A 115,343-nucleotide genomic window follows, 5' to 3' on the forward strand; every position below is an offset into this window, starting at 1 on the left:
ATAATTTACGCTCAAGGTTAGTTGTTGCATCTAAGTGGGCGAATGTTGTAGCCGGAGCCGGGTCAGTATAGTCATCGGCTGGTACGTAAATCGCTTGGATAGAAGTTACAGAACCTTTAGTAGTAGATGTGATACGCTCTTGTAATTTACCCATTTCTGTAGCAAGTGTTGGTTGGTAACCTACTGCTGAAGGCATACGACCTAATAGGGCAGAAACTTCAGAACCTGCTTGTGTGAAACGGAAAATGTTGTCGATGAATAAAAGTACGTCTGCACCTTGCTCATCACGGAAGAATTCAGCCATTGTTAAACCAGTTAAAGCTACGCGCATACGTGCTCCAGGTGGTTCATTCATTTGACCGAATACCATCGCTGTTTGTTTGATTACGCCTGAATCTGTCATTTCGAAGAATAAGTCGTTACCCTCACGAGTACGCTCACCTACACCTGCGAATACAGAAATACCTGCGTGCTCTTGTGCGATGTTGTTGATTAATTCTTGGATTAATACTGTTTTACCTACACCGGCACCACCGAATAGACCGATTTTACCACCTTTAATATATGGTGCTAATAAGTCTACTACTTTGATACCTGTTTCAAGGATCTCTACAGTAGTTGATAATTCATCGAATGTTGGAGCTTCGCGGTGAATTGAATCACGACGAACGTCAGCAGGAATCTCTTCACCTAAATCGATAACTTCACCAAGTACGTTAAATACGCGACCTAATGTAGCATCACCAACTGGTACTGAGATTGGTGCTCCTGAGTTTGTTACTTCTGCTCCACGTTGTAAACCATCAGTAGATGACATGGCAATTGTACGAACAGAATCGTCACCTAAGTGAAGCGCTACTTCTAATGCAAGAGTAGTCGGTGCTTCGTTAGGACGTTCAATTGTAACTGTTAATGCGTTATAAATATCTGGTAATTGACCATTAGCAAACTTTACGTCTACTACTGGACCCATTACTTGAAGAACGTGTCCTTTGTTCATTACTTTGTACCCTCCTATCGTATTCTTATACGACGTTGGTGAATGCGCCTATTCTAAGGCAGCTGCTCCACCAACGATTTCTGTAATTTCTTGTGTAATCGCCGCTTGACGTGCACGGTTATATTGTAGAGAAAGGTCTGCAATAAGATCATTTGCATTGTCTGTAGCGTTTTTCATGGCTGTCATACGTGCTGAATGTTCACTCGCTTTTCCGTCTAATATAGCGCCATAAATTAAGCTTTCCGCATATTGTGGAAGTAATACTTCTAAAATGGCTTCACCTGATGGCTCAAATTCATAAGAAGCATCGTTTGATGAAGGTGCAATATCAGTTAAAGGAAGAACTTTTTTCACAGTCACTTCGTTTTGAATAGCAGATACGAAGTGGTTGTAGTACATATAAAGTTCATCATACGTACCGTCAATGAACATACCAACAGCATTACGAGCGATTTCTTTAATATCAGCAAATGATGGTTGATCTGGAAGACCAATAACATCTGCAATAACATTGTGTCCACGCTTTACAAAGTAATCACGAACAACACGACCTACTGCTAAGATTACGTACTCATCTGTAGACTTGTGACGTTTAATAATAGTGTTTTGAACCTCACGTAAAATGCTTGAGTTGTAAGCACCTGCTAACCCGCTATCAGAACCGATAACTAAGTAAGCTGTTTTCTTAACAGGACGAGACATTAACATTGGATGTCCACTGTCTTTAGTACCTGCTGCGATTGCGCCAACTACCTCTTGAATTTTTTCCATGTATGGAACGTAAGCCTTAGCATTTTGCTCTGCACGACGTAACTTTGAAGAAGAAACCATCTGCATCGCTTTAGTAATTTGTTTCGTAGACTTTGTAGAGTTAATACGACCTTTAATTTCGCGTAAGTTTACCACTGGTATTTCACCACCTTTTGATTTTTATCAAGCTCTTATTAAAAAAGAGTTGTCCAGTTTTTCACGCTGTATAAATACGCGTGAAAAACCGTTCAATTCTTACTTACTCAGATTTAGAGAAAGTCTTTTTGAATGCGTTAATTGCTTCAACATACTCTGCGTCTGGAGCAAGTTCTTTAGTTGTACGAACATGATCTAAAACGTTTGTGTGGTTTGTATCTAACCAGCTTAAGAATTCGTTTTCAAAACGCACGATGTCTTGTACTGGAATATCATCTAAGTGACCTTTAGTTAATGCATAAAGGATCGCAACTTGTTTTTCAACTTTAAGTGGTTTGTTTAAGTCTTGTTTTAACACTTCAACTGTACGTTTACCACGCTCTAATTTACCAAGCGTAATCGGGTCTAAGTTAGATCCGAACTGAGCGAATGACTCTAACTCACGGAACGCTGCTAAGTCGAGACGTAATGTACCTGCTACTTTTTTCATCGCTTTGATTTGTGCAGAACCACCTACACGTGATACTGATAAACCAGCGTTGATCGCAGGACGTACACCTGAGTTGAATAAGTCAGATTGTAAGAAAATTTGACCATCTGTAATAGAGATTACGTTTGTTGGGATATATGCAGAGATATCGCCCGCTTGCGTTTCTACGAATGGAAGCGCTGTAATCGAACCATTTTTGTAAGTTTCGTTTAACTTCGCAGCACGCTCAAGTAGACGGCTGTGTAAGTAGAATACGTCACCAGGGTAAGCTTCACGACCTGGAGGACGGCGTAGAAGAAGTGAAAGTTCACGGTATGCTGATGCTTGTTTAGTTAAGTCATCATACACGATTAATACGTGTTTACCATCTAACATGAATTCTTCTGCCATAGAAATACCTGCAAATGGAGCAAGGTATAATAATGGAGCTGGTTGTGATGCAGAAGCTGTTACAACAATTGTGTAATCTAATGCACCGTGCTTACGGAAAGTTTCAACTACGTTACGTACAGTTGATTCTTTTTGTCCGATTGCTACGTAGATACAAATCATATCTTCGCCTTGTTGGTTTAAAATTGTATCGATTGCTACCGATGTTTTACCAACTTGACGGTCACCGATGATTAACTCACGTTGACCACGACCGATTGGAACTAAAGCGTCAATCGCTTTAATACCTGTTTGTAATGGCTCATGTACTGATTTACGTGCCATTACACCGAAAGCAGGACTTTCGATTGGACGAGATTTTGTTGTGTTGATTGGACCTAATCCATCCACTGGCATACCAAGTGGGTTTACAACACGGCCAATTAGTGCTTCACCAACTGGTACTTCCATAATACGACCTGTACGACGAACCTCATCGCCTTCTTTGATGCCTAGGTAGTCTCCTAAAATTACGATACCAACGTTACCTTCTTCTAGGTTTTGTGCCATACCCATAACACCGTTTGAGAACTCTAAAAGCTCTCCAGCCATGGCGTTGTCGAGGCCATGAGCACGAGCGATACCGTCACCAACAGTGATAACTGTACCTACTTCGCTTACTTTTAATTCCGATTGATAACCTTCAATCTGCTGTTTAATCAGACTGCTGATTTCTTCAGCTTTGATGCCCATGTATGTTCACCTCTCACATTTCTTAAGATTTAGCCAACTAATACTCGTTTTAAGTCCTCTAGCTTAGATGCTACAGTGCTGTCGAAAATATAGTTGCCGATTTGAACGCGTACGCCACCAATTAATGACGCATCGATAATGTTTGTAATGTTTAGTTGCTCTTTGCCGACTAACTTACTGAAAGCAGCAGAAATTTCTGCACGCTCCCCAGCCGTTAACTCACGCGTAGAGTAAACTTTTGCATCTGCAGAGCCTTGAGCAGCAGCTGCCAATGTTTGGTACTGTTCTGCTACAGCCGATAATTCGTTTAAACGTTTCTTTTCGATTAAGAATTGAATCATATTAATTACGATTGGCTGTGCACCAGTTAAAACTTGTGCAATAAGCTCTTTCTTACGATTAGTAGAGATTTTTGGAGCAGTTAATAAAGCCATAAACTCTTCGTTTGAAGATAATACTTTTGTAAGCTCCTGGAAATCTGCACTTACTTCAGTAAGAACGTTTTGCTTAATTGCTAATTCAAAAATTGCTTGAGCATAGCGATTTGCTACAGTCGATTGACTCATTTCGCTTCGCCTGCCTTCGCAATCGTTTCTTTAATTAATGCGCTATTGTCTGCTTCAGAAATTTCTTTCCCAAGAACTTTAGACGCAGCAAGTACTGATAATGAAACGACTTCTTCACGTACAGCAGCGATTGCTTTTTCTTTCTCTGCTTCGATATCACGAACAGCAGATTCTTTTAAACGGTTCGCTTCAGCACGAGCAGCGACAACGATTTCTTCGCGTGTTGCTTCGCCTTGCTTTTTAGCACCTTCAATAATCGATTGTGCTTCCGTACGAGCTTCTTTAAGAAGGCTCTTTTGTTCTTCTAATAGTGCTTGTGTTTCTTTTTTGGCTTTTTCAGCCGCGTCGATACCGTTTGCAACTAACTCTTCACGTTCGCGCATAATACCCATTAAAGGACCCCAAGCGAACTTTTTAAGAAGTGCCATTAATCCTAAGAAAATCACTAATGTTGCGATAGCGTCTCCTAAGTTAATGCCAGTAGCACCTGCACCTAGTACAAGATAATCTAAAAACACGATTGTTTCACTCCCTTCAAGAGCTTGAATAGAAATCTATATTTTGTATTACTTTTTGTTCGTTTTAATATTTGTAAAAAAAGGGTAATCCTTCTTTATACAAAACTAATGGCGAAGGGTTTCAAAAGAATTCTACTTCGCCATTGGATTTAATAATCTTATTGAAGACTATTGGTTCATTACGATGAATGCGATTACTACTGCGATGATCGGTAATGCTTCTACTAATGCAACCCCGATGAACATTGTAGTTTGTAGAACGCCACGTGCTTCTGGTTGACGAGCGATACCTTCTACTGTTTTTGAAACGATAAGACCGTTACCAATACCTGCACCTAGTGCTGCTAAACCGATTGCGATTGCTGCTGCTAATAAACCTATTGAACCTGTCATAATAATATATCCTCCTTGGATTGTGTTGTTTTTTTTTTTTCAAATCGCCACACTACATTTGAATGCGGAAATTTATAATTAATGGTCTGCACTCACTTTGTGAGCCATATAAACCATTGTTAACATAACGAAAATGAAAGCTTGGATAAATCCGATGAAAATCGAGAATCCTAGCCATGCCATCATTGGTACGATTGCACCAACAAAGCCTAATAAAGTTGCGCCAGCTAATCGACCTAGTAAACCTAGTAGGATTTCACCGGCATAAATGTTACCGTAAAGACGTAGACCAAGAGTTAGCGTATTTGCGAACTCCTCGATAACTTTTAACGGGAACAAGAATGACAATGGCTGGAAGAATGTTTTAGTATAACCACCTGTACCTTGCATTTTCACACCGTAGTACTGAGTTAATACTAAAATCAACGAAGCTAATGTCATTGTTACGACTGGGTCAGCTGTTGGTGATTTCCACCATAAATCACTACCATATGCAATACCACCCATTGGTAAACCAAGTAAGTTGGCTACGGCAATAAACATAATTAATGTAATACCTAGAATGTGGAAGCGACCGCCTGTTTTCCAGTCCATGTTACTCTTAATAATATTTTTCACGAAATCCATAATCCATTCCATGAAGTTTTGCATACCAGTCGGTTTTAAAGCGAGTCTTCTTGTAGAAACAAACGCGATTAAAAATACGATGGCTGCCGTTACTAGAAGAGTTAACACTGTAGATAAGTTGAAAGTAAGCGTCATAAAGCCTAAATCCAAGTGTAGCTCTGGAGCTGTATGATCCATTTTTGCATTCACCTCTCTTTCAAATGCACCTTAGTGGCTTTTTTTGTGATGTACAAGTCTTTCTACTACTAAAAAGATGTACGGAATCATCAGCCCAATGACCGTGCTTATTAAGTGAAAATATTGTGGCAACGATATTGCGATTGCGACTGCGGCAACACCTGATCCAAAGCGAAGCGCTGTGCCGATAGATGCTACTTTTGTCCCTTCACTAATGGAACGGTCAAATTTTTCCATACGTCGAACTAATATCCAAAAGTTATACGTACCAAAGAACGCACCCAGGGCTATACCAGCAAACACAGAATCATATGGTGAAAATCCCCAGCCTAACGCACAAACAACAAGCAAAAAAAAGAACGCTTTCTTCTGCATTGCAAAAATGTGATGCAAATTTAGCATTGGCAATTAATCTCCTGAAACTTTTTCGAGTAAAGAAAGTGTTCATCGACCATTAAATGAATTTAAATCGTAGTGAATGCACTACAAAATTAGAGGCCGTTACAAGTACTAAATAATTTTTACTATAGACAAATCACATAGTAAACATTCATTTCATACTTCTAAATGTCTCTTAATCTTCACGGACTTAATCCAGACGCAAAACGTTGCAAATTGACGAATTTCGTTTCAACCGTCAATCTAGTAGAAACTTGATATAACAAGTGTTTCAACGTCTTTAGACTAAACGAAACCCTTATCATTCTTACCCTTTGTAAGCATACAATAGGGGGTTTTTGATGTCAATTAGTAATGGTGAAAAACTTCACACAGTTAAATTCCTTGTCAAATTGTTGACAAATTTGTGCATTAATGTTCATAATTATTCTCTACTTTTTTTCACTAAAGCTAAAATTCGCTATCTCATGCATTTTTTCCATTCTTACTAAAAGTGAAGTATCATAGAAAATTTTTTTTAGCAAAAATAGCGAATTTTGCTATTGACAAATGGAAAATAAGTATTATCCCCTATTTTTCCCTATTAAAGGTCAATAATTTTGCGCTAGGGAGTATTTATCTCGTTTCAGCATTTTTAATAATATCTTCCAATAGTTGCTTTTGTGCGAACTTCAACAACGCTTCCACAATACGAGCAGATGCAAATCCATCTCCATATGGGTTCGAAGCATGAGCCATAGCTTCGTATGCATTACTATTTGTTAGTAGCTCTTTAGCCATTTTATAAATTACTTCCTCATCTGTACCTGCAAGCTTTAATGTGCCCGCTGCAATCCCTTCAGGACGTTCAGTCGTATCGCGTAAAACGAGTACTGGTTTTCCTAACGATGGCGCTTCTTCCTGCACACCACCTGAATCTGTTAAAATCATATATGAACGGGCTGCAAAGTTATGGAAATCAAACACTTCCAATGGCTCGATTAAATGAACTCTTGGGTTGTCACCTAAAATTTCATTTGCAACCTCTCGAACTGCAGGGTTCATATGCACTGGATATACTACTTGAATATCCTGATGCTCATTTAATAGACGCATAATAGCACGGAACATATTACGCATTGGCTTACCTAAGTTTTCGCGACGATGTGCAGTCAGTAAAATCATTCGGTCTGTGCCAATCTTTTCGATTACTGGGTGAGTATAATGATCACTTACAGTTGTTTTCAGTGCATCTATCGCTGTATTACCTGTCACAAAAATTGACTCATCAAGCTTATTTTCCATTAGTAGGTTTGCTCTCGATTGTTCTGTTGGAGCAAAATGCAAATCTGCCATTACTCCCGTTAACTGTCGATTCATCTCTTCTGGATAAGGCGAGTATTTTTGACCTGTTCGTAAACCTGCTTCTACATGGCCAATTGCAATCTGATTATAAAAAGCAGCTAAACTCCCTACAAATGTTGTCGCAGTATCTCCATGAACTAAAACAATATCAGGTTTTGCCTCTTTCATTACACGGTCAAGACCGAGTAATGCATTTGTTGCTACATCGACCAATGTTTGGCGATCCTTCATTATATTTAAATCATAATTTGGTGTAATATTGAACGTTTCCAATACTTGATCAAGCATTTGACGATGTTGCGCTGTCACAGTTACGATTGATTCAATTTCCTCTGAATGCTTTTCTAGCTCCAACACAAGTGGTGCCATTTTAATTGCTTCTGGACGTGTCCCAAAAATCGTCATAACTTTATACTTTTTCTTCATAATTCTGCTCCTTATCTAATCTAGAATATTAATTATTGCTTTGATTCAGCATGTGTTTCAAACACTGCCGATTCAAGATAAAACGCCCGTTACTTATGCACGGGCGTTTGATGTTTTCATTATTTTGTACCGAATAAGCGATCCCCGGCATCCCCTAAACCTGGTACGATATAGCCGTGATCATCTAGTTTTTCATCTAAAGATGCAATGTAAATATCTACATCCGGGTGTAATTTTTGAATTTCTTCCACACCTTCTGGAGCAGCAATTAAGCACATGAATTTAATGCTTTTAGCGCCACGCTTTTTCAGTGAGTTGATTGCTTCAACAGCTGAACCACCCGTTGCTAACATTGGGTCGACAATAATAAAGTCACGCTCTTCAACATCAGCTGGAAGTTTTGCATAATATTCTACCGGCTTTAAAGTTTCCGGGTCACGGTAAAGACCAATATGCCCTACTTTTGCAGCAGGAATTAGCTTTAATACTCCATCTACCATTCCGATGCCTGCACGTAAAATTGGAACAATCGCAATTTTCTTACCTGACAGTACTTTTGCCTTTGCTTTCGTAACAGGTGTTTCCACTTCAATTTCTTCCAATGGTAAATCACGTGTAATTTCAAAAGCCATCAATGTTGCGACTTCATCCACTAGCTCGCGGAATTCTTTTGTCCCAGTATCTTTATCTCGAATATAAGTTAACTTATGCTGAATTAATGGGTGGTCAAATACGTATACTTTACTCACATTGACATCTCCTAACTGTTGTTTATCTAAGTTAGTATAACAGAAAAAAAAGTTAACGAAAACTCTCACAGTAATGTTTTGAAAAACGTCTTATTTTACAAGGTAAGGTTTATATTTCGCAATAATAAAAAAGGACATATTCATCACTAAAATAGCTAGTATATGTCCATTTTTTCATTTTGTTCTCTTTTTTTATGAAAAACTTTTGTCAACCTTCAATTCGCAATATGAAAATCTACAAATTGCTTTTTGTTCACAGTTTTTATTCAATATTTAATGGAAAATTTCAGGTATTGCAATCGAAATATATTAAAAAAGCCTTTCTAATTAACATAATCGTAGTTAGAAAGGCTTAAATTTAATTATGCATATAATGGATATTTCGCTGTTAAAGCTTCAACACGTTTACGGGCTTCTTCTTTAACTGATGTATCTTCATGATTTTTAAGAACAGATGCGATAATTTTACCTACCTCAATAACATCCTCTTCTTTAAAGCCACGAGATGTTACAGCAGCTGTACCTACACGAATTCCAGAAGTTACAAATGGAGATTCTGTATCGAAAGGAATCGTATTTTTATTCGTAGTAATCGCTACTTCATCTAATACATGCTCAGCTACTTTACCTGTTAAACCTAAAGACTTTACATTTAATAGAAGTAAGTGGTTATCTGTACCACCAGATACGATTTCAACGCCTTCTTCCATTAAAGATTTAGCCAATGCTGCTGCATTTAGTTTAATTTGTTTTGCGTACTCTTTAAATTCTGGCTGTAATGCTTCACCAAATGATACTGCTTTTGCAGCAATGACATGCATTAATGGACCACCTTGAATACCTGGGAATACTGATTTATTTAATTCTTTTTCCCATTTTGCATCATTTGTTAAGATCATACCGCCGCGAGGACCACGTAACGTTTTATGTGTTGTTGTTGTTACGAAATCTGCGTATGGCACTGGGTTTTGGTGTTCACCTGCAGCAACTAGACCAGCAATATGTGCCATGTCTACCATGAAGTATGCGCCTACTTCATCTGCGATTTCCCGGAATTTTGCAAAGTCAATTTCACGTGGGTATGCTGAAGCACCTGCAACGATTAACTTCGGTTTAGATTCCAACGCTTTTTGTCTTACATCTTCATAGTCGATTACATTTGTATCTTCTGTAACACCGTACTCTACGAAATTATATAAAATACCTGAGAAGTTAACTGGAGAACCATGCGTTAAATGACCACCGTGAGATAAGTTCATACCTAATACTGTATCTCCTGGTTTTAAAACTGTATGGTAAACTGCCATGTTTGCTTGTGCACCTGAGTGAGGCTGTACGTTTACATATGCAGCACCGAATAAGTCTTTTGCACGGTCGCGCGCAATATTTTCAACTACGTCTACGTGTTCGCAGCCACCATAGTAACGTTTCCCAGGATAGCCTTCTGCATACTTATTTGTAAGGTAAGAGCCTTGCGCTTCCATTACAGCTTCCGATACGAAGTTTTCTGAAGCGATTAACTCAATGTTCGTATTTTGACGTTTTTTTTCCAATAGAATTGCGTCTAAAATTGCCTTGTCTTGTCCAGCTAAGTTTTCAAATGCCATTATAAAAATCCCCCTAAATTTTGTTCCGAATATACCGGAGTTTCCAATTCAAAATGATGTATGTAACGTCACAGCGTTACTTATATTGCGCACGTTCTCCACCGATAAGTTTTGGACGTGTTGTCGCTAATGTAATGACGGCATTACCTAAATGTTTAACAGATGTTCGAATAGGTACCGCTACTGATTTTAAATGCATGCCGATTAAAGTTTGACCAATATCAATGCCATAATGTGCCTGTATCGATTCTACGACTACTGGTTCATTCATTTTTGAGAATGCATAGGCAGACATGGAACCGCCTGCTGTGCGAACTGGAATAACTGAAACCGGTTCTAAATGGTACTTCTTAGCCGTAGCCGACTCAAGAGTTAAAGCTCGATTAATATGTTCGCAACCCTGGAATACTAAATGGACATTGTATCTTTGTGCGAATTTTGAGAATTCTTCATATAGAGCTTTTGCAACATCGAGTGCGCCGGCTGTGCCAATCTTTTCGCCCATTACTTCAGACGTGGAGCAGCCGACGACAAAAAGCTGACCTTCAGTAAACTTCACTTGTTGCTCAAATTCATTTAATGCTTGTCTTAAATCATTTTGCAAATCGTGTAAGTCCGTCATTAGATCGCTCCTTGTTACCCTTCAATTTCTGAAATCTTTTCTACGCGGCGGATATGACGTCCACCTTCGAATTCAGTATTCAACCAAGTTTCAACGATTTCCCTAGCCAATCCCGGCCCTATTACACGCTCACCCATCGCTAATACATTGGAATCATTATGACAGCGTGTTGCTTTTGCAGAAAATACGTCATGTACAAGTGCACAGCGAATGCCTTTAAACTTATTTGCAGCAATCGAAATACCAATTCCTGTGCCGCAAATTAATATCCCGCGGTCAAATTCACCTTTTGCTACTCGTTCTGCTACGGGACGAGCATAGTCTGGATAGTCTACAGAATCGTCAGTTTGTGGACCAAAGTCTTCATAACTTATCGACAATTCGTCCAATAGTGACATAATTTCTTTTCTTAAATTATTTCCACCGTGGTCTGATGAAATCGCAATTTTCATGAAGGTTCCTCCTACCTCTTTTTTTATTTACAATTATATTCAACATCAGTGTACCATTTATTACATCAAAATGACACGTCTTTTCCGAAGATGTTTCGCAATATATACACAAAACACGAATATTAAACCTATACTAATGTAATATTGTTATTTTTTTGGACATTTCGCTTTAAAAGTTTATATAAAAAAAGATCACCCTAATTTGAGCGATCTTTTCCAATTTATTGTATAGATAATAGATAATCTGCTACTGCCTCTTCTTCACCTGCTGCAGTTCCTGCTGGCATTGAGCCTTTACCGTTTTCTAAAATATTGATAATTTCATCTTTAGATAATGAAAGGTTAGTTAAGTTTGGTCCCATTGCTCCTGACAAGTCGCCCCCGTGACAGCCGATACAGCTGGCATTCACAACCTTTTCCCCTTCTGAAACATCTGACGTAGCTGAGTCATTTGATTCGGTTGATTCAGTAGGTGTTGAATTTGTAGAGTCCGTATCTGTTTCCTCTGCATCCCCACATGCAGCTAAACCCGCTACTACTACACCCATTAACAACCAGTACTTGATTTTTTTCAAAACGATCCCTCCAGGATTAATTTTTATACGTAATATTTCGTACATACCCTATTCATTTCAACATGAAACGACAAACCCCTTTATTAAGGCACACATAGTCATAATTTTGACAAATATAAAACCCCTATTAAATTGGAATGCATCCAAGATTATAGGGGAACGTTTATAATATTTTCAATATCTAACTATTCGTTTCGATCGAATTGCTGAATCATTCGATATAGCTCAGCAGATTGCTGATTTAAATCACTTGCCAATGCTTCTACTTTCTTAATAGCTTGGGCTTGTTCTGAAGATGCAGCACTTACTTCCTGTGCACTTGCTGATGTTTGTTCTGCAATTGCGGCTACTTCTTGCGATTGTTGCGATGTATGCTCGATATTTTTCATTTGCTGTTCAACTAATTGAGAAATTTGAACAACATCATCTGCCATTTCATACACTGATTTCGTCATGCCTTCAACGGCTGTTGTCGTTTCAGATACACGTGAAGATTCATTGGCAGCAAATGTAACTTGTTCGTTCATTTGTTTTACTACAATAGAAACGTTTTGTTGCATTGTTTGAATTAATTTTGTAATTCCTTGTACTGCATTAGCACTTTCGTCAGCTAAACCACGTACTTCTTCCGCTACCACAGCGAAACCTTTACCGTGTTCGCCTGCTCGCGCTGCTTCAATTGAGGCATTTAATGCAAGTAAATTTGTTTGACCTGCAATATCTCCTACTAAACTTATAATTCGTTCAATTTGCTCTGCATTGTTTTCTAATTCACGAATATTAACTAATGAATTTTCATTATCCGCAGCAATCTTTTGAATACTATTTACAACTCCATGAATCGCATCCGTTGTTGAAGTTAAATTTGATAAAAGGTCTTTCGAACGACTGGCCGTCTGCAGTGCTTTATTGTTTACTTCAGATGCCAACGTACGCACTTCTTCAATAGCTTCTACTGTTTCCTGAATCGCCACTGCCGAAGATTCGGCTCCTAATGAAATTTGACTGATATTGCTCGTTATTTGTTCAGCATTGTTTGTTACAGATACACTTTCATCTGATAGCTTTCGGATAGTTTTGTCTGTTGTTTTATAATTATCTTCAATGCCATTCACCATTTTGCGTAAATTAACGACCATCGCCTGAAATGCCTCTGCTACAGTTCGAATTTCATCATTTGTTTTTGGCATGTCGACATCTTTCCCAATCTTGCCCTCAGCTACTTGATTTGCACTGCTCTCTAAACGCTGTAACGGACGTACAATTACTAAGCTAAATACTGCTGCCAATGCACATGACCAAAAGATTCCTAATACATATGTAATAATTTGAAACAGGCTCGTACTAGTATTTTCGAAAAACATCGGACGTAAATATTCGATAAATACAAAACTGCATGTATATGTAATAAGTGCTAATATTCCTACAAATAATACAAGCTTCCGACGTAAGCTAAATGATTTTTTTTGTGAATCCATGTTAAATTTTCTCCTCCAATTTTAGTTTTATTTCTAGTTTATTAATCGCTTCGTTTAGTTCATTATATGTCTGCTCATATATTTGCAGGCTTCCTCCATATGGATCTTGTATATCCGCCCCATCTTCCATCTCTACATATTCTTTTAACGTAAATATTTTATGTGCGGCCTCTTCAACAAGACTTATAACCACTTCTTTATGTGCCGTCGTCATTGTTAAAATCAAGTCTGCCCACTGTGCATCGCTCTTTGTAAATTGCGAAGAGTGATGGGGTTGGAAAATATCCTTTTGCAATAATATTTCTTCGGCATTTCGGGACATTCCATTCCCCTCATAAGCATAAATACCCGCAGAGCGTACATTTATATTTTCATAGTTTTTAGCTTTTAAAATTGCTTCTGCCATAGGACTTCTACATGTGTTTCCTGTACAAATAAAGTAAATATTTATCTTCTTCACACCCTCTAATCTACCATTTTAATAACAAAACACTCATTATAATCAGTAATAATCCCGCAATTTTCTTTAATGCGTTATTTCTCAAAATAGTAGTTTTTTGCGCTACTACTAAAGCCGCATAGGATAAAAAAAATGTGGATAACCCTGCACTTATAATAAAAACATATTTTTCTAAATTTAGCATACCAAAAGATAGGCTAACTGAAAAGGTATCAATGCTCGCAAATATGGCAATAATCGGTAAAGATATGGCAGGGAAACTTTCATCTTTTTTTGAGAGCAGTAATTGCAAACCAACAAAGAATAGTAATATTGTAGAAAGGCTTGTCGCCCAGTTATTTAAATAAACGGCTATCCATTCTCCAAAACGGTATCCTATCAACGGGAAAATCATATGTAATAATGCCGTCCATAACGCTAATAACCATTTTGATTTAACATTTGTAGCAATTAAATAAAGTGCAACGACATCAAACGACATTAATATCCCAGCAACCACTTCCTGCATTTTTTCCCCTCTTCCTCTATGCGCTGTTGTAATTTATGCTTTTCCAATTAAAAATATCCTACTGTTTTGTACAAACAAAAAAACCACACCTACAAATTTCTGCAGAATGTGGTCGAGAAGATTATTAAAGTGTATACCAATTGCCGCCAGCTGCTTTTTCTAAGCGGTTCATAATTGCAGTACCTACCCCGGATTTTGTTGTAGCCGTTGCTAAAATAATTGTAGCATCAGTTTTATCACAAGCGCGTAAAGCATCGTACAATGTCGCACTCATTTGTTCAAGATTATGTGCTTCACCAAAAGAAAAATAGTAATCTGCTTGTATATCTTTAAAGCTTTCTGGTGCCAATAGAGCAACTTTATGCTCGGATTTCAATTGCCCTAATGCATTTTCAATTGTTTCTTTATCTGCATCTATTAAATACACAGGTGCATTCGGTGCATAATGGGTATATTTCATCCCTGGTGCTTTTGGTGTCGACTCAATCTTTTGCTGTTCAATGCTTGGCTCAACTACCGGACCGATTACCGCTTCCAGCATTTCTTTTGTCACACCACCTGGTCGTAAAATAACAGGCGTATCTAACGTGACATCAAGGACGGTTGATTCTACACCGATTCCTGTCATCCCACCATCTAAAATACATGGGATGATGCCCTGCAAATCTTCGAATACATGATCAGCTTTTGTCGGACTTGGCTTCCCACTGCGGTTTGCACTTGGTGCCGCTAATGGTGCTTTTAAAGTTTGCAGCAGTTTGAGTGCCACCGGGTGGTTTGGCATACGGATTCCAACTGTATCTAATCCCGCTGTCACGCTCGGTGCCAATACATTTGGTTTTGCCTGCATGACAATTGTGAGTGGACCCGGCCAAAAAGCCTCCATGCATATTTTGGCAACTTCAGGAATATATGATGTATAGAGGGATATTTCTTCCGCTGTGCCAATATGTACAATAAGCGGATTATCGGAAGGACGACCTTTTGCATCAAATATTTTTTTCACTGCTTTTTCATCTGTTGCAACTGCACCCAACCCGTAAACTGTTTCTGTCGGAAACGCTACAACTTCTCCCTTTTCCAACAAATCCACAGCTTGTGTATAATTTTCTGAATTATCCACAAAATCATCCACAGGTAATTGTAAGGTTTGCATCATTCCAACCCCCTTTCTATAAGGATTTCAAAATATTATCCACAATTTGTTAATAACTAACAGCATCCTGTGTATATTCTCTTATTTTCTGTTGATTATTTTTTAATTTATTTTTTTTCCACCACTCAGAAATATAAAAGGTTGGTCGTTCCGTTTTCGTTGGTTCATTATTTTTGCAAAGCGTTGGAAACACTGCACAGAACCAATTTTCACCCCGCCCTTGTCCAATAACAAAATTAACAGAATAATATTTGTTTTGTGGATAAAATTGTCCCAAATACCATTTTGGAGGCATTAAGTTATCCCCAAAGTTATACGAAACTTTTAATTGTGGGTAATTTTTCTGAATTTCTTGATAAATCTTTTCCACACTGTGGATATCTTCCGAAAAATCTGATGTATCTTGCATATAAGCTTGTATTGTTTCTACGACCTCATACTTTACTAATTGATCAGCTTTTGTTGAACTATTTGCAATGACACGGATTTTTAGTTCCTCACCACTTAGCGCCTGCCCTTCTCGTAATTCCTCTACAAAGTCAGGTACGATACAGGCAGCACTATATATAAACAACACACTTATTAGTAATTTAGCAATTGCTAAAAAAAGATTGGATTCACTTTGAATATCGTAATCATGTAACATTTTCATTCCCCCTTGCAAACCATTGTTAACAAGGAATCTAGTTTTTAATCACTAATCTCACAAAAAATTATTCGATCTTTTTTATTTATATCTTTAACTACTGTTACACATGCTTTCGGGAAGCTTTTTTTGAAAAATTCTGCTACAGCTTCTCCCTGTGTATAGCCAATTTCAAGTCCGATTAAGGCAGGTGTATTCATAATTGCCGGTAAATTTTCTGCTAGTTTACGATAAAGCAACAGCCCATTTTCCTCTGCAAATAACGCACTATGCGGTTCATGTGCAACGACAACATCGGACATGTCCTTCATCTCATCAAAAGCGATATACGGGGGATTGGATAATACGATATCCCACTTTTCATTGGTAATCGGTGCTGTTAGATCGCCCTGCTTAAATGTAATTTGCGCGTGAAGTTGCGCTGCATTTTTCTTTGCTGTTTCCAATGCGGACTCCGAAATATCCGTCGCTGTTACATCAAGATTTGGGCATTCTTTTTTCATCGTAATAGCGATTGCTCCACTACCTGTTCCGATATCGGCAAATTTAAGTTCTTTTTTTTCACCAAATAGCTTTTGCATCCGCTCTATTGTACCCACAATCAACTCTTCTGTTTCAGGGCGTGGAATTAAAACGGACTCATCCACATTGTAAGTACGACCATAAAATTCTTCTACACCTGTAATGTATTGTATAGGCCGTCCTTTAATATGCTCCTGTAAATAAGCGTCAAATTGCTGTTGGTGTTCTATCAATAGGGGATCATGCATTTTCATCATCAACCCTGAATAATTTGTCTGTAAAATATGCTGCAAGAGTAATCTTGCGGCATTGCCTTCGCGACCATTTTCCTCTAAAAAAGAAGAAGCCCCATTCAGGGCCTCAAAAATTGTTTTATGCATCTTCATTCAAGTTCGATAAGCGTGTTGCTTGCTCATCTAAAATGAGTGCATCGATAATTTCATCCAGCTTACCTTCAACAATTTGATCAAGTTTTTGAATCGTTAAGCCAATTCTGTGATCTGTTACTCGGTTTTGTGGATAGTTGTAAGTACGAATACGCTCAGAACGGTCGCCTGTTCCTACTGCTGTCTTACGTGTTGCATCGATTTCTGCCTGTGCTTCTTGACGGTGTTTATCTGCTACACGGGCTACTAAAATTTTCATCGCTTTTTCACGGTTTTTAATTTGTGAACGCTCATCCTGCATCGAAACGACAACCCCAGTTGGTAAGTGGGTCATACGGACAGCGGACATCGTTGTATTTACTGATTGACCACCAGCACCTGATGAAGCGAATGTATCAACACGGATATCTTTTTCATGAATTTCCACATCTTCTACATGCACTTCCGGTAAACATGCTACCGTTGCAGTTGATGTATGAATACGGCCTTGTGATTCTGTCGCCGGTACACGCTGAACACGGTGTGCGCCGTTTTCATATTTGAATTTCGAATACGCACCTTGACCATTAATCATCAAGATTACCTCTTTATAGCCGCCTGCCGGATTTGGTGTAGCTTCCATTACATCCACTTTCCAACCTTGCGTTTCTGCATAACGTGTATACATACGGAACAGGTCACCTGCAAAAATATTGGCCTCGTCACCGCCTGCAGCACCGCGTATTTCCATAATTACGTTTTTCGAATCGTTCGGGTCTTTCGGAATTAATAAAATACGTAGACGTTCTTCTAAATCCGGAACTTGTTTATTTAAGTCATTAAACTCTTCCTTCATCATTTCAAGCATTTCAGCATCTTTTTCCATTTCAATTAACTCACGTGTATCCGCCAGTTGCTCTTTTACCGATTTGTATTCACGGTATACTTCCACCATTTCCTGAATATCGGATTGCTCTTTTGAATACTCACGTAATTTGTTCGAATCACTTACGATTTCCGGGTCACTCAGTAATTCATTTAATCTTTCATATCGGTCCTCAACCGCCTGTAAACGATCAAACATTTGTATTTCACCTCTAAAATTTATTTTTAAATTATTTTATATCAGCTCGTCATTTCCCGAGTCATGTTAAAATGCACCTTTACTAGTATAAAGAAATTTCACGGTTGTTGCTACCTCTACGGCGAACTTTATTCATAACTTTACACCTTTCCATAAATACATTTAGGTTTCCAATTTTCTTTGTAATCTATACTTTATGCATGAAGTTATAAAGGTGGGTTTGAATGGCATTTGCGACAAACGGGATAATAACTATCATTACCCCCAATTTGTATTTGATCACCTGTACGAACCGGTTTTTTGCTTTCATCTACTCTTAAATTCATCGTCGCCTTTTTATGGCAGAACCAGCAGATTGTTTTCATTTCCTCAATTTTATCAGCATAAATCGTCATATAACGGCTACCTTCAAACAGTTCATTTTGGAAATCATTTTTCAAACCGAAGCCCATAACAGGTATATTCAACTCATCGACAATTTGAGTCAATTGAAGGACATGCTCTTTTGATAAAAATTGGACTTCATCAACGAGTACACAATATAATTTCCCTTCATGATTTTTGACGATCTCATAAATATTTGTATCATTAAAAACGGCGATTGCCGGGCGCTTTAAACCAATTCGACTTGAGACCATCCCTACTTCATCACGTGTATCAATACCTGATGTAAATATAAGAACCGATTTATTTTGTTCTTCATAATTGTGGGCAACTTTTAAAATTTCAATCGATTTACCGCTGTTCATTGCACCATGTTTATAAAATAATTGAGCCATTTTAATTCCTCGTTTCTCCACGTAATTACAGACAAAAACCTTGAGTGCCTACTCAAGGTTTTACTTTTTATTATTCTTCTTTTATCTTAGCTATTTTTTCATGATTCGTCTATTGTAAAAGATGTTGTACTTATTATTTATCTTTAAGAAAACTTGTGTGAAAAATTTCTAATATAATCAAATTTCCTTCTAATATAATTTTATATTTTCTAATAAACCTCGGATTTTCTAATAAAATATGTACATCTTCTAATATAAGATCTCCGTTTTCGAATATACTATTCAGACCTGCTAATAACCTTAAAAGTTTTCTAATAACTACACAATATGTTCTAATAAAATTATTTTACTCATTATAAAAATCAAAAAACCCATCTCCAACAACGTGGAAATGGGTTAAGGTATTATTTCATACCATATTTTTTGTTGAACTTATCAACACGTCCGTCAGCAGAAGCGAACTTTTGACGACCTGTGTAGAATGGGTGACATTCGTTACAGAACTCGATTGAGATCTTTTCTTTAACTGAACCTGTTTCAAAAGAATTACCACAAGAGCAAGTTACTGTTGCTACTTTGTAATCTGGGTGGATACCTTGTTTCATATTCGTTTTCTCCTCTCGCCCTGAACCATCCGGAACAGAGTATTTTCGAACTGCACCTTACATAGCCCGAATATGTCACTACATACGTAATGTGTTGAGGTCAGCTATATATGTGCACGTTTCATACCTAATGAATTATAGCAACAATTAAAATAGGTTGCAACTATTTTTTACTAAGTAAACGATTATAATAACCCTTTACCGTTCGTTGCCTTTTTCATATCTGTATCTAGCTTTTCGAAAAATTCTTCGTTTGATTTCGTAGTGCGTATTTTACGTAAAAACTTCTCGCCGAAATCATGGGAATCACTAAATGTTTTACGGATTGCCCATAACTTATCCAACTGATCTTTTGGAATAAGAAGCTCTTCTTTACGCGTACCCGAACGGCGGATATCCAATGCAGGGAATATACGGCGCTCTGCCAAGCTACGGTCTAAGTGTAATTCCAAGTTACCCGTTCCTTTAAACTCCTCGTAAATCACTTCATCCATACGGCTACCTGTTTCGACAAGAGCAGTCGCCAAAATTGTTAAACTACCACCCTCTTCGATATTACGAGCCGAACCGAAGAAACGTTTTGGACGATGGAATGCAGCTGGGTCAATACCCCCTGAAAGTGTACGGCCACTTGGCGGAATGACTAAGTTGTAAGCACGTGCTAAACGCGTAATTGAATCCATTAAAATAATTACATCTCGCTTATGTTCTACTAAACGTCGTGCACGTTCCAGTACAATTTCCGCTACTTTTATATGGTTTTCCGGCACTTCATCAAAAGTGGATGAAACAACATCTGCATTTACTGAGCGCTCGATATCCGTTACTTCCTCTGGACGCTCATCAATTAATAATACGATAAGTTCCGCTTCCGGATGATTTGTCGTAATGGCATTGGCAATTTCCTTTAATAAAGAAGTTTTACCTGCTTTTGGCGGTGCTACAATTAATCCACGTTGACCAAATCCAACAGGAGCTACTAAATCCATAATTCGTGTTGAAAGTTTTGCAGGTACTGTTTCCAATTTAATATGACGGTCCGGATAAAGCGGCGTTAATGCAGGGAAATGCACTCGCTCTTTGGCTACTTCTGGATCTTCGCCATTTACTGCATCAACTTGCAATAATCCATAATAGCGTTCATTTTCTTTTGGCGGACGAACCTTTCCTGATACTTTATCTCCATTTCGCAAATCAAAACGACGAATTTGCGACGCTGAAATATAAATGTCCTCTTTCGAAGGGGAATAGTTAATCGGGCGTAAAAATCCGAAGCCATCCGTAGGAATGATTTCTAAAACACCTTCCATGAAAAAGAAGCCTTCCTGTTCAGAGCGTGATTTTAAAATTGCAAAAATAAGTTCCTTTTTATTTAGCTTACTAGCATTCATTACTTTAAATTGCTTCGCTAAAGCATATAATTCTTTTAATGTCATGCTTTCTAATTGAGCAATGGTTAATGCTGTCATAGGTTTTCTCCAGTCTATTAATAATTTAAATTTTTGGGCTTTTACATGTAGAAAATTTAGGAATGTGCGTTGGAAGAAGATTAATTTATTTGAAAGATGCCCGGCTATTATACCGGGCATTTATTATATAATATCGTAAATTAAATGAAAATGGGCATTTTCTATGTTAATTACAATATATGAGAAGTTAGAGTTGACCGTACTTTGGCTTTTTGTCAATGCTGTGGCGCCCTTCGATAAAGCGTACTGTACCAGTTTTTGCGCGCATAACAACCGAATGTGTCAGTGCATAGGAACCTTTATATTGAACACCACGTAAAAGTTCTGAGTCAGTAACAGCTGTTGCTGCAAAAATTGCATCGTCGCCCTTAACTAAATCTTCCATCATTAACACTTTATCTACGTCGATCCCCATCTTTTTGCAACGTTCCAGCTGTTCTTCATCTTCCGGAACTAGTTTAGCTTGGAAATCGCCACCTAAACATTTTAAAGCTACAGCTGCGATAACACCTTCTGGAGCGCCACCCATACCAAACATAATGTCGATACCTGTTTCGTCAAAAGCTGTATTAATCGCAGCGGCTACATCGCCATCTTGGATAAATTTAATACGAGCACCTGTTTCACGGATTTCATCAACAATATGCTGATGACGAGGACGATCTAAAAGAGTTGCTACGACATCAGAAACATCTTTATTTTTTGCCTTCGCTACTTGCAGTAGGTTATAAGTAACAGATGCGTTAATATCAACTTTACCTGCTGCTTCTGGACCTACTGCAATTTTATCCATATACATATCCGGTGCGTTTAAAAGGTTCCCACGGTCTGCAATAGCCAGTACAGTCATCGCGCCATTTGTTCCTTTTGCTACGATATTCGTACCTTCTAATGGATCCACTGCGATATCAACTTCAGGTCCGCCATTTCGAAGCCCTAATTCTTCACCGATATAAAGCATCGGTGCCTCATCCATTTCTCCTTCGCCAATTACAACTGTCGCATGCATTGGGATTGTATCAAACATAACACGCATCGCTGTTGTTGCTGCGTCATCTGCTTCATTTTTAAGTCCGCGTCCCATCCATTTCGCTGATGCAATCGCTGCTGCTTCTGTTACACGTACTACTTCCATTGATAAACTACGTTCCATTTTGTGTTTGCCTCCTGTAATCGGGTAAAGCCGATTTTAACAGCATTAAAAACCGCTGTTTTGTAATTGTATAATTTACTTACTATTTTTTTCGAATTTAATTTTAACATATTTTAAAGGTGCGCTAATTTGCTCATCAATTATGGCAAATTTTATGCTTTATTATTCGTATTAATGACAGATGACTCTTTTCGGATATTTGCACCTAATGCACATAACTTTTCAATTAATGAACTATACCCACGCTCTATATGATGAATATCATGAATTTCTGTCTCGCCTTTTGCAATTAAACCGGCTAAAACCAATGCTGCACCTGCACGCAGGTCTGTTGCTGTTACTGCCGATCCTTCTAAAGAAACAGGTCCTTGTATAATTGCCGTATTTCCTTCTACTCGTGCTTTTGCACTCATGCGACGTAATTCATCAATATGTTTGAAGCGTGCAGAATAAATTGTGTCCGTTATCATTGAAGTACCTTCTGCCTGAGTCATTAATACAGATAATGGTTGCTGTACATCGGTTGGAAATCCTGGATATACAAGTGTTTTAACATCAACTGCTTGTAGGTTCGTTTGCTTTGGAATGTACATGCTTTCTTCGTTTTCTTCTACAATTACGCCCATTTCACGAAGCTTCGCTGTCACTGCCTCTAAATGCAGGGGAATAACATTATCTATTACTACACCATCACCAATTGCCGCTGCCATTATCATAAATGTTGCAGCTTCAATTCGATCTGGAATAATCGTATGTTTTGTTCCTTTTAGCTCATCGACGCCTTCAATACGTATAACACTCGTTCCAGCACCTTTAATATTGGCACCCATATTAGTTAAAAGTGTCGCAACATCAATAATTTCAGGCTCTTTAGCAGCGTTTTCAATAGTAGTTTTACCTTTTGCCCGCACTGCAGCCAGCATAATATTAATTGTCGCCCCTACACTAGCCACGTCTAAATAAATTTTTGCACCGATCAATTCATCCGCACGCAAATAAATTGCACCGTGCTCATTCGTCACTTTTGCGCCTAACGCTTCAAATCCCTTAATATGCTGATCAATTGGACGTGGGCCTAAAAAACAGCCTCCTGGCAAACCAATAACAGCTTGCTTAAAACGTCCTAACATTGCACCCATCATATAGTAGGATGCCCGTAATTTTTTTACATTGCCATTAGGAAGTGGCATTGCTACCATTTTTGAAGGATCGATTGTCATCTTTCCATCTTCAAACGTTACTTCGCCACCGATTTCTTCCAACAGTGCTTTTAATGTCCACGCATCCGAAATCTCTGGAATTCCTCCAATTGTAACGGAAGAATCCGCCAAAATTGATGCAGGAATTAAAGCAACTGCACTATTTTTTGCACCACTAACAGTAATTTTCCCTTTTAGTCGACGTCCGCCTTGAATTTTAAATACATCCATTTTGTGTTCTCCCTTATAATTGGACAAATTTCACAATGAACCAGATTGCTGTGAAGTATTCTTATTATTTCCCTTCACGCTTTGCCCAATCCGCTAAAAATCCTTCAATTCCTTTGGCTGTTAATGGATGGTTAAACAGTTGCTGTAAAACTTTGTATGGTGTCGTTGCAATATGGGCACCTGCCAATGCAGCTTGCGTAATATGTTGTGGATGACGAATAGAAGCAGCAATTATTTCAGTATCAATCTCATGGATTGCAAACATTTCAGCAATTTCACGAATTAATTCAACACCGTCTTGACCAATATCATCTAAGCGTCCTAAAAATGGAGATACATATGATGCGCCAGCACGAGCGGCCATTAATGCTTGGTTTGCAGAGAAAATTAATGTCACATTTGTTTTAATCCCTTTTTCAGAGAAGTGTTTACATGCTTTTAAACCGTCTGGAGTCATCGGCAGTTTTACAGTGATATTTGGATGAATCGCTGCTAATTCTTCCCCTTCACGAATCATTCCTTCAGCGTCTAAAGAGATAACCTCACCAGACACCGATCCGTTTACTAATTCCGCGATTTCACGTAAGCGATCGTGGAAATTTACACCTGATTCTTTTGCTACTAATGATGGGTTCGTTGTTACACCTGAAAGAATCCCCCAAGAGTATGCTTCTTTAATCTCGTCAAAGTTTGCTGTATCAATAAAAAATTTCATTATATGTCCTCCGATTTATGTGTACTTAGAAAAACACATCCCGCCCAATTGTGAACGAGATGCTTGAAGTTGAAAACAAGTGTTCACAAAGAAAAGTGCGCTACTATTGCCCATTTCTTTTGTGGAATCATTTATTTGTTAAGCTTTCCCCGCGCTACCGAATTCACGCATTTTTCCGATTACTGTTGCTTTAATCGCTTCACGAGCCGGGCCTAAATATTTGCGTGGGTCATATGTTTTCTTGTCGCCATCCAAAAATTCACGGATTACTTTAGTCGCCGCGATTTGATTTTCTGTATTTACGTTAATTTTAGCTGTACCTAAAGAGATAGAACGTTGAATATCCTTTGTTGGAATTCCAGTACCACCATGTAAAACTAAAGGTACATCCGTCAGTGTAGAAATTTCTTCCATTTCAGTGAAACCTAAGTTTGGTTCCCCTTTATAAGGACCGTGAACTGAACCTAGTGCAGGTGCCAGGCAATCAATTCCTGTAGCTTCCACTAAAGCTTTACACTCTTGTGGATTTGCATACATAATACCACCGATAACACCATCTTCTTCTCCACCTACAGTACCCAATTCAGCCTCTACAGAAACACCTTTTGCATGTGCATATTCAACAACTGTTTTTGTCGTTTCTACATTTTCTTCGTATGGATGATGGGAAGCGTCAATCATAACAGAAGTAAAGCCAGCATCGATTGCTTCTTTACATTTATCGAAGCTCGAACCATGGTCTAAATGAATGGCAACTGGAACTGTTGTTTTATAGCTTTCCATTAAGCCCTCAACCATTTTTACAACAGCGATGAATCCGCCCATATATTTACCGGCACCTTCAGAAACACCTAAAATAACCGGTGATTTTTCTTCTTCTGCTGCCTGTAGAATAGCTTGTGTCCACTCTAAGTTGTTAATATTGAACTGACCAACTGCATAATTTTCTGCTTTTGCTTTAATTAACATTTCTTTCATTGAAACTAACGGCATTATTAAAATCCTCCTCGAAGATACATAAATAGTTTGCTACTAGAAAAACGTAGTTTGTGCATTATGCTTTTTTTAAGTAATTTTTCTATTGTCAATTCTATGCAAGTTCACATGAATTGATAAAAACATTCAGATTAATCATAACAAAAACAGACAGTATGCGCTACTGCCTGCTCACGGGTTCATTTATATTTTTTCGTGAATCTTTAATATTTTTTTTACTTCATCACGTATTTCAAATATATTGAATGGCTTAGAAAAGTACTTTGTCACACCTAGTTCTGTTGCGGTATCAATCATATGTTGTTCAACGTACGCTGTCATCATTATAACCGGTAAGTAGGAATTTTTGCTTTTTAGACGAGCTAATATTTCCAATCCATCCATTCCAGGGATTTTCATATCCAACAAAACGCAATCTACTGCATTTTCCTCTGCTATTTTTAATGCATCATAACCGTTTGCAGCCAAATGTGTTATAAATCCTTCTTTTTTAAATAATTCATTTAACAGTAACCTTATTCCTCTTTGATCATCTACGATTAATATTTCCCTCATAGTCATTCCCCATTTACGATATTGATTTTATATTACTAAATTCAATTTTTATCTTTTTTTTCCTTCTTTTACAATAAGTATATACGATTTTGCTTTTTCTTGAGCACAATTTTATAATAGCTTTGAGGTGAAATTATGTCTAAAATTTTAACTACTCAATTAACAGGGCTATTTCAGCGCATTCAACAGTCCGAAGAAGAGCCTATTGAGGAAACAGCCCGTTTATTGGCACAGGCAGCTATCGGGCAAGGAACTATTTACTTTGCTGCTTTTGGTGAAATGGAAGCTGTCACAATCCATGCAGAGCTTGGTGCCAGTCCTTTTGCAAAATTTGCTCGTTATACGGATGAGGTTGAGCTGTTGCCTGCTGATCGTCTCATTATTTTTACGCAGCACGCTACGGATGAACAAGCGTTAAAGCTCGCGCAAAAACTGCATGATAACTTTATTCCCTTTGCAGCTGTGGCAAGTGAGGTTGCTGAGACTGGCAATCTTTTAAGCGAGCTTGCATATACTTATATTTCATTAAAAGTACGTGGTGGAATTTTACCCCATCCAACCAATCTTGGTGAGCGAATCGTATTCCCTCATTTAATGGCTGCTTTATATATTTATGAGGCGATTAAAATGGAATTTGATGAAATGCTGGTCGATGATGACGAAGATGAAGAAGAGGAATCTATTTCTCCTTTTGCTTAACTAATAAACGATTCTTATTACGTTTCACTACGTATAGGGATCGTTTTTTACTTTTAAAAAAAGCGTGCCCCATTTAAATAGGACACGCTTCTGAACTGTTATTTTCGGTTATTAAACGCTGCTCCAACAAACTCACGGAATAATGGCTGTGGACGTTGTGGACGAGAAATTAATTCTGGGTGGAATTGACCAGCCACAAAGAATTTTTTCTCTGGTAATTCAATGATTTCTACTAACTTGTTATCAGGTGATACGCCTGAGAATACCATACCTTCCGCTTCCATTGCTTCACGGAATTCATTGTTAAACTCGTAGCGGTGACGGTGACGTTCATACACCAACTCTTCACCGTTGTAGGCCGTGCGTGCACGTGATCCTTCTTTTAATTTACATGGATATAGTCCAAGACGTAATGTACCGCCTAAATCTGTATCCTCAGATTGATCTGGCAGGAAATCAATAATCGGGTACTTCGTAGTTTTATCCAATTCAGTTGAATGTGCACCATCTAAGCCCATTACATTACGCGCAAATTCTACAGTAGCCATCTGCATTCCTAAACAAATACCGAAGAATGGGATGTCATTTTCACGAGCATAACGAATAGATTCGATCTTTCCTTCAACACCGCGGTCACCGAAACCACCTGGCACTAAAATGCCGTCCGCTTGTCCCAGTAATTGCTCCACGTTTTCAGCTGTAATATGTTCAGCATTGATCCAGTCAATTTCGATATCTGAATTGTAAACATAACCTGCATGCTTTAATGCTTCTACTACTGAAATATACGCATCTTGAAGCTCTACATATTTACCAACTAAAGCGATACGTGTTTTATGCTCCAGGTTTTTCACTAAATGTACAAGGTCTTTCCAATCTTCCATATTTGCCTGTGGTGCGCTAATGCGGAAGTGGTCAAGAACGATTTGGTCGAATCCTTGTGCATGTAAGTTTAGTGGCACTTCATATAAATGTTCAGCATCACGGGATTCGATAATATCAGAAGATTGCACGTCACAGAATAGCGCGATTTTCTCTTTCATATCCTGAGGTACCGGCTGTTCAGTACGTAAAACGATAATGTTTGGCTGAATACCTAATGAACGTAACTCTTTTACAGAGTGCTGCGTTGGTTTTGTTTTCATTTCTCCTGCAGCCGCGATGTAAGGCATTAATGTACAGTGGATATACATAACATTTTCATGACCTAGGTCACGACGCATTTGACGAATGGCTTCTAGGAAAGAAAGAGATTCGAAGTCACCTACTGTACCACCAATTTCCGTAATTACGACATCCGCTGAAGTTTCACGGCCTGCACGTTGAATACGGTCTTTAATTTCATTTGTTACGTGAGGAATTACTTGAACTGTACCACCGTTGTAATCACCACGGCGCTCTTTATTCAATACAGACTGATACACTTTACCAGAAGTTACTGTTGAGTGTTTCCCAAGATTAATATCAATAAAACGCTCATAGTGTCCTAAGTCTAAATCTGCCTCTGCGCCATCATCAGTAACGAAAACTTCACCGTGCTGGTAAGGGCTCATTGTACCTGGATCAATGTTTAAATACGGATCAAATTTTTGAATTGTTACTTCCAAACCGCGGTTTTTTAATAAACGTCCTAAAGAAGCGGCTACGATCCCTTTACCAAGAGAGGATACTACTCCACCTGTTACAAATATATACTTTGTCATATAATAATTTCCTCCTTCTTTCTAAAACAAATTAGAAAAACACCCTGTTACTTGCTAGAAGTAAGTGAATGTTTTTCTAATATACACATGAAAAAATAAAAAACGCTCCTCCTGCATCAGTTTGCAGGGGGAGCGTATTACTTATACGGTCAATCTCCTTTTTAAAGGAGCCCAAGTAAAAGATTATACGTAACTGAAAAAGAAGTCAAGTACTTTCAATTTTCCAATTGAAACACTAATTATTTTAAATCTTCTTCATCTTCCAGTTCTTCATCCAATTCATCTTCGTCGTCATCTTCGATAATAAATGTATCATCTTCATCGATAAGCTCTTCATCAATGTCCGGATCAATTTCTTCGATGTCTTCTTCTACAAAGTCGATTTCATCTTCTACTTCATCTTCGTCGTCTTCTTCATCTACGAATTCATCATAATCTTCCTCGAATAATACATCCTCTTCTTCAAGGTCAAGTACTTCTTCATCTTCGTCATCCGCGACTTTTGCTTTCTTTTTACGCGTCTTAATAGTCGGTGCAGTTTCTTCCTCGATTGTTTCTACTTTATACCATTCACGTAATCCCCAACCATTTTCCTGGTTTAATAAGAAACGCCCTTCTACATTTAAGTCAGTATAAAATTGCACTAAACGAGATTTTAAGTCTGCATCGGAAATACCATTTAATTGTTGGATTCCTTTTAATAATTCATTTAAAGGCATTGCTTGTTTTTTTTCTTCTAGTAGTGCGTATGCTAAGTCGATTAATGACTCTTCTGCTAATTGTTCATCTGTCAAACCACGAAAGTTCAAATCGTGCACGTCCTTTCTTATCTTACATATCTATTTATCCAGGCACTATGTTCATTCAACCATACTCAAACATTGGCCGAATGAAGATAAGCATAATACCCATTATATACAAACATGCCATCACTATGCTAGTTTCATTTCTTGTTTTTTAAATTTGTTGCTTTTTTATATGCTACATAAAATAAAATGAATGATAATATCAGTAAAGGAATTGCAGCTAATTGCTGGTTGTATAAAAAGAAGGTTGCGATAAGGCATGCTAATATTAAAATGTAATGTAAATATTGCTGCACCATGCCGCACCTTCTTCCTTTAAAATATCATGTGTTTACTAGTATAACGAAATTTACTGTCCCCGTGGTATGACAAATTAATTTATTTGCAATTTTTGCAAAATATTAGTGATTTTTTGCTTTTTTCTATTACATATTGCGTCGGTATTGCCCTCCTACTTCATAGAGAGCTTGTGTAATTTGCCCTAAGCTTGCTACTTTTACTGTTTCCATAAGCTCTTCGAAAATATTGCCACCCGTTTTTGCGACTTCCTTTAATTTACTAAGTGCTTCAGCACAAATATGAGTATTCGCACCTTTAAAGCTTTCTAAGTTAGCAATTTGTAAATCCTTTTCCTCTTTTGAGGCACGTGCAATCTCCATATTATTGATTGTATCCTCAGAAGGCGGATTTGGATTTAGGTACGTATTCACCCCAATAATCGGCAGTTGTCCTGAATGCTTTAAATGCTCGTAGTACATGGATTCTTCCTGAATTTTTCCGCGCTGATACTGCGTTTCCATCGCACCAAGAACACCACCTCGATCATTCATGCGATCAAACTCCTCCAGCACCGCATGCTCCACCAATTGTGTAAGCTCTTCAATAACGAAAGCGCCTTGTAAAGGGTTCTCATTTTTAGATAGACCATGCTCTTTTGTAATAATCATTTGAATCGCCATTGCACGACGTACCGATTCTTCTGTAGGAGTAGTTATTGCCTCATCGTATGCATTCGTATGCAATGAATTACAATTATCTTGTAAAGCCATTAATGCCTGTAATGTTGTACGAATATCATTGAAATCGATTTCTTGTGCGTGTAGGCTACGACCGGATGTTTGGATATGATACTTCAGTTTTTGTGAGCGTTCATTTGCACCATACTTTTCACGCATAACGACTGCCCAGATTCGACGTGCTACACGACCAATTACAGTATATTCAGGATCCAGTCCATTCGAGAAGAAAAAGCTTAAGTTAGGTGCGAAATCGTCAATATGCATACCACGACTTAAATAATATTCTACATACGTAAAGCCATTTGCAAGTGTAAATGCTAGTTGCGAAATTGGATTTGCCCCTGCTTCAGCAATATGATAACCCGAAATTGAAACCGAATAGTAGTTGCGGACTTTATGATCGATGAAATATTGTTGAATATCACCCATCATCCGTAAAGCAAATTCTGTTGAGAAAATACACGTGTTTTGCCCTTGATCTTCTTTTAATATATCCGCCTGTACCGTACCACGTACAACTTGTAACGTTTGTTCTCTTGTTTGTGTAAATTCTTCCATAGTCAATGTACGACCAAGCTCTTGTTCGCGCTTACGTACTTGTTGATCTATTGCTGTATTCATAAACATTGCCAAAATAATCGGTGCAGGTCCATTAATTGTCATCGAAACAGAAGTTGAAGGTGCACATAAGTCAAATCCTGCATATAGCTTCTTCATATCTTCAAGTGTACATATGCTTACTCCTGATTCGCCAACTTTCCCGTAAATATCCGGACGTGTATGAGGGTCCTCCCCATATAGAGTTACTGAGTCAAATGCAGTTGATAGGCGCTTTGCATCATCATCCTTCGATAAATAATGGAACCGTTTATTTGTACGTTCTGGTGTCCCTTCGCCAGCAAATTGACGTTTCGGATCTTCTCCTTCTCGTTTGAATGGAAACACCCCTGCTGTATACGGGAATTCCCCTGGTACATTTTCTTTATAAACCCAGCGTAAAATTTCACCGTAATCTTTAAAGCCCGGCAATGCTACTTTTGGAATTTTCAAGCCGGCCAAAGACTCTGTTCGTAAAATGGTTTTAATTTCTTTATCGCGTACTTTCGTAATTAACTCATCACCTGCATATGCTTCTTTTAATGCTTGCCAATTTTTTAGAATACGCTTTGATTCTGCTGTCAGTTCATTTTGTACCCCTTCCAATAAAGAATCAATCGACAAAATTAATGCTGTTTCATTTTCATTTAGCAACGCTTTTGTTCCTTCAAGCTGATACCATTTCGTTGCGAGGTTTGTCTGTTGCTCTGCATGCTTATGATAGTTGCGCACTGTTTCCGAAATTTCGCGTAAGTAGTAGCGGCGATCATTTGGAATAACGATATTTTGCTTTTGTGTTTTCACAAATTGCTCATAAGAAGTTTCCCAATTGTAGCCGAACTTTTCATTGATTTTTGAAACGAGTGCTGCAAACAATGAGTTCGTTCCTAAATCGTTAAACTGTGAGGCAATCGTCCCGAATACCGGCATTTGCTCAATCGGCTCTTCCCATAGCTCACGTGAACGTTGGAATTGTTTTTGGACTTGGCGCAATGCATCCTCTGAGCCTTTTCGCTCGAATTTATTGATCGCAATTAAATCCGCATAGTCAATCATGTCGATTTTTTCTAGCTGTGTTGGAGCACCAAATTCACTTGTCATTACATACATCGAAAGATCTGTGTATTTTGTGATCTCTGCGTCCCCTTGCCCAATGCCACTTGTTTCTACAAGAATTAAGTCAAATCCTGCTGCACGCACAACATCGAGTACATCGCCAATTGAGCTTGATAATTCTGTATGTGAGCCACGTGTTGCCAAACTACGCATATAAACGCGATTATTAAAGATGGCATTCATGCGAATACGGTCACCAAGCAATGCACCACCTGTTTTTTGTTTTGTTGGATCGACTGATATAATAGCCAGCTTTTTATCTGGAAACTCTTGCAGGAAACGTCGAATTAGTTCATCTGTTAACGAAGATTTCCCAGCTCCGCCAGTACCGGTAATCCCAATAACCGGTGTATTTAAATCCTTGCTGCGCACAAGCTGCAGCATTGACTCAATCTCCGCTCCATCACCATTTTCAGCAGCTGTAATTAAATTAGCCAAAATTTCTGGTGTATTTGTCGACAGCTTTTCTAAAAGTTCTTTATAATTTCCCTTTAATGTAGAAAAGTCCGCGCCTTGCAACTTTTTATTAATCATTCCTTGTAAGCCTAATTGACGGCCATCCTCCGGTGAGAAAATACCAGCAATTCCGTACTCATGAAGCTCTTTGATTTCACGCGGTAAAATAACTCCCCCACCACCGCCAAAAATCTTAATATGTGGTGCACCTTTTTCGCGCAGTAGGTCATACATATATTTAAAATATTCCATATGCCCGCCTTGGTATGATGAGATCGCTATCCCTTGTGCATCTTCCTGTATCGCAGCGTTAACAACTTCCTCTACTGAACGGTTGTGACCTAAGTGAATTACTTCCGCACCACTAGATTGTAATATTCGTCGCATAATATTAATCGAAGCATCATGACCATCAAAAAGACTAGATGCTGTAACGAAGCGAATATAATTTTTTGGTTTGTATACTTCAATTTTCCCCATTTTATTACCCCTTTGTTATAGTGAAATAGTGAAAAAACACCATACAAAGCAAACTCCCTAAAATAGTTGCTCTACATGGCGTTTTTTCCTTTCTTATTTTTCAAACTGCATAATGCCTTGTAAAAACATTGTTGTTTGCAATTTAATATATTCCTCAATTGTATAGCGTTTTTGCAATGCCCATTTACGGAATGCCCAACTTTGCCCCTGAACGACAATTTGATGCGCTGCCAAATAGATGGCAGCGTTTGATAACGATAAATTACCAGAGTCGACACAATCTTTTAGTATACGCTCAAAAATCGCGACCATTTCCATCTCCTTGTCGAGAATATAATGCATTGCTTCTTTCGGCAGTGACTTCGTTTCCTGGTACATAATCGTAAACTCTTCAGGCATTTTATCAATGAGCAAATAATATTGACGGATTGCTTTTTCCAAACTTGCCACCGAACCTATTTCAGAGGGAAATTCCAATAAGCATTCTGTCACTTCATTGAAGATATTGTCACATACTAAAAATAAAACATCTTCCTTAGTGCGAATATATTCATACAATGTCCCAATTGAAAATCCGGCAGCCTTTGCAAGTTCTCGTGTTGTTGCACGGTGGAAGCCTTTTTCCTTAAAGAGCTTCACACCTGCATCAATAATTTGCTGGCGCCGCTCTATAATTTTATTTTCATCCTTTATTGACGATCGGACATGCAGCTTATCATTATTCGCCATAAATTATTTCGTAATCATACGCGAAATTACGAGGCGTTGAATCTCTTGTGTGCCCTCATAAATTTGCGTAATTTTCGCATCACGCATATAGCGCTCTACCGGATAGTCTTTTGTATAGCCGTAGCCACCGAAAACCTGTACAGCTTCTGTCGTTACCTTCATCGCTGTATCTCCGGCAAGTAGTTTGGCCATTGCAGATGCTTTTCCGTATGGTAAATCATTTGATTCTAACCATGCTGCTTGGTACGTCAATAAACGTGAAGCTTCGATTTCTGTTGCCATATCCGCAAGTTTAAACGAGATACCTTGGTTTGCTGTAATTGGTTTTCCGAATTGGACACGCTCTTTTGCATAGTCAACCGCTGCATCCAATGCACCCTGGGCAATTCCTACTGCCTGTGCAGCAATTCCGTTACGTCCCCCATCAAGTGTTTTCATGGCAATTTTAAAGCCTTCACCTTCTTCACCTAAAACATTTGCTTTTGGCACACGGCAATTATCGAAAATAATTTCCGTTGTTGGAGATGAACGAATTCCTAGTTTTCTCTCCTTTTTCCCTACAGAAAACCCTGGGTAATCCGCTTCAACGATAAAGGCAGTTGTACCGTTTTTCGCCTCTGGATCTGTTACTGCAAACACAACATAAATATCTGCAATGCCACCATTTGTAATAAAGATTTTTGAGCCATTTAAAATGTAGTCATCGCCGTCTTTTACCGCGTATGTCTTCATCCCGCCAGCATCTGAACCTGATGCTGGCTCTGTTAAGCCGTAAGCACCTATTTTTTTACCTTCTGCCATTGGACGTAAATACTTTTGCTTTTGCTCTTCATTGCCGAATTTGAAAATCGGCCAGCCTGCTAGTGATGTATGCGCCGATAATGTTACCCCTGTTGAGGCACATACTCGTGACAGTTCCTCTACTGCGATACAGTACGCTAAATAATCAAAGCCTGCACCACCGTATTCTTCCGGCCATGGAATCCCCGTTAAGCCTAGCTCTGCCATTTTGTCGAAAATGCCGCGGTCAAATTCCTCATGTTCATCACGGTGCTCAGCTGTTGGTGCCACTTCATTAATTGCAAAGTCGCGAATCATTTCGCGTAATTGTTGGTGTTCTTCTGATAATTGAAAGTTCATTTCCCCATATCCCCTTTAAATTAGATTAACTGTTGATTTCCGTTACGGTTACGCTTTCCGCGGACAACAACTAGAGATAAACTAGTTTGTCTCTAGTTCTTTGCACCAAGGATGGTGGCAACTTATTGCTACCACCGCAGAAGCAACCTTACTACTTATCAAAAATATCTACCCAATCACATGCTTACTAATAACGATGCGTTGGATTTCGCTTGTGCCTTCATAAATTTGTGTTACTTTTGCGTCGCGGAAATAGCGTTCTACTGGGTATTCTTCTGTATAGCCATAGCCACCAAAAATCTGTACCGCTTCGATTGCTGTATCCATTGCTGTTTGAGAAGCGAATAATTTTGCCATTGACGCTTCCTTTCCGCATGATAACCCTTCACTTCGTAAGTTTGCAGCCCGGTAAACGAGTAGCTTTGCCGCTTCAACTGCTGTGGCCATATCAGCAAGCTTAAAGCCGACTCCTTGCTGCTGGGCTATCGGTTTTCCAAATTGAATGCGCTCTTTTGCATAATTTGTCGCAGCTTCCAACGCAGCTTCGGCAATGCCTAAGCTTTGGGCTGCAATGCCGATTCGACCTACATCTAAATTGGCCATTGCGATTTTAAAGCCTTCCCCTTCCTGCCCGAGAAGATTTTGTGCAGGAATACGCATGTTTTCAAATGTTAGCTGTACTGTACGGGAGCCATGCAGTCCCATTTTGCGTTCATCTTTGCCGATAATTAGGCCCGGTGTATTCTTTTCTACAATAAATGCCGAAATCCCGCGTGATCCCGCTTCAGGATTTGTAGAAGCAAATACGATATAGACATCTGCTTCCCCGCCATTAGTAATGAATACTTTTGCACCATCCAAAACATAATGCTCTCCATCTCGAACTGCCCGTGTTTTTAAAGACCCTGCATCACTTCCTGCACTTGGTTCCGTTAAACAAAAGGCTCCGATATATTCACCACTTGCAAGCTTCGGTACATACTGTTTCTTTTGTTCATCATTGCCGAAATACAAAATCGGATTTGTGCCAACAGATGTATGGACTGATAAAATAACACCCATCACTGCACTTACTTTCGATAGCTCATGGATAGCAATAATATAAGATGTGAAATCCATTTCCGCCCCGCCGTATTCAGCAGGTGCTGTAATGCCCATCAGTCCTAGCTCCCCCATTTTCGTTAGTAAATGCCTGGGGAATTCGCCCGCTTCCATTTGCTCGATAAATGGCTCGATTTCAGTTTTGGCAAAATCACGTACCATGTTACGCATCATTATCTGCTCATCAGTAAATTGTAGATTCATAGGAGTCCCTCAGCTTTCGTATATGTAGAAACCTCGGCCGCTCTTTTTGCCTAACCAGCCGGCTGCCACATATTTGCGTAATAATGGACAAGGGCGATACTTACTATCACCAAGTCCCTCATGTAAAATTTCCATAATCGATAAGCATGTATCCAGCCCGATAAAATCAGCTAATGTGAGTGGACCCATCGGATGATTCATCCCCATCTTCATCACATCATCAATCGCTTCTTTCGTTGCTACCCCTTCATACAATGCGTAAATCGCTTCATTGATCATTGGTAGTAAAATACGATTCGAAATAAAGCCTGGGAAGTCATTTACTTCTACACCTGTTTTACCAAGCTGCTTTGTCATATCAGCAACCGTTTCATATACTGCATCTGTTGTTGCAAGACCGCGAATAATTTCCACAAGCTTCATGACAGGTACAGGATTCATAAAGTGCATGCCAATAACTTGTTCCGGACGCTTAGTCACTGCCGCAATTTCTGTAATTGGCAAACTTGATGTATTCGTTGCTAAAATCGCATGCTTAGGTGCAATTTCATCAAGCTGTTTAAAAATTGATTGTTTAATATCCATATTTTCAACGGCCGCTTCAATAATAATGTCTGCGTTTTTTGCATCCTTAATGGCCACAGATTTTGTAATTCGTGCTAATATAGCTGATTTTTCTTCTTCTGTTTTCCGACCTTTTTCTACATCACGTGTCAGGTTTTTCGTAATGGTATTTAGACCTCGTTCGAAAAACTCATCCTTCATATCATTTAAAATGACTTCATAGCCTGCTTGTGCACAAACTTGTGCGATCCCGGAACCCATTTGCCCTGCACCGATGACCATAACTTTTTGAATCGTCATTTATTTCATCCCCTTAGTTTGTTACTTCAATTAATACCGCGTCACCTTGGCCACCGCCTGAACAAATTGCCGCAATCCCTAAACCACCGCCACGACGTTTCAATTCGTAAGCGAGTGTTAAAATGATACGGGTACCACTTGCTCCAATTGGATGACCCAATGCAACTGCTCCACCATTGACGTTCACTTTATTCTCATCTAACCCGCTAATTTGATTGCTAACTAGCGCAACTGCCGCGAATGCTTCATTAATTTCGATTAAATCAATGTCCGCCAATGTTTTACCGGACTTTTCAAGTAATTGATTAATGACAAGTCCTGGTGTTTGAGGGAAATCTTCCGGTGCTACTCCCACTTCTGCATGTGCCAGGATTGTTGCAAGTGGCTGACGGTTTTCTTGTTGTGCTTTTTCTTCACTCATAAGTACTAATGCACATGCCCCGTCATTTACACCCGGTGCATTCCCCGCTGTAATAGATCCATCGCTGCTAAATGCCGACTTTAATTTTGCAAGCGTTTCCATTGTTGTCCCTAAGCGCGGTGCTTCATCTGTTTCTATGCGAAGCGGCTCACCTTTTCTTTGTGGAATTTCTACGCCTACAATTTCCTCAGCAAATTTACCTGATTCAATCGCTCCAAGTGCTTTTTCGTGGCTACGTGCTGCCCATGCATCCTGCTGTTCACGGGAAACCTCAAACTTACTTGCTGTTTCATTACCGTAAATGCCCATATGCACTTGTTTTGGATGAAATGCACATGACAGACCATCATAAATCATGCCATCTACTAAACTTGCATCTCCCATACGCAAGCCAAATCTCCCTTTTGGCATATAGTACGGTGCGTTTGACATCGATTCCATTCCGCCAGCCACGATCACCTCTTCATCCCCTAATCGAATGAGTTGATCGGCAAGTGTTACACTGCGCATTCCTGATGCACAGACTTTATTAATTGTTTCTGTTTTTACATTCCATGGAATCCCGGCTTTGTTTGCAGCTTGTCGTGAAGGGATTTGCCCTTGCCCTGCTTGTAACACCGTTCCAATAATTACTTCGTCTACTGCATCTGTTGCTACATTCGCTTTTGCCAATGCCTCTTTAATCACAATTCCACCTAAATCACTTGCTGTTAATGAACTTAATGCACCACCAAATTTACCAAATGGCGTCCGTGCTCCGTCTAAAATGACTGTTCTCGACAATACATACACCCCTTTGTTTGAATCTGCTAATCTTGCAAAATCCGAAATAGATTTTGCCTTTTTCACCAACTTCAAGTAACCCCTTTACTTAATGGTAAAAAGAACAATTTTGCTGCTTTCCCTCTGTGTAAATCATTTCTTGGTTTATTTGACTGAACGCTCGCTCAATCAATATTTAGAAAAAAATGAGAGTAATAGCTACTCCCATTTCTTCACTTAATTTCATTGTATTAAATAGTTTTCTAAACTGCAACAATTATTCAAATATACTGAATTTAAATATTCTTCTCTTTAATTCTTATTTTCTTTATCCTGTTCATCATTTTCCTCAGAAGGACTCTGTGCTAAATCTTCATCCGTTGCGACTTGTTGCTCTTCAATAATCGATGATTGTTCTACAGGAGGTGCTTCTTTTTCAACTTCTGCAGGTTCTGTCTGCTGCACATTTTCGTTAGTCTGTTCTCCAGAAACTTCCACTGGTTCTAAAATCGTTTCTTCTTCGATTTCTTCTACCTGCTCTTTTTGTACTTGAACTTTTTGCGGTGTACCGAATACTGCTCGCTCTAAAATTTCCGCAATATCAAATGTTCCCACTGTTTCTTCCACTTCTTTTGCTTTCGTACCATCTGAAAGCATTGTTAAACAGTACGGACATCCTGAGGAAATAACAGAAGCCTGTGTTGCCAGAGCCTGCTCTGTACGTGCTACGTTAATACGGTTTCCGACATGCTCTTCCATCCACATTAAGCCACCACCGGCACCACAACACATACCATCCTGACGATTACGTGTCATTTCTACCAGCTTAACACCTGCTATACCTTTTAGAATTTCACGTGGTGGATCATATACATCATTGTAGCGACCTAAATAACATGAATCATGGAATACAATCGTTTCATCCACACGGTAGTCCATCGTTAAACGACCTTCTTGGATTAAATCGTATAAAAGCTCTGTATGGTGAAGTACTTCACCTTTCCAACCGAAATCCTGATATTCATTTTTAAAAATATTGTATGCGTGCGGGTCAATTGTAACAATTTTCGTCACACCATTTTTTTCAAATTCATCAATATTTGCAGTTGCCAGCTCTTGGAACAGGAATTCATTTCCTAAACGGCGTGGTGTATCACCAGAGTTCTTTTCCTTATTACCTAAAATAGCGAACTTAACGCCGGCCTTATTCATTAATTTAGCGAATGCTAATGCAATTTTTTGTGAGCGGTTGTCAAATGAACCCATCGAACCTACCCAGAATAAATATTCCATTTCTTCGCCTGATTTTTTTAGCTCTTTAACTGTTGGAACATAAACAGATTCGTCCAGCTCTCTCCAGTTTTCTTTCTCTTTACGGTTTAATCCCCATGGATTACCTTGGCGTTCGATATTAGTCATCGCACGCTGTGCATCCGGGTTTACTTTACCTTCTGTCATTGTTAAATAACGGCGTAAATCAATAATTTTATCCACATGCTCATTCATTACCGGACATTGATCTTCACAGTTACGGCATGTTGTACAAGCCCAAATTTCCTCTTCTGTAATAACATCACCAATTAATGATGGACTATAAATATCTTCAATTACCGCACCTTCAGCACCAGCTGCCATTGCTAATTGGTTCCCTTGTGTATTGTTGAAGAAAGAAAATGGTACCCAAGGCTTTTTCTTTAGTTCAACAGCCCCTGTAAATGTTAAGTGATCACGCAATTTTACAAGTAAATCCATTGGCGACAGCATTTTTCCTGTACCTGTTGCCGGACACATATTCGTACAGCGGCCACATTCAACACAGGAATATAAATCGAGCATTTGCTTCTGCGTGAAATCATGAATTTTACCAACACCGAGCGGCGGCATACTTTCCTCGTCTTCCGCTTCTTCCAAAGCTGCAAAATCGATTGGACGTAATGTACCCATACGGTCTTGACGATTGAAATAAACATTTAAAATCGACGTAATTAAATGGAAGTGCTTACCTTGTGGAATATAAACAAGGAATGCTAATAGCGCTAATAAATGCGCCCACCACATTACAAAGAACATTACGGCAGCAATTGTTGGGTTCATCCATTGGAATACCCATGCAATAGCTGAAGCAACAGGTTCAGAACCTGTTAAGCCATGATCATGCCAAATTAAATAAAAACCGTTACCAAATAGTGTGGCAAACATTAAAATTGCTAAAAACATGTATACTAAACCGTTTTTAAATCCTTGCTTTAAACGAGCAAGCTTTTCCATATAACGACGGTAAAATGCGACTGCAACTGCGATTAAAATCGTTAGTACGACAAGCTCCTGTGTAAATGTAAATACTGGGTATAAGCCGCCTAACGGCAAATGCGAACCCGGTGCCAACCCTTTCCAAATCAGGTCAATTGCTCCAAACTGAACCATTAAAAATCCGTAGAAAAACAGAACGTGTACAAGTCCCATCTTCTTGTCTTTCATTAATTTGGATTGACCGAATACTTTCTCGATAATATCTTCCATGCGCTCAGAAAATTTTTGATTAAACTCTTCTTTACGACCAAGCTGAATGTAGTCATAGCGTGTTTTCAATAAGTATGCAAATAACCCTAATGCATAAAGTAGCACAGCAATGAATGCAATCCAGTTAATAATTAAAAATGTATTCATACTTTTCCCCCCTGGAATACTAAGTTTCCGAACCCCTTTGTTCTTACAAACTATATTACCCTATTAATCTCTAACCTCATTGTAGTTATGAATGAGCATTCAGTCAACAAATTTCATCATTAATTCTGAAAATTAAATCAAAATATAAAAAATGCTAGCCTGACAATTTAATTGTCTAAGCTAGCATTTTACTGCTTTATTTAAAGACGTCACCACTACGAATATACTCAATATCCCTAATGGATAAGCGATAGTTCACTACGCGTGCTGCAGCAAATAGATAATCCGATAAGCGATTTAAATACTTTTGTACAACAGGTGAAACGTCTTCAATTTCTTTCATTAACGATACGGTTTGTCGTTCTGCGCGACGTGCTACTGTGCGAGCAATATGCAGTGTGGCAGCAGCAGGAGCACCTCCTGGTAAAATGAAACGTTTTAATGGAGGTGCTTCTTCAGATAATAAATCAATCCGATTCTCCAAAACTGTAATAGGTTCCTCTGCTAATTTATAGTGGCGATCTTTCATAACATTAGCCAAATCGCCACCGCCATCGAACAATTCATGCTGGATAGCTGTTAAATCTTCAATAATATCCTGAAATTTACTTGCATCCAGTTCTGATACTGCTTTACCAATGAATGAATTCAATTCATCAATTGTTCCATAAGCTTCTACACGTAGATGATCTTTATCAACACGCCCTCCAATAATGCTTGTCTTCCCTTTATCGCCTGACTTTGTGTATAATTTCATCAAATTTCATCCTTTCGATTTAGCGTTGCATTAAAGAATTGTATGCTCTTTATACTTTATTATTGCGGACACGGTAACTTCGAAAACGGCGCGACCGATTAATTTTCCAACTTCAGTAATTGGCCCTGCATACGGCATTTCTTCACCTTGCTGGGTCGCGGCGATTAATAAGCTATCAGTTGCGGTACTAGTTGCCGTTGTGTTTGTTAAAGGGTCTTTAATTTGTTGATCTGCCAATGCTTTTGTTTTCGCTTCAGTTGCCGTAATCATAGCTTGGATAAATGCTTCATCCGTTAGTTTACCATTAATAAAAACCCATGTATTAATAGTTCCGATATGCGGCTCGTCTTCGCGTAAATAAGCTTTTGTGACATCAACACCATTTCCTATCCCTGCTGTTACCATAACACTAATTTCAACATTACCTTTTGAAAAATGCTGAATGGCAGCACATTTCGTTTTCACAGCTGTTAACATAACGACCGTATTTGTTGGTGAAAACCGGTTGTGTCGTAAAAATTGCTCTGTTTCTTCTTTTACATTGTATATATCATATTCCGGAGCAATCGCCCGGTTTAAAAATGTATCGTACCAGCCCATTCCTGCGTTATGTACTGCTGAAGAGATAACTTTTAATGGGGAGGGAGAATTGTACTTAACATATTCATCTGTTATTATGAAATTTTTTTTATTAATAGTCGCTTTTTTCCGTTCTAATTCATTCGTTGGCAACATTGTTATTTGCGGCTTTGGCAGTTCCGGATGTGGATAAGTCACAATACGTGCTTTGTATACATCAGCAATTTGATCTTGCATAATGACTTCATGCGGCTCACCAAACGCGCGTATTTCCCCATTTTCTATTAGGAGCAGTTCATCACAATATAGCGACGCCAAATTAATGTCATGGAAGATTGATACAACGGTTAACCCATTAAGTTCGACTTGCATCCGAATCATATCCAAAATTTGCTTCTGATGGGCAATGTCCAAATGATTTGTCGGCTCATCCAAAAGAAGCAGCTCCGAATCTTGAGCTAATGCCTGTGCAATAAATACACGCTGTTGCTCACCACCAGACAGAAACTCTAGATGTTGATTTCTGTAATGTGAAACACCTGTGCTTTCCATTGCACGCTGTACTAGGTTTTCATCTTCCTTTGACCATGTGGAAAAAAAGCCACTTTGATGTGGATATCTGCCCAATGAAACAGCGTCATATACACTGTTCGTAAATACGCTTGCATTTAATTGAGGAAGAACGGCCATCTTTTTTGCCAACTGTTTGATATCATAGCTATTAATCGGGCGATCTTCAATCAAGATTCCCCCCCGTGTAGGTTTTAAAACGCCACTGATCATTTTTAATAATGTCGATTTTCCACTACCGTTCGGACCAAGAATCCCGAGGATTTTACCTTTTTCCACGTGAAACGTCATATTTTTCACAATCTGTTTCCCGTCATAACCACCCGACAATTCGTTCACTTTTAACATTATGCAACAACCTTTCTACGTTGCTTAAAGAAAATATAGGCAAATACCGGTGCACCAATAAACGACGTAATCACGCCAATTGGGAGCTCTACAGGTGAGATGATGGTACGTGATACTAAGTCGCAAATGACGAGTAGACTGGCACCATTTAAAAAGGATAATGTCAGTAAATGTCGATGATCGGCTCCAACTAATAGACGAATCATGTGTGGGACAACTAAACCGACAAAACCAATCGTACCGGATGCAGCTACAGCAGACCCTGTTAAGATGGAGCCGCCTGCTAAAATCATATATTTACTTCGCTTCACATTTACCCCTAAGTACTGGGCACGTTCCTCTCCGTATATCATCGCATTCAGCTCACGGCGGTTGAACCATATAATACTCGTACCGATAATCATGAATGGTAAAACCATATTTACATATGACCAGCCGCGCATCGATACACTGCCAAGCAGCCAACCAATAATAGCTCTAAGCTCTTCCCCCGTTAAAGCAACCATTAATGAGATACATGAACCTAAAAACGAGCTAAATATAATTCCTGTTAAGATTAACGTTTCCATTTTCATAGAACGATCCACAAGTCGGGCAAATGATAATACTATGACCATTGTAAATGCGGCACCTGCCATACTGAATACAGGTAATGTAAATGCACCAAGAACAGGAATCGAGATACCTAAAAAAATCGTCATAACTGCTCCGACTGATGCACCTGATGAAATCCCTAGCGTATACGGATCGGCCAATGGATTTTTTAAGAGCCCCTGAAAAGCCGCACCTGCAATCGCAAGTGATGCACCAACAATTGCGGCTAAAATTACGCGTGGCATTCGAATTTTCCAAAGTATACTATAAGCAATCGGATCTGTCGCTTTATCCCACAATGTCGAAATCGGGATATTAACCGTTCCAAATGATACCCCAATCCACAAACTGCAAAGAAGCAATGCAATGGAAGCAATATAAGCATATATATACTTACTATTCTTTAAATACATCTGGATAAATTGCCTCACCTAGTGATTCAATACCTTCTACAATACGTGGACCTTGGCGACTCGTCGTATCCCCATCCACTACATGAACATTGCCATTTTTAATTGCATCCATTTCGGCATAGGCAGAATTATTTACGATGCTATCATAGTCATTTTCATATGTTACAATCACTTCGTCCGGATTACTGTCAACAAATTGCTCAGAGCTATACATCGGCCACCCAAGTTCTTGTACTGCATTTTCTACATTTAACACTTCTAGCATTTCATTAATAAATGTTTCCTGTCCTGCTGCATATAAGTCCGGCTCTGTGCCCACTACGATAAACACAGATTTTTCTTCTAAATCAGCCACTTTAACTTCAATGTCTTGAATTCCTTTTTGAATGGATGCAATCATCTCTGTTGCCTCAGCGGTTTTCCCTGTTAATTGCCCAATTTGTTCAATAGTCGTATATGTTTCTTCAAATGTTGTAGTATTTTTCACTACAAATACAGGAATACCCACTGATTCAAGTTGCGCAATACCTTCTTCGTTAAAGCTATAAAGACCTGATTCATGAGCTACTACTAGATCTGGCTGCAATGCAATCAATTGTTCCAAGTTAAATTCCATTCCACCGACTTTTTCTTTTGTCTGAGCTTCTTCCGGGTAATTATCATTATCGGATACTCCAATAATTTGTTCATTTAAGCCTAAGCCAAATAATATTTCTGTATTGGACGGAATGAGGGAAATAATGCGTTCAGGTGCTTTTTCCACTGTCACTTCTTTGTTTAAAGCATCAGTTACCGTTACAGGAAACTGCGCTTGTTCCTCAGCCGCTTTTGTCGATTGTTGTGCTGTATCTTTTTCAACTGCTGTTTCTTCTACTCCACATCCTGCAAGAAGCATAATGGAGATGATTCCTGTTGAAGAAAGTCGTTGCCAAGTTTTCATATGTAATTAATTCCTCCTAAAATTGTTCTAACCTGTAATTTTACACAAAAATAAAAAGCCTCCTACAAAATAGGAAGCTTTATGAAAGCAAATAAATTCAAATAAAAAATTCATTTACCGCATCCTATCCGCGTAGGCATTAATTGGGCATTATAAAGGCAGGTCTCCTGGCTTATGCGTTAGCGTTTATGAGCTGCCTTCCCAAAAATTTCAGTGGCATATAGCTCAAAACTAGCAATTACAGTGGCGGGACCGCATCGGATTTGAACCGATTTCCCTTTTACTTCTTACTTTAATTAGATATAGTAAGAACCTTTATAGTACATATTTAATTAATAATATTATTATAGCGGATATTTCATTTATTGTATGCAAAATCCGCCAAAGTTTCAGATAATTTGTTTTAATCTGATTGAAATCGGACCACGTGTAGTGTAATAAAAGAACAGGTTACTCTTTAGCTTTTAAATTGTTTTCAATTGCTGTCTCCGCTAAACGCTTTATCGTAATATCATCCATTGGCGGATTGTGTAAGCCTGCACGAACATCACGGTAATAGCGTTGAAGTGGGTTGGATCGTTGCAAGCTCTTTGCTCCGACTAAACGCATCGCTTTATCAACGACTTCAATCGCTGTATTTGTCACAACATGTTTGGCAATATTGATTTCATTTATAAGTGTCTTCTTTTTTGTTGGGTCATTGTATAACCCGGCTACTCCGTAAATGGTAAAGCGTGCGTTCGTCAATGCTAAATCCATTTCTCCAATCAGTGTTTGTATATTAGGCAGCTGGGCAATTGTCCCTTTAATACTATTCGGTGAATGGCTATTTGCAAAATCTACCGCATAATCCCGTGCAGCCTGTGCAATCCCTAAATAAGTCGCTGGGATGAGGAGCAACCAACCGTTCAATTTAAAACCTGTTGTATAGTTTGGAATTTCCACTAAGTTTGTTTGATCAATGCGTACATTGTCCAGCACTAAATCATCGCTTCCTGTACCGCGCATCGACGCCACATCCCACGTATTTTCCACCGATACTCCTTGCACCGTTTTCGGAACAAGGAAAAATCCTAACTGGTCCTCGTCTTCGATCCAAGCTGATACTAAAAAGTAATCTAGATCGGGTGCACCGCTCGTATAGTTTTTACGCCCGGTAATTATATAATGGTTGCCATCACGTTTTGCCGATGTCGCCGGACGTCCGCCGCGCACTGGGCTCCCCATCGCAAACTCGCTTACCGCACGATTTACTGTTGCACCATTTGCGATTTCTCCTCCAAACCAGTCGAGCTTTTGTGGATTCCAGTAACGATTCTCAAAAATTTCGCCTACATTTTGAATTGTCCATGATACAGTTAGCCCCGTGCTACCGCAATAGCTTGCCAAAGTTTCATGAAGTAAGATCGCATCATATAATGTGAAGCCATCCCCACCGTATTCTTTTGGCAACGTTATTTTTGTATAACCGATTTCCCGCAGTTTCCGGAAATTTTCAAATGGAAATGTCGCTTGTTCATCTGTTTGTTGGGCGAGTTGTTTCACGCTCTCTGAAATTGTTTCGAGTTTTTCCAACCATTGTCGCTGCTCGTCTGTTTGAATAAATAATTCCTTGCTCATGAAAAGCACCACCTCGTGTTTGTTGTCATGCATCGTTATTTCGTTAAATTAATAGTACGTTTCAGAAATTTACAAGTCAATAGATATCCCTAGCTTCTTTGTAGGGATTCACTTACTTCATAGAGGAGGCATTGCAAGTCTAAAGTGGAACGATTGCTGGAAAAAGGAGAATATACTCAAGCTAATGAAAAAACACCCTATTTTCCGCATAAAGGAAATAGGGTGTTTTGAAATATAAATTACATTTTCTCAGGTGCACTTACTCCGATTAGTTTCAATGCATTGGCTAAAGTTGTTTTTACTGCTGTAATTAATGCTAAACGAGCTTCAGTTAGCTCTTTATTATCTTGGTTTAAAACTTTTTCTGCATTGTAGAAGCTATGGAATGCTGCTGCTAAGTCCTGGATATAGTTCGCGATACGGTGCGGTGTGCGGTGTTTCGCTGCATCTGCCACGATTTGCGGGAATGCACCTACCTTTTTCAGAACATCTTCTTCTTTTTCTGCTACAAGTAAGTTCAGGTTTTCCAATGATGCTTCAAAACCTTGCTCGCTTGCTGCACGTAAAATTGATGAAATACGTGCATGTGCATACTGCGCATAATACACTGGGTTTTCATTCGATTGTGATACTGCTAAGTCTAAATCGAAGTCCATGTGAGAATCTCCTGCAGTTTTCACGAAGAAATAACGTACTGCATCCAGACCTACTTCTTCCACTAACTCACGCATTGTTACAGCATTACCTGTACGCTTACTCATTTTGAATTTCTCGCCGTTCTTGTAAAGCTGAACCATTTGAATTACTTCGACTTCCAATGTTTCACGCTCATAGCCAAGTGCTTCAATAGCCGCTTTCATACGTGGGATATAGCCATGGTGGTCAGCACCCCAAATATTGATTAATTTATCAAATCCGCGACGTAATTTATCTTCATGGTAAGCAATATCCGGAGTTAAATATGTGAATGAACCATCGTTTTTAATTAACACTCGATCCTTGTCATCTCCAAATGTTGTTGAACGGAACCAAGTTGCTCCCTCTTCATCAAATACATGGCCATTTGATTTTAATTTCTCTAATGCAACATCGATTTTACCGTTTTCATATAAAGATGTTTCTGAATACCATACATCAAATTCAACACGGAAGTTTTTCAAGTCATTTTGTAATTTCGCTAATTCCAGTTTTAGGCCATGCTCACGGAAAAATTTGAAGCGTTCTTCTTCAGTTTTGTCTAAAATCGAAGCACCAAACTCTTCAGCTAATTTCCCAGCGATAGCGATTATATCTGGACCGTGATAGCCATCTTCCGGCATCTCAGCATCCATGCCTAAAGCCTGTTTATAGCGTGCCTCTAATGAGTACGCTAAGTTGTTGATTTGGTTACCTGCATCATTAATGTAGTATTCGCGAGATACATCAAAACCGGCAAAATCCATAACGTTACATAAAGAATCCCCAACAGAAGCACCGCGGGCATGTCCTAAGTGTAAGTCGCCAGTTGGATTCGCCGATACGAACTCGACTTGTACTTTTTCACCAGCACCAGCAGTAGAACGACCGTAATTTTCACCTTGTTCGAATGCTGCTTTTACTACACCTGCCAAAAAGTCTTTACGAACTGTAATGTTTAAGAAGCCAGGACCTGCGATTTCGATTTTTTCGATATCTGTCCCTTCTGTATTTACATTCTCTAAAATGCTTTCTGCAATGGCACGCGGCGGCTTTTTCGCCAGTTTAGTTAATTGCATCGCTACGTTTGTGGCAAAATCACCGTTTGCTTTGTCCTTTGGTGTTTCCAGGTGAATATTTACTTCTGTGTCAGCTTCGACTAGGCCGGCCTGATTGATTGCCGCTTTTAAAGTGTCTTTAATCGATTGCTGTAATTGTTCTACTGCGTTCATGAATATACCTCCGTAAATTGAATTTCCAATGTGTATTGTCCGACAGAATTGCCGCCTATTATAAGATCATATTGCGTTTTAAAACGCCCTGATACTTTTTCGTTTTGTGTTACTTCAATGGCTAACTGATGTGTATCGGTAACGATTGGCAATGATCCGAATGGACTTTCATAATGCCCATTTTCCCGTAAGCCTGGATTTAAAGGGAGACGCATGTTGACACCACCGCTTCGCATTATAAAGGCTTTCGCTTCATTTAGCTTTATTGTCGTTTGAATTCGTGCGTCTTCCTGAATTTCCTCATAGCGTAAATAATGATTAGCGCCTTTTTCTACACAGTTGCCTTCCAGCCACATTTCGTATTTTTCAAGCTCGCCCTCGGTAGGAATGATGGAGGAAATTAGCTTAATTTTGACTGTTTTCCCATTCTCGTTCGCCACAGCAGTCAGCTCCTATACATATATTTCTATAACCTTTTTATTATAGGATAAGTTTATCTCTTTAAGCAACATTGAACTTAAACTTAGATTTAGTACCTTTATCACCCTATTTTTGAGTATTTTTCCGTTAATTAAATCATTTTTATAGTATTTCCGATAGAAAAGAGTAATGATTATTTTATAAAGGAGTTAATTATGTTTATCGAAATATTGTCTTATTTTTGTATATTATTTACGTTTACCCTATTAATTTACTGGCCATTTATCAATTACTTTAAAATTACGCCATTTATCGATCGATCAATTCCTTATGTGACAGGTATAAAATTCGGTGTGACAGGGCTAATTTTGACATATTCCGCAATTAATCTTGTTGACGGTGTATTGGTAAATTCCCAGTTTGTATCAGTCCTGTTCAGTGGTTTATTAGGTGGACCATTTGCGATTTTAGTAAGCGGTCTTATTATAGGAATCGGTCGCTTTTTCTTTTCAGAGGTAACGATGATTTCTACTATTTTTAACTATAATTTTATTTTACTAGTACTGTTCCTGTTTCTAATTACACGAAAATATGAAATGACTTCTAAAACGGTTTTCACTTATTTTTGGCTTTGTTTGGTTGAATCGATTTTGATTTCTTTTATAGGACTTTGCTTTAGTAGTCAAGGATACGGATTCCTCCTGCTATATGGTTTATTTACAGTTTTCGCATTTTATTTTATTTACATTGTTATTCATCAGGTGAAACGTACAAATGATACTGTACAGGAAACCAATTATTTGCGGAAAATTGATTATTTAACACAGTTGCCTAATACAACAGAATTTGAAAAATGTATTCAACAACTTATGAAGAAAAATGAGATACTCAGTTTATTATTGGTAGATATTCGAGATTTAAAAATGATTAATTCCAAATACGGGTACCCTACAGGAGATTTAATCATTAAGCAGCTGGCTCTTCATTTAAAAGAATATGCAGATAAAAATGATGCATTTGTTGGTCGGCTAAGTGGTGAGGAGTTTGCCATTATTCTAAAGGATACCCCTCCTGCTCTAGCGATATTTGAGGCAGATAATTTAATACATACTATTGCCCAGCAGCCCTTTAATGTAATAGACAAAGAAGTAATTTATATTTCCGTCACGATTGGATTAAGCTCTTTCCCTGATAATGGTGTTACTTCCCGTAGTTTGACGGAAAATTTAATTAGAGCATCTCAACTTGCAAAATCAAATAAAACTTCAGGCTATTTTCATGCAAACAACTTAAAGTAATTACTTAAAAAGCGAGCGACAGAAATTCGTCGCTCGCTTTATTTTTATCCTTATTTCACCCAACCTAAAATCATTTCGCGGATTAATTTCGCTGCTGTGTTTACTGTTATTTCTGCATGGTCGTAAATCGGTGCTACTTCAACAAGATCAAAGCCGACAACATTTACTTCTGAGTGCGCGATTTCATGAATTGCAGCTAAAAGTTCTTTTGGTGTAATACCACCTGCATCAACAGTGCCTGTACCAGGAGCATGTGCCGGGTCCAATACGTCAATATCGATTGTCACATAAACATTGCGTCCTTTTAATTTAGGTAGGATCTGCTTTAAAGGCTCGAGTACTTCGAATAATGAAATGTGCATCCCGTTTTCCTTTGCCCACTGCAATTCTTCCTTTAAGCCTGAACGAATTCCAAATGAATAGACATTTTCAGGTCCGATTGTATCAGCGATTTTACGAATTGGAGTTGCATGTGAATAAGGTTCGCCTTCATAATCCGTACGCAAATCTGTATGCGCATCAAAATGGATAATGGCTAAATCTGAGTATTTTTCGTATACCGCTTCCATTACTGGCAATGATACTAAGTGTTCGCCACCCATACCAACTGGAACTTTGTTATCTGCCAATACTTTACGAACAAATGTCTTAATTTCCGCCAATGATTTTTCCGGGTTACCGAACGGCAGTGGAATATCTCCAGCATCAAAGAATGGAACATCCGCTAATTCGCGATCCAAGTAAAAGCTGTATTCTTCCAAACCAACAGATACTTCACGAATTCTAGCTGGGCCAAAACGTTGGCCGGGACGATAGCTTACTGTCCAATCCATTGGCATGCCGTATAGAACTGCCTTACTTTCCTCGTAATTTTGATGGCTTTTAATAAACATGTTACCCGCATATGTTTCGTCAAATCTCATTTACAATCACCTACAACTTTCTCTATTTTAAATTATCAATTATAAATAAATTTGTTCTTAATTTCGTATGCATAGCGAACGGTGATTTTGCTCATACTAAATCTAACAAATGAAACTTTTGATCGCTATTTTCGTATAATTAAGTATAACTGACAAAATTCGACATTATGAATACGTATTGTCATAGCAGAATAAATGCTTACTTCCATTTAATGTGCTACGACAAAAGTATAGTTGTTTTCATTAAAAGTGCAATAGAATTTTTGTAACTTTTTGTGAATGAACGAAAACTTTTTACTAACTACTAAAAAAGAAATGAGGTGAAAAAACTTGAAAAGACAGCAATATAAAAAACGAAAAAGCCGTAAAAGATTTATGAAAAAAATAGGTCTCGTTACTATTGCCCTTTTATGTTTTTTCGCTGTAACGTTCCTTTCATTGCGTATATATGCACAAGTTGCTGGAGCACCTCCACTTACGGTCCCGAAAGCTTCGATTTTTTTGGATAGCGACAATAATCAAATTGGCGATTATTTCACCGAGGAGCGTCGCTATTGGACAGAATTGAATGATATTTCACCTTATTTAGTTGATGCTACAGTTGCTGTTGAAGATAAAGATTTCTTTAATCATAGTGGTTTTGACTATTCCCGTATTGCTGGAGCCGTCTTAGCGGATCTTAAAGCGGGAAGCAAAGTCCAAGGAGCAAGTACGCTCACACAGCAATATGCTCGGAACCTTTATTTAACCCATGAAAAAACATGGAACAGGAAAATAAATGAAGCCTTATTCGCCTACCGTTTAGAGTTATTTTACTCAAAAGAGGAAATTTTAGAAGGTTATTTAAATACTGTTTACTACGGTCACGGAATGTACGGCGTAGAAGCTGCGAGTCGTTATTTTTACGGCAAATCAGCAAAGGATTTAACATTGGCGGAAGCTTCCATGCTTGCCGGTGTTCCAAAAGGACCGACTTATTATTCGCCACTAAATAATTTAGAAAAGGCGACTAATCGTCAGCACGTTATTTTACGATTAATGAATGAGCAAGGAAAAATTACAGACGATGAAAAAACACGCGCTACGACTGAACAGGTCGCACTAAAAAGTGATCAATGGATTGCGACAAAATCGATTGCGCCTTACTTTTTGGATGTTGTTTGGGAAGAAGCAAGTGATATATTACAATCCAAAAACCTAAGTATTAGTGAAGGTGGCTGGACAATTCAAACCACCCTGAACCAGGCACATCAGCGCGCAGCGGAAAATGCCATTAAAACGAATATGCCCAATAGTGATTTGCAGGTTGGTTTTGTCAGTATGGATGCACATACTGGTTTTGTAACAGCGCTTGTTGGGGGGCGTGATTATAGTGAAAGTTCCTTTAACCGAGTCGCCTTGGGAAATCGTCAGCCCGGCTCTGCCATCAAGCCGATTTTATACGCAGCTGCCCTTGAAAAGAATTTTCACCCTATGTCATTTTTGGATGTCAGTGAAACAACATTCACCTATGATAGTGGACGAGCAACTTATACGCCACAAAACGTTAACAACAAATTTGCAGACCATGCACTTTCATTAGCTCAAGCATTGGCTATTTCAGATAATATTTATGCAGTAAAGACATTGGAAGGAATCGGCTACCGTTCTTTCCGCGATATTCAAAAACGCTTTGGACTTCAATATTCTGAAAAAGATATACCGTCTATTGCATTGGGGACCGCTGAAAATTCGTTGTACGATTTAACAAATGCGTATAACATCCTTGCAGCTGGTGGAGAAAAGAGAAAACCAGTGACCGTATTATCTATTATCGATGCAAAAGGGAAAGTCGTTTATAAATATAAGAAGCCTGAGAAAGAACAGGTAATTTCCGAACAGGATGCTTTTGTTCTAACACAAATGATGACAGGAATATTCGACCCTGTATTCAGTGATTATTCCCCTGCAACCGGTCTATCACTGCGCTCTAGAATGTCCCATACGTATGCAGCAAAATCAGGGACAACTAACAGTGACCAGTGGATGATTGGCTTTACACCCAGTTTGACTGCCGGTGTATGGAATGGCTATGACCAAGGGAAGACACTATCTGTCCAGGCAGATATGGCAGCTTCTAAACAAGTGTGGATTGAATTTATGGAAACCGCCCTTAATGGAAAGGCAAACGAAACTTTTAAAATACCAAGTGGAGTCGAGCCTGTTACGGTCGATATTCTGAGTGGTAAGTTAGCCGATCCCTCTTGTCCGAACCAGCGTGTCGTTTATATGAAAACAGCAGATATTCCTACTGAATCCTGTGGAACATTCGATTTCTTCGACACAGATACATGGGGTAATTTCTTTGAAACATTACCCTTCGAAGCATTCAAAGGTTTTTGGGACTAAAAATAAAAAAGCTCTTTCGTTTCCGGTTCTAGTCCGTAAAACGAAAGAGCTTTTCTATTGTGGTTAACGAAAGGATGAGAACCATGGGGCATTCGGCTTGGGAATGTTCAAATGCCGCATAATACTCATCACTATTCATTTCCCACATGTCCTAGCCTACTACTTTGCAAGCTTTAAATTCAGTTTACTTTCTTTTGGAAGCAGTTTCAACCATCGATTTGGATGTTCTTGAAATGTCACATATTGTTCACCGAATGGATTCATTTTTCCAAAAAAGTAATTGACTGACCATAATATTTATTTGTACTTTATATTTAACCTATAAGTAATTTTACGCTAAATCATTTACTAATTTTTCATCGCTATTGTTCCACATTTCTTCATTGTGGTTTTTCAGGAAGTCAGCCAATATTTTTTTGATGGTGCATCCATATGGTCGACGATGATTTGGCGCTTCATTGATTTATCCATTCTGTTTACATGATCCGCCAATATTTTATAACCACGGCGCTTTTCACGGTTTACAACCATCTCACACGCAGTTACGCCTGCAAAGTAGGCACCGGATTCATTATGATCAATCGTTACCCATACTAACCAGTAATTTTTTCCGCCTGCTGAGTCTTCTCGGTTCGTTGTAAATTTAATGCCACGCTCCACTTCACTTTTTGCATGCATTGCGCCAATATCAACAATTGCTGTTCCTTCTGCGACATCGACAATAACTGGCGATACATTTTCCAGAGATAGTGAGCCAATGCCAAAACCTTTATGCCCATCAGTTGGATCATTCTTAATAATCGTAAAACCCATTTTTGGTTGAGATTTTTCTTCATTTGCCATTGTAAATACCTCCAAATACGCTAATATAAATACTATACACTATATTTTACCTAGGAGGCGACTTTATGCCAATCGTTACAATTAAAATGGTTGAGGGGCGTACAGAAGAACAAAAGCGAGCGCTTGTAGAAGAAGTTACACAAGCCGTTTCAAAAACAGTCGACGCACCAGTAGAAAATGTATCCATTATTATCGAAGAAATGTCTAAAAACCACTTTGCAAAAGGTGGCGTGCGATACAGCGACAATTAATCCGTCCTATATTCAACCGATTATGCAGTACACAATTAAAATGGCGACGCAAAAGGGATGAATCTGTAATTTGATTCATCCCCTTTTTTAAACACTTTCAATTAGCCTCTGTATTTCTTGTCGTAACGTTTCCGGAATGTTCTCGTCTATCAATAACTCCTCCGGGTAGTAAACTTTATGGTCCACTTTTATACGGCCGGCAATCGCCTCAACTATTTGACTTTCCTCTGATAGCTCTCGTTGCTCCCCATCTTGCATAAGTAGGTAAATCGGCTTTTTCGTCCCTTCAATTCCAGGTCGGTAGAAGTCATAAGGTAAGTCCGATGTGGAATCATGCACTAAATAATAATCCGGGTCCATATCCGCCTCTATAAATAGGCGACGCAGTTCTGCGTAAACTTCGGGTTGCTTAAAAGGGTTGAGATTCGTATATTGAAACAATTTCCGATTAACAAATCTTCTACATAGATCACGTAAAATCCGATCCTCTTCCTGCATCCAAAATTGGAAGTATGCGAGCATAATACTTTCATCTAATGCTATATAATCTTCCAAAGTTACGTTTCCCTTGAAAAAAGCAATAAAAGGTGATGGCTCATATTTAAATGCATAATTATTCGCACATAACACTTTTACCCGCTTTAAAATATTATTGAGTACAACTTCTGCACTGCGCGATACAGGATGGAAGTAAATTTGCAAATACATTTGATAGCGGCTCATAATATAATGCTCTACTGCATGCATTCCACTTTCTTTTATAACGACGCCATTTTCGCGGGGACGCATAACACGCATGATGCGCTCCATATCAAAATGACCATAGCTAACGCCTGTATAATAGGCATCACGCTGTAAATAATCCATTCGATCGGCGTCAATTTGGCTTGAAATTAAGCTGACAACCAATTCGTTAGGATATGTTTTTTCTATCACTTGGGCAACTTTTTCAGGGAAGTCTTGTGAAACTCGACGAAGCACTGCGTTCACTTCTGTCTCCCCTAATAAAATTTGACGTGTAAAATATTCATGATCGGTCTCAAATACATTCTCAAAGGCATGGGAAAACGGACCGTGCCCTAAATCATGCAATAGCGCTGCACATAACACGAGTAATCTCTCAGATTCGTCCCATTCTTTTCTTCCTCTGAATACATCATCTACAATACGGCGTACAATTTCGTACACACCCAATGAATGATTAAAGCGGCTATGCTCCGCTCCGTGGAATACTAAATATGTAGTACCAAGCTGTTTAATACGGCGCAGTCTTTGAAATTCTCTTGTTTTTATCAAATCCCAAATCACTTGATCCCGAACGTGGATATAACGATGGACAGGGTCTTTAAAAACTTTTTCCTCTAGCAGTTTTGTTTTTGCATATGTCGTCAACATAGCCGACCTCCTTATCCCTTTTTCTTATTATAAGTGAGTTCTCAATGAAATAGAAATGAATCCATTAGGCAAAAAGCATAATTGTTTTCATGTACAAAAAATTATTGATAAGTATACTTCATCTGCAAAGCCCTTATAAATGCGAAAAGGACTTGTTCTGAAAATCATTTCAGGACATGCCCCCTACGTCGTTACTTTTTTAGTTTGTCGAGTACCTTTACCATTAACTCCTCTTCAGTTAACGCGGCAACTGGACGATTGTTTACAAATGTGAATGTTTTTTTGCGGCCTGGACCACAGTATGAATGACAGCCAATTTCAATCGTTGCTTCTGGATCAATTTCTTTTAATTTTGGAATTAACGTCTTTAAATTAACGGCCTGACATTCATCGCAAACGTGAAATAAGTTTGCCATAGTGTCAACACCTTTCCCTTAGCTATTTTAACCTATTTGTTATTGTATCTCATATTGCATATTCCATTCAAGCATATACTAGCAATTCCGTCAAAGGTCTGATAGGAATATATTTCTCATTATTCTATCAACAATTTACGATATATTGAATAAATGTTTTCCCCTTTGGACATGATAGATTTACAACAACAAAACTATGAATAAGATCAGGGGGAGTTTTTTATGACAAAAACAAGACAAGATGCGTGGGTAAAAGAGAATGACGAGTTATTGGCAGAAGCTGTTTTGCGCCATGTTAAAGAAGGAAGCACACAGCTTAATGCTTTTGAAGAAGCTGGTGATCTATTGAATCGAACAGCTGCAGCGTGTGGTTTCCGCTGGAATGCAGTAGTACGACGTATTTATGAAGAAGATTTAGCACAGGCGAAAAAGGAACGTAAAGAACGTATGCGTATGATGAATACGGCAACAAAGCGCAGAACGTCACCTTTATATTTAATGCCTTCTAATGAGAGCCAGCCGACGTCAATTCCACTATCAGCTTTATCACTGGATATCGTCATTGCATACTTAGTAAAATTGCAACATACGAATTCAAATGAGCAAGATTTAGTGAAGTGGCGCAAATTAACATCACTATTAACGGAACAAAAGAATCAGCTTGAACAACAATTGGCTGCACTTCAAAAAGAAAACAAAGCGATTAAAGAAGATTACGAGCAATTTGTATCTATTATGAATCGCGCAAGAAGACTTGTGGCACTAGAAGATTCAGAGCCAAACGCACCGACGTTCAAAATGGAGCGAAACGGAAACTTAGTTTCCCAGTCATCACTAAATGATTCAGGCGAAGCGCTATATTAGCACCTCGCCTTTTTTATTTGTTTAACATTGATTCATTGCGCTTCAATACGCGCTGTAAATAATATTCGTATAATTCCATTTCACTTTTCTGCAATGGTTGTTCATTTACCTTCCCATTCCAGTGGTTCAATAGCTTGCGTAGGCGTTCATTTACTTGGGATACAGTTATGCTTTGTCCTGTAAGCTCCTGTAATGAAGCCATTACGTCCGGTTTAATGTCCGGATATTGAAATTTTGTTACCTCGCCTTTTAGACCTGCCTCGTAAAATTGCTTAATCAGCTCTGCCCGTTCACTTCCGCTGCCTTCTACACATAAGTAAATTTGTACAGCAATGCCATTTTTCATGCGGCGTTGTGATATTCCGGCAAACTTTTTACCATCGATACTTAAATCATATGAACCTGGGCAATACGAGCCGACAACTTCATATGCTTCTATTTTAGTTGCGACTTCTGGAAAAAGCTGTCGAATCAATTCGACCATCATTTCAAAAGCGTTATTAATACTAAGCGGTTTGTCTTCCCCGATGACAATGGAAATATTCAGCACTCCCGCATCCAATACAACGGCTAATCCTCCTGAATTCCGGACAATCGGTTTATGGCCATGCATTATTAATGTCTGCATTCCTTGTTCTATATACGGCAATCGGTGGTCCTGGATACCCAACACGACTGAATCGTAATGCACCCACGTACGAAGTGTTGCATCTGACATGAGCTGTCCTACAAGATGGCAAAGTGTGTCATCCATCGCGAATGACTCTAAAGGTGAGCGTTTATTCGCACTAATCGATTGATCAACGAAACGCCACTTCGTTTGTTTTAAAATTTCGTTCATATAAATACTCCTAGCTTAATTTCTCTTCACTTTAGCATACCTCAATTCAAAGTGATGTCAAATTGGTGAAAATATCGAATATGCGAGGTTGAAATGATTTTTTTTTACTGATTTATGCTACACTAACTGTGAATCATTTTCATTTACAAGGAGTGTTTAAGCACATGAATGAAGCAGCAATTACTTTAGATGGCTGGTATGCATTACATGATTTCCGCTCAATTGACTGGGCATCATGGAAATTAGTTTCAACTGAAGAACGCGAAGCCGCTACGAAAGAATTTATCGCATTTTTAGAAGACTTAAATAAAGATACAGGTTCAAATGCTTTCTACTCTATTATTGGTCAAAAAGCAGATTTCATGATGATGACATTACGCGAAACACCGGAAGAATTAAGCGAAATCGAAACAAAATTTGCTAAACTGGCAATTGCAGATTTCACTATTCCAACTTATTCTTACGTTTCGATTGTAGAATTATCAAATTACCTAGCTGGGAAGTCGGATGAAGATCCTTACCAAAACCCACATGTACGTGCACGTTTATATCCTGAATTGCCAAAATCAAAATATGTTTGCTTCTATCCAATGGATAAAAAGCGCGATGGCAATGACAACTGGTACATGCTTACGATGGACAAGCGTCGTCAATTAATGCATTCTCACGGACTAATCGGACGTAGCTATGCAGGTAAGATCAAACAAATCATTACTGGTTCAGTTGGATTGGACGACCACGAATGGGGCGTAACATTATTCTCTGATGATATGCTAGAATTCAAAAAAATTGTTTACGAAATGCGCTTCGATGAAGTATCAGCCCGCTATGGCGAGTTTGGTGAGTTCCTAGTAGGTAACTTATTAGACAACGAAAAACTAGAAAAATTATTAGCGATTTAATACTGATGTACCCGTTCACCCTTGATTATTGGTTATCCCATCTTCAAGTGGCTGAACGGGTTTATTTTTATTGGACATCTTTCTATCGATATTCGTCAATCGTCCATACTTATTCGCCACTACCCCATACATAATCGACACTTTGTGATGTATATTCGTCATTTCAAAGCAGTTATTCGCCAACGGCTTCATCCCTAAAACGGAAAAAGGTGAGTCGAACTAAATCGACTCACCTTTTACGTATGATCATCCTGCAATTTTAAAATTATAATAATGGTATTAATGAACAAACCCGTTACGATGAGAAGGATTAATAAATACCAATGGATCGGTTGCCCGTAAAATTTCGCAACCGCAAAGGACAAAAATGCACTAATAATTATCCCTAACCATACTCCTATTTTCATGACGTTCCACTCCCGTGCTTTTCATTAACACTGGGCAACAATTTTCTATTTATGTAACATATATTGCCCATTTCGTTGAAAGTTATTACTTATTTATATTAAATTATTCTATAGTATGTTAACTATTCAAAAAATAATACTGCAACAGTGTTCAACTTTTTTTTTTTATGCATATACTAAAACGAAAAAGGAGGTTACTTACAACGCCTATAGTTATAAAAGATAATCTTCTTGCTCGATTAAGATGCTACAAAAGGTCATTCGAATGCCCTGCCTAGTATTATGGACAATGGCGTAGTGGTCATATTGAAGCTGGGTGTTGAGAATCGGCAACTGCAAATTGTCTAGTGGTTTATTAAATTTACTTAATGAAAGGATGCAAAATTGACTTATTATTGGACGTCTCCAATGCAACAAATGAATCCTTCGACGCTTACGTACCCTACGACTATGCAAGGTGTAGGCGTTCCACGTGAGGAATCCTATATTGAAAATATTTTACGGTTAAATCGTGGGAAACCAGGTACGTTTTATTTTTCATTTGATAATGCGGTAGCTGGCAGCAATACGCGTGCTGTTCGCGGTGTTGTCGAAGCAGCTGGACGCGACCATGTTATTTTGCGTGATTTAAAGAATAACCATCGCTTCTTGTTCCCGATGATTTACTTTGATTATGCTGAATTTGATGAGGAATTAAGTTACTTTACACAAACACCTTAATAGGCTGCAAGTCTTTTAACATGCAAGAAAAAGCAAGGTGCAATCACTAGCACCTTGCTTTTTCCTATTTACACTTTAAATTGTTGGATTTCCTGCTGTAGGTTTTGGGCATTGTCATTTAATGTGGTTGCCACTGCATTGACTTGTTGCATCGTTGCCGTTTGTTCCTCCACGGCTGCTGCTATCATTTCAAGGTGGCTGCTCGATTCGTTTGAGCCATTGGCAATTTCATTTACCGAAGCGGTTACTTGTTCTGCACTTGCCGAAAGCTGTTCAGATGTAGCTGAAATCTCTTCAATTTGCATTGACATTTCAGTTACTGCTCCCACAATCGATGTAAATGACTGACCTGCATTTGTAATAATATCTACACCGTCTTTTACAGATATTAAAGAGTCCGATACAGCACGTTCGACATTTTCTGTATCTGCTTTAATTTCAAGTGTTAAGTTGACGATTGAATTTGCCGAGCTTTTAGATTGCTCCGCCAGCTTTCGTACTTCATCCGCTACAACTGCAAATCCTTTTCCGTGTTCCCCTGCTCGTGCCGCTTCAATTGCAGCGTTTAGCGCAAGAAGATTCGTTTGATCCGTAATTGCCGTAATGATTTGTGAGATATTATTGATTTCCTCTGTTTGTTGAGCCAGCTTCTGTACTAAATCATTGACAGAATTTGTGGAAGTACTAATTATGTTCATTTGCTGTTGTGCATCATGAATAATTTGACCACCGTTTTTCGCTGTTTGTGTCGCATCAACAGAATTACCATGTAATTTTTGAGTCGCTTCTGCAATTCTCTGTATTCCAGCTGCTGTTTCTTCCATGGCACGAGCACTTTCGTTTGAAGCGTGTGCAGAAATTTGGGATCTTTCTGCTGTATGACTAACACGCGTCGTCACATCTTCTGTTGTTGCCGTAATTTCCTCTGTACTTGCTGAAAGTTCCTGTGCTGCAGCACTTACTTGTTCAGAATTCATTTGCATATTTTTAATTAGATTTGCTAAATTATTTTTCATCATACTGAAGGACTTACCTAGCTGACCGATTTCGTCTTTTGTTTTGACTACAAAATCCGGCTGTGATAAGTCGCCTGATGCAATAATATTCGCTTCTTTTACGATATTCTTTAATGGTGATGTAATTGTTTTACGAATATATAACATTACGGCTACACCAATCAAAATACTGATTACCAAGGCGATGCTTGCCACTGTTTGAGAAAAGGCAATCGAGTTGTTGGCTTTTTTATTAATCGCTTCAAGCTGTTCTTCTTGAAATAAGACAATTTGATTTGTCACATCAAACATGCCGTTACTTGCCACATGAAGCTTCGTATTAATAAATCCATTTGCCAGAATTTGATCCCCTCGATTATATGCATCAATCATATCAAGATACCCATTGTTAAAATCATCGCGGAACTTTTTTACTTGCTCCATATATTCCTGCATCGTACCGCTGACTACCAATGTATCCAAATAATCAATTTCCGCGTCCAATAATTCATTGTACTGATTAAAACTATTGATAGATTCCTCTTTGCCGTCCAACACTATGGCACGTGCATACATCCCTTGCATTCCTATATTCAATCGAATTTGATCTACTGTGCGGATTTGCTCAACACGATGATCGAGCGCTTCGTCCATATTACCCTGAATTTCATTTAAACTAATAAAGTTAAGAACTACAGTTATCGTTATTAAGACAATCATTAATATGAAAGCAGAATATAACTTTTTACCAACACTCATTTCCATTTCCCTTCTCTCTGTCAATCATTTTCAAGAAATTCTAAGGCAGCTCGTCCTAGTACTTTTGCGGCAATCAGCATCGCTCTTTCATCAAAATCAAATTTGGCATGATGATGTGGATAAACGGTTTCCCACAGCGGATCTTTGGCCCCAGTAAAGAAAAATGTGCCTGGAATATGCTGCATATAATAGCCATAATCCTCACCAATCATAAATGGCGGACACTCTGTAACCTTTTCTACTCCACTTGTTTGCTCCGCTACTTTTGCTATAAACTTTGTTTGTTCTTCATGGTTAACAACAGGTGGGTACCCATCGAAATATTGATAACTATATGTAGCGTGCATCCCTAAACAAGTTGCTTTTAACAATAATTCAATTTCTTCTTTTATTTGCTTACGAACCTGTTCATCTAGAGCACGTACTGTCCCTTGTATTTTCACTGTATCGGCGATGACATTAAACGGATTGATCGCTTCAAACTGACCAATTGTCACAACCCCCGATTGAAGCGGTGCGATACGACGGGAAGTAATAGTCTGTACTTGAGTGACAAAGTGGGCTCCCACTACTATTGCATCCACTGAATGCTGTGGCTCTGCGCCATGTCCTCCCTTACCTTGAATCACAATTTCAAACCGGTCTGCCGCTGCCATAATTGCCCCATCTTTTACAAGCACTTCGCCTAGGGGGGTTGGCGCCCATAAATGCGTCCCAAAAATAACATCTACATCGTTTAGACACCCATCTTCAATCATGGCCAATGCACCACCTGGAGCAATTTCCTCTGCATGCTGATGAATAAAAACGATGTTACCCGACAATTGCTCTCGCATGCCCACCAAGACTTTTGCTAAAACGAGCAACGTTGCCGTATGACCATCATGACCACATGCATGCATTACACCGTCGTTTTTAGACTTATAGGGCAAATCATTTAATTCCTGAATAGCCAATGCATCAAAATCCGCACGTAAAGCTACCGTTTTTCCTGGTCTTGCACCTCTTAGTGTGGCTACAACTCCACGTCCCCCTACATACTCGCGCACTTCTAATCCAAGCTCACGGTGAAAATCCGCAATATATGCAGGTGTATGTACTTCTTCATGCGATACTTCAGGATGCTCATGTAAATAGCGACGTATAATCACCATTTCTTCAAAATGATCTTCTAGCTTTAATAATAATTGGTCCATTTTCCTTACCCCTTTACTAGCCTACTTTATAACTATACAATAAATTCAAACAATTTAGATAAAAGTTTTATTTTTCCTATTAAAATAATAAAAAAAGCATATACTTCTATTTTTAGGAGTATACGCCTTCTATTTTTCTATGCCTTTTTTACTACTGACATTATAACCATTATCCAACCAATTAAAAATAGGACACCACCGATAGGAGTAATTGCCCCCAGTATGCCGATTCCTGTTAAAGCTAATACCATTAGACTACCTGCAAAAATGACGATTCCTGCATTAAAACAGATCATTGCTATTTTCAGTTGCTTTACTTCACCTAAAATAGCGTTTGACATTAAAATTCCGACTAATATTAGTGCTGCTGCATGAAACATTTGATATTGTATAGCCGTATCCCATATTCCCGTACTGTAGTCATCCAGCATATCTTCCAATGCATGTGCTGCGAATGCGCCTAATGCGACTGCTAAAAAACCATGAATTGCACCTGATATAATTGAGCCTTTCATTTTCTTACCTCTTTCTTTTATCTATTCAATAATTCTCTATTTTAATAACGATTAAAAATCAAAAAGTGAATCCCCATTTGCATCCTCTTCCTCGAGCTTTTGCGCCGGAATTGCAATAGGCTGTGTATATACCGGTGAGGAAACAGTTGTACTGACAAGGTTTGCAGCTGGGAGCTTTGTGGAGTTTATTTTTTCGTCCAATACGACATCACATAATGCACGAATAGCCGTGAGCTTTTCACGAGCCAGTTGCTCCGTTGTTGCATGAGTAGCTTCTGCGGTTAACTTTTCAATTTGTTTGATGATTGTTTCATACGTGATCATCTCCCATTGTCCCCTCCTCTATTTTTCGGCACAAACTTTAAGCAATCCATTCCTGATGACTGTTTTACAACGAGAGATGGTAGCTGCTTAGTTTTAAAACCATAAGCCGTGCACCCGCGCGGATTATTTTGATCCCATGTCACACGGAAAAAATGACATTTAAAGCAATCAACTTTCATTTGCCGCTCCCTCTCTTTCTATCATTACTTTACCATGCTTCACAGTAAAAGTTTAGATTGTTTAGAACCACTTTCATCTAAACACCAATTGATGGGCTTTTCACCTATCGAAAGAAGTGCTTCATTTGTTTTTGAGTAGGGTCTGCTTCCAAAAAATCCGCGATGGGCGCTTAATGGGCTTGGATGAGGTGCCTGGAGAATAATATGCTTATCGGAAATTCGTTCAATTAATATCCGTTTACTTTGCGCCGGCTTTCCCCATAATAAAAAGACGATTGGTTGAACACGCTCTGCAAGTTTTTCGATAACTGCATCAGTAAACTGTTCCCATCCTTGTCCTTTATGAGAATTCGCTTTTCCTGCCTGTACAGTTAATACCGTATTCAACAATAAAACACCTTGCTTTGCCCAAGATGTTAAGTCTCCATGCCCAGGTATTTCACAGCCCAAGTCCTGCTGTAACTCTTTCATCATATTCCTTAAGCTTGGTGGCATTTTTTGTCCCTGCTCGACCGAAAAGCTGAGTCCATGCGCCTGATTGGGACCGTGATATGGATCTTGTCCTAATATGACTACTTTTACCGAATCATAATCCGTCAACAAAAGGGCATTTAAAATATGTTCCTTTTTTGGGTAAACAGTACCCATTTCATACTGCGTTTCTAAAAAGCTTTGCAAGTTTTTATAATAAGACTGCTGCGCTTGTGTCGCCAAAATTGCTTTCCAACTATTTGTTAATTGTTCAATCATAATTTCACCTCATCTCAAACGGTATTGAAATTCATAGAGAAGTTCAAGTAATTTCTTCTGACCTTAAAGTTTTTTCTTTTTCTGGCTATTTTTATATAGTCAGATAAGCGCTATACTAAAGACAATTATTATTCGAATATTCATTTTAAGGAGATTTGCTTTATGACACTTAAAAAAACTTTAACAATTGCAGGGTCTGATACTTCTGCAGGTGCAGGAATGCAGGCAGATTTGAAAGCTTTCCAGGAACATGGTACTTACGGAATGGTCGCATTAACAGTAGTCGTAACAATGGATCCTAAAACTTGGAGCCATACTGTGACACCATTGCCGACAGACCTTTTGCAAAAACAAATCGATACAGCCCTTTCTACAGGAGTAGATGCGATTAAAACAGGGATGCTTTCTACAGAAGAGATTATACAAATGGCTTCACAGGCCATTCAATCTTCAGGAACGAATAAAGTAGTCATCGATCCGGTAATGGTATGTAAAGGCGATGACGAAGTATTAAATCCTGGCAATACAACAGCTATGGTTAATTATTTATTACCTCATGCTACAGTTGTTACACCTAACCTTTTTGAAGCAGGTCAATTAGCAGGGACAGGTACACCCAAATCAATTGAGGAAATGCAAGCAGCTGCACTGAAAATATATGAGCTTGGGGCAAAAAATGTTGTCATTAAAGGTGGAAAAGCTTTAGTGCATGATAAAGCCGTTGATTTATTCTATAACGGGAAAGACTTCAAATTACTTGAATCCGAAAAAGTCACTTCAACTTATAATCATGGAGCAGGCTGTACATTTGCAGCGAGTATTTGCGCCAACTTAGCAAATGGTCTTTCTGTTGAAGAATCCGTAATAGAAGCGAAGGAATTCGTTTCGGCTGCAATTAAACATGGTTGGGCTTTAAATGCTCATGTTGGACCAGTTATGCATGGTGCTAAACCTCGTTTCGGTGCACCTGCAGTAACGGTTTCGACGATCCCAAACTACATTAATGCATAAAATATACTAAGTCGCACAAGAATTCGCTTATTGTGTGACTTTTTCTTTTCATACTTCGTAAAATTTGACTATACTATTAGTAGATAGATTCGAAAGGAGTTAATAAGAGTGATGAAGGAAGTAAATACTAACGAGCTCCAGGAATTACTTAATTCTTTTGCGAACAAAGACGTTTTTATTCATCTAGAAACTACAAATGGCTCTTATGCAACACACTATAATGAAAACTTTTTCAATGCAGGGGCATTTATCCGTAACGTACAATTACGTTATGAATTAGGGAAAGTTGTAGGGGACGCCCCACACCGCGTTGGCTTAAAAATGCCACATGGTTGGGTTTATGCACAAGGAATTACACATTTTGAATTGGATGATCAAGGTCGCTTATTAATGGCTGGAATAGATAATACAGGAAAGCTAGCGATTGCGTTGGAAATTAGCGAATCGCCATTTGCTTATTAAGGAGGTTGCTTACATGACATTACAAGAAGAACGCCATGTTTTGGTCGTTTACCCTCACCCAGATGATGAAGCCTTTTCGGTTGCAGGTACATTACGCTTATATCACAATATGGGAGTTCCTGTTACATATGCTTGTTTAACATTAGGTGAAATGGGTCGTAATCTAGGAAATCCTCCGTTCGCCACTCGCGAATCATTGCCGGAAATACGTAGAAAAGAACTGATTGCTGCTTGTGAGGCGATGGGTATAGAAGATCTACGTATGATGGGTTTACGTGATAAGACGGTAGAATTTGAAGATGATGAAAAGATGATCAAACTAGTAACCGATTTAATTGTGGAACTTAATCCTTCTTTAATTTTCACATTTTTACCTGGATTTGCAGTGCATCCCGACCATGAAGCAACTGGTCGTGCAGTAGTAGAAGCCGTTCGTCGGATTGATAAGAAATATCGCCCCCGTATTTTAGCCTGTGCTTTTGCCAATGATACAGTCGAGAAAAATGGAGAGCCTGATGTAACAATTGATATTAGCTCTGTCAAAGAAGACAAATTAAAGGCGCTAAAAGCCCATATTTCGCAAACTGGCTGGATGTTGCAGGAAACAGCAAAACGTGTCGACGAAGGTGAAGTTTTATCGGACAGCTGGTTAAATACCGAAAAATTTTACAATGTTGTGTTTAACGATTGATTCTCTTTATAATACAATCAAGAATAATATAGAGACTACAACAAAAAACTCGTAATAAAAAGCGTCGCAAATTTTGGTTTGCGACGCTTTTTTTATGTCTATCTGAAATTGGAAATAGATTATACCTATTCTTCTACATAAGGAATAGTCAAAGGACCAATTGGTAATATTGCAGTAGAATAGTTTGGACCATATTTCCCCTTCAATTGCTCCAATAATACTTCAATATCTTCCACATAATTTAACATACTATTTTCAACTTGTTCTCGTGTTAATGTTGAATACAAATGTACGTCCGACCATACTTGAATAACAGCTTGTTTTTGAACTTGCCATTGATCAAACTTTTTAAAGTTTTCATCATTAATCATATCAAGCAATTCTTGTGGAGTTTTTCTCATTTGTAGTATTTCCGCATAATTTCCGTGGTTAGGTAAACCATCTATGCATTCTGCAGCACAAATAATCGTACCGCCTTCTTTTACAATTTTTTGCGCGGCACTCATCCCTTTTACCGCTTGATATAAATTTTGGTCTAATGGATATCCAGAATTTGAAGTAATCACTACATCAAATCGATCTTCGCATTTTACCATCGTATGTTCTTTTACATATGCACAGCCTAAATCATGTGCTTCAATTAATTCCCCTGCAAATACATTTGTAATTTTCTTTTCGCGATTTAATGTAACGTTTAACATGAAATGTGGTTTACACATACCATTAATTTCACGTGTCATATCTTGCAGTGGATTATCAATCATATTTCCCCATGTAGCTAAAGGATGTCCAATCATTTTTGCATTGTGAAATGTCATAATTGTTTCAATTCCAGCAATACCAGGCATAATTCCTTTTGGTCCTCCAGAAAATCCAGCAAAAAAGTGTGGCTCAATAAAGCCTGTTACGATTCTAAAATCAGCTTCAACATACTCCGAATTCAACCAAACATCACAACCAAATCTACTTGTTCCAACTTTCGTTTGAGTTGATTTATCATGACAACTATTATTGATAATCCTAATGTTTTTGACAATATCTTCGCCCAACATTTGAATAAATTCTTCTTCCGTTTGATCACGATGTGTTCCCGTACCATTTATAATAACAAAATTCTCTTTTGGTACATGGGGCAGTGCATTAATAATCGCAGGAACTATTTTCTCATTTGGTGTAGGACGAGTAATATCACTTATAACGATTGCAACTTTATCTGTTTCTTTTACGATTTCATGTATCGGTGAAGTACCAATAGGGTTTAATAGCGCTTCGTTCAATGCCCCCATCTCATCCTCTACCCCATTAATGCTTTTTGGTTCCAAAACGACAGAATGGTCAGGTACATTAATTTTTAATTCTCCTTTACCATACAATAAAGATACTTCCATTGTATTTCCCCCTCTATGCATTCACTTGTGGAAGCTTGTTTTGTGTTTGAATTTTTTCAATTGCTTTTACAAGTGGAATAATGATTATTAATTGAATTAGAATTCCTGGTAAAGCTATTATGAATGCGGCTTGAATAAACATTTGTAAACCAAAATCGAAATTTGAGAATCCGTATAAAATAGCTCCTGCAACTCCGAATACTATTCTCCCTATTAACAGCGAAGCTAAAAGGCTAATATATGGATTTAATTTCATGTTTTTATATGTGTAACCAGCTACAAAACCATAAGTAGCCAACTCAAACATCATACTAAGACCTACAGGAAAAATAATTGGCATTCCAGAAATCAAAAAGGCAATAAATGGAGTAAGTATTCCTGCAAGTAAACCATATTTTTTTCCACATATAAAACCACACAGTAAAATAGGGATATGCATCGGTAATAAAATAGCTCCTGGAGTACCGAGTGGTAAAACCTTAACAATTTGCGCCAAAACGATGGCTATTGCAATAAACAATGACGTATATACTAAATACCGTGCTTTCAATTGCTTCACTCTCCAATTCGGTTTAAATATTCAAAATACCTGTCCTCTAAAGGAATCCATTCTTGAATATACTTTTCTACTATTTGAGGTGTATTTCTCTTTTTAAGCCTTGTCATTTGTTCTGACTTTGTAATTTCTAAAACTAACGCATAATCTATATATTTTTGAAGTGTTGGGTGTAATGCATATACACCTTCTAATAGCAAAACTTTGCTTTGCTGTCCTTGTTTTTCTTCATAAGTTTTTGTTTGACAATTAAACGCTCTATAATGAGAAAATTCTCGGTTTTTAAAAGGAATGCAAATCTCTTCCTCCACTCTTCTATAATCTACATTTCCCCCTATTTCAGCTAGCCTTTCTGGTGTTTTCATATTCATTGGTAAGAAGAAATGATCCATCGGTATCATAACTATATTAAATTTTTCTTTTAATTTTTGAGACAAAGTTGTTTTCCCACTTGTTGCTGGACCATCTATCGCTATAATAACCGGTTCATCTTTTTCTAGTGATTGCTGAATTATAAATTCTATATCCTTTATTTTCTCCATTAGTACACCCTCCAAGCTTTTTGTAAAGACATAATATTTTGTATTTTTCGAATATTACTATTATACTTTACCAATATACCAACTAAAATAAAATTTAACAGGAATTAATAGTCCGACTAATTTATGAGGTGCAAATATGTTAACAAAGGTTTTAGCTGAAGCTATCGTTAATGAAACTTCAAAAGTACTTTCGTTAAATGTTAATATAATGGATCTGGAAGGAATTATAATCGCTTCTAAAAATCCTTCTAGAATTTCTCAATTTCATGAAGGTGCTATAATGGTCTTTAAAAAGAAAAAAGTAATTAAGATATTTAAAGAAGATACAAAAAAATATCAAGGTACACAGGAAGGTATTAATATTCCAATCGAATTTAACGACGAAATTGTTGGTGCAATCGGAATAACAGGTGACCCTAATGAAATCGAGGAAATTTCTAATATAGTCAAAATGCTCGCTGAATTATTATTAAAGCAAGCGCATTTAACTTCTGCAAATGAGTTTAAAAATATTCAACAATCCTTAATTATTGAGGAGCTAATGCAACCTTCTATTAATATCGTAAATTTAAAACGTCTTCTTTTTAATTTGGATATCTCTGTAGAGAAAAAATATTTAATTACGGTTGTTGAAACTAATAATCATTTTGAAACAAATACAAAAGATTATTTTATTTTCATGAATGATTTAGTTACTCGAGCAACATTACATAAAAAAATGTCCATTAGTCGATATCTATTAGTCTTCGATCTTTTGGTTCAACCAATGGGAACAGTAATCAACGATTTCAAAAATTTTATCAATCTTAGTAAAAACGTTAAAATTGTTTATACTGCCCCTATAGATAATATTACAAATTTAAAATCAGCTTATGAAGAATGTGAATTGCTATTAAACTTAAATATAGAAAATAATATTATTAATTACCAAAACCATCAAATAGAAGGCATGCTCGCACAAATCCCTTTAAATGCTGCAAAAAAATTTTTAAATAACTCAAATTATCGATTTATCCTTGATAATGAAGAAATGCTTTCCACTTTTATAAAATCAAATTTAAATGTTAATATCGCAGCTAAAGCATTATTCATCCATCCAAATACATTAAAGTATCGTTTAAATAAAATTCAAAAAGAAACTCTTCTTAATCCTCGCAATATTAACGATATTATTACGATCAAATTTATTTTATGGCTAAACCAATTTTCTTTGCAGCGAAATAGTATGTGATTAAAATAGGAAATGGCTGTAGCATATATGATGATACAGCCTTATAGCTATAGCTTTATTTCGTTACACTTTATCTAAACCTGGATACTCCTCTGTCCCGATAATGCCTCTCTTCCTTTGATACCTATCTACTAAAATTACTGCTAATGGACACAGAATAGATGTAGTAATAGTTGAAATCGAAATTTGTGCAGTTGCGATAGGCACTATAGCTTCAATTTTCGCATATTCAGCTGCACTCATTGCTCCTGAAGATACTGCGACAGCTGCTGCAGCTAAAATGGCTGCTGGAGTTGCTGCTGCATTACCTGCAGTTGAGGCTTCTGCAAATGGTGCAATAAAACTTTTTTCTTTGAACAGCTTAAATACTAAGACACCTGTAACTGAAGTAACAACGAATGTTAAAATTGCTAATACTAATCCGCCTGCAAGCACCTCTGGATTCAAGAAATTTGATAGGTTCATACCGGCACCTAATGAAAAGGCGAAGAACGGTATTAAAATTGATTCTCCTGGTTTTAAAAATTCGCGAATTTTTGGATCCAAATTCCCTAAAAGCATACCTATACCAATTGGTAATAAAACGGCGATAAATGAAATTACCGGGAATGCTGTACCTAAAAGACCTAACGAAACTAAAGTTAGAAACGGGCCATCATTAATTGCTAAAATAGATAAGCCCCCTACATCAGAGCGATTACCATATTGTCCAGTTAAAGCTGCGTACATACCACTATTACTATTTGTCATACCTGCAATAAGGGCTAACGTGGAAAGCCCCAAAATACCTGTCCATGGGTCAAACATAATTCCAAATAACATTCCTACTCCAAGACCACCAAAATATTTAGTTCCAGTTAAAAGAACGCCCTTTTTTAAGGATCTCCCACCAACTTTTAAATTCATTTGACTACCTACGATGAATAAGAATAATGCGATAAGTACTAATGCGCTATCTTTAAATAAGTATTGCGAAAATCCACCAATTCTTAAAAATTCATAGTAGCCGTCACTTGTCGGTGCAGTACCTAAAGCTTTTAAAATATTCATTACAAACGGAATATGCAATTGATCAATTGTATTTAATGTAGCCCCTAATAATAGTGGTATCACCATCATCCCACCAGGTACTTTTTCAATCGTATCCTTGATATTCAATATAAAAACCCCCTATTAATTTTTAATTTCGTTGTAAAAAAATGTCCTAACGACTTGCTCAGACGTTGAAACCAATAATTCCCCTGCTTTTAAGATAGCTTCTTCTAAATTCATTGGATGATTTATGATGCTATTTACACTTACAACACCATGCTCATATAAACTTTCAAACCCTTTACCTATGGATCCAGCTATTATAATTGTCGGTACATTTTTTAATTTTGCCCTTTGCGCTACTCCAAGCGGTGTTTTTCCATATACTGTTTGGCTATCAACTTTTCCTTCACCAGTAATGACTAAATGTGCATCATTTAAATATTCATTTAATTTAATAAAATCTAAAACGACATCCACACCTCTTTGAAATTCCACGGGGAAAAATGCTTGAAATGCTCCTCCAATTCCTCCTGCTGCACCTGCCCCTGCTTTTTCATGAAGTGTAATACTTGTAGTTGCCTCAATCATATTTGCCCAATGCACTAAATTTTCATCTAGAATTATGACTTCTTCTTTTGAGGCTCCTTTTTGAGGTCCGAAAACATGAGAGGCCCCAGTAGGACCAATTAAAGGGTTTTGGACATCTGAAGCAATCAAAAACTTACACTCTTTAATTCGTCGATCGAAATGAGATAAATTAATGTGGTGAATATTATTTAATTCACCCCCTCCAAATTTTATTTCCTCCCCCTTTTGATTTTGCAGTTTCATTCCTAATGCCTGTAACATGCCAGCTCCACCATCATTAGTTGCCGAACCCCCCAACCCAATAACAAATGACTTATATCCTTCATCTAATGCATGCTTTATAAGTTCTCCCGTTCCATAAGTTGTTGTAGTTAAGGGAGATAATTGACCATTTGGGACTAGATGTAACCCAGAAGCGGTTGCCATTTCAATTACGCATGTTATTCCATCACCTAACACTCCGTAAGTTGCATTTACTTTATTTCCTAATGGCCCTGTCACGGATATACATTTTTTTGTACCTCCAGTCGCCGCAACCAAAGTATCCATAGTACCTTCTCCACCATCACCAACTGGAAGCTTAATGGTTTTTACATCTCTAAAAGCCTGTCTAATTCCCATTTCTATGTAATTTGATACCTCAACGGCACTTAGGCTCCCCTTAAAGGAGTCCGGCGCTATAATAATGTTCATTATTACCCTCCTGTTTTGTAAACGCTTCCAACTAACTGAATTATAAGATTATTATTTTGTTACTTCTATATTAATAGTGACAAAAAAATTGCTTTTTTAGAGTAGAATTTTATTACATTTAACAAAATTTATTATTTAACTTCCATTAAGTACTAAAATAAAACAGCCAATAATACTCTTTTAGTTTGTTATCCTATAAATCCATGTTGAGGTATTATAAGTGTAAATATTTTTACATAGGGTAAAGATTAATCACCTCCCCACATCATACATTTCTGAAAATTTAATCTTTATGCAAAACAGTAGACAAATGAATATTCAAGATTTATAGTGTATAAATATTCAACTAATAAATTAAAGAGGTTATATATATGACAAAGAAATTTTCTTTTAACACGTGGTTTCTTTTTATAGCGTTTTCTGTGCTCGGTGTATTTATTTTTATTACTCCAATTGGAACAGAAGATGGTATAAAAGTGCCGATTGCTATTCTTGCTAATTTTTTGGCAGGTAAAGTTGAACCGTTTATTCATTGGTTCGCATTTATTGTGTTTGTAATTGCTGCTGTAGGTTCTGTAGCAATAAAATTCATACCACAAAAAAGTTCTCATTCTTTAGCGGATTCTTTATTCCGTGTTAATTGGTTTTGGACAGTTATGCGTGTGCTTGCGGTTGTTTTCGCAAGTATGTATATTTTCCAAATCGGTCCGGAAAGTTTAACAAGTGATGTAACAACAGGTGTGCTACTCGATCCTGCTGCCGGCCTTGTAACATTCATGTTTGTATTATTCCTATTTGCCGGGCTATTACTGCCATTATTAACTGACTTCGGTTTACTTGAATTTTTCGGGTCAATGATGGTGAAGATTATGCGTCCCCTATTCAAAATTCCTGGTCGTTCTGCAATAGACTGTTTGGCTTCATGGGTTGGTGATGGGACAATTGGTGTCTTACTAACAAGCAAGCAATATGAGGAAAAAAATTATACAGGTCGGGAAGCAGCAACAATCGCGACAACATTTTCTGTCGTTTCCATTACATTCTGTTTAGTCGTTGTTGAAACAATTGGCATTGGGGATTACTTCCTTGAGTTTTATGCTTCTGTTATCATTTGTGGATTAATTTTGGCGTTCATTATGCCGCGTATTTACCCGCTAAAGCAAAAGGCGGATACGTTAATTGACGGTAATGAAGTCCCTGCTAATCGTGAAGATGTACAAGAAGGCTTCAATGTATTTTCTTATGGCTTACACAATGCGTTGAATAAAGCGAATTCAAATCGCAACTTAGGTAAAATGGTGAAAAACGGTTTTGTGAATGTATTGGAAATGTGGTTTGCGGTAACGCCTATTATTATGGCATTCGCAACAATCGCATTAGTATTGGCCGAATTTACAAGCTTCTTCCGTATTTTAGGAATGCCATTTGAGCCGATTTTAGCGCTGCTTCAAATTCCTGAAGCTGGTGAAGCCGCTCAAACGATGATTGTAGGTTTTGCTGATATGCTATTGCCTTCAATTTTAGGGGCAGGCATTGAATCGGAAATGACACGTTTCTTCATTGCTACGGTATCTGTTACGCAATTGATTTACATGTCGGAAGTCGGTGGATTAATATTAGGTACGAAGCTCCCATTAAAGCTTTGGGATTTATTCATTATCTTCCTAATCCGTACAATTATTTCAATTCCAATTATTGCTGCAATCGCTCATTTACTATTCTAAATCGAACAAAAATAAAGGGCTGCCGAAAAATCAGATTTCCCTCTGACTTTTCGGGCAGCCCTTTATATATTTATTTTGTGCTAGTGAATCCACCGTCAATACGGATGACTTCCCCATTAATATATTCTGCTTTTGATGTTAATAGGAAAGTTACAAGCTCTGCCACTTCCTCTGGTGTTCCTAAGCGTTTTTGTGGAATTCCACTTGTTGCATTTTCCTTCATTTGCGGGTTTGCTTCGAAAAATGTTTTAACCATCGGTGTTTCAGTTGGTCCCGGTGCAATCGCATTGACACGTAATCCATCTTTTGCGTATTCTGCTACCATACTTTTCGTTAAGCCAATGATCCCGTGTTTCGTTGCTGAGTATGTGACAACGGAATCTTGTCCAATAACACCCGCACTTGAGGCTGTATTCACGATTGCCCCTCCACCATTTTTTAACATAACTTCTGCTACATAACGTACCCCATACAATGCACCTAGTAAATTAATGCCGACTATCTGTTCAATTTCTTCGATTGTTGTATCTAAATAATATTTTCCGCTTCCTGAAATCCCTGCATTATTGAAGAAGTAATCGACAGAACCGAATTTCTCCATTGTTTCGTCTACATATTTCTTTACTTCCTCTGCTTTTGAAACATCTGCTTTAATAAAAATAGCATCGACGCCATGTGCTTTTACTTTTTCGACTGTTTCATTACCGCCTTTTTCACTTACATCCACTACTGCAATATTTATACCTTCCTGGGCCATACGGATAGCTGTCGATTGACCTAATCCGCTTCCCCCACCTGTAATGATAGCTGTTTTAGTCATATTTAATTCCTCCTAGATATGTTCTTGGAACTTGTAAATAATTGATGTACTACAACCAAATTTCCACTGCCATAACATTGTATTTTTTACCCCTTCACTTCTTTGCATAAACAAAAAAGCAACAGATGCAGGCTCTGACAATTCTTCATAAGGCTGTCCGTTTCCCAAAAAATCTATGCAATTTTTGGATGGAATAGGAATGGATTAAGTTACTCTCTCCAATAAAACGCTTTCATTATGAATAATTTAAGAACTTTCTAAATTTACTGACTTTTCATGTCTCTTAAGCGTAAATTTATGATAGAATGATGTAATCTTTAAACTGATTACGGAGGTTACATGAAAATGGAAGTTGCTCAACCTAAAACAATTGCAGTTGAAAATGTATTGATTGCCCACCATTTTTTAAAAGATGTCGTCGTGCATACCCCACTGCAGTTAAATGAATATTTATCCGAAAAGTATGGTGCAAAAATTTATTTTAAGCGTGAAGACCTACAGCATGTTCGGTCCTTTAAATTACGCGGTGCCTATTATAAAATCAAGAAAATCGAAAATGAGGCACGTGCTGCAGGTGTCGTCTGTGCAAGTGCTGGGAATCATGCACAAGGTGTCGCCTATGCCTGTGCAAAGCTTGAAATTAAAGCAACCATTTTCATGCCAAAAACAACGCCAAAACAAAAAATTGATCAAGTTCGTATGTTTGGCCGGAACTTTGTAGAAATTGTGTTAGCCGGTGATACATTCGATGACTCGGCGGAAAGCGCAGTAGCCTATTGTGAAGTAGAAAACCGCATCTTCATCCATCCATTTGATGATATTGACGTCATGGCTGGTCAAGGAACTGTGGCAGTAGAGATTATGAATGATATCGAAGAGCCGATTGACTATATTTTCGGTAGCATTGGTGGCGGCGGTTTAATGTCCGGAGTATCCGCATACATTAAAAACTTATCCCCTACGAGTAAAATTATTGGAGTTGAGCCTGCAGGTGCAGCAAGTATGAAGTCTGCATTTGAGAACAAGGAGCCCGTTTCTCTCGACTGGATTGATAAATTTGTCGATGGTGCTGCTGTTAAATGTGTCGGGCAGGAAACGTATGAAGTATGTAGGCATTATTTGGACGATATTATTACTGTACCAGAAGGAAAAGTTTGTACAACAATTTTAGACTTATATAATAAGCATGCAATTATTGCAGAACCAGCTGGAGCTTTATCGGTTGCAGCTCTTGATTTTTATGCGGAGCAAATTCGGGGGAAATCTGTTGTTGTCATTATTTCCGGCGGGAATAATGATATCGGACGAATGCAGGAAATTAAGGAACGCTCGCTTATTTACGAAGGGCTTCTCCATTATTTCATCGTCAGCTTCCCGCAACGTTCTGGTGCGCTAAGACAATTTTTGGCTGAGGTGCTCGGACCGAATGATGATATTACGACATTTGAATATACGAAGAAAAACAATAAAGAGAGTGGTCCGGCATTAGTCGGTATTGAACTTGCCCACCCTGATGATCGCGCCGGTTTAATCGAGCGTATGCTGGCCAATGGTTTTGAATATAAAGAGGTCAATAAAGACAGTACATTGTTTGCACTGCTTGTGTAGCACCTGGCTAAAACCTTCTTCATTTCATCTATATAAAAAATCCCGACAGTCATTCAATGATTGTCGGGATTTTAATTTAGCCTAATAGGGCGCGATCTGAATTCATTTTTTCTCCGCGGATATGCTCGAATTCGGACATTAAATCCGGAATAGTTAATGCTGGTTTTCGATTTTCTCCAACTTCTAAGATAATCTGCCCTTTATCCATCATAATTAGGCGGTTGCCTAAATCCAACGCCTGCTGCATATTGTGGGTAACCATCAGCGTTGTCAGCTTACTTTCTTCCACCAGTTTTTTAGTCAGCTTTGTAATAAGCTCCGCACGTGATGGGTCAAGTGCAGCTGTATGTTCATCGAGCAACAATATCGAAGGCTTTGTAAAAGTCGCCATTAATAGACTTAATGCTTGGCGTTCACCACCTGATAATAGGCCCACCTTTGCATTTAAACGGTTTTCCAAATTTAGATGCAACTTTTCCAAGGAAGCTTTGAAAAACTCACGGCGTTTTTTATCTACACCGAACCGTAGTGTCCGTTTGGCATTACGTGAATAGGCAATCGCCAAATTTTCTTCAATCGTCATCGTAGGTGCTGTACCAGCCATTGGATCCTGAAAAACACGGCCGATATGTACCGCACGCTTATATTCCGGTAAACGTGTTAAATCATTGCCATTAATAATGACGGACCCAAAGTCAGGTGTTAAGGCACCGGAAATCATATTCATCATTGTCGATTTCCCTGCACCATTACTTCCGATTATTGTGACAAAATCGCCAGGTGCTAAATTTAAATTAATATTATCCAATGCAATTTTTTCATCGGGTGTTCCTTCGTTAAATACTTTATTAATTCCATCCAATTTAAGCAAGGCCATTCCCTCCCTGCTCTACTTTCAATTTCGCCTTTTGTAGTGCCATACGTTCTTCCAAACGCTTTGCCTTACGCTTCTTTTCTTTATACTTGCTAACGATTTGTGGGATAACTAACGCTAAAATAACAATAAACGCTGTAATTAGTTTCATGTCGCCTGAATCTAACCATTTTACACGCAATGCTAATGCGTAAATCATTCGGTAAATTATTGCCCCGGCAATAACAGCAAATGTGACACGAACAATCGACTTTGTTCCGAAAATTGCTTCACCGATAATAACAGATGCTAGACCGACAACAATCATCCCGATACCTAATCCAACATCCGCAAATTTTGTATATTGCGCAATTAATGCCCCGGATAATGCAACCATACCGTTTGAAATACCTAATCCTAAAATAACTAATGAATCTGTGTTTGCCGAAAAGCTGCGAATCATTCGTTTATTGTCCCCTGTTGCACGGATTGCCAAGCCGACTTCCGTTTTTAAGAACCAGTCAACGATAAGTTTAATAATAAACGTAACGACAATCATTAAGGCTAAAATTCCCCAAGTCGTGGGCACCGTTGCAAGACCCATTGACTTTAATGCATTTGAGATTACTGAATCAATGCCTAGCCCCGACCAAAAATTACCGAATGTCGAAAAGATTGTTTCTGAATTTAATAGTGGAATATTTGGTCTCGTTACACCAGTATCGGAACTTAATCCCATAATACGAAGATTGATGGAATAAAGAGCGATCATCATTAAAATCCCTGCAAGCAGCGGATTAATTTTCCCTTTAGTGTGTAAAATTCCTGTCATACATCCAGCAATAAATCCAGCAACTGTTGCGACCAATGTTGCGAGTATAGGATTATAGCCAAGTACAATCATCATTGCTGCAGTACCTGCACCCGTTACAAAGCTTCCATCAACCGTTAAATCCGGAAAATCCAACACCCGGAATGTTAAATAAACACCAAGTGCCATAATTGCATAGATGATTCCTTGCTCTACCGACCCAAACAAAGCTGTAAACATTCTGAATCATCTCCTACTATAGTTTTTTCCATTACACCATGGCGAGCGTAAGAACACTCGCGACCACTAAAAAGAGGTTAAACGTTAATTCGCGCTGGGATCCCCTCAGACAACCAGCCTTGACCTCATTACGATGACATTAGGCTGATCTTCCTTTTGGATACAAGCGCGAATATTTATTCCTGGCTATTGTTTACCAGCTTTCAAATTATTGAACTTCTGCTTCCCATTCAGGTTTAACTTCCAACCCTAAATTTTCTGCAGTCGCTTTATTAATGACTAATTTTAAGTTCGCTGGATATGCTGCCGGAATTTCGGAAGGAGATTTCCCTTCCAGTAAAATTTGAGCTGCCATTTGCCCCGCTTCATAACCGATATCATAGTAATTGAAACCGTATGCTGCCAATCCGCCACGTGCTACAGAATCCAACTCACCAACAATTAATGGTAGTTTATTTGCATTTGCCACATCGATAACTGATTCTAATGCATTTACAACTGTGTTATCTGTAATGATGTAATACGCTTCTACTTTACCTAATAATGATTCTGTTGCTTGTTTTACTTCCGCTGATGTTGAAGCAGATGCTTCTACAATTGTAATACCTTCTTTTGCTGCTAATTCTTTAGCAGTTGAAATTTGGGCTACAGAATTTTGCTCCCCTGCGTTATACACCATCCCTACATTTTTCACACCTAGTTCTTTTAAGAATGCCATTGTTTTCGGCATTGTTTCTGGGTGTAAATCAATTGTTCCGGTAACATTTGACCCTGGAGTTGCCATTGATTCGATTAATTCCGCACCTACCGCATCTGTTACCGATGTGAAAATGATTGGAATATCTGCAGTTGCACCTTTTGCCGCCTGTGCAGATGGTGTCGAGTTCGCAAAAATTAAGTCTACATTATCACTTACTAATTGTTGTGCAATTGTCATGTTTGCACTGTTATCTCCATTAGCTGATTTATCCACATACTCTGCTTTAATCCCTGCATCTTCAATCGCCTTTTTGAATCCTTCTTTTGCCGCATCTAATGATGGATGCTCTACGATTTGCGTTGTTCCAATTTTAAATGTTTTTGCTTCATCAGCTTGTGCAGTCTCTTTTGTTCTGTCACTTGCTGTAGCATTAATAGCAGTATCTTTCTCTTCTCCACCGCATGCTGCTAATAGTAAAAGAAGCCCAAATACTAAAAAGGAAAGCTTCGTTAATTTACGTGTCATCTATTTATCCCCCCATTATTCTCTGTCACTTTAAAGCGACGAACTTCATTTGGATGAAGTGTGAATTAAAATTATATTACCTCTTCATTTTCAGATAGTCAATAAGATTTAGAATGTTCAGAAATTAATATATATACTAGTAAATGCACTAATGTTAATTTCGTGCTTTAAACTGCTAAATCGCGTTTATTTCATTCAAAATTTTATTATTTGTCAATTTATTGAACAATGATGGAAAATTAGTTCTATAATTCTTTACTTTCGTTTTTAATATTGCTATGATTGCAGTTGCTTTGCGTGGTTCGTAACCATCCCACGTTAAAAAACTAGGAGGAATTTAATATGAAAGTAAAGTTTCTTGCAACAAGTGCAATTATTGCAGCATTATATATTGCAATTACAATGCTAGTTGCCCCGATTAGTTTTGGACAAGTACAGTTTCGTATTGCCGAAATATTTAATCATCTAATCGCCTTCAACCCCCGTTTTATGCTGGGTGTTGTATTGGGTGTATTTTTTTCAAATTTTCTTATGTCATCGGTTGGTCCAATTGACCTGATTTTTGGCGTGGGACATACTATTCTTACACTAGGAATTTTTATTTTCATTTGTAAGTTTGTAAAAAACATTTGGGCACGTTTAGTTATTAATACGACACTCTTTACGTTTACAATGTTTATCATTGCGGCACAGCTTAACCTAGTACTGGACTTTCCGTTTTGGGAGACATGGTTATTTGTAGCATTTGGGGAGTTTGTTGTTTTAGCTGTTGGTGCACCTATCATGTACACTTTAAATAAACGACTTGATTTCAAAAAATTGATCTAACATATATCGTTTCACCCACTGGTCATTAGCCGGTGGGGTTTTTGTTTAAGTTTTTTTAGAATTGTTTGACATTTTTATTTTCAGTGTTAGAATAAGCATATTCAAAATATTACATTACGGTAGCAGGTTGCGGGAGCGCGACCACCGTTTCAGTTGAGAAGAGTTTAGTTGAGTAAATTGTTGAATAAGAAGAGTAGCATTTTCCGTTTTGTGCAGAGAGCGTATGGTTGGTGAAAATACGTCAAAAGGTAAATGTGAATGGGCCTTATGAAAGCTGCCGGCATTAGTTGGCGGACGGTACCCTACCGTTATCAGGTTTAAGTGGAGGCTATTTTATAGCTTCAATCGAGGTGGCAACGCGGTGCAGATCGTCCTCAGCAAAAGTTTATTCTTTTGCTGGGGACTTTTTTTATTCCCAAAATTAAAAGGAGTGTGTCGAATGGTAATTCAACAACGTTTTCGTACATCAATGAAAAAAGTGAACGGTGATTTACTGACACCGATTTCCATTTTCCAACGTTTAAAGGGCCACCGAAAGTTTCTTTTGGAAAGCTCGTCCAAGTATGAAGGTGATGGACGCTATTCCTTCATCGGCGTCAATCCAAGAAAAACCTATAGTGGAATTGGACAGCAGCTTATCGATAAATCACATCTGTCCAATAGAGAGTACACATACGATGGTGAGCTTATTCAATTAATAAAACAGGTAATGCCGCGCATATCATCGCATACCGAATACCCGTTTACAGGCGGGGGTATTGGCTATATTCATGCCTTGCAAAAACCATTGCCTGAACTGCAGTTTCACGTTTACGATACACTCGTTATTTTTGATCATTTAACAGACGAGATTGCTGTTTTCCATACGAATATCGAAGCTGAGCAGGATGAGCCGAATATCGATGTAATGATTGAACAGTTGTTTACAAGCACAACACCTGCCGAAAAGTCGTATACCTTAAACGATGTCGAAAAAGAGCGAAATGGTCATTATGCCGCACGATTTACTGGAGATACCCTTTCGCTTTATCGAAAAATGCGGATTGATTATGCTGCACCTTATATGTATTATGTCGAATTTGATGATTGCACTGTACTTGGAACATCACAGGTAAACTTTATGCAAGTACGGGACGGATCTATTTCAGTTACAAACAAAGCATTGCCGATAGAGCCATTTAGTGTGGAAAATTCAGTGCAGAAATTGCCCACAACAACACAAGGCTCACTGAACCCAACGTTGCATGCGATTGATATTGTAAAGGAGCTTCTGCCGGCACAAGGCTTAATCGGCTATATCGGCTTTAACGGGCAAGTCGATTTTACGACACCCGATAATACAATAACGATTCAGGGAAATGTTGCACATCTTCACACAGAAACGAGTGAGGATGTCCCATTCCACTCACTATTGAAAGGATGAGTATGTATGCCTTTACTTCCATATATTGAAAAAATCGAGCGAAAAGAACATTTAGTTTTTAAAGAGATGCAACAGGCTGCACAACTCATTTTTAATGAGCAGACACCAAAAGAGCAGATAGCTGCCTTTTTAACAGCGATGAGTATCAAAGGTGAAACAGCACATGAAGTTGCCGGGCTCGCTTCTGTCATGAAATCACATGCCGTTTCTGTCGATGCACCAGAAGGTATTTATATCGATAATTGTGGTACAGGTGGCGACGGTCTTCAAAGCTTCAATATTAGTACGACCGCAGCTTTCGTGTTAGCCGGCGGGGGCATTTTAGTTGCAAAGCATGGTAACCGGAAAGTGTCGAGCGCTTCAGGCAGCTCGGATGTTTTAGAAGCACTTGGCATTACCCTACTCCCGGATACAGCACAAACGATAGATTTATTGAAACAGCACGGAATCGCCTTTTTACATGCACCAAACATGCATCCAAAGCTAAAGCGGATCGGCGAAGTTCGACAATCACTTGGAAAGCCGACAATCTTTAATTTAGTCGGACCTTTAACAAATCCTGTACCTTTGAAAACTCAATTCGTTGGTATTAACCGCCCTAACTTTACTACGGATTATGCTGAAGTGCTGCACATGCTCGGACGTGAGCGCGCGATTGTCGTATCAGGGGCACAAGGAATGGATGAGGCATCATTGGACGGTGAGAATACATTCGTCCTTTTAGACCACGGTGATATTATTCCGTTTAAGCTTCGTGCGGAAGATGTAGGTTTAACTGCACAGCCATTATCAGCTATCCGTGGTGGGACCCCTTCTGAAAACGCAGTTATTATGCGCGATTTATTAAAAGGAAAGCAAAGTGTATATTTCGACACAGTCGTGTTAAATGCCGGCATTGGATTCTTTGCATATGGCTTAGCGAGCACGATGAAAGAAGGTATCGACATGGCAAAGGACAGCATCCTGTCGGGTCGTGCATATGAAAAGCTAGAAAGTGTTGTTGCCTATAACAAAAAAGTGATGCAGGAGGAAACGATTATATGACTATTTTAGACCGAATTATAGCGCAAAAAGAGCTCGAATTACCTGCTTTACTTGCATCAGCACCAAACTTTCCAACAATTGATAAGGTACGTCCCTCTTTATATAAAACATTAATTACAGCCAGTACGTTGCAAGTCATTTCTGAAATGAAGCGTGCCTCTCCATCAAAAGGTGATATTGCGACACATATCGACCCTGTTGAACAGGCTAGACAGTATGAGGAAGCCGGGGCTGCCTGCATTTCCGTTTTAACAGAGCAGGCATTTTTTAAAGGCAGCTTCGAAGATTTACATGCGGTAGCAAATGCGGTGGATATTCCGGTGTTATGCAAAGACTTCATGATTCATGAAGTGCAGATTGACTATGCAAAGGCTGCAGGTGCTTCAGTCATTTTATTGATCGTGGCGGCATTAACGGATGAACAATTAAAGGCACTTTACACATATGCAACTGAGAAACAGCTGGAAGTTCTTGTAGAAGTACATGATACGGAAGAGTTACAGCGTGCACTCAATATTGGTGCGAAAATTGTCGGTGTAAATAATCGTAACTTAAAGACATTTGAAGTTTCTTTAACAACTACCGCTGAAATTGCCCAGCACCTTCCCCCTTCTTCCATCGCATTTATTAGCGAAAGTGGCATTTGGAACGCTGAAGATGCGCATTTTGTGGCGAATGCAGGCGCAAAAGGCGTTTTAGTTGGCGAATCCTTAATGGTGAGCGGAAACGTCAAGAACTCCCTTAAAGCACTACAAATCGACATCATAGCGAAGGTTGGCGAAAATAGATGACTAAAGCAAAAATTTGCGGATTGAAAGAAATCGAACATGTCGAAGCTGCGGTAAAAGCTGGAGCTGATTTTATCGGATTCATGTTTGCGCCCAGTAAACGACGCATTACAGTAGAGGAAGCAGCTGAATTAGCAAAAGTAATTCCAAGTACGGTAAAAAAGGTTGGAGTTTTTGTAAATGAACAGAACGATGTCATTCGACAAATTGCCGATCAAGTCGGACTCGACTATATCCAGTATCACGGAGATGAAACGCAGGAGCAAATACAGGAAATCGGCCTACCAGCTATTAAAGCATTTTCGATTCGTGGGGAAGAAGATGTTAAGCGAGCGGCAACCTATAATGTCGACTACTATTTATTTGATGCGCCAGGTACAGACTTCCGTGGAGGTAGTGGAGAATCATTTGACTGGATGCTTTTGGATAAAGTAAATATTCCGATGAATAAGGTCATTTTAGCAGGTGGTTTAAATGAAGAAAATGTAGGACTGGCGATAATGCTGGTCGAGCCATTTGCTGTAGATGTTTCAAGTGGTGTAGAGGTAGATGGTCGAAAAAGTTCGACAGCGATTACGAATTTTATTGAAATAGCAAAAGGAGAGTTGATTTTATGACGACAGTAAAAGGACGCTTTGGACGATTTGGCGGTCAATTCGTGCCCGAGACATTGATGACTTCACTTAAAGAATTGGAGCTTGCATATGAGGAAGCAAAAAAAGACCCCTCATTCCAGGAAGAACTTGATTATTATTTAAAGCAATATGTCGGACGGGAAACTCCCCTTTATTTTGCGGAGCGTTTAACGAAAAAAGTCGGCGGTGCGAAAATCTATTTAAAACGTGAAGATTTAAATCATACTGGCGCTCATAAAATAAATAATGCGATCGGCCAAGCACTTTTAGCAAAACGTATGGGGAAGAAGAAGATTGTTGCTGAAACAGGTGCAGGTCAGCATGGTGTTGCAACGGCAACTGCATGTGCATTGCTTGATATGGAATGTATCGTTTATATGGGGGCAGAAGATGTACGCCGTCAGCAACTGAACGTTTTCCGTATGGAGCTGCTCGGGACAAAAGTTGTTGCGGTAGAAAAAGGTTCTGCAACATTAAAAGATGCAGTTAATGAAGCATTGCGACACTGGGTTACTCATATTGAAGATACTCACTACATTTTAGGATCGGCACTTGGGCCACACCCCTTCCCTACAATTGTGCGTGATTTCCAGCGTGTCATTGGGGATGAAACACGTGCCCAAATTTTACAGCAGGAAGGACGCCTTCCGGATACAGTTATTGCTTGTATTGGCGGCGGCAGTAATGCGATTGGCATGTTCTATCCCTTTGTGGAAGATAAGGAAGTCGCACTATATGGTGTGGAAGCAGCAGGTGCAGGGATCGATACAAATCGGCATGCAGCAGCGATTCATGAAGGGAAAACAGGCGTCCTACACGGGGCTTTCATGTATTTACTGCAGGATGACAATGGATTCATTCAAGAAGCACATTCTATTTCAGCCGGATTGGATTATCCAGGAGTAGGTCCTGAACATTGTCATTTACATGAAACAGGCCGTGCATCCTACCCTTCTGTTACAGATGAACAGTCACTTGAAGGTGTGAAGCTGTTATGTGAAACGGAAGGAATTTTACCGGCATTGGAAAGTGCCCATGCCGTTTACTATGCAGCACAATTTGCCAAAGACCGCCCTGCAGATGAAATTATTGTCGTGTGCTTATCAGGACGTGGGGACAAAGATGTTCACACATTAATGGATAAACTTGGAGGTGGAATAAAATGACATTGCAAAAACAGCTTGAAGACGTATTAGCAACTGGGGATAAAGCATTTGTTCCTTACATTATGGCTGGTGATCGAGGTATCGAAACATTAAAGCCAACTATTTTAAAGCTCCAGCAAATCGGTGTATCGGCCGTTGAAGTGGGTATTCCATTTACAGATCCTGTTGCAGATGGACCAACGATTGAACAGGCTGGAGAACGGGCACTTGCGCATGGTATTACACTAAGAAAAGTGTTGGCAGAGTTAACAAGCTTTTCACAGGAAATTCATATCCCGCTAGTTGTAATGACTTATTTAAACCCAATTTTGGCATATGGTATTGAAGACTTTGCAAAGGATGCAAAGCTTGGTGGTGTGCAAGGGCTAATCGTACCGGATATGCCGTTTGAGGAAAGTGCTTTACTCCATACTGCATTAAAGGAACATGGCATTGCGCTTGTTCAGCTCGTTTCATTAACGAGTCCTGTTGAGCGAATAAAAAAATTGGCCGCAGCGAGTGAAGGATTTATTTATGCCGTAACAGTCAATGGAATTACTGGCGAACGTGTGAGCTTTGCAACAGAACTTGCTGGGCATTTCGCGAATTTGAAAGCAGCAAGCAACATCCCAGTTTTAGCAGGCTTCGGCATTTCAACAATTGAACATGTGAAAAGCTTTGGGGACATTGCAGATGGAGTGATTGTCGGCAGTAAAATTGTTACTGCACTAGTTGAGCAAGACTGGGCAACGATTGAAGCGCTAGTGCAGGCGACGAAAAAAGCTACGATAAATTAGTCTACTTTCTCTTTCCTTCCTGTGGTATCGTTTACTTATTAAGTAGTAGCGGATGGAGGCCAATGAATGAGTGTAAAGGATTTTTTTGCTGGGATATTTTTCATCGCACTTGCAGGTTATTTTACGTATGTTTTAGTCGACAATATGTCATTACTCTTTATTGAGAGTACGACAGTTTGGCAATATTTTGTTGCATTCTTTCGTGTAGCGCTTATTATTTTCCTTTTCAACCTAGGACTTTCCTTAATGAAACGCTTCTTCACAGGTGGAAAAGCAACAAAAAATGGGAACGCTCGTTAACTCGAAGCGTTCCCATTTTTTCTGCAATTCTGTATTACACTTGGAGCTGTGGATAAATTTCATTCACATTTTCGCGTAGCGTAGCTTTGCTTTTAAGAACTTCCCTACAGAAGTTTTCGGAATTTCTGTTAGGAATACGATATCATCCGGTAACCACCATTTTGCAAATTGTCCTTCCAGAAATGCAGTCAGTTCTTCTTTTAATACGACACATGCCAGTGGTCGCTCCTGCCATTTAGCATGTGGAATTGCGATTACAGCTGCTCAAATACCGCTTCATGGGACATAAGTGCATTTTCTAGTACTTATATAAAAAAGCGAGTGAACTGTTTTCCAACAGCCACACTCGCTTCACTAATCAATTGCGTTAAAGAAATCAAACCGCGTTTTGTGCTAATCGTACTTTTAGTTTCTCCAGCATATCAACCGTCATTTTCTCTAAATCATAGCTTGCTTTAAAACCCCATTCTTCAATTGCAGCTGATGAATCAATAGCATTTGGCCAGCTGTCCGCAATTGCCTGACGTACCGGATCTACATCATAATCCATTGTGAAGCTTGGAATATGCTTTTGAATTTCCGCTGCAATCTGCGACGGCTCAAAGCTCATCGCTGAAATATTAAACGCATTGCGATGTATAAGCTTCGCCGGGTCTGCTTCCATTAAATCAACTATTGCCTGTAGTGCATCCGGCATATACATCATATCCATATACGTACCTTCTGCAATATAAGATGTGTAACGACCTTCTGCAATCGCCTTATAATAAATATCGACCGCATAATCCGTTGTTCCCCCACCTGGTGGCGTTACATACGAAATTAACCCTGGGAACCGGACTCCACGCGTATCCAGTCTATAGCGTGTATAGTAATAATCACATAATAATTCGCCCGCTACCTTGTTTACTCCGTACATTGTAGTTGGACGCTGTAATGTATCTTGTGGTGTATTGTCCTTTGGCGTAGAAGGACCGAATGCGCCGATTGAGCTTGGCGTGAAAAACTGCATATCGAGCTCACGTGCTACTTCAAGTGCATTCATTAAACCGCCCATATTTAAATTCCATGCGAAAACTGGATTTTTTTCTGCTGTTGCTGATAGTAGTGCAGCCATATGAATCATCGTATCTGCGCCAAAATCATGTGCGAGCGCATGCATGCGTTTCCCATCTGTTACATCCAATACTTCAAATGGACCTTCATGCTGATCAATTTTCCGAATATCTGTTGCCAATACATTGTCAACGCCATACGTATGACGTAATTTCTCTACTAATTCCGAACCAATTTGACCTAAAGCGCCGGTCACCATAATTTTTTTCACGATGAAGCCTCCCTATCCTTTAAAAGACGAATCCACCCCTAAATATTGCTGAACTCTATCTATTATTTTTTATTCACTAAAAACAATTGTCCTTAAGGAAAGTACAATCATCTACAATGAAAACTTGATGTTCAAAGATTTCCATGAAATTGATTATAGGGTGTTCTTTTGTAAAAAACAATATTTTTTGAATATTCTTTTTCAGCGATACATTTGTACGTGTACAAAATCCGCATGGAGAAATGCCTGCTAGATAGATATAGTGGGAATTTTAATCATCCAATATCGCTTCATAAATATTATGAAATAGAATTTTTCGGTTGTCTGTTAGCTTCACATATTGTTCGTGTACATTTACTTTTTGAATAATACCTGTAATTGTATAAATGCCTGTTTGCTCCCATACTTTCAATTGGATGGGGCTAGCTTCTGAATAGGCTCTCTGTAAATTTTCATTAATTTGTTCCAATTGAGCTTCATCCAATTCAGGCTGTATCACCAGTGCGTCCTCTTCCTGCCATTCACGCAATAACTTTACATGCTCGGGTAACATCATCGCGGTCCATTTAATCACACCTCTATCTTTGTTCATCGCGTTCACTCCCTTATTGTTTATGTCCGCCTACTAATGTCGACCGTGCAAGTGCTGTACCCGCATCTGTATAGGAAACAGCACGTAATAAGGCAGTCGTTCCGTATTTTGTACGTAAACGGTCCATCGTTTCCCCGAGCTTACGGTTACGCCACCTCTTCTCATCAAATAAGCTGAGCTGCATTGAATATTCACTTTCGATGTTACTTAATGTAATCGTAATTTTGCGTGCTGGGCGTTCTGCGTAAAATTCGTCGAGTAATTGTTTGCATACTTCAAAAATCTTCAATGTATCATTTGTCGGCTCATCGATTGTGCGCGAACGATGGAATCCACCTCCGAAGGCATCTTTACTATAGCTAAGCCCCAATGATATCGTTCGTCCGATTTTCTTTGCTTCCCTTGCACGCCTTGCTACGTCTTCGCACATTTCAAGCAGTACGACTAAAATTTCCTTTCGGCTGCGGTAATCACGCATGAGCATTTGCCCCTTTCCGAAGCTGATTTGCCCCTGCAGGATTGGTGCACCAACAGTCGAGTGATCAATTCCCCATGCATGATAATAGAGCTGATTACCCAACACTCCAAAGCGCTTTTCCAGTAGGGATAAATCGGTATGCGCTAAATCATAAACAGAGTAAATACCCATATGATTCAGCGTTTTTTCTGTACGACGACCAATTCCCCACATTGTAGATAGCGGCATTATCGGCCATAATTTTTCCGCTACATCATTATATGTCCATTTCGCAAATCCCGTTTTCTTTGCTTCAATATCCAGCGCCAGCTTTGCCATGAGCATATTTGGTCCAAAACCGACTGCACATGGAATGTCAAATTGGTTGTAAATAAGTTGTTGAATATACTGCGCCGTTTCTTCAGGAGGTCCCCATAATTTTTCTGTGCCTGTCAAATCGATAAAGCTTTCATCAACGCTATATACATGAATGGCCTCTTTTGGAACGAAATTGTTGAACAAACGTGTAATTTCCATCGACATACGAATAAAGAGTGACATTCGTGGCTCAAATAGACGAATGTCCGGATGTGGCGGGATTTCATACAAACGTGAACCGGTACGAATATTAAAGCGCTTTTTCATCGGTGGTGATGCAGCAAGTACGACGCTTCCCTTTTGCTGAAAATTACCGACAATTGCAATTGGCACTTCCATCACATTTAAATTTTCTAACGATGCGATACAGCTCGCGTAAAAGCTACGCATATCAATACATATAATCGAGCGTTCTGGTGCATTTTCATACATGAAGCTCATCTCCTTAAAGAGAACGTTTGTTCTTATATTAAAATGAGACATGTGAGATGGCAAGTGGTAAGTAATGGGGAACTTTGTGGAAGGGTAATTTTATTTCGCCAAGTATTTTATGTTTTTCGCCAAATTTGAGTTCTTAATAGTCAAACTAGCGGATATTATAGCAACTTTTTACGGTGGGAAATTTTATTCGCCTCTTATAAGGTTATATTCGTCAACTGTAGCTACTTAATCGCCACCTTCACTTACTTAATCGTCAATGGGTTTTACATATTCGTCACTTAAGCACGGATAATCGTCACTTTCAATTTTAATAGACAATTTAATTTTTTATTCGCCACTTGATGCAACTTAATCTCCACTCTCTATTTTTTAGGTGAAACATAAAAAAAGCGTACCCATATCCACCTGGTACGCTTCAAAAATTTATTCTTTTATCACTTTCTCATAAAGAGCAGGGCGTCTATCTTCGTAAACTGGGATTCGTCCGCGCACTTCATCAACATTCGAAAAATCAACATCAATAATTGCGAGCTCTTCATCTTCTGCACCTGTCCAAAGAACCTCACCCCATGGACCGATAATCATCGATTGCCCGTTGAAATTTTCTACTTTGCGCGCGATGCGATTTACCGCAATGACGAAGCACTGATTTTCAATGGCACGAGCCTGCAATAAAATTTTCCAATGATCAATACGTGGAGTTGGCCATTGTGCCGGGACAAATAATACCTTTGCACCGTCCAATGCATGGGAACGCAACCATTCCGGGAAACGTATGTCATAACAAATGACACCACCAGCCTCCAGCTCATCTAATGCAAAGCGGTTCATCTCATTGCCTGACTCTAAATACAAATGCTCATCCATTAAACGGAATAAATGTGCTTTACTATACTCGCCAACTAATTCGCCATCACGATTGTATGTGTACATCGTATTATAAAACTTGTCGTCACGTTTTACCGACACGGAACCACCGACAATATGTACTGCCAATTCCTTTGCTAACCCACTTAAAAATGATTTCGTACGTTCACCGTTGACATCAGAAAGCTCACCTAATTTTTCAAGTGCATAACCTGTATTCCACATTTCCGGCAATACGATGATTTCTGCACCACCTGCTGCCGCTTCACGAATAAACTTCTCCGCACGCTCATAGTTTTCATCTACTTTTCCAAAACCTACATTTAGTTGGATACAGCCGATTTTCATAAACAGCACCGCCCTTAAATAAATTACCTACGAAATATAGTTTTCGCATACTTACCTTCTATTGTAACATTCCAATTCAAGTTATCAAAATCTTCACTTTACTTAAACCTAGAAAAGTACTAAGATTAATTTTAATATTTTTAAAGGATGATGAATAATGGAATTTTCAAAAAAGCTACAACAGCTTCCTCCACAATTTTTTGCAGCACTTGTGAATAAGGTGAATGCTGCAGTGGCTGAAGGTCGTGATGTCATTAATTTAGGTCAGGGTAATCCAGACCAGCCAACACCAGCACATATTGTTGAAGCATTGCAGATGGCAGCAACTGATCCGCAAACACATAAATATTCCCCATTTCGCGGTATTGCGGAATTAAAACAAGCGGCAGCTGATTTTTATAAGCGGGAGTATAATGTGGAGATTGATCCGCATACAGAAGTTGCAATACTTGGCGGGACAAAGATTGGTCTAGTCGAACTTCCGCTTGCGCTATTGAATCCTGGGGACTACATGCTTCTTCCAGACCCTGGCTATCCTGATTATTTGTCGGGAGTCGCGCTTGCCGAAGTTAAGTTCGATACAATGCCATTGAAAGCAGAAAGTCAGTTTTTACCGGACTATGGTGACCTGGCTGATGAAGTAAAGCAACGTGCCAAGCTAATGTATTTAAACTACCCGAACAACCCTACTGGCGGTGTTGCAACAAAGGAATTTTTTGAGCAAACCGTTCAGATGGCAAAGGAAAACCATATCGCTGTTGCACATGACTTTGCCTATGGTGCAATTGGTTTTGATGGAGAGCGTCCTCCAAGCTTTTTGCAGGCTCCTGGTGCAAAGGAAGTTGGCATTGAGCTCTATACTTTGTCGAAGTCGTATAATATGGCGGGATGGCGTATTGGATTTGCTGTAGGAAATGCGAAAATGGTGGAAGCAATTAATATTATTCAAGATCATCTATTTTGCAGTCAGTTTCCAGCAATTCAGCATGCAGCAGCCATTGCACTGAATGAAGAGCAAACTTGTGTGGAAGAAGTGCGAGATTTATATGAACGAAGACGAAATGTCCTTGTTGAAGAAGCTCAAAAAATTGGCTGGCACATTACGGCACCAAAAGGCTCATTTTTTGCCTGGCTTCCTGTCCCTACACCGTATACGAGCGAGCAATTTGCCGACCTTTTACTAGAAAAAGCGGATATTGCTGTTGCTGCGGGAAATGGATTTGGTGAGTATGGGGAGGGCTATATTCGTGTCGGGCTACTCGTGGATGAAGAGCGTTTGCACGAAGCCATGCAGCGGGTGGCGAAGCTTGGACTTTTTACAGAAATGCTGTCCAAGTAAACAAGCACTGCCGTTTAAAAATGTCAAAATTGACTTACAAAGAAGAACACGGTGTTTATTCGCCAAATAAAAATTATATTATCCACTTTTTTAACAATAATAGCCATTTAGATAAGCTTAATCGCCAATTTCAATCGAATAATCGCCACTCTCACTTACTTAATGGACACTTCCTCCTGGATATTCGCCAATTTCACAAAAAGCCCGGCACTATATGTATAATAGTGCCGGGCATTATTTTTACTTAATCACTTCTAATTCACGGCCAACCTTTTCGTAAATGGCCAATGCTTCATCCAGCATTTCTTTCGTATGTGCTGCTGTTGGCATATTGCGTACACGACCTGTCCCTTTTTGTACTGTTGGGAACACGATTGCTTTTGCGTAAACGCCTTCCTCAAGTAAACGCTTTGAGAACTGCTGCGTTAGCTTTTCTTCACCAATAATACATGGTGTAATCGGTGTTTCGGATTCTCCAATATTAAAGCCAAGTTTTGCTAAGCCGTCTTTTAAATATTGACCGTTTTCCCAAAGCTTGTCATGCAGCTCTGTTGATTCCATAATCATCTCCACTGCACGAGTAATTGCTGCTACATCCCCTGGTGGTAAAGCGGTAGAGAATAAAAACGGACGAGAACGGACTTTTAACCAATCAATCAAGTTTTTCTTCCCTGCTACATAGCCGCCAACAACACCAATTGCTTTTGACAATGTACCGATTTGGAAGTCGATATCGTGTTGCAGACCGAAATGCTTTACTGTTCCGGCACCTTTACCTGTAACGCCTGAACCGTGTGCATCGTCTACATACGTAATCAAATCAAATTCTTTTGCAATTTCCACGATTTCTGGAAGCTTGGCAATATCGCCGTCCATCGAGAATACACCATCTGTAATAACCATTACTTTATTGTAAAGGCCTGATTCCTTTGCATCTTTTGCTTTTGCGCGTAAATCATCCATATCCGCATGGGCAAATGGAATAATTTTCGCCTTTGATAAACGGCAGCCATCAATGATCGAAGCATGGTTTAATGCATCCGATAAAATCGCATCATTTTTATCCATTACAGCAGAAATTGCCGCCATATTACAATTGAAACCTGATTGATAGCTAATTGCTGCTTCTGTACCTTTAAATTTCGCTAATGTTTCTTCAAGTTTTACGTGTAAATCGAGTGTGCCGTTAATTGTACGAACTGCACCAGCACCGACACCGTATGTAGCGATTGTGTCTTGTGCGATCTTCTTCAGCTCATCATTTGTTGCCAAGCCTAAATAGTTGTTCGATGATAAGTTAATCAACTGCTTGCCTGCCACTTGAATGATCGGGCCGTTTGCTCCTTCTACCGGATCGATTTCATTGTATAAACCTTGTGCTTGTAATGCCAGTAAATTTTCATCTAAAAAGGTATTTAATACGTTTGACATGCGCGTTCATCCTTTCGATTTCTATTTCCACTTTATTTTAGCATATAGGGAAATTTTTTTATGTAAGTGGCTCTCCGATTATTTCCTCAAGCTTTCTTCTGAAGAAAAAGAGCGATGGCTGAATGACATAGCCGGTGCCGAGCGCTAAAATAACCGTTCCTACACCAACAGGTCCACCAAGTAACCAGCCTGCACTTGTTGCAAATACTTCCATAATCATACGTCCTGTTTTGACAGAATAGCCTTTACTCGCAATAATCATCATAATCGTATCACGAGGACCCTCGCCTAAATTTGGTGCGATATATAATGCACAGCCTATACTCATGACAAAGAATCCCGCCGTAAAATAGACGAGTTCAAGTAAAAATATATTCGCCACAGGTAATAGCCAGTTGAAAAAATCAATAAATGAACCAATCAACAGCATATTTAAAATTGTTGCACGCTTCGGGATTCGCTTTAAATAAAGAGATGTCGCGGTAATAATAAAAAGCCCTGTCAAAATAGACCAAGAACCAATCGTCAGTCCAACCTGCTTATACATGCCTATATGAAAAACATCCCATGGTCCTGTCCCGATCACATTACCTTTAATCGTCATCGTAATTCCGAGAGCCATAATAATTTGCCCTATAAAAAAACTTCCCCATTGCCATTTAAATTTCTTCGACACAACAATCCTTCTTTCTATTTTACGGCAATCACTGCAAAATGACCGTTTGTTGCCCTTACTAAATCTGTCGGTGCAAGCTTCATTTGCATTCCTATTTTGCCTGCACTTACAATAATATAATCGAGTTCTGAAGCGGCTTGGTCGATAAATGTTGGAAACGGCTTTTTCATACCAATCGGTGAACAACCTCCGCGCACATATCCTGTTAAGCCAAGTAACTCTTTCACTGGAATCATTTCAACTTTTTTTTCTCCTACCACTTTTGCAGCTGCCTTTAAATCGAGTTCTGCATCGACCGGGATGACGAAAACGAAATATTTCCCTTTTCCAGCAGTAGCAATTAGTGTTTTATACACCATTTCCACAGGCTGACCGATTTTACCGGCCACAGTGATGCCATCAACTGCTTCTCCATTTTCTGTCGTGTATTCAAAAACCTCGTGTGCAATTTTTTGCTGCTCAATTAAACGAATTGCATTTGTTTTGGCTTGCTTCTTCACCAACGAAAACACTCCTTTTTATCATATACACCTCGGCATAATTGCTTCCGGATTCAGCTTTAAACCCGCAGGATGCCAACCAATCAGCATTTGTTTGTTTTTAGGTGGTTTGACCACCAGGATAAAAGAAGCCGACTTTGAAAATAGTATATCATTGAATGTTTACTATGGGGGTATGCTTTAGCAAATCCCTAAAAATAAAAGCCCCCTCTAGTAGTTCCACTAAAGTGAGCTTATTGTTATGCAATTTGGGAGAAAACCGGTTCATCTACTGAACGATAACCGTTGTTTACCATGGCGATATGAGAAATATATTTTTGTGTAGCGGTATTGAATGAACGTTGGAATAACAGCTTTTCCAAATCCAGACCAAATACGGTTTGCTCGTCTGGATTACGCGCAAAATCTTTTTGAAATTTTTCGGGCATAATAAAAGGTAGATCTTCGTTCTCAAAAGGAGCCCATTCCTTAGGTTGATCTTTACTTTCCCCGACTGGTTGTTGCGGATTTTTGCCGGCTACTGCATCCACGTCGTGCAATTCTTTTTCCGTCTTACCAGAAAGTAAATGTTCAAGTGCTTCAAGCAGTGGATTTTTACTTGTATCTGTATATTTTGCGTGCTTCTTATAAATTTCACTTGCCTCTTTACGCTGCAGTAAACGTTTTCTTTCTTCCAATGCAAGGTTGGATCCATGGACCAAGCTAGAAATCTTCACCTGTCTTCACCCCTCTTGTAAATTCCCTATTAAAATTTATTTAAATATACCAATATTGCCGGAAAATAAATAGAGAATATTCACAAAATATCCACATTCAGATCTTTCATACTAACTACCCCCTATTCCATTTACCTATAAGGTGATTATTTTTATTAAGTACTCAATACCTAGAGTGAAAAAACTTTCTAGCATTTCCCCCATCCTCTATAACAAAACAAACTGTATTAAAAGTCTAATTTACTTTTAATACAGTCTCCCTATCGATCTATTAGTAACCGTTGAAATTCACAAATTCTCCAACGGGTTTACGATATCCGCGTGCACGTACTTTTTCTACACTTTTTCCAATCGTAATCATCATGATTGGCTCCAAATGATTTGGAATATTGAAGGTTTCCCTTAATTCATCTACATTATGAACATGCATTGGACATGTATCAAAACCGTAATGCTTTGCGCTTAGCATAAATAACATTGCGTGAAGGCCTGCATTTAACGACAGTTCCATATCCAGTGCACCTTGTTTGTCCTTTAATCCATCACTATAGCTTTTAATTGTATTAATTGTTGTTTCATAGTCCACTTCATCCATCATTTTCAGCATTTTTAATGGACCATAAATTTTCTCGACATCAGGTCTTTCAATGCTATTTTTGTTACCCATTACAATGACAACGCCACTTGCTGTGTGAATTTTATATTGGTTGTAGCTTAGCTCTTTAACCTTTTCTTTCTTTTCCTTATCTGTAATGACTAAGTAATTTGTAAATTGCAGGTTATATGCGCTCGGTGCTGTTTTCGTAAGTTCAAATATATTTTTAAAGTCTTCTTCGGTCATCTGTTCATTTTCAATAAAATTCATTGCGGAATGGCGGGATTTTACTAATTCTTCAAAGTTCATTTTTTTCTACCTCTTCCATATAATTTGATTCGAATTAAAGTATCTTCATTTCGAGATAAATTTACCATGTTTTATACTCAACTGTCAATAAGTTTATTTCCATGTAGCTCTTTAAAAATAAGAGGTCTATATTTTATAAAAGCGGTTAAGATATTTGCAGGCATTTTTTTAATGATAAGGAGCTGTGGAAAATGAAATTGGATAATAAAATAGTCATCGTAACAGGAGCAGCAGGCGGTATCGGGAAAGAGGTTGTAAGGAAATTAATAGGGCTGCATGCAAAAGTTGTGTTAGTTGATTTAAACGAGGATGCCATTAAATCAGTGCAAACAGAGCTTTCTCTTAATGAAGATAACAGCTTAATCGTAAAAGCGGATGTATCCAAAGAGGACAATGTGAAAAACTATGTGGATCAAACGATTTCGAAATTTGGACGCATCGATGGATTTGTTAATAATGCGGGTGTAGAGGGACCGGCAAAATCTCTTGAGGAAATTACAGAAAAAGAGTTTGATTTCGTTTATGGCATTAATGTAAAGGGTGTTCTTTTCGGTTTAAAATACGTATTGCCCGTAATGAAAGGACAAAAATATGGTTCTATTGTAAATACGTCGTCTGTAGCTGGCTTAATCGGCTCCCCAAGTATGGCACTATACAATTCCTCTAAACATGCAGTAATGGGGCTTAATAAGGTGGCGGCTTTAGAGGCAGCGGCATTCAATGTTCGTGTAAATACGGTAAATCCGGGTGTCATCAATACACAAATGATGCGTAAAATCGAAGCAAATGTTGCCCCAGGCGCAGCGGAGGCCGCTCAAGCTGCATACAATGATGCCGTACCTATGAAGCGTTACGGTGAGCCCGAGGAAGTAGCAAATGTCATTGCCTTTTTACTTTCCGATGAAGCTTCTTATGTAAGTTCTTCCTCGTTAACAATAGACGGTGCTTTATATAATGTATAATTCCAAACATAGGAATTATACATCATTTATAAGATGAATAATTATACTTTATATAACACGAAGAATTATTGTTCCCTCTTCATCTTACCTGTAGACAGACTCGAAAGTAATTAAGTTTGTCTACAGGTTTATTTTGAAATAAACCAAATTGTTGCCTAACTATCATTTTAAATCTGTCTTATCAATATTCCGGATAGAAAAATAAGCGATACTGACGCCTATGATAGCGAGTGTTATTGGAATGACAATAATATCATTTAATGAAAAGCTCCCACTATTTGAAGAAACAACCAGGACGATGAGAATTGAAGAGATAATGGTTGCTGGCACAGAGTACTTTTTCATGCCAAAATATAATGGAATGAGACATATGCCTGCTGTAGCAATTGCATTCATCAGTACTGCAGAAGCGTGCTGTGTAATGATAGCCGCTGTTAATGTACCAGGTAACAAAACAAAGTAGTCTGTAACTACAGAAAACACGGCTGTTACAAATACATTCGAAAAGATGATGGAAACAAATGTGAAGAGGATGACGATTACGAGTTTTGCAGCAATTAATTTTTTTCGATTAATAGGATATAAAAACAATGTGTTAATCGTTTTACTTTTAAACTCTACAATGATGAGCTTTGAAATTAATGTGGCAGCAAAGATAATAAAAATCGCCCTTATAATCGCATCAATAGTGGCCAATGCTTCTGTGTAATTGTTGAAAACTAGTTCACTTTCAGCATGGGAGATGAACAACATAGCTACAAAGGTCACCGCAATGACGATATTAGCAAGAACTGCTCCTTTTATATAGGAACCTAATTTATACTTTTTCATTTCTAATCGCATTAAATTAAGCATTCACCTCACCCCCGCTAATTAATTTCAGAAAATAGTCCTCTAAAGAACTGGTTTTCATGCTTATTTCTTTAATTTCCACATCGTGTTCAATCAATGCTTTTGAAATGACCTTTTGTGTGAGTTTCGTTTCATAAATACGAATACAAGATTCACCTACTAATTTGAAGTTCGGAATCGCTAATTTGTTCTCCAAAATAAAAGCAGCTTTTTTCCCGTCATCTACAACCATTTCGATGTAATCTATATGTTTAAGATTCACCTCGTCCATTGAGAGCTCACTAATTAACCTTCCATTATGAATGACACCAATTGTATCTGCGATTCGCTCCATTTCCCCCAAAATATGGCTAGAAATAATAATCGTAATCCCATATGCTTTGCATAACATTTTCAATAAATCGCGAATTTCTTTAATACCGCTCGGATCTAAACCATTAATGGGCTCGTCTAAAATCAGTAATTCAGGTTTTGTAATAATTGCTCGTGCAATACCTAATCGTTGTTTCATCCCGAGTGAGAAATCTTCTACTGATTTCCCTTCCGTATGTGATAGATTGACTAACTCAAGCACTTGATTGATTTCCTTTTTGTCATAATAGCCCATGTATTCACAATGGAGACTCAATATTTCTTGTGCAGTTAACTTTTCATAAAAAATAGGATATTCTATGATGGTGCCGATTCTTTTTAAAACTTCATAGGATTTAGGGGTTAATGTTTCTCCAAAAATTTCGATGTGTCCACTTGTCGGTTTTATCAAATTAGTAATCAATTTCATAATTGTTGTTTTCCCTGCACCATTGGATCCTAAAAAACCATAAATTTCTCCCTTTTTTACATGCATACTAACCTCGGAAACAACTTCCTTCCCTCCATATACTTTTGTAAGCCGATTTGTTTGGACAAGATATGTCATACAAATTTCCTCCCTTATTTATAACTTACTTTAAGTATAAGAATTGAACCTCTCTTTTTTCTTACCTAATTCTTAAAAATTCCTTACGTTTAATAAAAATGGTTTAATACGTAATTCTTTTTAATGAAATAGTAAAGACGGTCTTTTCGTACGGAATACTTGTTAAATGAATGAACCCTCCCATTGATTCAACGAGACGCTTTGTAATTGTCAGCCCGAGACCACTACCTTGATACGATTTATTTCTAGAATCTTCGAGAGTATACATTCTTTCAAAGACATGATCTCTATGATATTCATCAATGCCTTTCCCGCGGTCCCATACATTAATCGATATATGTGTCTCATCATATTCAATAGCTAAACCAATTACCTTGCCCGCTGCCCCGTAAGTAATCGCATTAGTTAATAAATTATTCAAAATTCTATCAAGAGCGTCCTCATTTCCCAGTGCATAGACCGTTGTTTCTGGGATATCGATTTGAATATTAATGCCCTTTGACGTGACGATATCATAGAATGTCAAAATGTTCTTCCGACAGATTTCATTCACATTTATCTTGGTGATGGGGTAATTCAAATCCCCTGATTCTATTTTAGCCAAATCAAAAAATTGATGCAGGAGTTGAAGAACTTCCAGTGTTTTTGCATGGACTCCTCGAAGCAGTCGTTGTTGTTCTTCTTCACTGTTAGTCGTGTCTAGCTGAAGCATTTCAATATACCCAAGAACAACAGTCAAGGGCGTTTTTAGATCATGCGATATATTGGCCATCATTTTCTTTGTAGCATCTTCTGTTTTACGTTGTGTAGCAATAGCTTTTTGGTTATAGTCCAACAGCCGATTAATCTCTGTGAGCAATAGCTGTAATTCCCGATTGGTAGTCATGGTTAAAATCTTTTCACCTGTGTGCTCAGCCATGATGTTTTGTAATTTCTCGAATGTATAATGAATAGACATATTACATTCTTTCTTTTCACGATATTGGAAATAAATGATGATGAGTAACGAAAAAATAATTATGGTAAGAAATAAAATCATGTTAATTCCCCTCAAATTTATAACCAATGCCCCAAAGCGTCTTAATATATTGAGGATTGGATGGATCATCTTCAATTTTTTCACGAAGCCTACTAATATGGACATTTATAATATTTTCATCCCCATAATATTCATCGTTCCAAATGTATTGATAGATTTGTTGTTTCGTAAAGACGCGCTGACGATTAGTAGCAAATAACTTCAAAATGGCGAACTCCTTTGAAGTAAGTTTTATTATTTGCTCATTTTTTTTGAGAGAAAAGTTCAAAATATCAATTGTAAGATCACCAATTTTCAAAAAATCTTGCTTCATCTCTAAATGAGAGGAGTAGGTCGTTGCTCGCCTAATTGCGGCTTTCACTCGTGCAGAAAGCTCCAACATTGAAAATGGCTTAGCAATATAATCATCTGCCCCTAATCCCAGTCCGATTGCCTTATCCACATCACTATCTTTCGCAGACATGATTAAAATCGGTAGTGCGTGTTTTTCTCGAATTACTTTCAATACTTCTAAACCATCCAGCTTTGGCATCATAATATCCAAAATCATTAAGTCAAACGAAGTATTTAAACAATGATGTAACGCTTCTTCACCATTTGAAGCCGTAGTAACATGGAAGCCTTCCATGATTAAATATTTCTCTACCATTTCACGAATCGATTCGTCGTCCTCAACGAGTAAAATATGCTTTGGCATTGCTATACACCTCTTTTAATTTTCGCAATCTTTTTAATTATCATAACGAATTTATAGAATGAAATATAGTTAATCTCCTATCCTATTAAAACATCTGCAAAAATCCTCACGACAAAAATAAAATGAGACTCAAATCAAATTCGATGGAAATCGACTTGATTTGAGTCTTTTTTATAATGAGTAGGATGTGAAGCAAACAAAAAAGCTTATCAATAATTTTTATAGATAAGCTAAATATGAATTCCTAATTTTTAAAGGTTATCTAAAAAGATTAAACATTGCACCGACTTGTCTCATCATATTAACTCCATTCGTAATTGTACCAACATGGCCCATCATAGTATTTAAATTATCGGATAAACCTCCAAAGCGAGACGCTGGTGCTTGTGAATAAGGATTAAACTGCTGTTGCCCCTGTCTTGGATCAAACGGGTATGGTGAGTAAAAGGAATCTCTCGGTCTTGAAAAATCATTAGACCTAGGCACTCCATTACGTTGTCTACCCATTTGAGGAGGACCGAATTGTTGGCCAGCTGGTGGTGGAAATCTCTCCATTCTACCTTCTTGTCGGAAAAATGGCATATCATTCACCTCCCTATTAATATTGAACTCTACATAATATATGTTCGTATCTTAATGCAACTTAGACATTTGAAATACTGATTCTTTTATAAACCTCTCTTACTTAGGGTACATCCGTCACCTCAAACAATCAGGTAGCATATTGATAAAAAAAGACGATGGGAGTAGTGACTTGAGTAAATTTGCCCCTGAAAGGCTAACTGTCGAATATAGGAATGGTGTGACGGCACAGGAACCGATTATTCCAAGACATCACACATTAACGCACTCTGACTTTACGGGAGAATTATTTTTAACCATTGGGACACAATTTGCCTGGGACAAAGTTAATACGGAGATGAGAGATGAAGTATTAGGACAGTGGATAATGAATGGTAATTCCCTAATCTACAATGTATATATTTGTTTAGATCAAAAAGAGCATGATTTAGAAGCAGCAATACGCCGAAATAGCGTTTTCAGGCGCGAATTACCGCTTGCATTAACAGCCATTCGATATGGGGATCGATTTTTATTCGACGTATATCTAATGCTGGATTATGCAGTAATAATGGTAAACTTCATATCCTCTTATCCAATGCTATATAAACAGGAGTATTGGGGAACTTTCAGTAATTTTTCCAGCTAAATATTTGGTATACATTAAATCCAAAACTTCCCCTCTCTCCCTAAAATACTTGACGCAATTCAATCTGCCCTTCTCCATATCCTTGCGGGTCGGGCATCCGCATTGCCCACTCTATCGCTTCTTCCTTCGACTTCACCTCAATCAATATAAAACCGGCAACTAGTTCATTCGTTTCAGTAAAAGGACCTTCCGTAATTACTGGCTTTTCTCCGGGAATGGGAAATGAAATACGCAGACCATTTGAACTCGGATGAAGTCCCTTCGCCATTACTCTTACACCCGCATGTAGTAATTCCTCATTGTACTTGTCCATCGCTTCCATAAGCTCTGAGCTCGGGAGATTCCCTTTTTCCGAATTGCTTGAGGCTTTTACAATTAACATAAAAAGCATAATAATAATCACTCTCCTTTATCCTTATTATGTAAAATTATAACAAATAATTAATTAATAAATATTAGTTAATTTTACACTTTTTTAGTATTTTTCTTTTGAATAAAGGAAATAATATCAATATATAATATCGTCATCTCTTGAGGTGTTTTGTCCAAATCATTTTGAACCCATTGTTCGATTAATCCTAAAAAGGCAGATGTGATAAACGATAGAAAATATTCCATTGGGACCTTCAACGTAGCTTTGAAGCTTTCGTTTTTCTCTAGATTGACACGTACCTTTTCTGAAAACGCCTCCCTGAATCGAAGGTGGAAACCTGCTCTACCATGATCACTTAAAAATATTTTGAGTAAAGGTGACTGCATTTTAATAGCGCTGAATAATGTCGCAGCTAATTGTTCCTGTTCTTTTTCAAACGTATGCGTAGAAGAATAGTTCGATTGCAATTCATCAATATGATTGCCTAAATCTCCAAACAACCGCTGTTCTATTTGATCCAATAAATCAAATTTATCTATAAAGTGTAAATAAAATGTTCCTCGATTAATTTGTGCTTGTTTTGCAATATCGCCCACGGTAATTGATTCAAAGGTTTTTTTCTCTAAGATTTTTATAAATGACCCTTGAATAAGGTCTTTTGTTTTTCGGTTTTTTTCTCTGTAAATACTCAAAAAAACACCCTCTCTACACAAAATTGAACAATCTGTTCATTTTGTTGATTGCTTTGCATTTTCTATGATTATAAAATAAACAGGTACCACTAAACAATGTGTTCAAAATTGAGAAAGGAAGATTCCCTTTGAAATTATTTAAAGAAAAATTAGCATGGGCTGCTCCCATTGCCGTTATATTAATAATTGCTCTATTTTCGGTAAACTTATTCGCACAAGGAGATCCACAAGTAAAAAATCTACCGGTTGCACTAATTGTAAATGATGAGGGTGAGCATGTAGAATCTGTGAAAGCGGCTGTAGCACAAATGAGTCAGGGTATTGATGGCGCAGAGCCAATGCTGGCTTTTACAGATGAAAAACTGGAGGATATTGAAGTCTTATTTGATGAAAAAGAATATTATGCAGCATTAGTTATTTCTGATGGCTATAACGATGCCGTGCAATATGCGCTGGCTAACAACAGTGCCGCAACATTGGAAATATACCTTAACCAAGGCTTTAACATGACAGGTTCCAACGTTGCTAAAACAGCTTTAAATGGTTTAATTACACAGTTAAGCGGACAATACTCAGCAAACTTTATAGCACAAATGGATAATCAGCAAATCGATGCTGATCAAGCTGCTGTGCTAGTGCATCCGATTGTAGCGAAAGAAGAGATATTTAACCCAATCACTGCAGCTACGGCTAATGGCAGTGCACCAACTTTATTGGCGGTACCTGCTTGGGTAGGTGCGCTAATTGGCGGTTTCGTATTATTCTTATCAACATCCATCATACTGAAAAGAGAAAACTTAACTCGTAAACAAGTAGTTCGATTAATGGGTGAACAAGTGTTATTCGGTGTGATTATCGCCCTATTCTCAGGTTTTACTGTAGCAACATTAGCATCGGTTGCTGGTATTAACATGCCTGGCTACTTCCTGGTTGCTTTCTTTGTATCGTTTGCAGCATTCTGTTTCTTCTTATTAGTATCTGCAATTACTGCATGGATCGGAAAACCAGCGATTACGTTGTTCATGGTTGTCATGCTTCTAGGTATGGGTGTTCTAATGACACCACAGGAAATGCTTCCAAGTTTCTTTGTAAACTTCATTCGTCCTTGGGTACCGATTCGCTTCGCTTCTGAAGGATTGCGCGAAATTTTCTACTTCGGCAGCGGCTTTTACACAGGTGCTTCCTTCAATACCATTTTAGGAATTGGTATTACAGGTTTCGTTATTTTCTTACTGTCAATTTTTAAACCGGTAAAAGCACAGAAAAATTAAACCCATAAAAACGTTATTTTGCACTTATTGCAAAATAGCGTTTTTTATATCTGCTGGGTCAATTGAAAGGCATGTTGGCTATAATTACCTGATACAATTTCCTTAAGCATTGTATAGCTTCTCTATTTTGTACTTACACTGAATTTCTTTTTTGTTCTGGTTGTTTAAAGCGCTGTGTTTTATACCATTTGACTTCTTGTTTTAATAACACCCTTTTTGCTTCGAGGAACACAGCCTGTATCACTAGAAGGATCCATAATTGCGAGTAAGTAAAATACATTAATAACACAATAAAGAAGTTCTTTGTGGTAAGCTGTTTCTTCTCCATACTCAAAGCCAAACAAACTTCCGTCACAAAAAGGAGAAATCCAATAATCAATAATGCATAAGAGACAAGTCCAATTGATAGCTTCAAATCATGTACAAAATTAACGGCAAATATAAGGTGAGAAATCATAGCTCCGCCAAAAAACAAAAAATACGTAAATAAGAAATATGCGATATCGATAACTATTTTTTTATTTTTTAATTTATGAATTTGGAATAGATATTTTAAAATTACATATATGTTTCCTCTGGCCCATCTTGTTCTTTGTCGCCACCATACACGAATATTTTCTGGTTCCTGTTCCCAAGTAACAGCTTCCGGGAAGAAACGGATATAATAGCCCAGATTATAGACCCTGATGCTTAATTCTGTATCTTCCGATAAAGCTTTTTCATCCCACCCCCCAAGCTCATCCAAAATGGACCTACGGATTGCAAAGTTCGTTCCAGGAATTGTTGCCATTCTAAACCAAAACCAGCGTCCAGCTTGAGCGAGCCACTGAAAAGTTAAAGTTTCTATGTTTATTAGTCGTGTTAGTAAATTTTTATTTGCATTTACTACACGGAATTTACCTACCATTGCCCCGGCTTCTTTATCTTTCAGCAATCCCAATGCCAAATTACGTATAGCTGCTGGTTCGGGCGTATTGTCGGCATCATATACTACAATCATTTCTCCAGTTGAATGTTGGAATCCTTGATTTAAAGCACCGGATTTTCCTTTTCCGGCATGAGGGGGCTTCGTATGGACAGCGTGGATATAAGAATATTCCTTTGCATACCTATCAATAATGGTACCAGTTTGATCACTCGAATTATCGTTAATAATTAACACTTCGAGCTTATCTTTTGGATAATCGAGCCTTATCATTGATTGAATCGTATCTTCAATGACTATCTCTTCATTATGAGCCGGTATAAGGATACTTACCTTTGGATATTCTTCCAGTGGAATATTGAATCTCTTCTTAAAGTCTTTATATTTTAATGAGTGAAAATACCCCCCTAACATCAGGAAAGCATGGTAAAACAGCATAGTCCAAATCAGGAAAATAGAAATATAGAGGAATAAATTTGCTATTACGGTCACCCTTCTATTTGATTATTTCTCTTTATTAAGCGGAAGGTAAAAACAATAAACACACAAACTGCAGCACCTCCTATAACAACCATTACCCATGCTGCAAATCGAACAAATTGGCCTAAATAAAAAAGGGGTGCTTCCATGGAAGAATAGACGATTTTTAAACGATTAAAATCTTTAATGATTTCACCATTCACAGTATGAATAGAAACATTTTTACCCTTTACCCATACATCCATTTCTTTTAGATCGATCCAGGAAACATTCGGTAATTTATCTAGCTCATCGAGTAATTCCTTAAACCCTTCTGCCCCTAGATAAGGGTGATAAAAAGCAGCTAATATCCCGTCTCGAGTCAATCTAATTCTTCCGGCATTATCCATCATTTTTTGAACAGCTTGCTCAACACCTGGCTGTATATATCCCATTGTTTCAGGAAGCAGCTTCATTCCATGCAAAAATGAAGGAGAAGTAATATACGGAGAGGTGTCCATTATTTCCCAATCCTTATCACTAAGCTGTACCTGACCTACATAAGTAGAAAAATACTCAGATAATATCTCGTAACCATATTGGGACATAGTATAATGCGGAGCTTCAAAAGCCAATGGATATAAACCATATTTAGCTAACTCATCGATTCCTTGATTTATTTTTGTTTCTGTATACTCTCTTTCATATGCTTTTAAATCATTGATGTAATTCAAATAATCTTCTTTTGAAGAAAAATCCTTTTCTTCTTTTAATGTATATTCCTGATCTTCGGGGAAATATATCGGCGAGTTGTTCTCTACATCCCAAAACTCAAATCCCTCGCCTGTCTCAGAAGCTCTAAATTGATGTGTATATCCATGGAGTACAATACTTCCCCCATCCTTCTGTATCTGTTTTAGAACTTTCAGCAATTCCGGCGAATCAGCAAAGGTACTTCTCTTTCCCGTAATCTGGTTTGTGTAGATCGGTATTACAGCAACCATATAGGGTATATCCTTTTCCTTTAACATGCTAGCTATTTCTTGAAGTGGTTTAGGGTTCACTAAGGGGTGGACATCTTCTAATCGGATATAACCAGGGGATATTTCCTCATGTTCAATTTTGAACACATCGTGGAGAGCTTCAGCAAATAGTGTGGCCCGACTTGAATCCACAGTGTCAAATGCGTAGTAATAATTTCCATTTCCCTCTACCATTACCGGATAGTCCACACCCCCTTCCTTCAAACGTCCATTAATCAGAATCTCAGATCCTTCGTAAGCTTTAATTTCAACAATATACATTTTGGTAATATCCAATGTTTTATCTGAACTCTTCATAGAAATTTGATCGATGGTAACCTCATGTTTTGGATCAATAAACGAAAATTGATTTCCTATCTTTTCTGAGTTATAACCAATTGCTACAATCGTACCTTCATATTCATCAAATAATGTATTAAATTTGGCTGGTAGCTGCGTTGAGTATTGACCAAAATAAAATAGATGTGTTGCTGAAGATAAATCGCTTTTCTCTACATCGTCACTGCTTATAAATCGAATATTGGATGTGAAGTGACCGATTAATAAATCTAAATAACGCTGCTCCTCATTCATTTTTCCGTCCCTTGTTGTATATATAACTAGTACTTCCGGCTCTTTAGCCTCCTTGGCAGCTTCCACTGAAACATTTGGTAATATAGTACAAAGAGTGATACAAATAATGAAAATCAATATCTTGTGTCGGCCCATAGTCCTTACCTGCATTTACATACTCCTTTACACTGTCCCTTTAACAGTCTTTTATCAATCATGAACAAAACCACTCAAAATTTGGTATCTTCCTTTATAAAATGTACTCCTTCTCCAAAAATACAACGATGGTTTATCAACATGATAAAATTACATTATTCTTGCTTCTATAGAACTATACCGAAAAGTAAAAATAAATTATAAATATTTTTAAAGAGAATAATAAAAGGCTGAAACCACATTCAGCGTGGTTTCAGCCTTTTATCATTAAGTTATTAAGAGTATATAATGACCGGTCCTATGGAACTATAGTTACAGCATACCTATTTCTTTTATTTATCATTAGTGATTTTGAAGAAAGTGCTTCTTAATCACTTCTTCTGTTGGTAATCCTAAAGGAGAGAAGCTGATTTCATTAGGATCCTGGCCAAGTGTAATAGCCCACCAATAAATTCCTTCCGCTTTCGGCTTCCAAGTATTGTATGTCGCTTCATAATAATTAACTTGTGCCTGAGGGTCAAAAGTACCATCAGGAAAACTCCATGAGTAAGGGGTACGATATGCACCGGCAATAGGGTGGATTCCAACTTCAGTTACGATAATGGTTTGTTGCCATAACGCTTCTTCCAACTGATTGATTTGGTTCTTCCATTCCTCCTCCAGCATATTTGTCGTAGCTCCATCTGGTAGATCTAATGGGAAATATGCATCAATCCCAACCTGATCAAGTAATTTAACAAACTCAAGAGAAGGAATTTCTGAAACTGTATCATAGTTAAAGGAATACAATAGCTCTCCCTTGTAAACTCCACGCACACTTTCAATAAGTTCTGTCCATCTATCCTGATATTTATTTTGCATTGAGTTCAGTTCCGTCCCAATATTTAATGATTTTGCATTAGTCGTCTCAGCCAAAGTAGCGTATGTGAGTATTAATGCTTGATAGCTGTCAAACCAAGAATCCGGGTCTGTAGGTTTTATCTGCCCTCTCCACATATTTGAGGATAGAAAAACTTGTTCATCCATGATGGGTCTAATCATAACACTGAGCTCAGACGCATGTGCGAATTCTATGATTTTTCGAAGTTCTTGAATCGTCGGTGTATAAGCCTTGCTTACAGTTACCTCATTTGCTTGCGAATCTGATTGATAAAAAGGAAAATTTATTGCCACACTGTTAATCCCCAAATTTCTTATACGTTCAAATATCTTTCTGGCCTCAGCCATATCGGGATGACCGTAAATCAGTAGATTCATACCAGCCTGAAATTCATTACTAGTGTATTTCAATTGGGGTCTTTCTTCATTTCTTTCAGATTCCTTCAAAGGTGAAATTTCCATTTCAGAAGTCTCCTTTATAGAAAGTTTTGAATCTTCATCTTCTTGCTTCGAAAACCTATCCTTCCCAACGAAGATGGCCAATAATAGAAGTAGTGTAACAAATAAAGTCCCAATAATTAGCTTCTTATTTAACATAATTCACACCTCGTAAATACTACGATTAAATCAGATTTACAACCTACACACGACGGAAATAAAAAAACAAAATTTCCTAGTTCTTCATTCTCTTATTATTCCCTACTGTTCTGAAAAAAATACCCTTTCCCAACTGCTAATGTATGCTACAGATAAAAACTTATTCGTGTGGTAAGCCCCTCCCAAAAAGTGTCTTTCTAATTTTTAATTTCAAATTCTTTAAATAAAAAAAACGCAAGAACATTGTCACTTCCACTGACTTCATGTTCTTGCGTTTAGTTATTTAAAATAATTAGTTAAAAAGATGATTAATCATCAAATTTCATACCTTTTAGTAAATCTGCAAATGCATTATTAATCGGCTCTGCTTCTTTTTCTTGCTCTTTTAAATACTTTTGGACACTACGCTTGTCCACTTTGCCGCCACCTTCTTTTTTACGGCGCGCTTCAAAGGCTGATAATTTTTCACGGTAACCGCATTTACACACGAAAATTTGACCATCGCCTTGTCCGTGTAATTCAAGCTTTTTCTTACATTGCGGACAACGGGCGTTCGTTACGCGGGAGACATTTTTACGGTGACCACACTCACGATCCTGACATACGAGCATTTTGCCTTTTTTCCCATTCACTTCAAGCATAGGTTTTCCACAATCCGGACAGGATTTTGTTGAAATATTATCGTGCTTGAACTTTTTGTCGCTCTTTTTTATGTCCGAAACAATGGCTTTTGTATGTTGCTTCATTTCATTAATGAACGTATCTTTTTTCAGCTTACCGTTAGCAATTAGCTCAAGCTTTTGCTCCCACTCGGCTGTCGTTTCAGGAGATTTTAGCTCGTTTGGTACTAAGTCTAATAACTGACGGCCCTTTGATGTAATGTGAATATCTTTCCCGCGTTTTTCGATAAGGAAGGAATTAAATAATTTATCGATAATATCGGCACGGGTTGCAACTGTACCTAATCCACCGGTTGATTTTAATGTATCGGCAAGCTTTTTATTTTGTGTATTCATATATTTAGACGGATTTTCCATTGCTGTTAGTATTGTAGCCTCTGTGAAACGAGCTGGTGGCTTCGTTTGTCCGGAAGTTTGAGCAAGTAAATTAACCTTCAGTATTTGTCCTTTTTCAAGACGTGGTAATAATTGTTCCTTCACGTCTTCATTTAAATCTTCATCGTCAAATCGATTTGAGTAAACTTCTTTCCATCCAGCAGAAAGCACCGTTTTACCGCGCGCAATGAACTTCTCCTTACCAATTTGGGCCTGTACTGTTAATTGCTCAAATTCATGTGCCGGGAAAAGAACAGCCAGAAAACGCTTAACGACTAAATCATAAATTTTACGCTCTTTATCCGTGAAATTCGCAAAGTTAACATATTCTTCAGTTGGAATGATAGCGTGATGATCTGAAACTTTGCTGTCATCTACAAAAGATTTATTTGCTTTAATTGGTCTCGTTAATACCTTATTTGCCAATGTACGATATTCACCTACGCTACATGCTTTTAGGCGCTCTGGCAATGTACTAACGATATCAGATGAAAGATAGCGAGAATCTGTACGTGGATACGTTAGAACTTTATGCGACTCATACAGCTTTTGCATAATGTTTAGCGTTTCTTTTGCAGAATAGCCAAATAGTTTATTCGCGTCACGCTGTAATTCTGTTAAATCATAAAGCCCCGGTGAAAACGTTTTTTTCGGCTTTCGTTCCACATCGATTACTTTGGCATCCTGCTTGTCCAGGTCATTAACAATCGAATCGATCTTTTCTTTATTAAAGTTACGTGAATTGCCAGTAGCATCTTGCCACGTTAATTTTAATTCTTTCGTTTGTGCCTCGATACCGTAGTATGTTTGAGCTTTAAAGTGCTTTATTTCATCTTCGCGTGCTGCCACCATTGCGACAACAGGAGTTTGCACGCGCCCTGTGTTTAGCTGTGCATTAAATTTCGTCGATAACGCACGACTTGCATTCAGCCCGATATACCAGTCCGCCTCACTTCGGGCTACCGCTGCATGATAAAGGTTTTCATACGCTTTGCCTGGCTTTAAATTCGCAAAGCCTTCTTTGATTGCTTTATCGGTAACGGAAGAAATCCATAGGCGCTTAATCGGCTTATTCACTTTTGTACGGTCTATAATCCAACGTGCTACAAGCTCTCCTTCACGTCCCGCATCTGTTGCGATAATGATTTCATTGACATCACCACGTGTAAGCTGTGATTTTACCGCATTATATTGCTTGCTCGTCTGTTTAATAGTTGTTAATTTCAAACGTTCCGGAAGCATTGGTAAATCTTCCAGCTTCCATTGTTTATATTTTTCATCATAGCTTTCAGGATCTGCCAATGTCACTAAATGTCCTAGCGCCCATGTGACAATGTATTTATCCCCTTCTAAAAAGCCATTTCCTTTTTTATGACACTTCAGTACATTCGCAATGTCTCGTGCAACTGAAGGTTTCTCTGCCAATACTAAACTTTTAGCCATCGTACACAATCCTTTCATACCTCTTTGAACCAACTATACCATACATTAATTAAGCCTTGGCGTAATTGTGTCTAACGTTGTGCTGACTTGTTGTTTAGCAAACCGAATCTCCTAATTATGTAAAATAAATGTATATTATACTTCAATTAATTTCCATTTAATTTAATTTATTGTAAAAATAACCTTTATTTTTAATAAATACGCAAAATTTTATCCATTCCATCAAAATTTAAGTGGTAAAATAAGATTATTTCCGATATAATTTAATCGTTCTTTCCCTTCATTTGTATGAAAAATCAAAAATTTCACCTCTTTTCGAGAAAAATTAGTAGACAGTTGGATAATCTTGTTATACAATAAGAGTAATTAAATTGCTTAAGCTGTTTACGATTAATTCACATATTAAAAAAGTGAACGTGTACGCTCCCTTTTTTAATGTGTGAATTTTTTTATACATTTAGCAATTCAATAATTAATTTTTTTGGAGGTTTTCTCTCATGCAACAAGGTACAGTAAAATGGTTTAACTCAGAAAAAGGTTTCGGTTTCATCGAAGTTGAAGGCGGTAACGATGTATTCGTACACTTCTCAGCTATCCAAGGCGAAGGTTTCAAAACTTTAGACGAAGGTCAAAAAGTTGAATTCGACGTTGAAGAAGGCAACCGTGGCCCACAAGCTACTAACGTAACTAAACTTTAATTTTAACGATTTAAGTATATAGTTAGTTGCAAGAAGCATACTCAATATGAGTATGCTTCTTTTTTTATAGTTTCATAATGAACGAATAAAGAAGTTTGCCCTTTAAACATGACACTTCCCTTTTGCTTTAAGGTTTTGACATCAAAAAAGAGCTTCCCGAAGTAAATTCAGAAAGCCCCATATACTATAAGTCTTTTGTACGTTTATTAAACAGTACTACCGATATTGCGATTGCACCTGCTGTCCATGCAGTGATAATGCTAAATGCACCTATTAACTCAGTGAATGCTGCATTTGCCTGTGACAGCTCTGCCAATCGTATCAATTGTGTACTCGGTAAAACTTCGACAATTTTGTATAATAAATGATCTTCTCCTAAAGCCAATGCCAATGGACCGAATGTAAAAATAATCATTACTGGTAGAACAGCTAAAGAAGCTTCCATAATGGACTTTGTAAATAAGCCGCAAATTGTTCCTAACGCCAAGTAGAAAGCTGTCGAAAGCGCTAAAGCAAGCGCGATTACTATAATCTGCTTCGGTGCAAACCCTACTAAATAGCAAGATACGGCTAAAATAATGCCTGTCATTAAAAATACTAGTAAGCTTTTGCCAAATAATATATCAAATGTTGACGCCGGCGACATCATTAAACCACGTAGCGTATTCCTTTCTTTCTCCTCTGCAATCAGACATGCCTGAACATACGTAGTTACCATTGAAAGTGTTATATTCAAAGGCAAAAAGTACATATCAATGGAATTAGAGCCAACACGTCCATAAAAAAGCGCTAAAACTAGCGGCATAAGTACAACGGAAGATATTACATAATTACGGGAAAACTCTTTATAGTCCTTCATGAAAATGGCTTGAATACGTTTTACTGAAATGTTCATTATAAATCACTCCCTGTTATTTGTACGAAAATATCGCCTAATGTTGGTTCATTGGAATACATACGTGACACACGCTTTGCCTTCATCCACTCCATTAATTGCACCGCACCCTGTTCGCCATTATAGACAACATGATTTTCTCCATTTTCCAGTTCTACTGTAAATGAGTGGTCACTATATTTTTTCTTTAGAGCAAGTGGTGTATCAATTTCTCGAATTTCGCCTTTATGTAAGAAGGCAACACGATTACATAGCAACTCTGCTTCTTCCATATTATGTGTTGTTAAAAAGATCGTCGTACCTAACTCATTTAATTTACGAAGCCCGTTATAAATATGCTGGGCATTTACTGGATCGAGCGCAGATGTAGGTTCATCCAAAAACAGCAATGGCGGTTTATGCATAATTGTGCGGGCTAAAACAACACGCTGCATCATCCCTTTGGAAAGCTGATTAACTTTCTTTTTACGATCCTTCTGCAAATTCACGAATGCCAATGCTTCTTCTATTGTACTTTTAGGCAAGTTGTATAACTGACTGTACAGTAATAAATTTTCTTCAATAGAGAGACGTTGATATAGCCCACTATTGTCTGATAAAATGCCAAACTTCGATTTATTGTGCCCTTTATTCATTTCACTGGCTGGCTGTCCAAAAACGGATACTTGACCGCCTGTATGTGTTAACTGTGCTGTCATTATTTTAATTGTTGTCGTTTTCCCTGAGCCGCTTGGACCAAGAAAGCCGAAAATTTCTCCTTTACGAATGGAAAAGGAAACATTTTTCAATGCCTCTTCCTTTCCATACTTCATCTGTAGGTTTTGCACCTCAATAATCGCTGTCATTTTATTTCCTCCCTTGAAATCGTTGATACCATTAATTTAAAGGAAGGAAGCAATCACTGCATTATAATATCGGTGAATTGTCGCTTTATAGGGTTGTTTGGTGTTATAAATCGATGAGTGGTACAAACTATTTCCCAGGAAATCTGTTATATTCCGACAATTTCTTTTAGTTCCGAAAGCTTTGTTCTTGAAAGGGGCACCTCTAATTTCCCTGTACCTTGCAGCGATAGACTATAGCTATTGCGTGTCCATGAGATTATTTCCCTTACTTTTTGCAAATTGACGATATATGAGCGGTGACAGCGGAAAAAACCGAAATGATGTAGTCGTTTTTCCAGCTCACTCAATGTTAATGTACATGGATATGCTTCTCCAGCAACATATACAAATACTTCCCCTTCGACACTTTCAATATAGTCAATTTCTGGTGGATTAAATAGGATGATTTTTTCATTTTTTTTCGTTGGAATCTTTTCAATTTTCAACTGAATCGTTTCAATCGATCCTTGTCCTTGTTCCTGTTGCTCTTCTTTAACGTCCATTTTATGTAAGCCTTCTTCATCCAGTCTTAATATTTCGCCTTCCGAATTAATTA

115 protein-coding genes, 2 pseudogenes, 2 riboswitches and 1 other annotated feature (2 of these 120 cut by a window edge) are annotated in these 115,343 nt (G+C 38.2%); of the genes and pseudogenes, 26 read left to right on the forward strand and 91 right to left on the reverse strand.

The window, feature by feature from the left end; translation table 11 throughout:
• From atpD to H9632_RS06045, 29 genes are all read right to left on the reverse strand, one after another.
• Positions 1 to 1,000: the 5' portion of a F0F1 ATP synthase subunit beta gene (gene atpD, locus H9632_RS05905; protein ID WP_191703200.1), read on the reverse strand. It extends 416 nt beyond the left edge of the window; only the first 1,000 of its 1,416 coding nucleotides appear in the window; the start codon lies at positions 998 to 1,000; its stop codon lies off the left edge, out of view.
• Positions 1,001 to 1,048: 48 nt separating this feature from the next.
• Positions 1,049 to 1,906: an ATP synthase F1 subunit gamma gene (gene atpG, locus H9632_RS05910; RefSeq protein WP_191703201.1), complete on the reverse strand. Its 858-nt coding sequence runs from the start codon at positions 1,904 to 1,906 to the stop codon at positions 1,049 to 1,051.
• A gap of 103 nt (positions 1,907 to 2,009) precedes the next feature.
• Positions 2,010 to 3,518: a F0F1 ATP synthase subunit alpha gene (gene atpA / locus H9632_RS05915; protein WP_191703202.1), complete on the reverse strand. Its 1,509-nt coding sequence runs from the start codon at positions 3,516 to 3,518 to the stop codon at positions 2,010 to 2,012.
• Between the two features lie 29 nt (positions 3,519 to 3,547).
• The gene (locus tag H9632_RS05920) at positions 3,548 to 4,084 is read right to left on the reverse strand and encodes a F0F1 ATP synthase subunit delta (protein WP_191703203.1); all 537 of its coding nucleotides are present in this window, start codon (positions 4,082 to 4,084) and stop codon (positions 3,548 to 3,550) included.
• Complete coding sequence (gene atpF / locus H9632_RS05925) at positions 4,081 to 4,602, reverse strand: F0F1 ATP synthase subunit B (protein ID WP_191703204.1); 522 nt, start codon at positions 4,600 to 4,602, stop codon at positions 4,081 to 4,083. Before atpF ends, H9632_RS05920 begins: the two co-directional genes overlap by 4 nt.
• A 168-nt stretch (positions 4,603 to 4,770) precedes the next feature.
• Complete coding sequence (atpE, locus tag H9632_RS05930; protein ID WP_191703205.1) at positions 4,771 to 4,995, reverse strand: F0F1 ATP synthase subunit C; 225 nt, start codon at positions 4,993 to 4,995, stop codon at positions 4,771 to 4,773.
• A gap of 78 nt (positions 4,996 to 5,073) precedes the next feature.
• Complete coding sequence (gene atpB, locus H9632_RS05935; protein ID WP_191703206.1) at positions 5,074 to 5,799, reverse strand: F0F1 ATP synthase subunit A; 726 nt, start codon at positions 5,797 to 5,799, stop codon at positions 5,074 to 5,076.
• A gap of 30 nt (positions 5,800 to 5,829) precedes the next feature.
• Positions 5,830 to 6,201: an ATP synthase subunit I gene (locus H9632_RS05940; RefSeq protein ID WP_191703207.1), complete on the reverse strand. Its 372-nt coding sequence runs from the start codon at positions 6,199 to 6,201 to the stop codon at positions 5,830 to 5,832.
• 612 nt (positions 6,202 to 6,813) lie between these two features.
• Positions 6,814 to 7,968 carry a non-hydrolyzing UDP-N-acetylglucosamine 2-epimerase gene (gene wecB / locus H9632_RS05945; protein WP_191703208.1) on the reverse strand — a complete coding sequence of 385 codons (1,155 nt, stop codon included), beginning with the start codon at positions 7,966 to 7,968 and terminating at the stop codon, positions 6,814 to 6,816.
• A 119-nt stretch (positions 7,969 to 8,087) separates the two neighbouring features.
• Positions 8,088 to 8,717: a uracil phosphoribosyltransferase gene (gene upp / locus H9632_RS05950; protein ID WP_191700803.1), complete on the reverse strand. Its 630-nt coding sequence runs from the start codon at positions 8,715 to 8,717 to the stop codon at positions 8,088 to 8,090.
• Between the two features lie 362 nt (positions 8,718 to 9,079).
• A complete protein-coding gene (gene glyA / locus H9632_RS05955) occupies positions 9,080 to 10,324 on the reverse strand; it encodes a serine hydroxymethyltransferase (RefSeq protein WP_191703209.1) in 1,245 nt (414 codons plus the stop codon).
• Positions 10,325 to 10,400: 76 nt separating this feature from the next.
• Positions 10,401 to 10,946 (reverse strand): TIGR01440 family protein, encoded by a 546-nt coding sequence (locus tag H9632_RS05960; RefSeq protein WP_191703210.1) that lies wholly within the window; start codon positions 10,944 to 10,946, stop codon positions 10,401 to 10,403.
• Between the two features lie 14 nt (positions 10,947 to 10,960).
• A complete protein-coding gene (rpiB, locus tag H9632_RS05965) occupies positions 10,961 to 11,398 on the reverse strand; it encodes a ribose 5-phosphate isomerase B (RefSeq protein ID WP_191703211.1) in 438 nt (145 codons plus the stop codon).
• Between the two features lie 221 nt (positions 11,399 to 11,619).
• Entirely contained in the window at positions 11,620 to 11,973 is a 354-nt protein-coding gene (locus H9632_RS05970; RefSeq protein ID WP_225223705.1) for a c-type cytochrome, read from the reverse strand.
• Between the two features lie 185 nt (positions 11,974 to 12,158).
• The gene (locus H9632_RS05975; protein WP_191703213.1) at positions 12,159 to 13,451 is read right to left on the reverse strand and encodes a methyl-accepting chemotaxis protein; all 1,293 of its coding nucleotides are present in this window, start codon (positions 13,449 to 13,451) and stop codon (positions 12,159 to 12,161) included.
• Between the two features lies 1 nt (position 13,452).
• Entirely contained in the window at positions 13,453 to 13,911 is a 459-nt protein-coding gene (locus H9632_RS05980; RefSeq protein WP_318247677.1) for a low molecular weight protein arginine phosphatase, read from the reverse strand.
• 10 nt (positions 13,912 to 13,921) lie between these two features.
• Positions 13,922 to 14,419 carry a manganese efflux pump gene (locus tag H9632_RS05985; protein WP_191703214.1) on the reverse strand — a complete coding sequence of 166 codons (498 nt, stop codon included), beginning with the start codon at positions 14,417 to 14,419 and terminating at the stop codon, positions 13,922 to 13,924.
• A gap of 124 nt (positions 14,420 to 14,543) precedes the next feature.
• Complete coding sequence (locus H9632_RS05990) at positions 14,544 to 15,575, reverse strand: L-threonylcarbamoyladenylate synthase (RefSeq protein WP_191703337.1); 1,032 nt, start codon at positions 15,573 to 15,575, stop codon at positions 14,544 to 14,546.
• 49 nt (positions 15,576 to 15,624) lie between these two features.
• The gene (locus H9632_RS05995; protein ID WP_191703215.1) at positions 15,625 to 16,221 is read right to left on the reverse strand and encodes a stage II sporulation protein R; all 597 of its coding nucleotides are present in this window, start codon (positions 16,219 to 16,221) and stop codon (positions 15,625 to 15,627) included.
• Between the two features lie 44 nt (positions 16,222 to 16,265).
• Positions 16,266 to 17,129 carry a peptide chain release factor N(5)-glutamine methyltransferase gene (gene prmC / locus H9632_RS06000; protein WP_191703216.1) on the reverse strand — a complete coding sequence of 288 codons (864 nt, stop codon included), beginning with the start codon at positions 17,127 to 17,129 and terminating at the stop codon, positions 16,266 to 16,268.
• Positions 17,116 to 18,192, reverse strand: coding sequence for a peptide chain release factor 1 (gene prfA, locus H9632_RS06005; RefSeq protein WP_191703217.1), 1,077 nt, complete (start codon positions 18,190 to 18,192; stop codon positions 17,116 to 17,118). Before prfA ends, prmC begins: the two co-directional genes overlap by 14 nt.
• A gap of 206 nt (positions 18,193 to 18,398) precedes the next feature.
• Positions 18,399 to 18,971, reverse strand: coding sequence for a thymidine kinase (locus H9632_RS06010; protein ID WP_191703218.1), 573 nt, complete (start codon positions 18,969 to 18,971; stop codon positions 18,399 to 18,401).
• Positions 18,972 to 19,375: 404 nt separating this feature from the next.
• Entirely contained in the window at positions 19,376 to 19,576 is a 201-nt protein-coding gene (gene rpmE / locus H9632_RS06015; protein WP_191700793.1) for a 50S ribosomal protein L31, read from the reverse strand.
• Between the two features lie 185 nt (positions 19,577 to 19,761).
• Positions 19,762 to 21,045 carry a transcription termination factor Rho gene (gene rho / locus H9632_RS06020; RefSeq protein ID WP_191703219.1) on the reverse strand — a complete coding sequence of 428 codons (1,284 nt, stop codon included), beginning with the start codon at positions 21,043 to 21,045 and terminating at the stop codon, positions 19,762 to 19,764.
• A 187-nt stretch (positions 21,046 to 21,232) separates the two neighbouring features.
• A complete protein-coding gene (gene glpX, locus H9632_RS06025) occupies positions 21,233 to 22,198 on the reverse strand; it encodes a class II fructose-bisphosphatase (RefSeq protein WP_191703220.1) in 966 nt (321 codons plus the stop codon).
• 152 nt (positions 22,199 to 22,350) lie between these two features.
• Positions 22,351 to 23,628: a UDP-N-acetylglucosamine 1-carboxyvinyltransferase gene (locus tag H9632_RS06030; protein ID WP_191703221.1), complete on the reverse strand. Its 1,278-nt coding sequence runs from the start codon at positions 23,626 to 23,628 to the stop codon at positions 22,351 to 22,353.
• Between the two features lie 64 nt (positions 23,629 to 23,692).
• Positions 23,693 to 24,343: a fructose-6-phosphate aldolase gene (gene fsa, locus H9632_RS06035; protein ID WP_191700789.1), complete on the reverse strand. Its 651-nt coding sequence runs from the start codon at positions 24,341 to 24,343 to the stop codon at positions 23,693 to 23,695.
• Positions 24,344 to 24,481: 138 nt separating this feature from the next.
• Entirely contained in the window at positions 24,482 to 25,336 is an 855-nt protein-coding gene (locus H9632_RS06040) for a class II fructose-bisphosphate aldolase (protein WP_191703222.1), read from the reverse strand.
• A 186-nt stretch (positions 25,337 to 25,522) separates the two neighbouring features.
• On the reverse strand, positions 25,523 to 25,894 hold the full coding sequence (locus tag H9632_RS06045; RefSeq protein ID WP_318247678.1) for a response regulator: 372 nt from the start codon (positions 25,892 to 25,894) through the stop codon (positions 25,523 to 25,525).
• A 135-nt stretch (positions 25,895 to 26,029) separates the two neighbouring features.
• Here H9632_RS06045 and H9632_RS06050 point away from each other — a divergent pair, with 135 nt between their 5' ends.
• Positions 26,030 to 26,593, forward strand: a complete 564-nt coding sequence (locus H9632_RS06050) for a DUF2529 family protein (protein ID WP_191703224.1) — start codon at positions 26,030 to 26,032, stop codon at positions 26,591 to 26,593.
• A 98-nt stretch (positions 26,594 to 26,691) separates the two neighbouring features.
• On the opposite strand, the gene H9632_RS06055 is transcribed toward H9632_RS06050, so the two are convergent.
• From H9632_RS06055 to H9632_RS06130, 16 genes are all read right to left on the reverse strand, one after another.
• The gene (locus tag H9632_RS06055; RefSeq protein WP_191703225.1) at positions 26,692 to 28,296 is read right to left on the reverse strand and encodes a CTP synthase; all 1,605 of its coding nucleotides are present in this window, start codon (positions 28,294 to 28,296) and stop codon (positions 26,692 to 26,694) included.
• Between the two features lie 239 nt (positions 28,297 to 28,535).
• Entirely contained in the window at positions 28,536 to 29,114 is a 579-nt protein-coding gene (gene rpoE / locus H9632_RS06060) for a DNA-directed RNA polymerase subunit delta (protein ID WP_191703226.1), read from the reverse strand.
• A 413-nt stretch (positions 29,115 to 29,527) separates the two neighbouring features.
• Complete coding sequence (gene icmF, locus H9632_RS06065; RefSeq protein WP_191703227.1) at positions 29,528 to 32,770, reverse strand: fused isobutyryl-CoA mutase/GTPase IcmF; 3,243 nt, start codon at positions 32,768 to 32,770, stop codon at positions 29,528 to 29,530.
• Positions 32,771 to 32,863: 93 nt separating this feature from the next.
• On the reverse strand, positions 32,864 to 33,499 hold the full coding sequence (locus H9632_RS06070; RefSeq protein ID WP_191703228.1) for a TetR/AcrR family transcriptional regulator: 636 nt from the start codon (positions 33,497 to 33,499) through the stop codon (positions 32,864 to 32,866).
• A 3-nt stretch (positions 33,500 to 33,502) separates the two neighbouring features.
• On the reverse strand, positions 33,503 to 34,639 hold the full coding sequence (locus tag H9632_RS06075; RefSeq protein WP_191703229.1) for an acyl-CoA dehydrogenase: 1,137 nt from the start codon (positions 34,637 to 34,639) through the stop codon (positions 33,503 to 33,505).
• 168 nt (positions 34,640 to 34,807) lie between these two features.
• The gene (locus tag H9632_RS06080) at positions 34,808 to 35,944 is read right to left on the reverse strand and encodes an acyl-CoA dehydrogenase (protein ID WP_191703230.1); all 1,137 of its coding nucleotides are present in this window, start codon (positions 35,942 to 35,944) and stop codon (positions 34,808 to 34,810) included.
• Between the two features lie 9 nt (positions 35,945 to 35,953).
• Entirely contained in the window at positions 35,954 to 36,808 is an 855-nt protein-coding gene (locus H9632_RS06085) for a 3-hydroxybutyryl-CoA dehydrogenase (RefSeq protein WP_191703231.1), read from the reverse strand.
• Positions 36,809 to 36,821: 13 nt separating this feature from the next.
• Positions 36,822 to 38,012: an acetyl-CoA C-acetyltransferase gene (locus H9632_RS06090; RefSeq protein WP_191703338.1), complete on the reverse strand. Its 1,191-nt coding sequence runs from the start codon at positions 38,010 to 38,012 to the stop codon at positions 36,822 to 36,824.
• 291 nt (positions 38,013 to 38,303) lie between these two features.
• Positions 38,304 to 40,658 carry a (Fe-S)-binding protein gene (locus tag H9632_RS06095; protein WP_191703232.1) on the reverse strand — a complete coding sequence of 785 codons (2,355 nt, stop codon included), beginning with the start codon at positions 40,656 to 40,658 and terminating at the stop codon, positions 38,304 to 38,306.
• 196 nt (positions 40,659 to 40,854) lie between these two features.
• A complete protein-coding gene (locus H9632_RS06100) occupies positions 40,855 to 41,415 on the reverse strand; it encodes a cob(I)yrinic acid a,c-diamide adenosyltransferase (RefSeq protein ID WP_191703233.1) in 561 nt (186 codons plus the stop codon).
• 30 nt (positions 41,416 to 41,445) lie between these two features.
• The gene (locus H9632_RS06105) at positions 41,446 to 42,912 is read right to left on the reverse strand and encodes an adenosylcobinamide amidohydrolase (protein WP_191703234.1); all 1,467 of its coding nucleotides are present in this window, start codon (positions 42,910 to 42,912) and stop codon (positions 41,446 to 41,448) included.
• Positions 42,912 to 43,919: a FecCD family ABC transporter permease gene (locus H9632_RS06110; protein ID WP_191703235.1), complete on the reverse strand. Its 1,008-nt coding sequence runs from the start codon at positions 43,917 to 43,919 to the stop codon at positions 42,912 to 42,914. The genes H9632_RS06105 and H9632_RS06110 overlap by 1 nt, the downstream gene beginning before the upstream one ends.
• Entirely contained in the window at positions 43,903 to 44,859 is a 957-nt protein-coding gene (locus H9632_RS06115; RefSeq protein ID WP_191703236.1) for an ABC transporter substrate-binding protein, read from the reverse strand. Before H9632_RS06115 ends, H9632_RS06110 begins: the two co-directional genes overlap by 17 nt.
• Positions 44,860 to 44,999: 140 nt before the next feature.
• Positions 45,000 to 45,191: riboswitch (cobalamin riboswitch) on the reverse strand.
• A 118-nt stretch (positions 45,192 to 45,309) separates the two neighbouring features.
• Entirely contained in the window at positions 45,310 to 46,479 is a 1,170-nt protein-coding gene (locus H9632_RS06120) for an acyl-CoA dehydrogenase family protein (RefSeq protein WP_191703237.1), read from the reverse strand.
• 239 nt (positions 46,480 to 46,718) lie between these two features.
• Positions 46,719 to 48,386: an arginine--tRNA ligase gene (gene argS, locus H9632_RS06125; RefSeq protein WP_191703238.1), complete on the reverse strand. Its 1,668-nt coding sequence runs from the start codon at positions 48,384 to 48,386 to the stop codon at positions 46,719 to 46,721.
• Entirely contained in the window at positions 48,383 to 48,826 is a 444-nt protein-coding gene (locus H9632_RS06130; RefSeq protein ID WP_191703239.1) for a DUF1934 domain-containing protein, read from the reverse strand. Before H9632_RS06130 ends, argS begins: the two co-directional genes overlap by 4 nt.
• Before the next feature lie 195 nt (positions 48,827 to 49,021).
• Here H9632_RS06130 and H9632_RS06135 point away from each other — a divergent pair, with 195 nt between their 5' ends.
• Positions 49,022 to 50,104: a diguanylate cyclase gene (locus tag H9632_RS06135; RefSeq protein ID WP_191703240.1), complete on the forward strand. Its 1,083-nt coding sequence runs from the start codon at positions 49,022 to 49,024 to the stop codon at positions 50,102 to 50,104.
• Positions 50,105 to 50,154: 50 nt separating this feature from the next.
• Here H9632_RS06135 and speB read toward each other — a convergent pair whose 3' ends face one another.
• Positions 50,155 to 51,027 carry an agmatinase gene (gene speB, locus H9632_RS06140; RefSeq protein WP_191703241.1) on the reverse strand — a complete coding sequence of 291 codons (873 nt, stop codon included), beginning with the start codon at positions 51,025 to 51,027 and terminating at the stop codon, positions 50,155 to 50,157.
• A gap of 330 nt (positions 51,028 to 51,357) precedes the next feature.
• On the opposite strand from speB, the gene H9632_RS06145 reads away from it, so the two are divergent.
• On the forward strand, positions 51,358 to 53,415 hold the full coding sequence (locus tag H9632_RS06145) for a transglycosylase domain-containing protein (RefSeq protein WP_191703242.1): 2,058 nt from the start codon (positions 51,358 to 51,360) through the stop codon (positions 53,413 to 53,415).
• A gap of 331 nt (positions 53,416 to 53,746) precedes the next feature.
• Here the strand turns inward: H9632_RS06145 and H9632_RS06150 are convergent.
• Positions 53,747 to 54,258: pseudogene (locus H9632_RS06150) on the reverse strand (YwhD family protein).
• A 65-nt stretch (positions 54,259 to 54,323) separates the two neighbouring features.
• On the opposite strand from H9632_RS06150, the gene H9632_RS06155 reads away from it, so the two are divergent.
• Complete coding sequence (locus H9632_RS06155) at positions 54,324 to 54,509, forward strand: 2-hydroxymuconate tautomerase (protein WP_191700766.1); 186 nt, start codon at positions 54,324 to 54,326, stop codon at positions 54,507 to 54,509.
• Positions 54,510 to 54,596: 87 nt separating this feature from the next.
• On the opposite strand, the gene H9632_RS06160 is transcribed toward H9632_RS06155, so the two are convergent.
• Positions 54,597 to 55,904: an HD domain-containing protein gene (locus H9632_RS06160; RefSeq protein WP_191703243.1), complete on the reverse strand. Its 1,308-nt coding sequence runs from the start codon at positions 55,902 to 55,904 to the stop codon at positions 54,597 to 54,599.
• Positions 55,905 to 56,095: 191 nt separating this feature from the next.
• Positions 56,096 to 56,320: a DUF1450 domain-containing protein gene (locus H9632_RS06165; protein ID WP_008404549.1), complete on the reverse strand. Its 225-nt coding sequence runs from the start codon at positions 56,318 to 56,320 to the stop codon at positions 56,096 to 56,098.
• A 222-nt stretch (positions 56,321 to 56,542) separates the two neighbouring features.
• On the opposite strand from H9632_RS06165, the gene H9632_RS06170 reads away from it, so the two are divergent.
• Complete coding sequence (locus H9632_RS06170) at positions 56,543 to 57,184, forward strand: RsfA family transcriptional regulator (RefSeq protein WP_191703244.1); 642 nt, start codon at positions 56,543 to 56,545, stop codon at positions 57,182 to 57,184.
• 13 nt (positions 57,185 to 57,197) lie between these two features.
• Here the strand turns inward: H9632_RS06170 and H9632_RS06175 are convergent, their stop codons facing one another.
• The gene (locus H9632_RS06175; protein WP_191703245.1) at positions 57,198 to 58,025 is read right to left on the reverse strand and encodes a lipoate--protein ligase family protein; all 828 of its coding nucleotides are present in this window, start codon (positions 58,023 to 58,025) and stop codon (positions 57,198 to 57,200) included.
• 164 nt (positions 58,026 to 58,189) lie between these two features.
• Between H9632_RS06175 and hemQ the strand changes: the two genes are divergently transcribed.
• Positions 58,190 to 58,927 carry a hydrogen peroxide-dependent heme synthase gene (hemQ, locus tag H9632_RS06180; protein WP_191703246.1) on the forward strand — a complete coding sequence of 246 codons (738 nt, stop codon included), beginning with the start codon at positions 58,190 to 58,192 and terminating at the stop codon, positions 58,925 to 58,927.
• A 15-nt stretch (positions 58,928 to 58,942) separates the two neighbouring features.
• On the opposite strand, the gene H9632_RS06185 is transcribed toward hemQ, so the two are convergent.
• Both H9632_RS06185 and H9632_RS06190 read right to left on the reverse strand, forming a co-directional pair.
• A complete protein-coding gene (locus tag H9632_RS06185; protein ID WP_191703247.1) occupies positions 58,943 to 59,110 on the reverse strand; it encodes a hypothetical protein in 168 nt (55 codons plus the stop codon).
• A 53-nt stretch (positions 59,111 to 59,163) separates the two neighbouring features.
• Positions 59,164 to 59,334: a hypothetical protein gene (locus tag H9632_RS06190; RefSeq protein ID WP_191703248.1), complete on the reverse strand. Its 171-nt coding sequence runs from the start codon at positions 59,332 to 59,334 to the stop codon at positions 59,164 to 59,166.
• A gap of 408 nt (positions 59,335 to 59,742) precedes the next feature.
• Between H9632_RS06190 and gerQ the strand changes: the two genes are divergently transcribed.
• Positions 59,743 to 60,054: a spore coat protein GerQ gene (gene gerQ, locus H9632_RS06195; protein WP_191703339.1), complete on the forward strand. Its 312-nt coding sequence runs from the start codon at positions 59,743 to 59,745 to the stop codon at positions 60,052 to 60,054.
• Between the two features lie 68 nt (positions 60,055 to 60,122).
• On the opposite strand, the gene H9632_RS06200 is transcribed toward gerQ, so the two are convergent.
• The 6 genes from H9632_RS06200 to H9632_RS06220 form a co-directional block, all read right to left on the reverse strand.
• Positions 60,123 to 61,808 carry a methyl-accepting chemotaxis protein gene (locus tag H9632_RS06200; RefSeq protein ID WP_191703249.1) on the reverse strand — a complete coding sequence of 562 codons (1,686 nt, stop codon included), beginning with the start codon at positions 61,806 to 61,808 and terminating at the stop codon, positions 60,123 to 60,125.
• Positions 61,809 to 61,828: 20 nt separating this feature from the next.
• Entirely contained in the window at positions 61,829 to 63,004 is a 1,176-nt protein-coding gene (locus H9632_RS06205) for an amidohydrolase (protein WP_191703250.1), read from the reverse strand.
• Between the two features lie 137 nt (positions 63,005 to 63,141).
• Positions 63,142 to 63,519 (reverse strand): DUF423 domain-containing protein, encoded by a 378-nt coding sequence (locus H9632_RS06210; RefSeq protein ID WP_191703251.1) that lies wholly within the window; start codon positions 63,517 to 63,519, stop codon positions 63,142 to 63,144.
• Between the two features lie 51 nt (positions 63,520 to 63,570).
• Complete coding sequence (locus H9632_RS06215; RefSeq protein ID WP_191703252.1) at positions 63,571 to 63,843, reverse strand: YwdI family protein; 273 nt, start codon at positions 63,841 to 63,843, stop codon at positions 63,571 to 63,573.
• Complete coding sequence (locus tag H9632_RS18805) at positions 63,840 to 64,022, reverse strand: uracil-DNA glycosylase (RefSeq protein ID WP_225223709.1); 183 nt, start codon at positions 64,020 to 64,022, stop codon at positions 63,840 to 63,842. Before H9632_RS18805 ends, H9632_RS06215 begins: the two co-directional genes overlap by 4 nt.
• A gap of 39 nt (positions 64,023 to 64,061) precedes the next feature.
• Positions 64,062 to 64,772: a uracil-DNA glycosylase gene (locus tag H9632_RS06220; protein WP_191703253.1), complete on the reverse strand. Its 711-nt coding sequence runs from the start codon at positions 64,770 to 64,772 to the stop codon at positions 64,062 to 64,064.
• A 162-nt stretch (positions 64,773 to 64,934) separates the two neighbouring features.
• Between H9632_RS06220 and thiD the strand changes: the two genes are divergently transcribed.
• The 3 genes from thiD to bshB2 all read left to right on the forward strand — a co-directional run bounded on the left by thiD (position 64,935) and on the right by bshB2 (position 66,936).
• Positions 64,935 to 65,783, forward strand: a complete 849-nt coding sequence (gene thiD / locus H9632_RS06225) for a bifunctional hydroxymethylpyrimidine kinase/phosphomethylpyrimidine kinase (protein ID WP_191703254.1) — start codon at positions 64,935 to 64,937, stop codon at positions 65,781 to 65,783.
• A gap of 111 nt (positions 65,784 to 65,894) precedes the next feature.
• Positions 65,895 to 66,245 carry a YojF family protein gene (locus H9632_RS06230; protein ID WP_191700754.1) on the forward strand — a complete coding sequence of 117 codons (351 nt, stop codon included), beginning with the start codon at positions 65,895 to 65,897 and terminating at the stop codon, positions 66,243 to 66,245.
• Between the two features lie 13 nt (positions 66,246 to 66,258).
• Positions 66,259 to 66,936 (forward strand): bacillithiol biosynthesis deacetylase BshB2, encoded by a 678-nt coding sequence (bshB2, locus tag H9632_RS06235; RefSeq protein ID WP_191703255.1) that lies wholly within the window; start codon positions 66,259 to 66,261, stop codon positions 66,934 to 66,936.
• A 125-nt stretch (positions 66,937 to 67,061) separates the two neighbouring features.
• Here bshB2 and larA read toward each other — a convergent pair whose 3' ends face one another.
• From larA to H9632_RS06250, 3 genes are read right to left on the reverse strand one after another with little or no spacing between them, the layout of a single operon-like run.
• On the reverse strand, positions 67,062 to 68,324 hold the full coding sequence (gene larA / locus H9632_RS06240) for a nickel-dependent lactate racemase (protein WP_191703256.1): 1,263 nt from the start codon (positions 68,322 to 68,324) through the stop codon (positions 67,062 to 67,064).
• Between the two features lie 13 nt (positions 68,325 to 68,337).
• Positions 68,338 to 68,883 carry an ECF transporter S component gene (locus H9632_RS06245; RefSeq protein ID WP_318247679.1) on the reverse strand — a complete coding sequence of 182 codons (546 nt, stop codon included), beginning with the start codon at positions 68,881 to 68,883 and terminating at the stop codon, positions 68,338 to 68,340.
• Entirely contained in the window at positions 68,880 to 69,422 is a 543-nt protein-coding gene (locus tag H9632_RS06250; RefSeq protein ID WP_191703258.1) for a nucleoside/nucleotide kinase family protein, read from the reverse strand. Before H9632_RS06250 ends, H9632_RS06245 begins: the two co-directional genes overlap by 4 nt.
• 136 nt (positions 69,423 to 69,558) lie before the next feature.
• On the opposite strand from H9632_RS06250, the gene H9632_RS06255 reads away from it, so the two are divergent.
• The gene (locus H9632_RS06255) at positions 69,559 to 70,653 is read left to right on the forward strand and encodes a CdaR family transcriptional regulator (RefSeq protein WP_191703259.1); all 1,095 of its coding nucleotides are present in this window, start codon (positions 69,559 to 69,561) and stop codon (positions 70,651 to 70,653) included.
• 63 nt (positions 70,654 to 70,716) lie between these two features.
• Here H9632_RS06255 and H9632_RS06260 read toward each other — a convergent pair whose 3' ends face one another.
• Together H9632_RS06260 and H9632_RS06265 are read right to left on the reverse strand one after the other, a co-directional pair.
• Positions 70,717 to 71,811 carry a 2-keto-3-deoxygluconate permease gene (locus tag H9632_RS06260; protein ID WP_191703260.1) on the reverse strand — a complete coding sequence of 365 codons (1,095 nt, stop codon included), beginning with the start codon at positions 71,809 to 71,811 and terminating at the stop codon, positions 70,717 to 70,719.
• A gap of 15 nt (positions 71,812 to 71,826) precedes the next feature.
• Positions 71,827 to 72,969, reverse strand: a complete 1,143-nt coding sequence (locus tag H9632_RS06265; protein WP_191703261.1) for a glycerate kinase — start codon at positions 72,967 to 72,969, stop codon at positions 71,827 to 71,829.
• A gap of 371 nt (positions 72,970 to 73,340) precedes the next feature.
• Between H9632_RS06265 and H9632_RS06270 the strand changes: the two genes are divergently transcribed.
• Positions 73,341 to 74,693, forward strand: coding sequence for a YjiH family protein (locus H9632_RS06270; protein WP_191703262.1), 1,353 nt, complete (start codon positions 73,341 to 73,343; stop codon positions 74,691 to 74,693).
• A 70-nt stretch (positions 74,694 to 74,763) separates the two neighbouring features.
• Here H9632_RS06270 and H9632_RS06275 read toward each other — a convergent pair whose 3' ends face one another.
• On the reverse strand, positions 74,764 to 75,513 hold the full coding sequence (locus H9632_RS06275; protein WP_191703263.1) for an SDR family NAD(P)-dependent oxidoreductase: 750 nt from the start codon (positions 75,511 to 75,513) through the stop codon (positions 74,764 to 74,766).
• Positions 75,514 to 75,858: 345 nt separating this feature from the next.
• Here H9632_RS06275 and ilvA point away from each other — a divergent pair, with 345 nt between their 5' ends.
• Positions 75,859 to 77,121 (forward strand): threonine ammonia-lyase IlvA, encoded by a 1,263-nt coding sequence (gene ilvA, locus H9632_RS06280; protein ID WP_191703264.1) that lies wholly within the window; start codon positions 75,859 to 75,861, stop codon positions 77,119 to 77,121.
• A 76-nt stretch (positions 77,122 to 77,197) separates the two neighbouring features.
• Here ilvA and H9632_RS06285 read toward each other — a convergent pair whose 3' ends face one another.
• The 3 genes from H9632_RS06285 to H9632_RS06295 form a co-directional block, all read right to left on the reverse strand.
• Complete coding sequence (locus H9632_RS06285; protein WP_191703340.1) at positions 77,198 to 77,992, reverse strand: ABC transporter ATP-binding protein; 795 nt, start codon at positions 77,990 to 77,992, stop codon at positions 77,198 to 77,200.
• The gene (locus tag H9632_RS06290; protein ID WP_191703265.1) at positions 77,985 to 79,025 is read right to left on the reverse strand and encodes an ABC transporter permease; all 1,041 of its coding nucleotides are present in this window, start codon (positions 79,023 to 79,025) and stop codon (positions 77,985 to 77,987) included. Before H9632_RS06290 ends, H9632_RS06285 begins: the two co-directional genes overlap by 8 nt.
• Positions 79,026 to 79,233: 208 nt before the next feature.
• On the reverse strand, positions 79,234 to 80,250 hold the full coding sequence (locus H9632_RS06295) for an ABC transporter substrate-binding protein (RefSeq protein ID WP_191703266.1): 1,017 nt from the start codon (positions 80,248 to 80,250) through the stop codon (positions 79,234 to 79,236).
• A gap of 291 nt (positions 80,251 to 80,541) precedes the next feature.
• Positions 80,542 to 80,586: riboswitch (PreQ1 riboswitch) on the forward strand.
• A gap of 6 nt (positions 80,587 to 80,592) precedes the next feature.
• On the opposite strand from H9632_RS06295, the gene H9632_RS06300 reads away from it, so the two are divergent.
• The 8 genes from H9632_RS06300 (at position 80,593) to H9632_RS06335 (ending at position 87,210) form a co-directional block, all read left to right on the forward strand.
• Positions 80,593 to 81,078, forward strand: coding sequence for a QueT transporter family protein (locus H9632_RS06300; RefSeq protein ID WP_191700740.1), 486 nt, complete (start codon positions 80,593 to 80,595; stop codon positions 81,076 to 81,078).
• A gap of 171 nt (positions 81,079 to 81,249) precedes the next feature.
• Positions 81,250 to 81,457: a binding site (T-box leader), on the forward strand.
• A gap of 60 nt (positions 81,458 to 81,517) precedes the next feature.
• Positions 81,518 to 82,501 carry a metal ABC transporter ATP-binding protein gene (locus tag H9632_RS06305; RefSeq protein WP_191703267.1) on the forward strand — a complete coding sequence of 328 codons (984 nt, stop codon included), beginning with the start codon at positions 81,518 to 81,520 and terminating at the stop codon, positions 82,499 to 82,501.
• Between the two features lie 6 nt (positions 82,502 to 82,507).
• Complete coding sequence (trpD, locus tag H9632_RS06310) at positions 82,508 to 83,545, forward strand: anthranilate phosphoribosyltransferase (protein ID WP_191703268.1); 1,038 nt, start codon at positions 82,508 to 82,510, stop codon at positions 83,543 to 83,545.
• Positions 83,542 to 84,336, forward strand: a complete 795-nt coding sequence (gene trpC / locus H9632_RS06315; protein WP_191703269.1) for an indole-3-glycerol phosphate synthase TrpC — start codon at positions 83,542 to 83,544, stop codon at positions 84,334 to 84,336. Before trpD ends, trpC begins: the two co-directional genes overlap by 4 nt.
• Positions 84,333 to 84,950: a phosphoribosylanthranilate isomerase gene (locus H9632_RS06320; RefSeq protein ID WP_191703270.1), complete on the forward strand. Its 618-nt coding sequence runs from the start codon at positions 84,333 to 84,335 to the stop codon at positions 84,948 to 84,950. The genes trpC and H9632_RS06320 overlap by 4 nt, the downstream gene beginning before the upstream one ends.
• Complete coding sequence (trpB, locus tag H9632_RS06325) at positions 84,947 to 86,134, forward strand: tryptophan synthase subunit beta (protein ID WP_191703271.1); 1,188 nt, start codon at positions 84,947 to 84,949, stop codon at positions 86,132 to 86,134. Before H9632_RS06320 ends, trpB begins: the two co-directional genes overlap by 4 nt.
• Positions 86,131 to 86,910: a tryptophan synthase subunit alpha gene (gene trpA, locus H9632_RS06330; protein WP_191703272.1), complete on the forward strand. Its 780-nt coding sequence runs from the start codon at positions 86,131 to 86,133 to the stop codon at positions 86,908 to 86,910. Before trpB ends, trpA begins: the two co-directional genes overlap by 4 nt.
• A 66-nt stretch (positions 86,911 to 86,976) precedes the next feature.
• Positions 86,977 to 87,210, forward strand: coding sequence for a sulfate permease (locus H9632_RS06335; RefSeq protein ID WP_191703273.1), 234 nt, complete (start codon positions 86,977 to 86,979; stop codon positions 87,208 to 87,210).
• A gap of 63 nt (positions 87,211 to 87,273) precedes the next feature.
• On the opposite strand, the pseudogene H9632_RS06340 reads toward H9632_RS06335, so the two are convergent.
• The 5 genes and pseudogenes from H9632_RS06340 to H9632_RS06360 form a co-directional block, all read right to left on the reverse strand.
• Positions 87,274 to 87,512 (reverse strand): annotated as a pseudogene (locus tag H9632_RS06340) (AMP-binding enzyme); the annotation flags it as partial.
• A gap of 74 nt (positions 87,513 to 87,586) precedes the next feature.
• Positions 87,587 to 88,537 (reverse strand): L-threonine 3-dehydrogenase, encoded by a 951-nt coding sequence (locus tag H9632_RS06345; protein WP_191703274.1) that lies wholly within the window; start codon positions 88,535 to 88,537, stop codon positions 87,587 to 87,589.
• Positions 88,538 to 88,808: 271 nt separating this feature from the next.
• Positions 88,809 to 89,129, reverse strand: coding sequence for a YolD-like family protein (locus H9632_RS06350; RefSeq protein WP_191703275.1), 321 nt, complete (start codon positions 89,127 to 89,129; stop codon positions 88,809 to 88,811).
• 13 nt (positions 89,130 to 89,142) lie between these two features.
• Positions 89,143 to 90,396: a Y-family DNA polymerase gene (locus H9632_RS06355; protein WP_191703276.1), complete on the reverse strand. Its 1,254-nt coding sequence runs from the start codon at positions 90,394 to 90,396 to the stop codon at positions 89,143 to 89,145.
• A 432-nt stretch (positions 90,397 to 90,828) separates the two neighbouring features.
• Positions 90,829 to 91,620, reverse strand: a complete 792-nt coding sequence (locus H9632_RS06360; RefSeq protein ID WP_191703277.1) for a carbon-nitrogen family hydrolase — start codon at positions 91,618 to 91,620, stop codon at positions 90,829 to 90,831.
• Between the two features lie 157 nt (positions 91,621 to 91,777).
• Here H9632_RS06360 and H9632_RS06365 point away from each other — a divergent pair, with 157 nt between their 5' ends.
• Entirely contained in the window at positions 91,778 to 92,959 is a 1,182-nt protein-coding gene (locus H9632_RS06365) for a pyridoxal phosphate-dependent aminotransferase (RefSeq protein ID WP_191703278.1), read from the forward strand.
• A 240-nt stretch (positions 92,960 to 93,199) separates the two neighbouring features.
• Here the strand turns inward: H9632_RS06365 and H9632_RS06370 are convergent, their stop codons facing one another.
• The 5 genes from H9632_RS06370 to H9632_RS06390 all read right to left on the reverse strand — a co-directional run bounded on the left by H9632_RS06370 (position 93,200) and on the right by H9632_RS06390 (position 97,186).
• Entirely contained in the window at positions 93,200 to 94,390 is a 1,191-nt protein-coding gene (locus H9632_RS06370; RefSeq protein WP_191703279.1) for a glycine C-acetyltransferase, read from the reverse strand.
• 58 nt (positions 94,391 to 94,448) lie between these two features.
• Positions 94,449 to 95,066, reverse strand: coding sequence for a YczE/YyaS/YitT family protein (locus tag H9632_RS06375; protein ID WP_191703280.1), 618 nt, complete (start codon positions 95,064 to 95,066; stop codon positions 94,449 to 94,451).
• Between the two features lie 14 nt (positions 95,067 to 95,080).
• Positions 95,081 to 95,569: a Cys-tRNA(Pro) deacylase gene (ybaK, locus tag H9632_RS06380; RefSeq protein WP_191703281.1), complete on the reverse strand. Its 489-nt coding sequence runs from the start codon at positions 95,567 to 95,569 to the stop codon at positions 95,081 to 95,083.
• A 236-nt stretch (positions 95,570 to 95,805) separates the two neighbouring features.
• Positions 95,806 to 96,282 (reverse strand): hypothetical protein, encoded by a 477-nt coding sequence (locus H9632_RS06385; protein WP_191703282.1) that lies wholly within the window; start codon positions 96,280 to 96,282, stop codon positions 95,806 to 95,808.
• A gap of 271 nt (positions 96,283 to 96,553) precedes the next feature.
• A complete protein-coding gene (locus H9632_RS06390; protein ID WP_191703283.1) occupies positions 96,554 to 97,186 on the reverse strand; it encodes a nitroreductase family protein in 633 nt (210 codons plus the stop codon).
• A gap of 191 nt (positions 97,187 to 97,377) precedes the next feature.
• Between H9632_RS06390 and H9632_RS06395 the strand changes: the two genes are divergently transcribed.
• Positions 97,378 to 98,148: an SDR family NAD(P)-dependent oxidoreductase gene (locus H9632_RS06395; protein ID WP_191703284.1), complete on the forward strand. Its 771-nt coding sequence runs from the start codon at positions 97,378 to 97,380 to the stop codon at positions 98,146 to 98,148.
• A 162-nt stretch (positions 98,149 to 98,310) separates the two neighbouring features.
• Here H9632_RS06395 and H9632_RS06400 read toward each other — a convergent pair whose 3' ends face one another.
• The 5 genes from H9632_RS06400 to H9632_RS06420 all read right to left on the reverse strand — a co-directional run bounded on the left by H9632_RS06400 (position 98,311) and on the right by H9632_RS06420 (position 102,237).
• Positions 98,311 to 99,003: an ABC transporter permease gene (locus H9632_RS06400; protein ID WP_191703285.1), complete on the reverse strand. Its 693-nt coding sequence runs from the start codon at positions 99,001 to 99,003 to the stop codon at positions 98,311 to 98,313.
• The gene (locus H9632_RS06405; protein ID WP_191703286.1) at positions 98,996 to 99,919 is read right to left on the reverse strand and encodes an ABC transporter ATP-binding protein; all 924 of its coding nucleotides are present in this window, start codon (positions 99,917 to 99,919) and stop codon (positions 98,996 to 98,998) included. The genes H9632_RS06400 and H9632_RS06405 overlap by 8 nt, the downstream gene beginning before the upstream one ends.
• Positions 99,920 to 100,022: 103 nt before the next feature.
• A complete protein-coding gene (locus tag H9632_RS06410) occupies positions 100,023 to 100,958 on the reverse strand; it encodes a sensor histidine kinase (protein ID WP_191703287.1) in 936 nt (311 codons plus the stop codon).
• A 1-nt stretch (position 100,959) separates the two neighbouring features.
• The gene (locus tag H9632_RS06415) at positions 100,960 to 101,655 is read right to left on the reverse strand and encodes a response regulator transcription factor (protein WP_191703288.1); all 696 of its coding nucleotides are present in this window, start codon (positions 101,653 to 101,655) and stop codon (positions 100,960 to 100,962) included.
• A 258-nt stretch (positions 101,656 to 101,913) separates the two neighbouring features.
• Entirely contained in the window at positions 101,914 to 102,237 is a 324-nt protein-coding gene (locus H9632_RS06420) for a hypothetical protein (protein WP_191703289.1), read from the reverse strand.
• Positions 102,238 to 102,409: 172 nt separating this feature from the next.
• Here H9632_RS06420 and H9632_RS06425 point away from each other — a divergent pair, with 172 nt between their 5' ends.
• Positions 102,410 to 102,865, forward strand: a complete 456-nt coding sequence (locus H9632_RS06425) for a staygreen family protein (protein WP_191703290.1) — start codon at positions 102,410 to 102,412, stop codon at positions 102,863 to 102,865.
• A gap of 40 nt (positions 102,866 to 102,905) precedes the next feature.
• On the opposite strand, the gene H9632_RS06430 is transcribed toward H9632_RS06425, so the two are convergent.
• A complete protein-coding gene (locus tag H9632_RS06430; RefSeq protein WP_191703291.1) occupies positions 102,906 to 103,256 on the reverse strand; it encodes a YciI family protein in 351 nt (116 codons plus the stop codon).
• Positions 103,257 to 103,330: 74 nt separating this feature from the next.
• Positions 103,331 to 103,930 (reverse strand): TetR/AcrR family transcriptional regulator, encoded by a 600-nt coding sequence (locus H9632_RS06435; protein ID WP_191703292.1) that lies wholly within the window; start codon positions 103,928 to 103,930, stop codon positions 103,331 to 103,333.
• A gap of 128 nt (positions 103,931 to 104,058) precedes the next feature.
• On the opposite strand from H9632_RS06435, the gene H9632_RS06440 reads away from it, so the two are divergent.
• On the forward strand, positions 104,059 to 105,201 hold the full coding sequence (locus H9632_RS06440) for a YhgE/Pip domain-containing protein (RefSeq protein WP_191703293.1): 1,143 nt from the start codon (positions 104,059 to 104,061) through the stop codon (positions 105,199 to 105,201).
• Between the two features lie 133 nt (positions 105,202 to 105,334).
• Here H9632_RS06440 and H9632_RS06445 read toward each other — a convergent pair whose 3' ends face one another.
• The 4 genes from H9632_RS06445 to H9632_RS06460 form a co-directional block, all read right to left on the reverse strand.
• A complete protein-coding gene (locus H9632_RS06445; protein ID WP_191703341.1) occupies positions 105,335 to 106,609 on the reverse strand; it encodes a glycosyltransferase family 2 protein in 1,275 nt (424 codons plus the stop codon).
• A gap of 5 nt (positions 106,610 to 106,614) precedes the next feature.
• A complete protein-coding gene (locus H9632_RS06450) occupies positions 106,615 to 108,318 on the reverse strand; it encodes a DUF2334 domain-containing protein (RefSeq protein WP_191703294.1) in 1,704 nt (567 codons plus the stop codon).
• Positions 108,319 to 108,678: 360 nt separating this feature from the next.
• On the reverse strand, positions 108,679 to 109,812 hold the full coding sequence (locus H9632_RS06455; protein WP_191703295.1) for a glycoside hydrolase family 113: 1,134 nt from the start codon (positions 109,810 to 109,812) through the stop codon (positions 108,679 to 108,681).
• Between the two features lie 308 nt (positions 109,813 to 110,120).
• Complete coding sequence (locus tag H9632_RS06460; protein ID WP_191703296.1) at positions 110,121 to 112,310, reverse strand: DNA topoisomerase III; 2,190 nt, start codon at positions 112,308 to 112,310, stop codon at positions 110,121 to 110,123.
• 497 nt (positions 112,311 to 112,807) lie between these two features.
• Here H9632_RS06460 and H9632_RS06465 point away from each other — a divergent pair, with 497 nt between their 5' ends.
• Positions 112,808 to 113,008, forward strand: coding sequence for a cold-shock protein (locus H9632_RS06465; protein WP_008404655.1), 201 nt, complete (start codon positions 112,808 to 112,810; stop codon positions 113,006 to 113,008).
• 184 nt (positions 113,009 to 113,192) lie between these two features.
• Here H9632_RS06465 and H9632_RS06470 read toward each other — a convergent pair whose 3' ends face one another.
• The 3 genes from H9632_RS06470 to H9632_RS06480 form a co-directional block, all read right to left on the reverse strand.
• Positions 113,193 to 113,903 (reverse strand): ABC transporter permease, encoded by a 711-nt coding sequence (locus H9632_RS06470; RefSeq protein WP_191703297.1) that lies wholly within the window; start codon positions 113,901 to 113,903, stop codon positions 113,193 to 113,195.
• Complete coding sequence (locus H9632_RS06475) at positions 113,903 to 114,748, reverse strand: ABC transporter ATP-binding protein (RefSeq protein ID WP_191703298.1); 846 nt, start codon at positions 114,746 to 114,748, stop codon at positions 113,903 to 113,905. Before H9632_RS06475 ends, H9632_RS06470 begins: the two co-directional genes overlap by 1 nt.
• A gap of 146 nt (positions 114,749 to 114,894) precedes the next feature.
• Positions 114,895 to 115,343: the 3' portion of a LytTR family transcriptional regulator DNA-binding domain-containing protein gene (locus H9632_RS06480; protein ID WP_225223711.1), read on the reverse strand. Its footprint extends 490 nt past the window's final position; only the last 449 of its 939 coding nucleotides appear in the window; its start codon lies beyond the right edge, outside the window; its stop codon occupies positions 114,895 to 114,897.

Source organism: Solibacillus merdavium (genome assembly GCF_014836935.1).
GTDB classification, from domain to species: Bacteria; Bacillota; Bacilli; order Bacillales_A; family Planococcaceae; genus Solibacillus; species Solibacillus ferritrahens.

Coding starts and splice junctions, on each gene's coding strand:
- atpA (WP_191703202.1), bottom strand. CDS start 3,518: ATGGGCATCAAAGCTGAAGAAATCAGCAGTCTGATTAAACAGCAGATT.
- H9632_RS05920 (WP_191703203.1), bottom strand. CDS start 4,084: ATGAGTCAATCGACTGTAGCAAATCGCTATGCTCAAGCAATTTTTGAA.
- atpE (WP_191703205.1), bottom strand. CDS start 4,995: ATGACAGGTTCAATAGGTTTATTAGCAGCAGCAATCGCAATCGGTTTA.
- atpB (WP_191703206.1), bottom strand. CDS start 5,799: ATGGATCATACAGCTCCAGAGCTACACTTGGATTTAGGCTTTATGACG.
- H9632_RS05940 (WP_191703207.1), bottom strand. CDS start 6,201: ATGCTAAATTTGCATCACATTTTTGCAATGCAGAAGAAAGCGTTCTTT.
- wecB (WP_191703208.1), bottom strand. CDS start 7,968: ATGAAGAAAAAGTATAAAGTTATGACGATTTTTGGGACACGTCCAGAA.
- glyA (WP_191703209.1), bottom strand. CDS start 10,324: ATGGCATTTGAAAACTTAGCTGGACAAGACAAGGCAATTTTAGACGCA.
- H9632_RS05960 (WP_191703210.1), bottom strand. CDS start 10,946: ATGACGGACTTACACGATTTGCAAAATGATTTAAGACAAGCATTAAAT.
- rpiB (WP_191703211.1), bottom strand. CDS start 11,398: ATGAAAATTGCGATTTCATCAGACCACGGTGGAAATAATTTAAGAAAA.
- H9632_RS05975 (WP_191703213.1), bottom strand. CDS start 13,451: ATGGATTCACAAAAAAAATCATTTAGCTTACGTCGGAAGCTTGTATTA.
- H9632_RS05985 (WP_191703214.1), bottom strand. CDS start 14,419: ATGCAGGAAGTGGTTGCTGGGATATTAATGTCGTTTGATGTCGTTGCA.
- H9632_RS05990 (WP_191703337.1), bottom strand. CDS start 15,575: ATGCAAACCTTACAATTACCTGTGGATGATTTTGTGGATAATTCAGAA.
- H9632_RS05995 (WP_191703215.1), bottom strand. CDS start 16,221: ATGTTACATGATTACGATATTCAAAGTGAATCCAATCTTTTTTTAGCA.
- prmC (WP_191703216.1), bottom strand. CDS start 17,129: ATGAAGATGCATAAAACAATTTTTGAGGCCCTGAATGGGGCTTCTTCT.
- prfA (WP_191703217.1), bottom strand. CDS start 18,192: ATGTTTGATCGTTTACAGGCGGTTGAGGACCGATATGAAAGATTAAAT.
- H9632_RS06010 (WP_191703218.1), bottom strand. CDS start 18,971: ATGGCTCAATTATTTTATAAACATGGTGCAATGAACAGCGGTAAATCG.
- rpmE (WP_191700793.1), bottom strand. CDS start 19,576: ATGAAACAAGGTATCCACCCAGATTACAAAGTAGCAACAGTAACTTGC.
- rho (WP_191703219.1), bottom strand. CDS start 21,045: ATGACAGCATTAACCATTGCTCAATTAGAAAGCATGACATTAAAAGAA.
- glpX (WP_191703220.1), bottom strand. CDS start 22,198: ATGGAACGTAGTTTATCAATGGAAGTAGTACGTGTAACAGAAGCAGCA.
- H9632_RS06030 (WP_191703221.1), bottom strand. CDS start 23,628: ATGGATGTATTTAAAATTCAAGGCGGACGTCGACTAAAAGGGAAAATT.
- fsa (WP_191700789.1), bottom strand. CDS start 24,343: ATGAAATTTTTTATTGATACAGCAAACTTTGACGAGATTAAAGAAGCA.
- H9632_RS06040 (WP_191703222.1), bottom strand. CDS start 25,336: ATGCCGTTAGTTTCAATGAAAGAAATGTTAATTAAAGCAAAAGCAGAA.
- H9632_RS06045 (WP_318247678.1), bottom strand. CDS start 25,894: ATGAGGGAAATATTAATCGTAGATGATCAAAGAGGAATAAGGTTACTG.
- H9632_RS06050 (WP_191703224.1), top strand. CDS start 26,030: ATGTCTAAAATTTTAACTACTCAATTAACAGGGCTATTTCAGCGCATT.
- H9632_RS06055 (WP_191703225.1), bottom strand. CDS start 28,296: ATGACAAAGTATATATTTGTAACAGGTGGAGTAGTATCCTCTCTTGGT.
- icmF (WP_191703227.1), bottom strand. CDS start 32,770: ATGGGGAAAATTGAAGTATACAAACCAAAAAATTATATTCGCTTCGTT.
- H9632_RS06070 (WP_191703228.1), bottom strand. CDS start 33,499: ATGGCGAATAATGATAAGCTGCATGTCCGATCGTCAATAAAGGATGAA.
- H9632_RS06075 (WP_191703229.1), bottom strand. CDS start 34,639: ATGAACTTTCAATTATCAGAAGAACACCAACAATTACGCGAAATGATT.
- H9632_RS06080 (WP_191703230.1), bottom strand. CDS start 35,944: ATGAATCTACAATTTACTGATGAGCAGATAATGATGCGTAACATGGTA.
- H9632_RS06085 (WP_191703231.1), bottom strand. CDS start 36,808: ATGACGATTCAAAAAGTTATGGTCATCGGTGCAGGGCAAATGGGTTCC.
- H9632_RS06095 (WP_191703232.1), bottom strand. CDS start 40,658: ATGAATACATTTTTAATTATTAACTGGATTGCATTCATTGCTGTGCTA.
- H9632_RS06100 (WP_191703233.1), bottom strand. CDS start 41,415: ATGAAATTATACACAAAGTCAGGCGATAAAGGGAAGACAAGCATTATT.
- H9632_RS06105 (WP_191703234.1), bottom strand. CDS start 42,912: ATGTTAAAAGTGAACGAATTGTCGGGTGGTTATGACGGGAAACAGATT.
- H9632_RS06110 (WP_191703235.1), bottom strand. CDS start 43,919: ATGTATTTAAAGAATAGTAAGTATATATATGCTTATATTGCTTCCATT.
- H9632_RS06115 (WP_191703236.1), bottom strand. CDS start 44,859: ATGAAAACTTGGCAACGACTTTCTTCAACAGGAATCATCTCCATTATG.
- H9632_RS06120 (WP_191703237.1), bottom strand. CDS start 46,479: ATGAGCAAGGAATTATTTATTCAAACAGACGAGCAGCGACAATGGTTG.
- argS (WP_191703238.1), bottom strand. CDS start 48,386: ATGAACGCAGTAGAACAATTACAGCAATCGATTAAAGACACTTTAAAA.
- H9632_RS06135 (WP_191703240.1), top strand. CDS start 49,022: ATGTTTATCGAAATATTGTCTTATTTTTGTATATTATTTACGTTTACC.
- speB (WP_191703241.1), bottom strand. CDS start 51,027: ATGAGATTTGACGAAACATATGCGGGTAACATGTTTATTAAAAGCCAT.
- H9632_RS06155 (WP_191700766.1), top strand. CDS start 54,324: ATGCCAATCGTTACAATTAAAATGGTTGAGGGGCGTACAGAAGAACAA.
- H9632_RS06160 (WP_191703243.1), bottom strand. CDS start 55,904: ATGTTGACGACATATGCAAAAACAAAACTGCTAGAGGAAAAAGTTTTT.
- H9632_RS06165 (WP_008404549.1), bottom strand. CDS start 56,320: ATGGCAAACTTATTTCACGTTTGCGATGAATGTCAGGCCGTTAATTTA.
- H9632_RS06170 (WP_191703244.1), top strand. CDS start 56,543: ATGACAAAAACAAGACAAGATGCGTGGGTAAAAGAGAATGACGAGTTA.
- H9632_RS06175 (WP_191703245.1), bottom strand. CDS start 58,025: ATGAACGAAATTTTAAAACAAACGAAGTGGCGTTTCGTTGATCAATCG.
- hemQ (WP_191703246.1), top strand. CDS start 58,190: ATGAATGAAGCAGCAATTACTTTAGATGGCTGGTATGCATTACATGAT.
- H9632_RS06190 (WP_191703248.1), bottom strand. CDS start 59,334: ATGAAAATAGGAGTATGGTTAGGGATAATTATTAGTGCATTTTTGTCC.
- gerQ (WP_191703339.1), top strand. CDS start 59,743: ATGCAACAAATGAATCCTTCGACGCTTACGTACCCTACGACTATGCAA.
- H9632_RS06200 (WP_191703249.1), bottom strand. CDS start 61,808: ATGAGTGTTGGTAAAAAGTTATATTCTGCTTTCATATTAATGATTGTC.
- H9632_RS06205 (WP_191703250.1), bottom strand. CDS start 63,004: ATGGACCAATTATTATTAAAGCTAGAAGATCATTTTGAAGAAATGGTG.
- H9632_RS06210 (WP_191703251.1), bottom strand. CDS start 63,519: ATGAAAGGCTCAATTATATCAGGTGCAATTCATGGTTTTTTAGCAGTC.
- H9632_RS06215 (WP_191703252.1), bottom strand. CDS start 63,843: ATGATCACGTATGAAACAATCATCAAACAAATTGAAAAGTTAACCGCA.
- H9632_RS18805 (WP_225223709.1), bottom strand. CDS start 64,022: ATGAAAGTTGATTGCTTTAAATGTCATTTTTTCCGTGTGACATGGGAT.
- H9632_RS06220 (WP_191703253.1), bottom strand. CDS start 64,772: ATGATTGAACAATTAACAAATAGTTGGAAAGCAATTTTGGCGACACAA.
- thiD (WP_191703254.1), top strand. CDS start 64,935: ATGACACTTAAAAAAACTTTAACAATTGCAGGGTCTGATACTTCTGCA.
- H9632_RS06230 (WP_191700754.1), top strand. CDS start 65,895: ATGAAGGAAGTAAATACTAACGAGCTCCAGGAATTACTTAATTCTTTT.
- bshB2 (WP_191703255.1), top strand. CDS start 66,259: ATGACATTACAAGAAGAACGCCATGTTTTGGTCGTTTACCCTCACCCA.
- larA (WP_191703256.1), bottom strand. CDS start 68,324: ATGGAAGTATCTTTATTGTATGGTAAAGGAGAATTAAAAATTAATGTA.
- H9632_RS06250 (WP_191703258.1), bottom strand. CDS start 69,422: ATGGAGAAAATAAAGGATATAGAATTTATAATTCAGCAATCACTAGAA.
- H9632_RS06255 (WP_191703259.1), top strand. CDS start 69,559: ATGTTAACAAAGGTTTTAGCTGAAGCTATCGTTAATGAAACTTCAAAA.
- H9632_RS06265 (WP_191703261.1), bottom strand. CDS start 72,969: ATGAACATTATTATAGCGCCGGACTCCTTTAAGGGGAGCCTAAGTGCC.
- H9632_RS06270 (WP_191703262.1), top strand. CDS start 73,341: ATGACAAAGAAATTTTCTTTTAACACGTGGTTTCTTTTTATAGCGTTT.
- H9632_RS06275 (WP_191703263.1), bottom strand. CDS start 75,513: ATGACTAAAACAGCTATCATTACAGGTGGGGGAAGCGGATTAGGTCAA.
- ilvA (WP_191703264.1), top strand. CDS start 75,859: ATGGAAGTTGCTCAACCTAAAACAATTGCAGTTGAAAATGTATTGATT.
- H9632_RS06290 (WP_191703265.1), bottom strand. CDS start 79,025: ATGTTTACAGCTTTGTTTGGGTCGGTAGAGCAAGGAATCATCTATGCA.
- H9632_RS06295 (WP_191703266.1), bottom strand. CDS start 80,250: ATGACACGTAAATTAACGAAGCTTTCCTTTTTAGTATTTGGGCTTCTT.
- H9632_RS06300 (WP_191700740.1), top strand. CDS start 80,593: ATGAAAGTAAAGTTTCTTGCAACAAGTGCAATTATTGCAGCATTATAT.
- H9632_RS06305 (WP_191703267.1), top strand. CDS start 81,518: ATGGTAATTCAACAACGTTTTCGTACATCAATGAAAAAAGTGAACGGT.
- trpD (WP_191703268.1), top strand. CDS start 82,508: ATGCCTTTACTTCCATATATTGAAAAAATCGAGCGAAAAGAACATTTA.
- trpC (WP_191703269.1), top strand. CDS start 83,542: ATGACTATTTTAGACCGAATTATAGCGCAAAAAGAGCTCGAATTACCT.
- H9632_RS06320 (WP_191703270.1), top strand. CDS start 84,333: ATGACTAAAGCAAAAATTTGCGGATTGAAAGAAATCGAACATGTCGAA.
- trpB (WP_191703271.1), top strand. CDS start 84,947: ATGACGACAGTAAAAGGACGCTTTGGACGATTTGGCGGTCAATTCGTG.
- trpA (WP_191703272.1), top strand. CDS start 86,131: ATGACATTGCAAAAACAGCTTGAAGACGTATTAGCAACTGGGGATAAA.
- H9632_RS06335 (WP_191703273.1), top strand. CDS start 86,977: ATGAGTGTAAAGGATTTTTTTGCTGGGATATTTTTCATCGCACTTGCA.
- H9632_RS06350 (WP_191703275.1), bottom strand. CDS start 89,129: ATGAACAAAGATAGAGGTGTGATTAAATGGACCGCGATGATGTTACCC.
- H9632_RS06355 (WP_191703276.1), bottom strand. CDS start 90,396: ATGTATGAAAATGCACCAGAACGCTCGATTATATGTATTGATATGCGT.
- H9632_RS06360 (WP_191703277.1), bottom strand. CDS start 91,620: ATGAAAATCGGCTGTATCCAACTAAATGTAGGTTTTGGAAAAGTAGAT.
- H9632_RS06365 (WP_191703278.1), top strand. CDS start 91,778: ATGGAATTTTCAAAAAAGCTACAACAGCTTCCTCCACAATTTTTTGCA.
- H9632_RS06370 (WP_191703279.1), bottom strand. CDS start 94,390: ATGTCAAACGTATTAAATACCTTTTTAGATGAAAATTTACTGGCATTA.
- H9632_RS06390 (WP_191703283.1), bottom strand. CDS start 97,186: ATGAACTTTGAAGAATTAGTAAAATCCCGCCATTCCGCAATGAATTTT.
- H9632_RS06395 (WP_191703284.1), top strand. CDS start 97,378: ATGAAATTGGATAATAAAATAGTCATCGTAACAGGAGCAGCAGGCGGT.
- H9632_RS06400 (WP_191703285.1), bottom strand. CDS start 99,003: ATGCTTAATTTAATGCGATTAGAAATGAAAAAGTATAAATTAGGTTCC.
- H9632_RS06405 (WP_191703286.1), bottom strand. CDS start 99,919: ATGACATATCTTGTCCAAACAAATCGGCTTACAAAAGTATATGGAGGG.
- H9632_RS06410 (WP_191703287.1), bottom strand. CDS start 100,958: ATGATTTTATTTCTTACCATAATTATTTTTTCGTTACTCATCATCATT.
- H9632_RS06415 (WP_191703288.1), bottom strand. CDS start 101,655: ATGCCAAAGCATATTTTACTCGTTGAGGACGACGAATCGATTCGTGAA.
- H9632_RS06420 (WP_191703289.1), bottom strand. CDS start 102,237: ATGCCATTTTTCCGACAAGAAGGTAGAATGGAGAGATTTCCACCACCA.
- H9632_RS06430 (WP_191703291.1), bottom strand. CDS start 103,256: ATGCTTTTTATGTTAATTGTAAAAGCCTCAAGCAATTCGGAAAAAGGG.
- H9632_RS06455 (WP_191703295.1), bottom strand. CDS start 109,812: ATGTTAAATAAGAAGCTAATTATTGGGACTTTATTTGTTACACTACTT.
- H9632_RS06460 (WP_191703296.1), bottom strand. CDS start 112,310: ATGGCTAAAAGTTTAGTATTGGCAGAGAAACCTTCAGTTGCACGAGAC.
- H9632_RS06465 (WP_008404655.1), top strand. CDS start 112,808: ATGCAACAAGGTACAGTAAAATGGTTTAACTCAGAAAAAGGTTTCGGT.
- H9632_RS06470 (WP_191703297.1), bottom strand. CDS start 113,903: ATGAACATTTCAGTAAAACGTATTCAAGCCATTTTCATGAAGGACTAT.
- H9632_RS06475 (WP_191703298.1), bottom strand. CDS start 114,748: ATGACAGCGATTATTGAGGTGCAAAACCTACAGATGAAGTATGGAAAG.